The sequence below is a fragment of the Micromonospora sp. RTP1Z1 genome (assembly GCF_033804685.1).
Classification (GTDB): Bacteria; Actinomycetota; Actinomycetes; order Mycobacteriales; family Micromonosporaceae; genus Micromonospora.
Genome location: NZ_JAPFQV010000007.1, coordinates 1 through 110,762, shown reverse-complemented (window position 1 = coordinate 110,762; position 110,762 = coordinate 1). Strand labels below are relative to the sequence as shown.

111 protein-coding genes, 2 tRNA genes and 2 pseudogenes are annotated in these 110,762 nt (G+C 73.1%); 52 read left to right on the top strand and 63 right to left on the bottom strand.

Annotation, left to right across the window (positions count from 1 at the left end):
* The first annotated feature begins 281 nt into the window (after positions 1 to 281).
* Positions 282 to 1,817: a glycosyltransferase family 39 protein gene (locus SLP03_RS05980; protein WP_319459541.1), complete on the top strand. Its 1,536-nt coding sequence runs from the start codon at positions 282 to 284 to the stop codon at positions 1,815 to 1,817.
* 54 nt (positions 1,818 to 1,871) lie between these two features.
* Here the strand turns inward: SLP03_RS05980 and SLP03_RS05975 are convergent, their stop codons facing one another.
* Positions 1,872 to 3,419 carry a sensor histidine kinase gene (locus tag SLP03_RS05975; RefSeq protein ID WP_319459503.1) on the bottom strand — a complete coding sequence of 516 codons (1,548 nt, stop codon included), beginning with the start codon at positions 3,417 to 3,419 and terminating at the stop codon, positions 1,872 to 1,874.
* A gap of 25 nt (positions 3,420 to 3,444) precedes the next feature.
* Positions 3,445 to 4,476, bottom strand: coding sequence for an SIS domain-containing protein (locus SLP03_RS05970; RefSeq protein ID WP_319459540.1), 1,032 nt, complete (start codon positions 4,474 to 4,476; stop codon positions 3,445 to 3,447).
* A 184-nt stretch (positions 4,477 to 4,660) separates the two neighbouring features.
* On the opposite strand from SLP03_RS05970, the gene SLP03_RS05965 reads away from it, so the two are divergent.
* Positions 4,661 to 6,493, top strand: a complete 1,833-nt coding sequence (locus SLP03_RS05965; RefSeq protein ID WP_319459502.1) for a tetratricopeptide repeat protein — start codon at positions 4,661 to 4,663, stop codon at positions 6,491 to 6,493.
* An 84-nt stretch (positions 6,494 to 6,577) separates the two neighbouring features.
* On the opposite strand, the gene SLP03_RS05960 is transcribed toward SLP03_RS05965, so the two are convergent.
* A complete protein-coding gene (locus SLP03_RS05960; protein ID WP_319459501.1) occupies positions 6,578 to 8,164 on the bottom strand; it encodes an MDR family MFS transporter in 1,587 nt (528 codons plus the stop codon).
* Between the two features lie 111 nt (positions 8,165 to 8,275).
* Between SLP03_RS05960 and SLP03_RS05955 the strand changes: the two genes are divergently transcribed.
* Positions 8,276 to 8,848, top strand: a complete 573-nt coding sequence (locus tag SLP03_RS05955; RefSeq protein ID WP_319459500.1) for a helix-turn-helix domain-containing protein — start codon at positions 8,276 to 8,278, stop codon at positions 8,846 to 8,848.
* Positions 8,849 to 8,947: 99 nt separating this feature from the next.
* Here the strand turns inward: SLP03_RS05955 and SLP03_RS05950 are convergent, their stop codons facing one another.
* Together SLP03_RS05950 and SLP03_RS05945 are read right to left on the bottom strand one after the other, a co-directional pair.
* Positions 8,948 to 9,457 carry a GNAT family N-acetyltransferase gene (locus SLP03_RS05950; RefSeq protein ID WP_319459499.1) on the bottom strand — a complete coding sequence of 170 codons (510 nt, stop codon included), beginning with the start codon at positions 9,455 to 9,457 and terminating at the stop codon, positions 8,948 to 8,950.
* Positions 9,454 to 9,669: a biotin/lipoyl-binding carrier protein gene (locus SLP03_RS05945; RefSeq protein ID WP_319459498.1), complete on the bottom strand. Its 216-nt coding sequence runs from the start codon at positions 9,667 to 9,669 to the stop codon at positions 9,454 to 9,456. The genes SLP03_RS05950 and SLP03_RS05945 overlap by 4 nt, the downstream gene beginning before the upstream one ends.
* 214 nt (positions 9,670 to 9,883) lie before the next feature.
* On the opposite strand from SLP03_RS05945, the gene SLP03_RS31525 reads away from it, so the two are divergent.
* On the top strand, positions 9,884 to 9,982 hold the full coding sequence (locus SLP03_RS31525; protein WP_413644441.1) for a 50S ribosomal protein bL37: 99 nt from the start codon (positions 9,884 to 9,886) through the stop codon (positions 9,980 to 9,982).
* A gap of 120 nt (positions 9,983 to 10,102) precedes the next feature.
* On the opposite strand, the gene rsrA is transcribed toward SLP03_RS31525, so the two are convergent.
* From rsrA to SLP03_RS05920, 5 genes are all read right to left on the bottom strand, one after another.
* Positions 10,103 to 10,390: a mycothiol system anti-sigma-R factor gene (rsrA, locus tag SLP03_RS05940; protein ID WP_319459497.1), complete on the bottom strand. Its 288-nt coding sequence runs from the start codon at positions 10,388 to 10,390 to the stop codon at positions 10,103 to 10,105.
* 2 nt (positions 10,391 to 10,392) lie between these two features.
* Positions 10,393 to 11,208, bottom strand: a complete 816-nt coding sequence (locus SLP03_RS05935; protein ID WP_319459496.1) for a sigma-70 family RNA polymerase sigma factor — start codon at positions 11,206 to 11,208, stop codon at positions 10,393 to 10,395.
* A 322-nt stretch (positions 11,209 to 11,530) separates the two neighbouring features.
* Positions 11,531 to 12,145 carry an alpha/beta family hydrolase gene (locus SLP03_RS05930; protein WP_319459495.1) on the bottom strand — a complete coding sequence of 205 codons (615 nt, stop codon included), beginning with the start codon at positions 12,143 to 12,145 and terminating at the stop codon, positions 11,531 to 11,533.
* A 126-nt stretch (positions 12,146 to 12,271) separates the two neighbouring features.
* Positions 12,272 to 12,664: a WhiB family transcriptional regulator gene (locus tag SLP03_RS05925; RefSeq protein WP_319459494.1), complete on the bottom strand. Its 393-nt coding sequence runs from the start codon at positions 12,662 to 12,664 to the stop codon at positions 12,272 to 12,274.
* A gap of 208 nt (positions 12,665 to 12,872) precedes the next feature.
* The gene (locus SLP03_RS05920; RefSeq protein WP_319459493.1) at positions 12,873 to 13,583 is read right to left on the bottom strand and encodes an SOS response-associated peptidase; all 711 of its coding nucleotides are present in this window, start codon (positions 13,581 to 13,583) and stop codon (positions 12,873 to 12,875) included.
* 102 nt (positions 13,584 to 13,685) lie between these two features.
* Here SLP03_RS05920 and aroA point away from each other — a divergent pair, with 102 nt between their 5' ends.
* The 4 genes and pseudogenes from aroA (at position 13,686) to SLP03_RS05900 (ending at position 17,972) form a co-directional block, all read left to right on the top strand.
* On the top strand, positions 13,686 to 14,987 hold the full coding sequence (aroA, locus tag SLP03_RS05915; RefSeq protein WP_319459492.1) for a 3-phosphoshikimate 1-carboxyvinyltransferase: 1,302 nt from the start codon (positions 13,686 to 13,688) through the stop codon (positions 14,985 to 14,987).
* A 207-nt stretch (positions 14,988 to 15,194) separates the two neighbouring features.
* Positions 15,195 to 16,115: a ribosome small subunit-dependent GTPase A gene (gene rsgA, locus SLP03_RS05910; protein WP_413644461.1), complete on the top strand. Its 921-nt coding sequence runs from the start codon at positions 15,195 to 15,197 to the stop codon at positions 16,113 to 16,115.
* A 28-nt stretch (positions 16,116 to 16,143) separates the two neighbouring features.
* Complete coding sequence (gene hisN, locus SLP03_RS05905; RefSeq protein ID WP_319459491.1) at positions 16,144 to 16,953, top strand: histidinol-phosphatase; 810 nt, start codon at positions 16,144 to 16,146, stop codon at positions 16,951 to 16,953.
* 60 nt (positions 16,954 to 17,013) lie between these two features.
* A pseudogene (locus SLP03_RS05900) lies at positions 17,014 to 17,972 on the top strand (hypothetical protein).
* Here the strand turns inward: SLP03_RS05900 and SLP03_RS05895 are convergent.
* Positions 17,927 to 19,129, bottom strand: coding sequence for a glycosyltransferase (locus SLP03_RS05895; protein ID WP_319459490.1), 1,203 nt, complete (start codon positions 19,127 to 19,129; stop codon positions 17,927 to 17,929). The pseudogene SLP03_RS05900 and the gene SLP03_RS05895 overlap by 46 nt on opposite strands.
* A gap of 248 nt (positions 19,130 to 19,377) precedes the next feature.
* Here SLP03_RS05895 and SLP03_RS05890 point away from each other — a divergent pair, with 248 nt between their 5' ends.
* The 3 genes from SLP03_RS05890 (at position 19,378) to SLP03_RS05880 (ending at position 21,843) form a co-directional block, all read left to right on the top strand.
* Positions 19,378 to 20,376: an SDR family oxidoreductase gene (locus SLP03_RS05890; protein WP_319459489.1), complete on the top strand. Its 999-nt coding sequence runs from the start codon at positions 19,378 to 19,380 to the stop codon at positions 20,374 to 20,376.
* Positions 20,377 to 20,435: 59 nt separating this feature from the next.
* Entirely contained in the window at positions 20,436 to 21,167 is a 732-nt protein-coding gene (locus SLP03_RS05885; RefSeq protein WP_319459488.1) for an ATP-binding protein, read from the top strand.
* 103 nt (positions 21,168 to 21,270) lie between these two features.
* Positions 21,271 to 21,843, top strand: coding sequence for a DUF5709 domain-containing protein (locus tag SLP03_RS05880; RefSeq protein WP_319459487.1), 573 nt, complete (start codon positions 21,271 to 21,273; stop codon positions 21,841 to 21,843).
* Here the strand turns inward: SLP03_RS05880 and SLP03_RS05875 are convergent.
* Both SLP03_RS05875 and macS read right to left on the bottom strand, forming a co-directional pair.
* Positions 21,840 to 22,505 carry a response regulator transcription factor gene (locus SLP03_RS05875; RefSeq protein ID WP_319459486.1) on the bottom strand — a complete coding sequence of 222 codons (666 nt, stop codon included), beginning with the start codon at positions 22,503 to 22,505 and terminating at the stop codon, positions 21,840 to 21,842. The genes SLP03_RS05880 and SLP03_RS05875 overlap by 4 nt on opposite strands.
* The gene (macS, locus tag SLP03_RS05870; RefSeq protein ID WP_319459485.1) at positions 22,502 to 23,626 is read right to left on the bottom strand and encodes a MacS family sensor histidine kinase; all 1,125 of its coding nucleotides are present in this window, start codon (positions 23,624 to 23,626) and stop codon (positions 22,502 to 22,504) included. Before macS ends, SLP03_RS05875 begins: the two co-directional genes overlap by 4 nt.
* A gap of 121 nt (positions 23,627 to 23,747) precedes the next feature.
* On the opposite strand from macS, the gene SLP03_RS05865 reads away from it, so the two are divergent.
* The gene (locus SLP03_RS05865) at positions 23,748 to 24,215 is read left to right on the top strand and encodes an ATP-binding protein (protein ID WP_319459484.1); all 468 of its coding nucleotides are present in this window, start codon (positions 23,748 to 23,750) and stop codon (positions 24,213 to 24,215) included.
* A gap of 24 nt (positions 24,216 to 24,239) precedes the next feature.
* Here the strand turns inward: SLP03_RS05865 and SLP03_RS05860 are convergent, their stop codons facing one another.
* Complete coding sequence (locus SLP03_RS05860) at positions 24,240 to 25,178, bottom strand: ribose-phosphate pyrophosphokinase (RefSeq protein ID WP_319459483.1); 939 nt, start codon at positions 25,176 to 25,178, stop codon at positions 24,240 to 24,242.
* 64 nt (positions 25,179 to 25,242) lie between these two features.
* Between SLP03_RS05860 and glpK the strand changes: the two genes are divergently transcribed.
* The gene (gene glpK / locus SLP03_RS05855) at positions 25,243 to 26,727 is read left to right on the top strand and encodes a glycerol kinase GlpK (RefSeq protein ID WP_319459482.1); all 1,485 of its coding nucleotides are present in this window, start codon (positions 25,243 to 25,245) and stop codon (positions 26,725 to 26,727) included.
* 76 nt (positions 26,728 to 26,803) lie between these two features.
* On the opposite strand, the gene SLP03_RS05850 is transcribed toward glpK, so the two are convergent.
* The gene (locus SLP03_RS05850; protein WP_319459481.1) at positions 26,804 to 27,637 is read right to left on the bottom strand and encodes a phosphoribosylaminoimidazolesuccinocarboxamide synthase; all 834 of its coding nucleotides are present in this window, start codon (positions 27,635 to 27,637) and stop codon (positions 26,804 to 26,806) included.
* Positions 27,638 to 27,807: 170 nt separating this feature from the next.
* Here SLP03_RS05850 and SLP03_RS05845 point away from each other — a divergent pair, with 170 nt between their 5' ends.
* Positions 27,808 to 29,133 carry an ABC transporter substrate-binding protein gene (locus SLP03_RS05845; protein WP_319459480.1) on the top strand — a complete coding sequence of 442 codons (1,326 nt, stop codon included), beginning with the start codon at positions 27,808 to 27,810 and terminating at the stop codon, positions 29,131 to 29,133.
* Between the two features lie 97 nt (positions 29,134 to 29,230).
* Here the strand turns inward: SLP03_RS05845 and SLP03_RS05840 are convergent, their stop codons facing one another.
* The 7 genes from SLP03_RS05840 to SLP03_RS05810 all read right to left on the bottom strand — a co-directional run bounded on the left by SLP03_RS05840 (position 29,231) and on the right by SLP03_RS05810 (position 36,117).
* Positions 29,231 to 29,479 carry a hypothetical protein gene (locus SLP03_RS05840; RefSeq protein WP_319459479.1) on the bottom strand — a complete coding sequence of 83 codons (249 nt, stop codon included), beginning with the start codon at positions 29,477 to 29,479 and terminating at the stop codon, positions 29,231 to 29,233.
* Between the two features lie 98 nt (positions 29,480 to 29,577).
* The gene (locus tag SLP03_RS05835; protein ID WP_319459478.1) at positions 29,578 to 30,885 is read right to left on the bottom strand and encodes an MFS transporter; all 1,308 of its coding nucleotides are present in this window, start codon (positions 30,883 to 30,885) and stop codon (positions 29,578 to 29,580) included.
* Positions 30,882 to 31,481 carry an ArsR/SmtB family transcription factor gene (locus SLP03_RS05830; RefSeq protein WP_319459477.1) on the bottom strand — a complete coding sequence of 200 codons (600 nt, stop codon included), beginning with the start codon at positions 31,479 to 31,481 and terminating at the stop codon, positions 30,882 to 30,884. Before SLP03_RS05830 ends, SLP03_RS05835 begins: the two co-directional genes overlap by 4 nt.
* 127 nt (positions 31,482 to 31,608) lie before the next feature.
* Positions 31,609 to 31,682: transfer RNA gene (locus tag SLP03_RS05825), tRNA-Met, on the bottom strand.
* 132 nt (positions 31,683 to 31,814) lie between these two features.
* Positions 31,815 to 31,891 (bottom strand) — tRNA-Met (locus SLP03_RS05820).
* Between the two features lie 106 nt (positions 31,892 to 31,997).
* Complete coding sequence (locus SLP03_RS05815) at positions 31,998 to 34,979, bottom strand: UPF0182 family protein (protein WP_319459476.1); 2,982 nt, start codon at positions 34,977 to 34,979, stop codon at positions 31,998 to 32,000.
* A 124-nt stretch (positions 34,980 to 35,103) separates the two neighbouring features.
* Positions 35,104 to 36,117, bottom strand: coding sequence for a PDZ domain-containing protein (locus SLP03_RS05810; RefSeq protein WP_319459475.1), 1,014 nt, complete (start codon positions 36,115 to 36,117; stop codon positions 35,104 to 35,106).
* Between the two features lie 115 nt (positions 36,118 to 36,232).
* Between SLP03_RS05810 and SLP03_RS05805 the strand changes: the two genes are divergently transcribed.
* Positions 36,233 to 37,528, top strand: a complete 1,296-nt coding sequence (locus tag SLP03_RS05805) for a zinc-dependent metalloprotease (protein WP_319459474.1) — start codon at positions 36,233 to 36,235, stop codon at positions 37,526 to 37,528.
* Between the two features lie 128 nt (positions 37,529 to 37,656).
* Here SLP03_RS05805 and SLP03_RS05800 read toward each other — a convergent pair whose 3' ends face one another.
* Both SLP03_RS05800 and SLP03_RS05795 read right to left on the bottom strand, forming a co-directional pair.
* A complete protein-coding gene (locus SLP03_RS05800; protein WP_319459473.1) occupies positions 37,657 to 38,283 on the bottom strand; it encodes a hypothetical protein in 627 nt (208 codons plus the stop codon).
* A 135-nt stretch (positions 38,284 to 38,418) separates the two neighbouring features.
* Positions 38,419 to 38,973, bottom strand: a complete 555-nt coding sequence (locus tag SLP03_RS05795) for a M48 family metallopeptidase (protein ID WP_319459472.1) — start codon at positions 38,971 to 38,973, stop codon at positions 38,419 to 38,421.
* Positions 38,974 to 39,497: 524 nt separating this feature from the next.
* Here SLP03_RS05795 and SLP03_RS05790 point away from each other — a divergent pair.
* The 3 genes from SLP03_RS05790 to SLP03_RS05780 all read left to right on the top strand — a co-directional run bounded on the left by SLP03_RS05790 (position 39,498) and on the right by SLP03_RS05780 (position 42,344).
* Complete coding sequence (locus SLP03_RS05790) at positions 39,498 to 39,668, top strand: DUF5679 domain-containing protein (RefSeq protein ID WP_208869694.1); 171 nt, start codon at positions 39,498 to 39,500, stop codon at positions 39,666 to 39,668.
* A gap of 205 nt (positions 39,669 to 39,873) precedes the next feature.
* Positions 39,874 to 41,001: a TOMM precursor leader peptide-binding protein gene (locus tag SLP03_RS05785; RefSeq protein ID WP_319459471.1), complete on the top strand. Its 1,128-nt coding sequence runs from the start codon at positions 39,874 to 39,876 to the stop codon at positions 40,999 to 41,001.
* A complete protein-coding gene (locus tag SLP03_RS05780; protein ID WP_319459470.1) occupies positions 40,998 to 42,344 on the top strand; it encodes an AarF/ABC1/UbiB kinase family protein in 1,347 nt (448 codons plus the stop codon). Before SLP03_RS05785 ends, SLP03_RS05780 begins: the two co-directional genes overlap by 4 nt.
* A gap of 305 nt (positions 42,345 to 42,649) precedes the next feature.
* Here SLP03_RS05780 and SLP03_RS05775 read toward each other — a convergent pair whose 3' ends face one another.
* The 3 genes from SLP03_RS05775 to SLP03_RS05765 all read right to left on the bottom strand — a co-directional run bounded on the left by SLP03_RS05775 (position 42,650) and on the right by SLP03_RS05765 (position 45,696).
* Positions 42,650 to 43,015 carry a WhiB family transcriptional regulator gene (locus tag SLP03_RS05775; protein ID WP_319459469.1) on the bottom strand — a complete coding sequence of 122 codons (366 nt, stop codon included), beginning with the start codon at positions 43,013 to 43,015 and terminating at the stop codon, positions 42,650 to 42,652.
* Positions 43,016 to 43,145: 130 nt separating this feature from the next.
* Positions 43,146 to 43,406: a hypothetical protein gene (locus SLP03_RS05770; protein WP_319459468.1), complete on the bottom strand. Its 261-nt coding sequence runs from the start codon at positions 43,404 to 43,406 to the stop codon at positions 43,146 to 43,148.
* Between the two features lie 124 nt (positions 43,407 to 43,530).
* Entirely contained in the window at positions 43,531 to 45,696 is a 2,166-nt protein-coding gene (locus SLP03_RS05765) for an ATP-dependent DNA helicase UvrD2 (RefSeq protein ID WP_319459467.1), read from the bottom strand.
* Positions 45,697 to 45,788: 92 nt separating this feature from the next.
* Between SLP03_RS05765 and SLP03_RS05760 the strand changes: the two genes are divergently transcribed.
* The 4 genes from SLP03_RS05760 (at position 45,789) to SLP03_RS05745 (ending at position 48,032) form a co-directional block, all read left to right on the top strand.
* Complete coding sequence (locus SLP03_RS05760) at positions 45,789 to 46,031, top strand: mycoredoxin (protein WP_319459466.1); 243 nt, start codon at positions 45,789 to 45,791, stop codon at positions 46,029 to 46,031.
* Between the two features lie 214 nt (positions 46,032 to 46,245).
* Positions 46,246 to 47,229, top strand: coding sequence for a helix-turn-helix transcriptional regulator (locus SLP03_RS05755; protein ID WP_319459465.1), 984 nt, complete (start codon positions 46,246 to 46,248; stop codon positions 47,227 to 47,229).
* Between the two features lie 77 nt (positions 47,230 to 47,306).
* A complete protein-coding gene (locus SLP03_RS05750; RefSeq protein WP_319459464.1) occupies positions 47,307 to 47,546 on the top strand; it encodes a DUF397 domain-containing protein in 240 nt (79 codons plus the stop codon).
* Between the two features lie 216 nt (positions 47,547 to 47,762).
* A complete protein-coding gene (locus tag SLP03_RS05745) occupies positions 47,763 to 48,032 on the top strand; it encodes a hypothetical protein (RefSeq protein WP_319459463.1) in 270 nt (89 codons plus the stop codon).
* Between the two features lie 251 nt (positions 48,033 to 48,283).
* Here SLP03_RS05745 and nudC read toward each other — a convergent pair whose 3' ends face one another.
* From nudC to SLP03_RS05730, 3 genes are read right to left on the bottom strand one after another with little or no spacing between them, the layout of a single operon-like run.
* Positions 48,284 to 49,231, bottom strand: a complete 948-nt coding sequence (gene nudC / locus SLP03_RS05740) for an NAD(+) diphosphatase (RefSeq protein WP_319459462.1) — start codon at positions 49,229 to 49,231, stop codon at positions 48,284 to 48,286.
* Positions 49,228 to 50,565: a pitrilysin family protein gene (locus SLP03_RS05735; RefSeq protein ID WP_319459461.1), complete on the bottom strand. Its 1,338-nt coding sequence runs from the start codon at positions 50,563 to 50,565 to the stop codon at positions 49,228 to 49,230. Before SLP03_RS05735 ends, nudC begins: the two co-directional genes overlap by 4 nt.
* Entirely contained in the window at positions 50,562 to 51,872 is a 1,311-nt protein-coding gene (locus tag SLP03_RS05730; protein WP_319459460.1) for a pitrilysin family protein, read from the bottom strand. The genes SLP03_RS05735 and SLP03_RS05730 overlap by 4 nt, the downstream gene beginning before the upstream one ends.
* 262 nt (positions 51,873 to 52,134) lie before the next feature.
* Between SLP03_RS05730 and SLP03_RS05725 the strand changes: the two genes are divergently transcribed.
* From SLP03_RS05725 to SLP03_RS05710, 4 genes are read left to right on the top strand one after another with little or no spacing between them, the layout of a single operon-like run.
* Entirely contained in the window at positions 52,135 to 53,190 is a 1,056-nt protein-coding gene (locus SLP03_RS05725) for an ABC transporter substrate-binding protein (RefSeq protein WP_319459459.1), read from the top strand.
* Positions 53,187 to 53,966: an ABC transporter ATP-binding protein gene (locus SLP03_RS05720; protein WP_319459458.1), complete on the top strand. Its 780-nt coding sequence runs from the start codon at positions 53,187 to 53,189 to the stop codon at positions 53,964 to 53,966. Before SLP03_RS05725 ends, SLP03_RS05720 begins: the two co-directional genes overlap by 4 nt.
* Positions 53,956 to 54,840, top strand: coding sequence for an ABC transporter permease (locus tag SLP03_RS05715; protein WP_319459457.1), 885 nt, complete (start codon positions 53,956 to 53,958; stop codon positions 54,838 to 54,840). The genes SLP03_RS05720 and SLP03_RS05715 overlap by 11 nt, the downstream gene beginning before the upstream one ends.
* 4 nt (positions 54,841 to 54,844) lie before the next feature.
* Entirely contained in the window at positions 54,845 to 55,288 is a 444-nt protein-coding gene (locus SLP03_RS05710) for an Rrf2 family transcriptional regulator (protein WP_319459456.1), read from the top strand.
* A gap of 48 nt (positions 55,289 to 55,336) precedes the next feature.
* Here SLP03_RS05710 and SLP03_RS05705 read toward each other — a convergent pair whose 3' ends face one another.
* From SLP03_RS05705 to SLP03_RS05675, 7 genes are all read right to left on the bottom strand, one after another.
* Positions 55,337 to 55,528 (bottom strand): hypothetical protein, encoded by a 192-nt coding sequence (locus SLP03_RS05705; RefSeq protein ID WP_319459455.1) that lies wholly within the window; start codon positions 55,526 to 55,528, stop codon positions 55,337 to 55,339.
* A 227-nt stretch (positions 55,529 to 55,755) separates the two neighbouring features.
* Positions 55,756 to 57,165: a DEAD/DEAH box helicase gene (locus SLP03_RS05700; protein WP_319459454.1), complete on the bottom strand. Its 1,410-nt coding sequence runs from the start codon at positions 57,163 to 57,165 to the stop codon at positions 55,756 to 55,758.
* Positions 57,166 to 57,382: 217 nt separating this feature from the next.
* On the bottom strand, positions 57,383 to 57,586 hold the full coding sequence (locus SLP03_RS05695; protein ID WP_101369720.1) for a cold-shock protein: 204 nt from the start codon (positions 57,584 to 57,586) through the stop codon (positions 57,383 to 57,385).
* 201 nt (positions 57,587 to 57,787) lie between these two features.
* A complete protein-coding gene (locus tag SLP03_RS05690; RefSeq protein ID WP_319459453.1) occupies positions 57,788 to 61,258 on the bottom strand; it encodes an ATP-dependent DNA helicase in 3,471 nt (1,156 codons plus the stop codon).
* Between the two features lie 50 nt (positions 61,259 to 61,308).
* On the bottom strand, positions 61,309 to 64,938 hold the full coding sequence (locus tag SLP03_RS05685) for an ATP-dependent DNA helicase (RefSeq protein ID WP_319459452.1): 3,630 nt from the start codon (positions 64,936 to 64,938) through the stop codon (positions 61,309 to 61,311).
* Between the two features lie 74 nt (positions 64,939 to 65,012).
* Complete coding sequence (locus tag SLP03_RS05680) at positions 65,013 to 65,558, bottom strand: TIGR00730 family Rossman fold protein (RefSeq protein ID WP_319459451.1); 546 nt, start codon at positions 65,556 to 65,558, stop codon at positions 65,013 to 65,015.
* Between the two features lie 4 nt (positions 65,559 to 65,562).
* On the bottom strand, positions 65,563 to 66,417 hold the full coding sequence (locus SLP03_RS05675; protein ID WP_319459450.1) for a TIGR00730 family Rossman fold protein: 855 nt from the start codon (positions 66,415 to 66,417) through the stop codon (positions 65,563 to 65,565).
* A 155-nt stretch (positions 66,418 to 66,572) separates the two neighbouring features.
* Between SLP03_RS05675 and SLP03_RS05670 the strand changes: the two genes are divergently transcribed.
* Positions 66,573 to 66,740 carry a hypothetical protein gene (locus SLP03_RS05670; RefSeq protein WP_319459449.1) on the top strand — a complete coding sequence of 56 codons (168 nt, stop codon included), beginning with the start codon at positions 66,573 to 66,575 and terminating at the stop codon, positions 66,738 to 66,740.
* A gap of 81 nt (positions 66,741 to 66,821) precedes the next feature.
* Here SLP03_RS05670 and dapE read toward each other — a convergent pair whose 3' ends face one another.
* A complete protein-coding gene (gene dapE / locus SLP03_RS05665; protein WP_319459448.1) occupies positions 66,822 to 67,895 on the bottom strand; it encodes a succinyl-diaminopimelate desuccinylase in 1,074 nt (357 codons plus the stop codon).
* 24 nt (positions 67,896 to 67,919) lie between these two features.
* On the opposite strand from dapE, the gene dapD reads away from it, so the two are divergent.
* Positions 67,920 to 68,879, top strand: coding sequence for a 2,3,4,5-tetrahydropyridine-2,6-dicarboxylate N-succinyltransferase (dapD, locus tag SLP03_RS05660; protein ID WP_319459447.1), 960 nt, complete (start codon positions 67,920 to 67,922; stop codon positions 68,877 to 68,879).
* Positions 68,880 to 68,968: 89 nt separating this feature from the next.
* On the opposite strand, the gene SLP03_RS05655 is transcribed toward dapD, so the two are convergent.
* On the bottom strand, positions 68,969 to 72,343 hold the full coding sequence (locus SLP03_RS05655; protein WP_319459446.1) for a S8 family serine peptidase: 3,375 nt from the start codon (positions 72,341 to 72,343) through the stop codon (positions 68,969 to 68,971).
* Between the two features lie 115 nt (positions 72,344 to 72,458).
* Here SLP03_RS05655 and SLP03_RS05650 point away from each other — a divergent pair, with 115 nt between their 5' ends.
* Positions 72,459 to 73,016 (top strand): sugar O-acetyltransferase, encoded by a 558-nt coding sequence (locus SLP03_RS05650; protein ID WP_319459445.1) that lies wholly within the window; start codon positions 72,459 to 72,461, stop codon positions 73,014 to 73,016.
* Between the two features lie 43 nt (positions 73,017 to 73,059).
* Here SLP03_RS05650 and SLP03_RS05645 read toward each other — a convergent pair whose 3' ends face one another.
* The 5 genes from SLP03_RS05645 to fdxA are packed head-to-tail and all read right to left on the bottom strand — an operon-like array spanning position 73,060 to position 76,911.
* Complete coding sequence (locus tag SLP03_RS05645; protein ID WP_319459444.1) at positions 73,060 to 73,707, bottom strand: nucleoside/nucleotide kinase family protein; 648 nt, start codon at positions 73,705 to 73,707, stop codon at positions 73,060 to 73,062.
* Positions 73,707 to 74,357: an SIMPL domain-containing protein gene (locus SLP03_RS05640; RefSeq protein WP_319459443.1), complete on the bottom strand. Its 651-nt coding sequence runs from the start codon at positions 74,355 to 74,357 to the stop codon at positions 73,707 to 73,709. Before SLP03_RS05640 ends, SLP03_RS05645 begins: the two co-directional genes overlap by 1 nt.
* Before the next feature lie 43 nt (positions 74,358 to 74,400).
* Positions 74,401 to 75,462 (bottom strand): prephenate dehydrogenase, encoded by a 1,062-nt coding sequence (locus SLP03_RS05635; protein ID WP_413644427.1) that lies wholly within the window; start codon positions 75,460 to 75,462, stop codon positions 74,401 to 74,403.
* A gap of 19 nt (positions 75,463 to 75,481) precedes the next feature.
* Positions 75,482 to 76,588 carry a succinyldiaminopimelate transaminase gene (dapC, locus tag SLP03_RS05630; RefSeq protein ID WP_319459538.1) on the bottom strand — a complete coding sequence of 369 codons (1,107 nt, stop codon included), beginning with the start codon at positions 76,586 to 76,588 and terminating at the stop codon, positions 75,482 to 75,484.
* Positions 76,585 to 76,911: a ferredoxin gene (gene fdxA / locus SLP03_RS05625; protein ID WP_157745852.1), complete on the bottom strand. Its 327-nt coding sequence runs from the start codon at positions 76,909 to 76,911 to the stop codon at positions 76,585 to 76,587. The genes dapC and fdxA overlap by 4 nt, the downstream gene beginning before the upstream one ends.
* 78 nt (positions 76,912 to 76,989) lie before the next feature.
* On the opposite strand from fdxA, the gene SLP03_RS05620 reads away from it, so the two are divergent.
* Complete coding sequence (locus SLP03_RS05620; RefSeq protein WP_319459441.1) at positions 76,990 to 77,949, top strand: GNAT family N-acetyltransferase; 960 nt, start codon at positions 76,990 to 76,992, stop codon at positions 77,947 to 77,949.
* A gap of 36 nt (positions 77,950 to 77,985) precedes the next feature.
* Here SLP03_RS05620 and SLP03_RS05615 read toward each other — a convergent pair whose 3' ends face one another.
* From SLP03_RS05615 to mshB, 3 genes are all read right to left on the bottom strand, one after another.
* A complete protein-coding gene (locus SLP03_RS05615) occupies positions 77,986 to 78,450 on the bottom strand; it encodes a hypothetical protein (RefSeq protein ID WP_319459440.1) in 465 nt (154 codons plus the stop codon).
* 81 nt (positions 78,451 to 78,531) lie between these two features.
* Complete coding sequence (locus tag SLP03_RS05610; RefSeq protein ID WP_319459439.1) at positions 78,532 to 78,966, bottom strand: hypothetical protein; 435 nt, start codon at positions 78,964 to 78,966, stop codon at positions 78,532 to 78,534.
* Positions 78,967 to 78,983: 17 nt separating this feature from the next.
* Positions 78,984 to 79,907, bottom strand: a complete 924-nt coding sequence (gene mshB, locus SLP03_RS05605; protein ID WP_319459438.1) for an N-acetyl-1-D-myo-inositol-2-amino-2-deoxy-alpha-D-glucopyranoside deacetylase — start codon at positions 79,905 to 79,907, stop codon at positions 78,984 to 78,986.
* A gap of 87 nt (positions 79,908 to 79,994) precedes the next feature.
* Here mshB and SLP03_RS05600 point away from each other — a divergent pair, with 87 nt between their 5' ends.
* Positions 79,995 to 82,139 carry a prolyl oligopeptidase family serine peptidase gene (locus tag SLP03_RS05600; protein WP_319459437.1) on the top strand — a complete coding sequence of 715 codons (2,145 nt, stop codon included), beginning with the start codon at positions 79,995 to 79,997 and terminating at the stop codon, positions 82,137 to 82,139.
* A 54-nt stretch (positions 82,140 to 82,193) separates the two neighbouring features.
* On the opposite strand, the gene SLP03_RS05595 is transcribed toward SLP03_RS05600, so the two are convergent.
* The 5 genes from SLP03_RS05595 to SLP03_RS05575 form a co-directional block, all read right to left on the bottom strand.
* Positions 82,194 to 83,930 (bottom strand): ABC transporter substrate-binding protein, encoded by a 1,737-nt coding sequence (locus SLP03_RS05595; protein ID WP_319459436.1) that lies wholly within the window; start codon positions 83,928 to 83,930, stop codon positions 82,194 to 82,196.
* Between the two features lie 107 nt (positions 83,931 to 84,037).
* Positions 84,038 to 85,024, bottom strand: coding sequence for an ABC transporter permease (locus tag SLP03_RS05590; protein ID WP_319459435.1), 987 nt, complete (start codon positions 85,022 to 85,024; stop codon positions 84,038 to 84,040).
* Between the two features lie 51 nt (positions 85,025 to 85,075).
* Positions 85,076 to 86,083, bottom strand: a complete 1,008-nt coding sequence (locus tag SLP03_RS05585; RefSeq protein ID WP_319459434.1) for an ABC transporter permease — start codon at positions 86,081 to 86,083, stop codon at positions 85,076 to 85,078.
* Positions 86,080 to 87,102 (bottom strand): dipeptide ABC transporter ATP-binding protein, encoded by a 1,023-nt coding sequence (locus SLP03_RS05580; RefSeq protein ID WP_319459433.1) that lies wholly within the window; start codon positions 87,100 to 87,102, stop codon positions 86,080 to 86,082. Before SLP03_RS05580 ends, SLP03_RS05585 begins: the two co-directional genes overlap by 4 nt.
* Positions 87,099 to 88,202 carry an ABC transporter ATP-binding protein gene (locus SLP03_RS05575; RefSeq protein ID WP_413644422.1) on the bottom strand — a complete coding sequence of 368 codons (1,104 nt, stop codon included), beginning with the start codon at positions 88,200 to 88,202 and terminating at the stop codon, positions 87,099 to 87,101. Before SLP03_RS05575 ends, SLP03_RS05580 begins: the two co-directional genes overlap by 4 nt.
* Positions 88,203 to 88,439: 237 nt before the next feature.
* Between SLP03_RS05575 and SLP03_RS05570 the strand changes: the two genes are divergently transcribed.
* The 6 genes from SLP03_RS05570 (at position 88,440) to SLP03_RS05545 (ending at position 95,922) form a co-directional block, all read left to right on the top strand.
* Positions 88,440 to 88,988 carry a Uma2 family endonuclease gene (locus SLP03_RS05570; protein WP_319459432.1) on the top strand — a complete coding sequence of 183 codons (549 nt, stop codon included), beginning with the start codon at positions 88,440 to 88,442 and terminating at the stop codon, positions 88,986 to 88,988.
* A 33-nt stretch (positions 88,989 to 89,021) separates the two neighbouring features.
* On the top strand, positions 89,022 to 90,458 hold the full coding sequence (locus SLP03_RS05565) for a TldD/PmbA family protein (protein ID WP_319459431.1): 1,437 nt from the start codon (positions 89,022 to 89,024) through the stop codon (positions 90,456 to 90,458).
* The gene (locus SLP03_RS05560; protein ID WP_319459430.1) at positions 90,455 to 91,861 is read left to right on the top strand and encodes a TldD/PmbA family protein; all 1,407 of its coding nucleotides are present in this window, start codon (positions 90,455 to 90,457) and stop codon (positions 91,859 to 91,861) included. The genes SLP03_RS05565 and SLP03_RS05560 overlap by 4 nt, the downstream gene beginning before the upstream one ends.
* A 259-nt stretch (positions 91,862 to 92,120) precedes the next feature.
* Positions 92,121 to 92,927 carry a hypothetical protein gene (locus SLP03_RS05555; RefSeq protein WP_319459429.1) on the top strand — a complete coding sequence of 269 codons (807 nt, stop codon included), beginning with the start codon at positions 92,121 to 92,123 and terminating at the stop codon, positions 92,925 to 92,927.
* An 11-nt stretch (positions 92,928 to 92,938) separates the two neighbouring features.
* Positions 92,939 to 94,852 (top strand): fumarate reductase/succinate dehydrogenase flavoprotein subunit, encoded by a 1,914-nt coding sequence (locus tag SLP03_RS05550; protein ID WP_319459428.1) that lies wholly within the window; start codon positions 92,939 to 92,941, stop codon positions 94,850 to 94,852.
* A complete protein-coding gene (locus tag SLP03_RS05545; protein WP_319459427.1) occupies positions 94,852 to 95,922 on the top strand; it encodes a succinate dehydrogenase/fumarate reductase iron-sulfur subunit in 1,071 nt (356 codons plus the stop codon). Before SLP03_RS05550 ends, SLP03_RS05545 begins: the two co-directional genes overlap by 1 nt.
* Before the next feature lie 86 nt (positions 95,923 to 96,008).
* Here the strand turns inward: SLP03_RS05545 and SLP03_RS05540 are convergent, their stop codons facing one another.
* A complete protein-coding gene (locus SLP03_RS05540) occupies positions 96,009 to 96,449 on the bottom strand; it encodes a (deoxy)nucleoside triphosphate pyrophosphohydrolase (protein ID WP_319459426.1) in 441 nt (146 codons plus the stop codon).
* Positions 96,450 to 96,633: 184 nt separating this feature from the next.
* On the opposite strand from SLP03_RS05540, the gene SLP03_RS05535 reads away from it, so the two are divergent.
* The 3 genes from SLP03_RS05535 (at position 96,634) to SLP03_RS05525 (ending at position 98,134) form a co-directional block, all read left to right on the top strand.
* Positions 96,634 to 96,942, top strand: a complete 309-nt coding sequence (locus tag SLP03_RS05535; protein ID WP_319459425.1) for a 4a-hydroxytetrahydrobiopterin dehydratase — start codon at positions 96,634 to 96,636, stop codon at positions 96,940 to 96,942.
* 107 nt (positions 96,943 to 97,049) lie between these two features.
* Positions 97,050 to 97,412, top strand: a complete 363-nt coding sequence (locus SLP03_RS05530) for a PH domain-containing protein (RefSeq protein ID WP_319459424.1) — start codon at positions 97,050 to 97,052, stop codon at positions 97,410 to 97,412.
* Positions 97,409 to 98,134: a class I SAM-dependent methyltransferase gene (locus SLP03_RS05525; protein WP_319459423.1), complete on the top strand. Its 726-nt coding sequence runs from the start codon at positions 97,409 to 97,411 to the stop codon at positions 98,132 to 98,134. The genes SLP03_RS05530 and SLP03_RS05525 overlap by 4 nt, the downstream gene beginning before the upstream one ends.
* A gap of 17 nt (positions 98,135 to 98,151) precedes the next feature.
* Here SLP03_RS05525 and SLP03_RS05520 read toward each other — a convergent pair whose 3' ends face one another.
* Positions 98,152 to 98,640 carry an SRPBCC domain-containing protein gene (locus SLP03_RS05520; RefSeq protein WP_319459422.1) on the bottom strand — a complete coding sequence of 163 codons (489 nt, stop codon included), beginning with the start codon at positions 98,638 to 98,640 and terminating at the stop codon, positions 98,152 to 98,154.
* Positions 98,640 to 98,957, bottom strand: coding sequence for a metalloregulator ArsR/SmtB family transcription factor (locus SLP03_RS05515; protein ID WP_319459421.1), 318 nt, complete (start codon positions 98,955 to 98,957; stop codon positions 98,640 to 98,642). The genes SLP03_RS05520 and SLP03_RS05515 overlap by 1 nt, the downstream gene beginning before the upstream one ends.
* Before the next feature lie 105 nt (positions 98,958 to 99,062).
* Between SLP03_RS05515 and SLP03_RS05510 the strand changes: the two genes are divergently transcribed.
* Complete coding sequence (locus SLP03_RS05510; RefSeq protein WP_319459420.1) at positions 99,063 to 99,779, top strand: vancomycin high temperature exclusion protein; 717 nt, start codon at positions 99,063 to 99,065, stop codon at positions 99,777 to 99,779.
* Between the two features lie 32 nt (positions 99,780 to 99,811).
* Here SLP03_RS05510 and SLP03_RS05505 read toward each other — a convergent pair whose 3' ends face one another.
* Together SLP03_RS05505 and SLP03_RS05500 are read right to left on the bottom strand one after the other, a co-directional pair.
* On the bottom strand, positions 99,812 to 100,069 hold the full coding sequence (locus tag SLP03_RS05505; protein WP_319459419.1) for a hypothetical protein: 258 nt from the start codon (positions 100,067 to 100,069) through the stop codon (positions 99,812 to 99,814).
* A complete protein-coding gene (locus tag SLP03_RS05500) occupies positions 100,069 to 100,383 on the bottom strand; it encodes a DivIVA domain-containing protein (RefSeq protein WP_319459418.1) in 315 nt (104 codons plus the stop codon). The genes SLP03_RS05505 and SLP03_RS05500 overlap by 1 nt, the downstream gene beginning before the upstream one ends.
* On the opposite strand from SLP03_RS05500, the gene SLP03_RS05495 reads away from it, so the two are divergent.
* From SLP03_RS05495 to SLP03_RS05475, 5 genes are all read left to right on the top strand, one after another.
* Positions 100,382 to 100,531 (top strand): hypothetical protein, encoded by a 150-nt coding sequence (locus SLP03_RS05495; RefSeq protein ID WP_319459417.1) that lies wholly within the window; start codon positions 100,382 to 100,384, stop codon positions 100,529 to 100,531. The two genes, SLP03_RS05500 and SLP03_RS05495, sit on opposite strands and share 2 nt — an antisense overlap.
* Before the next feature lie 111 nt (positions 100,532 to 100,642).
* Positions 100,643 to 101,053, top strand: a complete 411-nt coding sequence (locus SLP03_RS05490) for a winged helix-turn-helix domain-containing protein (RefSeq protein ID WP_319459416.1) — start codon at positions 100,643 to 100,645, stop codon at positions 101,051 to 101,053.
* A gap of 183 nt (positions 101,054 to 101,236) precedes the next feature.
* Entirely contained in the window at positions 101,237 to 101,668 is a 432-nt protein-coding gene (locus tag SLP03_RS05485; protein ID WP_319459415.1) for a DUF6234 family protein, read from the top strand.
* A gap of 200 nt (positions 101,669 to 101,868) precedes the next feature.
* Positions 101,869 to 102,447, top strand: coding sequence for a hypothetical protein (locus tag SLP03_RS05480; protein WP_319459414.1), 579 nt, complete (start codon positions 101,869 to 101,871; stop codon positions 102,445 to 102,447).
* Positions 102,448 to 102,462: 15 nt separating this feature from the next.
* Positions 102,463 to 102,663 (top strand): hypothetical protein, encoded by a 201-nt coding sequence (locus SLP03_RS05475; RefSeq protein WP_319459413.1) that lies wholly within the window; start codon positions 102,463 to 102,465, stop codon positions 102,661 to 102,663.
* Between the two features lie 82 nt (positions 102,664 to 102,745).
* On the opposite strand, the gene SLP03_RS05470 is transcribed toward SLP03_RS05475, so the two are convergent.
* The gene (locus tag SLP03_RS05470; RefSeq protein WP_319459412.1) at positions 102,746 to 103,222 is read right to left on the bottom strand and encodes a GNAT family N-acetyltransferase; all 477 of its coding nucleotides are present in this window, start codon (positions 103,220 to 103,222) and stop codon (positions 102,746 to 102,748) included.
* A gap of 101 nt (positions 103,223 to 103,323) precedes the next feature.
* Here SLP03_RS05470 and SLP03_RS05465 point away from each other — a divergent pair, with 101 nt between their 5' ends.
* Together SLP03_RS05465 and SLP03_RS05460 are read left to right on the top strand one after the other, a co-directional pair.
* Positions 103,324 to 104,064, top strand: a complete 741-nt coding sequence (locus SLP03_RS05465) for a class I SAM-dependent methyltransferase (protein WP_319459411.1) — start codon at positions 103,324 to 103,326, stop codon at positions 104,062 to 104,064.
* Positions 104,065 to 104,173: 109 nt separating this feature from the next.
* Positions 104,174 to 104,797 carry a GNAT family N-acetyltransferase gene (locus SLP03_RS05460; protein ID WP_319459410.1) on the top strand — a complete coding sequence of 208 codons (624 nt, stop codon included), beginning with the start codon at positions 104,174 to 104,176 and terminating at the stop codon, positions 104,795 to 104,797.
* A gap of 241 nt (positions 104,798 to 105,038) precedes the next feature.
* Here SLP03_RS05460 and SLP03_RS05455 read toward each other — a convergent pair whose 3' ends face one another.
* Positions 105,039 to 105,245 carry a hypothetical protein gene (locus tag SLP03_RS05455; protein ID WP_319459409.1) on the bottom strand — a complete coding sequence of 69 codons (207 nt, stop codon included), beginning with the start codon at positions 105,243 to 105,245 and terminating at the stop codon, positions 105,039 to 105,041.
* 120 nt (positions 105,246 to 105,365) lie between these two features.
* On the opposite strand from SLP03_RS05455, the gene SLP03_RS05450 reads away from it, so the two are divergent.
* Positions 105,366 to 105,710, top strand: coding sequence for a tyrosine-type recombinase/integrase (locus tag SLP03_RS05450; protein ID WP_319459408.1), 345 nt, complete (start codon positions 105,366 to 105,368; stop codon positions 105,708 to 105,710).
* Positions 105,711 to 105,730: 20 nt separating this feature from the next.
* Here the strand turns inward: SLP03_RS05450 and ychF are convergent, their stop codons facing one another.
* From ychF to SLP03_RS05435, 3 genes are all read right to left on the bottom strand, one after another.
* Positions 105,731 to 106,816, bottom strand: a complete 1,086-nt coding sequence (gene ychF / locus SLP03_RS05445) for a redox-regulated ATPase YchF (RefSeq protein ID WP_319459407.1) — start codon at positions 106,814 to 106,816, stop codon at positions 105,731 to 105,733.
* A 133-nt stretch (positions 106,817 to 106,949) separates the two neighbouring features.
* Positions 106,950 to 107,684, bottom strand: coding sequence for a peptidase E (locus SLP03_RS05440; RefSeq protein WP_319459406.1), 735 nt, complete (start codon positions 107,682 to 107,684; stop codon positions 106,950 to 106,952).
* 62 nt (positions 107,685 to 107,746) lie between these two features.
* A complete protein-coding gene (locus SLP03_RS05435) occupies positions 107,747 to 108,247 on the bottom strand; it encodes a MarR family transcriptional regulator (protein WP_319459405.1) in 501 nt (166 codons plus the stop codon).
* 93 nt (positions 108,248 to 108,340) lie between these two features.
* Between SLP03_RS05435 and SLP03_RS05430 the strand changes: the two are divergent.
* Positions 108,341 to 109,111 (top strand): annotated as a pseudogene (locus SLP03_RS05430) (EamA family transporter); the annotation flags it as partial.
* A 77-nt stretch (positions 109,112 to 109,188) separates the two neighbouring features.
* Here the strand turns inward: SLP03_RS05430 and SLP03_RS05425 are convergent.
* Positions 109,189 to 109,653, bottom strand: a complete 465-nt coding sequence (locus SLP03_RS05425; protein ID WP_242624408.1) for a hypothetical protein — start codon at positions 109,651 to 109,653, stop codon at positions 109,189 to 109,191.
* A 174-nt stretch (positions 109,654 to 109,827) separates the two neighbouring features.
* Between SLP03_RS05425 and SLP03_RS05420 the strand changes: the two genes are divergently transcribed.
* Positions 109,828 to 110,337 carry a SigE family RNA polymerase sigma factor gene (locus tag SLP03_RS05420; protein WP_319459404.1) on the top strand — a complete coding sequence of 170 codons (510 nt, stop codon included), beginning with the start codon at positions 109,828 to 109,830 and terminating at the stop codon, positions 110,335 to 110,337.
* The coding region (locus tag SLP03_RS05415; RefSeq protein WP_319459403.1) for a hypothetical protein at positions 110,334 to 110,762 on the top strand (429 nt) is incomplete at its 3' end. The genes SLP03_RS05420 and SLP03_RS05415, both read left to right, overlap by 4 nt.

The following is a 110,762-nucleotide window of genomic DNA, read 5'->3' as shown; positions in this document are numbered from 1 at the left end:
AAGCGGCGGACGACAGCGGCGGTCATGGGGCCAATGCTCCCACACCCCCGGATGACCGGCCAATGACCGCGTGTGCGATCCCACATCACGGGCCGGCCCGGACCGGGCCGCGCCCGGGCCCGCTCTCGCGCCGTGCTCCAGCATGATCACGCTCGATCCCGGAAACAGTGGCCTCCGCCGGGCGGCGAGGGCACTACATCCAGGATCGAGCGTGATCTTCGGGCCTCCTCGGGTCGGCACTGCGGCGGGGTGGCGTGTGGCAGGCTCGACCCGTGGGCAGAATGTCCGGAAGGCGACGGTTGACGCAGGCCCGGCGTCCCGGGCCGGTCGAGGCCGACCCGGTCGAGGCCGGCTCCGCCGGGGCGGGGCCGGCGTGGACGGGGCCGGTCTGGGTCGGACCGACGGTGCTCACGCTGGCCGTCGCCGTCACCGGAGTGAGCCGGGCGCAGCTCTGGCGGGACGAGCTCGCGACCTGGAGCGCGGCGACCCGGCCGGTCGGCGACCTGGTCCGGCTGGCCGGCACCATCGACGCCGCCACCGGGCCGTACTACCTGCTCATGCACGGCTGGATCGCGCTGTTCGGGGACTCGACGACCGCGCTGCGACTGCCATCGGTGCTGGCCATGGCGGCCGCCGCCGGGCTGACCGCCCGGCTCGGCGAGCGGCTGGTCGACGCCCGCGTCGGGCTGCTGGCGGGTCTGCTCTTCGCCGTCCTCCCCGGCACCTCCCGGTACGCCCAGGAGGCGCGCCCGTACGCGCTGGCCACGGTCCTCGCCGTGCTCGCCACCCTGCTGCTCGTCGAGGCGCTACGCCGACCGTCGTGGGCCCGCTGGGCGGGTTACGCCGCCGCCGTCGCCGGGCTGGGCCTGACCCACCTGATCGCGCTCACCCTGCTCGCCGCGCACGCGGTGGCGGTGCTGCTGGTCCAGTGGCGCACCCCGGCGGCCGCCGGGCGGGGCGGCGAGCGGCGGGCGGGTCGCCATGTCCTGTGGCGGTGGCTGGTGGCGTTGCTGCCGGCCGTACTGCTGGTCAGCCCGCTGGTGCTGGCGGCCCGCGGGCAGCGGTCCCGGCAGCTCGACTGGGTGGACCCGGCCCGGCTGGCCGACCTGGCGGCGCTGCCCGGCGGGGTCGCGCAGAGCGGCGCGGTGGGCGGGCTGCTGCTCGGTCTCGCCGCGCTGGGCGCCGGACGGCTCGGCCGGCGGGCGCTGCTGCCCGCCGCCTGCGTGCTGCTGCCGGTGCTGCTGGTCTTCGCGGCGGGGCTGGTCGTACCGCTCTGGGTGCCGCGCTACCTGGTCTTCACCGTGCCGTTCGGCTGCCTGCTGGCCGGCGCGGCGCTGGCCGGCGTACGGCTGGCGCCGGCGCTCGCCGTGGTGGCGCTGGCCGGCCTGCTCGGCCTGCCCGACCAGGCGGGACTGCGCCACACCCACGAGTGGCCGCGCAGCGCCCCCGTCGACTACCGGGGCGCGGCCCGGGTGATCGCCGACCACGAACAGCCCGGCGACGTGATCGTCTTCTCCCCCCGGGACAGTTGGCTCTTCCTCGACCTCGGCACCGCGTACCACCTCGGGTCGCGGCAGCCCCGCGACGTGCTGGTGGTACGCGACCAGCGGCAGCGCGCGGACCTCTGGGCCAACGAGTGCGACCGGCCGGCGGAGTGCCTGGCCGGCGCGCGCCGGGTCTGGCTGGTGGTCGCCGGGCGACGGAGCGACCCGGTGGCCGCCGTGCCGGGGGCGAAAGGTGCGGCGCTGCGGGACGGCTTCACCGTCCGCCAGGTCTGGCCCCGCCCCGGCCTGACCGTCACCCTGCTCACCCGCTGACCCGCGCCACCCCACCCCCGGCGCGCGGCGCGGCGGCGCGGGCACGCGGCGGGGTCAGGGGGTGAGGCGGTCGGCGGAGCCGCGGGCGAGGGGAACCACCAGCACCGCCTCGGTGCCGCCGGTGGCGCCGTTGCGTAGTTCGATGGTGCCGCGGAGTTCCCCGGTCACCAGCGCCCGGACGATCTGCAGGCCGAGCCGGCCGCCGCGTTCGGCGTCGAACTGCTCGGGCAGGCCGCGCCCGTTGTCGGCGACCGAGACGTGCAGTTGTTTGCGGAACCGGTGCGCGGACACCACCACCTCGGGCTTCCCGTCCCCCTCGGTAACGGCCGCGCCTTCCTCCCCGGCGGGCGGGAAGCCGTGCTCGACGGCGTTGAGCAGCAGCTCGTTGAGGACCATCACCAGCGAGGTGGCGATCTCGGCCGGCAGCACGCCGAAGCTGCCCTTGCGGCGCATGCCGACGGTCACCTCGGTCGCGGCGACCTCGGTGGCCGCGCTGGCCACCCGGTCGACGATCCCGTCGAACTCGACCGCCTCGTCGCTGGACATGGAGAGCGTCTCGTGCACCAGGGCGATCGAGGCGACCCGGCGGACCGACTCCTCCAGGGCGACCCGGGCCTCGGGCATGGACACCCGGCGGGCCTGCAGGCGCAGCAGCGCGGCCACGGTCTGGAGGTTGTTCTTCACCCGGTGGTGGATCTCCCGGATGGTGGCGTCCTTGGTGATCAGGGCGCGGTCCCGGCGGCGTACCTCGGTGATGTCGCGGACCAGCACCAGCGCGCCGATCGGCACTCCGGCCGGCATCAGCGGCAGCGCCCGGGTGAGCATGGTGGCGCCCCGGGCGTCGATCTCCCGCCGGGGTGGGGCATCCCCGCGCAGCGCGGCCAGGATGGCGTTCGCCGCGTCGGTGCCCTCCAGCGGGTCGCCGGCCAGCCGGCGGTGCAGCTTGGCGAGGTCCTCCCCCACCAGGTGGGAGGCGTAGCCCAGCCGCCGGTAGGCGGACTGCGCGTTCGGGCTGGCGTAGGTGACCTTGCCGTTGGCGTCCAGCCGGACGAGGCCGTCGCCGACCCGGGGCGCCGAGGTGGTCTCGCCGGGATGCCGGGGCGGCGGGAACGTGCCGTCGGCGATCATCTGGGCCAGGTCGTCGGCGGTGGTGAGGTAGTTCAGTTCGAGCTGGCTGGGCGTCCGGGCGGTGGAGAGGTTGGTGTCCCGGCCGACCACGGCGACGACCTCGCCGGCCTCGCCGTCGGCGGTACGCAGCCGGACCGGGATCGCCTCGTGCCGGGCGGGCACGTCGCCGTACCAGACGGGGTCGCCCTCCCGCCAGATCCGGCCCTGCCGGTGGGCGACCTCCAGGTGCGCCACCTCCGGCCCGCCGACGATCCGTCCCACCTGGTCGTCCAGGTACGCGGTGGGGGCGGTCGTCGGGCGGACCTGGGCGACGCAGAGGAAGGTCCCGTCGCCGTCCACCGGCACCCAGAGCAGCAGGTCGGCGAAGGAGAGGTCGGACAGCAGCTGCCAGTCCCCCGCGATCCGGTGCAGGTGGTCGATGTCGGCCGGGCGGAGCCGGGTGTGCTCGTCGGCGAGGTCGCGCAGCGTGGACACGAGACACAGCGTGCCACGCCGGAGGTCACATCGTCGCGGTGACCTTCTTCAGCCCGCGCGGGGCGTCGGGGTCCTCGCCCCGGGCCAGCGCCAGGGCCAGCGCGAGCCGCTGCAACGGGAGGATGTCCAGCAGCGGGGCGTACCGCTCGTCGACCTCGGGGACGGCCATCCGGGTGGCCCCCTCGACGTCGGCGGAGCCGACCACCACCACGTCGGCGCGGCGCTCGCCGAGCCGGGGCAGCACCTCTCCCATGGACCGGCCGCCGGGGCCGGAGCCGACCACGGCGAGCACCGGGACGTCCGGGTCGGTCATGGCGAGCGGGCCGTGCAGCAGGTCGGCTCCGGAGAAGGCGAGCGCCGGCAGGTACGAGGTCTCCATGAGTTTCAGCGCCGCCTCCCGCGCGGTCGGGTACGCGTATCCCCGGCCGGTGGTGACGAGCTGGGCGGCGAACCGGTAGCGCGGGGCGAGCTGGGCGGGGGTCGGGTCGGCGAGGGTGCGCTCGGCCAGTTCGGGCAGGGCGGCGAGGGCGGCCCGTTCCTCGGCCGGCAGCGCCCCGTCGCCGGCGCGTACGCCCTCGACGAGCAGCAGCAGCGCGAGCAGTTCGGCGGTGTACGTCTTGGTGGCGGCGACGGCCCGCTCGTGCCCGGCGGCGATGTCGACGGCGAGCTCGGCGGCCTCCACCAGCGGGGAGTCGGGCGCGTTGGTGACGGCGAGGGTGAGCGCGCCGGAGGCCCGGGCGACCCGGAGCACCTCGGCCAGGTCGGGCGAGCCACCGCTCTGGCTGACCCCGATGACCAGAGCGTCGGAGAGGTCGGGCCGGGCGCCGTAGACGGTGATCGCGCTCGGGGAGGCGAGGCCGGCGGGGACGCCGAGGCGGATCTCGGTCAGGTAGGCCGCGTAGAGGGCGGCGTGGTCGGAGGTGCCGCGGGCGGTGAAGACCACGTGCCGGGGCCTGCGCTCGGCGATCACCGCCGCCACCCGGGCGATCGCCCCGGTGTGCTCGGCGGAGAGCAACCGGTCGTAGCCGGCCGGCTGTTCATCGATGTCGGCGGCCATGCCGGCGCCTGGACGGGTCACGGAGAACTCCCCTCTGCGCGATCGACGCGCGATCGGTGCTCAGTCTTGCATCTTTGCGCCCATACGGGCAACGCAACGAACAGCAATGCGCAGTGGATCACCAAATCGACGCACCATCCCCTAGGCTTGCCCGACTGGCGAACCGACTCACCGAGAGGACGACGTGCCCGAGGGAACGGACGACTCCGCGCTCTCCGCGGAGGAGGAGCTCGCGCTCGCCCGGCTGGCGCTGGACGACGGGGACCTCCAGCACGCCGCCGACCACGTCGCCGCCGCCCTCGTCCGGGCCCCCACCCTGCCCGAGGTGCACGAGACCCTGGCCCGGGTCGCCGCGGCCAGCGGCGGCGACCTGGATCTCTTCCCGCTGGGGCCCCACGCATTCGTCGGCGCGGTGGTGGCCCGCGCGCACCTGCTCGCCGCCGCCGGGCGACCGGCCGAAGGACTCGACCTGCTGGCCGCGGCCACCGACTACGCGCCCGGCGCCGACTGGGCCGGCGTGCCCTGGGTGACCGCCCCCGAGCTGCCCGAACGGCTCGACCCCGAGCGGGCCGCCCGGATCCTCCTGCAGATCTGCGCGGCGGTGCCCGACCCGGTGCCCCGCCGCCTCCGCGACCCCCTCCGGCCGTACCTCACCCTGGCCCGCAACGCGGTCGCCGTGCACCCCGGGCACGCGCTGCTACTGGGCGCGGCGTCCGCGCTGGCCCGGCGGATCGGCGAGGTCGCTCTCGCCGTCACCTGGGCTTCCCGGGGGGTACGCGCGGAGTCGACCAAACTCGGCGAGGTCTGGCTCGGGTACGCGTACCGCAGCGCCGGCCGGAGCCGGGACGCCCTCGCCGCGCTCGGCCGCGCCGTCGACCACGACCCCGACGACCTCGCGGTCTACGCCGACATCGCCGGCACGCTCGCCGACACCGGCCGGCTCGACGAGGCCCTCGACTGGATCGACCGGGCCCTCGAGCGCGACCCCACCTTCGACTGCGCCGTGCACACAGCGCACCGGCTGCGCTTCCACCGCGACGGGGACGTGGCGCACCTGGTGGCCCTCGCGGACTTCGTCCGGGACCATCCCGACGACACCCACGAGCACAGCGACCTCGCCGAGTGCTGTCGCAGTCGCCCCTGGCTGGGGCAGGTCACCCCGGCCGGCGGGCCGATGCTGGACGCACTGCGGCAGGCCCTCACCCCCGAGGGCGCCGCCCGGGTCGCCGTACGGCTGGACGCGCTGGAGCCGCCGAGCGCGATGCGTACCGTCGCGGCGGCCGTGCCCGGACTGGACGTCGAGGTCGCCGAGGTGGCCGACCCGGACCCGCGCGAGCCCCGCCGCGCCACCACCTGCCAGCTCTGGCGGTACGACGGCACCACCGCCGCGCCCACCCTGCCGGTCCCGTCGGCCGAGGCGGCGGCGCGGATCCGGCAGCTCGCCCACCCGGCGTGGCCGCACCCGCCGGCCGCGTACGACGCCGCGGTCGGGCTGGCCACCCTGGAGCTGACCGACCTGCTCGGCCTGCTCGTGCATCCGCCCGAGGCGCCGCCGACCGCGCTGGGCCGGGTGCTCGCGGGGCAGGACCCCTCGCTCTGGGTCCGCTGCGTCCAGGTCTGGGCCTGCCTCGGCCTGCTGCACCACCGCACCGACGAACCGTGGGCGGAGTCCACCCGGCGGCGGGTGCTGCTGGAGCTGGTCTGGGGTATTGAGGACTGGATCACCGAGGCGGCGTTGTTCGCCCTGGTCACCGCCGCCTGGGTCGACCCCGCGGTACGCCCCGACGTGGCCCGGGCGGTGGCCGAACGCCTCGAGGACGTCGCGGCCGTGTCCCGCGAACGCCGGGTGCCGATCGCCATCTCCGTGGCTCACCTGGCGCTGGCCGCCCCGGCTCTGGACGAGGCGACGACCGCCCTGGCCCGCGAGTTGATCTCCGACCCGGCCGGCGAGACACGCCGCCCCGGGGCTCTGCGCCGCCTCTGGCGTCGCCTCACCGCCCTCTTCCGCCGCCCCTGACCCTCCACGCCACCCACGATCCCTGGAAATGCGGCGCGGCCACGCCGTACCCCGAGGTGGGTCGGCGTGGCCGCGTAGCGTGCGTCAGGCGACCGGGGCCTTGCCGAGGGCGACCTCGGCCAGCTCGTCCGGCGTGGCGTCCGCTGGCGGGGCGTCGTTGGACGAGCGCAGCGGGACCTCCTTGATGAACCAGGCGAGCACCGGCACTGCAATCGTGAAGACGACCGCCCAGAAGAAGACGTGCGAGATGGCGTCAGAGAGGCCGCCGAGCACCAGCTCGCGCACCTGCGCCGGCAGCTCCTTGAGCTTCTCCAGGTCCATCCGGCCGCCCTCGCCGCCACCGCTGAACGCGCCGCCGGCCGCGGAGTCGGCGAGCCGGTTGGCGAAGATCGCGCCGAAGAGCGAGATGCCGAACGAACCGCCGATCGACCGGAAGAAGGTGGCCGCGCCGCTCGCCGCGCCGAGGTCCTTCTGTTCGACGCTGTTCTGCGCGATCAGCATCGAGGTCTGCATGAGGAAGCCCATGCCGACGCCGAGGACGATCATGTAGAGCGACGACTCGGCCTTGCCGGTGTGCACGTCGAGCCGGGTCAGCAGCGCCAGGCCGACGGTCATCACCACGCCGCCGAGGATCGGGAAGATCCGGTACCGGCCGGTCTTGGTGATCGCCCGGCCGACGACCAGCGAGACGACGAGCATGCCGAACATCAGCGGGAGCAGCAGCAGGCCGCTGTTGGTGGCCGAGGCGCCCTGCACGGTCTGCTGGTAGAGCGGCAGGAAGTTCATCGCGCCGAACATCGCGAAGCCGAGCAGGAAGCCGATCACCGAGATGACGGCGAAGTTGCGGTTGGCGAAGAGCCGCAGCGGCAGGATCGGCTCGGCGGCGCGGCGCTCGACGAGGCCGAAGACGACCAGGGCGACCAGGGCGAGAACGGCGAGGCCGAGGATCTGCGGCGAGGTCCAGTCGTACTGGTTGCCGCCCCAGGTGGTGACCAGCACGATCGAGGTGATGCCGACGGAGAGCAGCGCGGCGCCCAGCCAGTCGATCTTGTGCTCGGTGCGGTACTTCGGCAGGTGCATGGTGGTGGCGAGGACCAGCAGCGCGATGCCGCCCAGCGGCAGGTTCACGTAGAACGCCCAGCGCCAGGAGAGGTTGTCGGTGATGAAGCCGCCGACCAGCGGGCCGGCCACCATGGCGATGGCCATGATGCCGGCGATCATGCCCTGGTAGCGGCCCCGCTCGCGGGGCGGCACCAGGTCACCGATGATCGCCATCACGCCGACCATCAGGCCACCCGCACCGAGGCCCTGGACGGCGCGGAAGGCGATCAGCTCGATCATGCCGTTGTCGACGCCGCCGAGCAGGCCGGAGCCGGACATGCCGCAGAGGGCCGAGCCGATCAGGAAGATCACCACGGAGGTGAGGAAGACGGCCTTGCGTCCGTACAGGTCGCCGAGCTTGCCCCAGATCGGGGTGGAGACCGTGGTGCCGAGCACGTACGCGGTGACCACCCAGGTGAAGTGGTCGACGCCGCCGAACTCGCCGACGATCCTCGGCAGCGCGGTGCTGACGATCATGTTGTCGAGCATCGCCAGCATCATCGCGATCATGAGGCCGAAGAGCACGACCCGGATGTTGGGTCTCGCCGTCGCCTGTGTTTCCTGAGTCATGGGTAAGCTCCCCCGGAGATCTGTCGCACTTACTTGCCGCCCGGCTAGTCACCTTACTAGCCGCACGGTAAGTTGGACAGCAGGAACCGTCAAGTGAGTTGGGTGGTACAGGTGAGGGAGAGCACAGGCGGCACGCGGGAACGCATCCAGGCCGTCGCGCTGGAGCTCTTCACCGAGCAGGGGTACGAGAAGACCTCGCTGCGGGAGATCGCGGAACGGCTGAACGTCACCAAGGCCGCGCTCTACTACCACTTCAAGAGCAAGGACGAGATCGTCAACAGCTTCGTCGAGGACCGGCTGCGCCGGATGGACGAGCTGATCGACTGGGCCCGGTCGCAACCGGCCACCATGGCCACCCGCCGGGCGCTGATCACCCGGTACGCCGACGCCATGTTCGACAGCGAGCAGCCGTCGGTGATGCGCTTCTTCGAGCAGAACCAGACCGTGCTGAAGAGCCTCGCCGCCGGGATGCAGATGCGGGAGCGGATGCTGGGCCTCGCCGACCAGCTCTGCCGGGGCGACGACTCGCCCGCCGCGCAGCTCCGCGCCGCCCTCACCCTGTTCGCCGTGCACAGCAGCTGGTTCGCGGTACGCGCCCGGCACATCACCGACGAGGAGCGAAAGAAGATCGCTCTCGAGGTCGCCGACGAGCTGCTGTCGAAGATCGCCGAGGGCGCCGGTTGACCGAGCCCGGTCACCGGGGTCGGCCCACGCGGCCGGCCGGGCCGGCGTGACCGGCCCTGCGCGGGCTCCCGCCGGCCGGGAAGCGTCGGTCAGGCCGGGTCAGCTCCGGATCAGGTCGAGCCGGAGGCCGAGCAGCTCGACCCCGGGCAGCGGGGACCAGTCCTTCTCCGGCACCCGGACGAAGCCCAGTCGCTCGTAGAGCCGGTGCGCCGGGACGGCCATGCCGCTGCGTACGCAGATCACCACCGCCGAGCAGCCCAGCTCGGTCGCCCGGGCCACGCAGGCGCGGGCCAGCGCCGCCCCGGCGCCACGGCCCTGCGCGGCCGGGTCGACGGCCAGCATCCGGAACTCCGCCTCGCCCGGGCCGGAGAGCTCGGCGTACGGGGTGCCGGCCAGCACGAACGTCACCGCGCCGAGCACCTCGCCGGTGGACCCGTCGACGGCGACCAGCACCTCGCCGGTCGCCGCCCGGGTGGCCACGTCGGCGAGCACCACGGCGTACCCGTTCTCGCCCTTGAGCTGCCCGTCGGCCTCGTAGGCGGCGACCGTCAGCCGGGCCACCGCCGGGTGGTCGGCCGGGTCGGCCCGACGGACGGTGAGGCCGGTCAACCGATCACCGCGATCAGGTCACCGTCCTGCACGACGTCGCCCTCGTTGACGGCCATCTGGGTGACGACGCCGTCCGACTCGGCGATCACCGGGATCTCCATCTTCATCGACTCCAGGATCACCAGCGTGTCCCCCTCGGACACGGTGTCCCCGGCCGACGCGACGACCTTCCAGACGTTCGCCACCATCTCGGCGCGGATCTCCTCGGCCATGTGACGGCCCTCCCTCTCCACCGGTGTGCCTGCGAACGGTATCCAATCATGACCCGGGTCACCGCCGGGCGCGGAGCGGCCACCACGCCGCTTTTGCCCCCGCCGAACCACGGGCGACGCCACCCGCACTAGCATCAGCTCCGTCGGTCTCCGGACGCCCGGAGGACCGGAGGACCGGTACGCGACCTCCGCCGCGCTCGCCCGCGGTCGGACCGTGACCAGCACAAGGAGGCACAGTATGGCGAAGAAGTCCCGCAAGAAGAAGGCCCGGAAGAAGAACGCCGCGAACCACGGCAAGCGCCCCAACTCCTGATCGTCGGCGGGCGCGCCCGCCTCGAGGATCAGCAGCTCCCCCGGCCCCGGGCCGGGACAGACCGGTGGCCCGGGTCGAATCGACCCGGGCCACCGGTGTTGTCAGGTCAGTGCGGCGTGCTCAGTCCGCCAGCTCGCGGGACTCGGTGCCCTCGAAGACCACCAGCTCGGTGAGGCGAACCCGCAGCCGCTCGCGCAGCTGATCGGGCGCGGTCTCGTTGCCGCAGCACCGCGCGACCAGCGCCTTCACCTCCTGCTCGATGCCGTACTCGCGCAGGCAGGGCCCGCACTCGTCGAGGTGGTGGCGGATCAGCATCCGGCGCTCGTCCGCGCACTCCAGATCCAGGTAGAGGTAGACCTCCGCGAGCACCTCGCGGCAGTCCGTCTCGTGCGGCTCTCCACAGCTCACGGTCACACCTCCCGGCCGGCGGCGGCGGTCGAGCCCTTCGACGACGACGGCGCGGCGCTGAAGCCCCGCTCCGCGGCGTACTGCTCGAGCAGCTTGCGCAGATTACGTCGACCGCGGTGCAGCCGGGACATCACCGTGCCGATGGGCGTGCTCATGATGTCGGCGACCTCCTTGTAGGAGAAGCCCTCGACATCGGTGAGGTAGACCGCCATGCGGAACTCCTCCGGCAGCTGCTGGAGGGCCTCCTTGACGTCGCTGTCCGGCAGGCGGTCCAGCGCCTCGGTCTCCGCCGAGCGCAGCCCGCTGGAGGTGTGCGACTCGGCCTCGGCCAGCTGCCAGTCGGTGATCTCCTCGGTGGGCGCCTGCACGGGCTGGCGCTGCCGCTTGCGGTAGGAGTTGATGTAGGTGTTGGTCAGGATCCGGTAGAGCCAGGCCTTGAGGTTCGTGCCCTGCTCGAACTGGTGGAAGGCCGAGTACGCCTTCAGGTACGTCTCCTGGACCAGGTCCTCGGCATCCGCCGGGTTCCGCGTCATCCGCAGCCCGGCAGCGTAGAGCTGATTGACGAAAGGCATCGCGTCCCGCTCGAAGCGGGCCCTGCGCTCGTCCGTCTTCTCGGTGGTCAACCGCACATCCCCTCGCGTCGGATGCTTCCTCGCCGAGGATACGCGTACGGACCTGCCCGCAGATTCACTTCCGGCCGGTGTGCTGGTGCTCACCGCGGCCGACGCTTCAGCGGGCCACTCCGGCGCGTCCAACAGCCGCCTGAGCTGCTGCGCGTCCCGTTCGTCCCGCTCCCGGCTCCGTGTCTCGGTCGGCACCGGTCACCCCCCTCGGCTGGAAATGTCATCCAGGGGTAGTAACCGCGCCACGGGTCGACACATTCCGTCACCCCCGCCATTCCTGGTCCCGGCCCCGGCCGCGACCGACGCTGGGACCAGGAAGGGCCTGGGAGGATGGCGCCGGTCGCCCGAACCGGACGCCCGACACCACCCGATCAACGACGTGCGGGGGCTGCCGGTCACGCCGGGCGGCGGGTCCGACCGGGACGAAGCGGGCAAGACCCCCGCTCGACCACTGAGGCGATGCCCGGCCGCGCGCCCGGAGACCACGGCGTCCCGGTACGCCCGATCTTCCGGTCGGTCAGTCCACCCAGCCCCGGGTACGCAGCCAACGCAGCACCTCGCCGGCCGCGCCGGCCGGGTCGCGGCGCAGGTCGTGACGCTCGCCGGGGCGCAGCACCACGTCCACCCCGGGCGCCGGGTCGGGCGCCCCGAAGGGGTCCCGGTCGCCGTTGACCACCAGGGTCGGCAGCCCGGTCGCCAGTTCCGCGGCCCGGGAGCGTTCCGGGCGGCCCGGCGGGTGCAGCGGGAACGCCCGCGCGACGATGCCGGCGGCGCCGACCGCCCCCGCCGTCCGGCAGGCGACCCGGGCCCCGCTGGAACGCCCGCCGACCACCCAGCGGGACACCCCCGGGTGGCGCTGCCGCAGCGCGGTCAGCACCGCCGTCCACGCCTCGTCGAGCTGGCCGGCCGGGGCCGGCGCCCGACGGCCGGCTACGCGGTAGGGCTGGGTCACCCGGGCCACCGCCAGCCCGGCGTCGACCGCCGCGTCCCGGACCGCGAGCAGGTCCGGCGCGTCGACCCCGCCGCCGGCGCCGTGCCCCAGCACGAGCAGGGTCGACGCCGGTCCGGTCGGCAGGTCGGTGTCGACCCGGGCCGGTCCACGCGGTGTCTCGATCTCGTCGCTGCGCCCCACCGACCCATTCTGCGTCCCGGGCCTGACCGGACAGCGGCCACCAGCTCCGCGTGGCGGATGCCGGAAACGCCGTCGCCGCCCGTCTCCCCGTCGGGGACCCGGGCGGCGACGGTCACCGCGGACCGGTCAGCTCAGTGGCACCAGGGTCAGCAGGCGGTCGCGGACCGGCGGACCGGCCTCGTCGACCGCGTCCGGATCCGGCTGCACCTCGCTGCGCCACGCGACGAGCATCGCCCGCCGCTCGCGGGGCGTCGTGCCGCCCCAGACGCCGTGGCAGTCCCCCACCTCCAGCGCCCAGGCCAGGCAGGAGCCCTGGACATCACAACTGCGGCAGAGCGCCACGGCCGCGTCGGCCGGTTCGTTGGGTGCCGGAAAGAACGTTTCCGGATCCACCCTCTGGCAGGTCCCTCTGGTCCGCCACGCATCGTCGTGTCGCCGCTCGCGCAACGCCCGCAGCAGTCGCGGATCTCGTCGTGCGGCGGCCACCTCGTGCGGGCGGGGCATACGTGCCCGTGTCAAATCCACCCACCTCCCCCGTGGGACCGGCAAGATCACAAAGATCGATGGAGGTCATCCGCCCCGTGCGAATCGACGCCCACCACCGGCGCTGTGTTCTATCGCACTTGCGGACACGGGGACAAGACTCTGCGGCAAAGATGACTGAAGGGCCGGGCGACGTTTCAGGCGAACCACGGCAAATCCGCACACGACAATGTGCCGACAGTGATCAGAACAGCGTCATTTCCGGGTCGGCCTCCTCGCGCCCCGGCGAGACCCGGACGGTCAGGCCGGGACCGTCGTTACGGACGTCGCCCACCGCCGAAGAGACCGGGCGGATCTCCAGCCCGGCGAGCCAGGCCGCCGACGGCGGGGCGAGCAGCGCGGCCGGTTCGTCGGTCGGCGTGAGCCAGGTCGCCCAGCGATCCCGGGGCAGCAGGAGCGGCATCCGGTCGTGCACCTCGGCCAGCTCGCCGACCGCCGCCGTGGTGAGCACGCTGAAGGTCAACAGTGGGCTTTCCGCCGCCTCCCAGACCGACCAGATGCCGGCCAGGGCGAGCACCGAGCCGTCCGTCGGCGTCATGAAGTAGGGCTGCCGGCGACCGCCGGGCCCACGGACCCACTCGTACCAGCCGTCGGCGGGAACCAGGCAGCGGCGGCGGGCGAAGGACGGGGCGTACGCCCGGCTGGCGGCGATCGTCTCGGCCCGGGCGTTGATCATGCGGGCCGCGCCGGTGGCGGTGCGGGACCAGTGCGGGATCAGGCCCCAGCGGCCGACGGAGAGCGCGCGGTGCCCCTCCGGGGCCAGCCGGACCAGCGGCACCGGGTCGGTCGGGGCCACGTTGAAGTCCGGGCCGACCGCGCCGCCGGTCTCGTCGTACGACTCGAACAGCCCGCTCAGGTCGCCCGCGCTCCGGGTCGTCGCGTACCTGCCGCACATGGCGCCCACGCTAACCCGCCGACGGCCTCCCGGCTGTCCCGCCAACCGGGAGTCCGCCCGACGGCCGGCTCCGCGGGCCGCGGGACTTGGCAGAATGTAGCCGTGGGGAATCCGACCGCGACCCGGCCGCCGCAGCCGTGGACCGCACCGACCGCCAGCGACCCGGTCGCCACGACGTTGCGCCTGCCCGGTTCCAAGTCGATGACCGCGCGGGCCCTGGTGCTCAGCGCGCTGGCCAGCGGCCCGTCGACGCTGGGCGGCCCGCTGCGGGCCCGGGACACCGAGCTGATGGCGGGCGGGCTGCGCGCCCTGGGCGCGCACATGGCGATCTCCGACGACGACCGCTGGCTGGTCCGGCCGCACCGGCTGGTCGGCCCGGCCCACGTCGACGTCGGCCTGGCCGGCACGGTCATGCGCTTCCTGCCGCCGGTGGCCGGCCTGGCCGAGGGGCGGGTCACCTTCGACGGCGACCCACAGGCCCGGGTCCGCCCGCTCGGCCCGCTGATCGGGGCGTTGCGCTCCCTCGGTGTACGCATCGACACGCCCGCCACCGGCAGCCTGCCGCTGGCGGTCCTCGGCGCCGGCCGGGTCACCGGCGGCGAGGTGGTCATCGACGCCTCCGCCTCCAGCCAGCTCGTCTCCGGGCTGCTGCTGGCCGGCCCGCGCTTCGACCGGGGCGTGGTGGTCCGGCACGAGGGCCCACCGGTCCCCTCCGCGCCGCACCTGCGGATGACCGTGCAGATGCTCCGAGCCGCCGGGGCGGCGGTCGACGACAGCGTCCCCGACGTCTGGACGGTCGAGCCGGGGCCGCTGGCCGGGCGCGGCTGGGAGATCGAGCCGGACCTCTCCGGCGCGGTGCCGTTCTTCGCCGCCGCGCTGGTCACCGGCGGTGAGGTGACCCTGCAGGGCTGGCCGCGCAGCAGCATGCAGCCGGTCGAGCAGCTCCGCGCGCTGCTGCACCGGATGGGCGGCGAGGTGACGCTGACCACCAGCGGGCTCACCGTCCGCGGCACCGGCGCCGTGCACGGCCTGGAGGCCGACCTCTCCGACGTCAGCGAGCTGACCCCGGCGCTGACCGCGCTGGCCATGCTCGCCGACTCGCCGTCCCGGCTGACCGGCGTCGGGCACATCCGCGGGCACGAGACCGACCGGATCGCCGCGCTGGCCCGGGAGTTCACCGCGCTGGGTGCGGACATCACCGAGTCGGACGACGGGTTGGAGATCCGCCCCCGCCCGCTGCGCGGCGGCACCTTCCGGACGTACGCGGACCATCGGATGGCGCACGCCGCCGCGGTGGCCGGGCTGGCCGTACCGGGCATCGAGGTGGACGACGTGGCGTGCACCTCGAAGACCATGCCCGAGTTCCCAGCGCTATGGTCAGCGATGGTGACCGGCAAGAGCTGACGCGACAGGGGGCACGTCCTGGCGACCAAACGGCGCGAGTACGACGAGGACGACGTCCGGGTCCGACCCGGGAAGCCCTCGCGCCCGCGTACGCGCACCCGCCCCCAGCACGCCGAGGCGGTCGACGGTTTCGTGATCGCCGTTGACCGGGGCCGCTACACCTGCGTACGACCGGACGCCAAGCCGGACGACCCGACCGTGACCGCGATGCGGGCCCGGGAGCTGGGGCGCAAGTCGGTGGTGGTGGGCGACCGGGTCTGGCTGGTCGGGGACACCTCCGGGGCACCCGGCGCGCTGGCCCGGATCGTCCGGATCGCCGAGCGCACCTCGGTGCTGCGGCGCACCGCCGAGGACGACGCGACCACCGCCGAGGGCCGGCTGGAGCGGGTCGTGGTGGCCAACGCCGACCAGTTGGTGATCGTCAGCGCGCTGGCCGACCCGCCGCCGCGCACCGGCTTCATCGACCGCTGCCTGGTGGCCGCCTACGACGCGGACATCGAGCCGCTGCTCTGCCTGACCAAGGCCGACCTGGCGGGGCCGGAGGCGGTGGTCGGCTACTACACCGAGCTGGAGCTGCCGTACGTGCTGATCCGGCCGGACTCGGACCTGGACGCCCTGCGCTCGCTGCTCGCCGGGCGCGTCTCGGTCATGGTGGGGCACTCCGGTGTCGGCAAGTCGACGCTGGTCAACCGACTGGTGCCGGCGGCCGGCCGGGCGGTGGGGGTGGTCAGCGCGATCGGCCGCGGCCGGCACACCTCGACCAGCGCGGTGGCGCTGCGGCTGCCGCCCGCACCCGGCGCCAAGGGCGACCCCGGCTGGATCGTCGACACCCCCGGGGTACGCAGCTTCGGGCTGGCGCACGTCTCCGCGGACAGCCTGTTGCACGGCTTCCCCGACCTGGTGGAGGGGACGGTCAACTGCCCGGCGAACTGCCAGCACACCGCCGAGGAGACGGACTGCGCGCTGGACGCCTGGGTGGCCGCCGGTAAGGCCGACCCGCGCCGGCTGGCGTCGTACCGCCGGCTGCTGGCCTCCCGCAGCGGCGAGGGTGACGCGCGCGAGCCCGACCACCGCGGGCCCGGCGAGGGTGACCGGCGCGGTCCGGACGCGCCGGCCGCCGGGTCCTGACCCGGCGGTCGCCGCTACCGTTTCGGGCATGACCGGGTACGCCGACGACCTCGCCCTCGCCCACCTGCTCGCCGACCGGGCCGACGCCATCTCGACGGCCCGGTTCCGCGCCCTCGACCTGCGGGTCGAGTCGAAGCCGGACCTGACCCCGGTCTCCGACGCGGACACCGCGGTCGAGCGGGAGATCCTCGCCCTGCTGGCCGCGCACCGGCCGGGCGACGGCCTGCTCGGCGAGGAGTACGGCGAGCAGCCGGCGGCCGGACCCGACGGGCGGCGCTGGGTGGTCGACCCGATCGACGGCACCAAGAACTTCGTCCGCGGGGTGCCCGTCTGGGCCACCCTGATCGCCCTGCTGGAGGGCGACCGCCCGGTCCTCGGCCTGGTCTCCGCCCCGGCGCTGGGCCGCCGTTGGTGGGCCGCGACGGGCGCGGGCGCGTACACCGGGCCGGACGCCGCCGCCGGCGTGCCGATCCGGGTCTCCGGGGTGAAGGACCTCGCCGACGCCAGCTTCTGCTACTCGTCGCTGACCGGCTGGGAGTCCGCCGGCCGGCTGGACGCGATCCTGCAGATCATGCGGGACACCTGGCGCAGCCGCGCCTACGGCGACTTCTACGGCTACATGCTGCTGGCCGAGGGGGCGCTGGACGTGATGGTGGAGCCGGAGCTCTCGCTGTGGGACGTCGCCGCGCTGGTGCCGATCGTCACCGAGGCCGGCGGCACCGTCACGGACCGGGCCGGCCGACCGGCGCCGGCCGGCGGGGAGAACAGCGCGATCGCCACCAACGGCCTGCTGCACGCCGACATCCTGGGCCGGCTTGGAAGGCCAGCTGCGCGCTGACCCGCCGGTTGCCTCTATCCTCGCCAGGTGGTGTCCTCCGGCTGGTGCTTCCTCGCGGCGATGATTGTCGCGTACGGCTTCGCCAACCTGCTCCAGTCCGTCGCCGCGGCGCGGACCACCGTGCACCACACCTTCGACCCGGGGCTGCTGCTGCGGCTGGCCAGCCACCGGACGTACCTGGTCGGGCTGCTCTGCCAGGTCGTCGGCTTCGTTCTGGCCTTCCTGGCCCGCCGGGACCTGCCGCTCTTCCTGGTGCAGGCCAGCGTGGCGGCCGGGCTGGGGGTGACCGCCATCATCGGTGTGCTGGTGCTCAAGTGGCGGCTGCCGGCCGCCGAGGTGGCGCTGCTGGCGCTGCTCTTCGGCGGGATCACCGCGCTGGTGCTGGCCGCCCAGCCGGCGCCCTCACGGCAGCTCGGGACGGCCGGTCTGATCGGCCTGACGGCGGCGCTCGGGGTGATCGCCGTGGCCGGCTTCTTCGCGGCCCGGCTGCACGGCGCACCCGGCTCGGTGGCGCTCGGCTCGCTGGCCGGCATGGCGTTCTCCGCCGCCGCGGTGGCCGCCCGCCCGCTGGCCTCGGCGGACTCGGCCGAGGCGTTCGTCCGGGACCCGCTGCTCTACCTGCTGATCGTCCACTCGGTGGTGGGGCAGTTGCTCCTCGGCCTGGCGATGCAGCGGGGCTCGACCACGGCGGCGGTGGCGGCGATGGATGCCGCCGGGGCGGTGCCCGCGGCGATCATCGGCCTGCTGCTGCTCAACGACCGGATCTGGCCGGGCCGGGAGTGGCTCGCCGGGGTCGGTTTCCTGATCACGCTGGCCTCGGTGGTCGGGCTGACCCGGTACGCCGAACCGCAGCACCACCACGCGGTCGCCCGCGAGCGGGAGCGCCTGATGATCCGCGCCGGCACCGCCGCCCGCCCGCGCCGCTGACCGCCCGGCCGGCCGGCCCCTGGTCGACCGGCCGGTGGGACCCGCGTCAGGCGGCCTCGACCGGCTTGCGGCGGCGGACCACCCGCTCGTAGAGCCGCTCCAGCGCGCCGGCCGTCCGCTCCCAGGTGTAGCTGCACCGGACCCGGTCGACCGCCGCGTGCCCGTACGCGAACCGCCCGGCGTTGTCGGCCAGCAGCCGGCGCAGGGTGACCCCGAGCGTGCGGACGTCCCCCGGCGGCACGAGCCTGCCGGTCACCTCGTCCACCACCGCGTCGGCGATGCCGCCCATCGCGTAGCCGACGACCGGCACGCCGCAGGCCATCGCCTCCAGCGACACCCGGCCGGCCGACGAGTAGTGCGGCGTGCAGGCGACCACGTCGGCGGAGCGGTACCAGGTGGCCATCTGGTCGTGCGGCACCGCGCCGACCAGCTTCACCTGGTCGGCCACCCCGGTCCGCTCGGCAAGCTCCCGCAGCCGCCGCGCCTCGGCATGGTCGGCCAGCTGCTCGGCGGGCGGCCCGCCGGCGATCACCAGCTCGGCGTCGCCGACCAGCCGCATCGCCCGGATCAGGTCGTCCTGGCCGTGTCCGGCCGAGAGCCCGCCGACGGAGAGGATCCGGGCCCGCTGGTCCCGGGGCGCCGCCTCGCCGTCGGGGTGGAACTGCCCGGTGTCGACCCCGGTCGGCACCATCGCCACCGAGGTGCGTTGCAGTCCCATCCGAGTCAGCTCGTCGACCTCGTCGTTGCACTGCGCGACCGCGATGTCCACCGCCCGGGTCAGGGCCCGCTCCAGCGGGATCCGCTCCCCCGGCCCGTCGTACTGCCGGCCGAGGTGTCGCAGCTGCTCCACGCCGAGCGAGTGGAAGGTCTGCACGACCGGGATGTCGGTCTCCCGCACCCCGTGGGCGGCAGCCAGCCCGCCCACCCAGTAGTGCCCGTGCACCACGTCCGGGACCCAGTCGCCGGACCACCGCTCGGCCAGCCAGCGGCCGTACTCGGCCACGTGCGGCACCAGTGCGGCGGTGGGCAGCGGGATGGGCGGGCCGACCGGCACCCGTTCCAGCCGGTAGCCGTCCACCTCGACGCACTCCGGCTGCCCCGCGGAGTCGCGGCGCTCGTAGACCCGTACGTCGTGGCCCCGGTCGGCGAGCTCGGCGGCGACCCGGGCGATGTGCTGGTGCGTGCCGACGGTCGGACCGTCGACCTGCCTGGACGGGCCGGCGTGCGCGCACACTAGGCCGACGCGCATGGTGCACCTCCATGCGATCTCACGAGCGGTGGGTCCTCCCCGGTCAGAGGGTCCCATTAACCCGACTCTGGTGAGCCGAAACCTGGCAGATCGGGACCGGACCGGCGGAGCGTCGTCGTCGGGACGCACCCTCACGGGACGCGACCTTCCGTCGACCAGGTGACAACTGCCCGCAACCGCCGGGGCACAACCGTGATCCGGCCGACTCCGCCCGCATGACCCAGCCGGAGCGGGGGTACCGGCGAAGAATGCCTCTCACCCGCAATCTCGACGACGCCACGGTCGTCATCACCGGCGCCTCCAGCGGCATCGGCGCGGCGACCGCCTACGCGCTGGCCCGCCGGGGAGCCGACGTGGTGCTCGCGGCCCGCAGCGAGGCGGCCCTCCAGCGGGTCGCCGAGCGCTGCCGGGAACTGGGTGGACGGGCGCTGGTCGTACCCACCGACGTGACCGACCCGGAGGCGGTCGAGCGGCTCGCCGCCCGGGCGGCGGCGGAGTTCGGCCGGGTCGACGGCTGGGTCAACAACGCCGCGGTCAGCGCGGTCGGCCTCTTCGACGAGATCCCGGTGGCGGAGTTCCGGCGGGTGGTGGCGGTGAACCTGCTCGGCACGGCGTACGGGACGAAGGCGGCGCTGCCGTGGCTGGGCGCGGCCGGCGGCGGGGTGCTGGTCAACAACGCCTCGGTGCTGGCCGAGGTGGCGATGCCCTACCAGTCGGCGTACAACGCGACCAAGCACGGCATCCGCGGGCTGGCCGACACGGTGCGGCAGGAGCTGCGGGTTACCGGCCGGGGCAACATCTCCATCTGCACGGTGCTGCCGGCCACCATCGACACCCCGCTCTTCCGGCACGCCGCGAACCACAGCGGCCACGAGCTGACCCCGCCGCCGCCGGTGTACCCGCCCGAGGTGGTCGCCGAGACGATCGTGCGGCTGCTGCGCCGGCCGCGCCGGGAGGCGTACGCCGGTGGCGCCGCGCGGCTGCTCGGCCTGCAGTGGCGACTGGCGCCGGCGCTGGCCGAGCGGGCGCTCGGCTGGTACACCCACCGGACCCAGTTCGGGCCGGGCGTACGCCTCGACAGCACCGGCAACGTCTTCCAGGCCGACGCCGAGGCCGAGCGCTCCGGCGGCTGGCACGGCCGGCGGCGGCAGCTGGTCCGGATGACCGCCGCCTTCGGGTTGGCGGCGGCCGGCACCGCGGTCGGCACGATGGCGGCGAGGACCCGACGATCACGGACGGACCGCTGATGAACCGCACCTACCGGTCGGATGCGCGGCCCGGACCTGGCATGCACAATGGGACGATCATGCCGACGGACGTGCGCTGCCTGGTGGAGACGGACGAATCGTCCGCGGTCGTCAGGCTGACCGGCGTGCTCGACCTGGCGGGCATCGACGCCGTCCGCGCCGCGTTGCTGGCCCGGCTCTGGGCCCGGCCCGGCCCGGTGATCGCCGACCTGTCCCGGCTCCGGGTGGCCGAGCCCGCCGCCCGCGCCGTCCTCGACGACGTGCGCCGGGTGGTGGCCGACTGGCCCGCCTCCGATCTGCTGATCCTCGATCCGGCGGGCGCCCGGGAGGGTGCCGGGCCACCGGTCCGGGCCACCCTGGACGAGGCGCAGGCCGATCTGGTCGGGGCGCCCCTGGCCGCGGTGCTGAACGCCGACCTGCCGGCGGCCGTGGACGCGGCCCGGGAGGCCCGGGCGCTGGTCATCGACGGCTGCGGCCGGTGGGGCGTGCCGGATCTGGCGGAGCCGGGCAGCATCGCGGTCACCGAGATGGTCAACAACGTGGTCGCTCACGCGCGGACCCCGATGACCGTCCGGGTGGCCCCTCGGGACAGCTCCCTGCATCTGGCCGTCCGGGACCACTCCCCCCGGCAGCCCGCGTTCGCCGGGCTGGCTCCGCTGACCTCGGCCGGGGGTCGGGGCCTGCTGCTGATCGACACGGTGGCCCGGCGGTGGGGCAGCACCCCGTTGCCGGACGGCAAGGTCGTGTGGTGCGTCCTGCATGCGGAGGACGAGGCGGCGTACCGGGGCTGACCGGGGCGCGGCCCGACCCGGCTGGGGCGTTTTCTTCCCTTTGCTCCCGATCGCCGGCCCCCGATTCGGTTAATCCGGGCAGCGCAGTGGGTAGTGCTCAGCCATGCGCGACGACGAGTACCCGACCCCCGTGTCCGACCCGGAGGCGGAGGGGCTGCCCGACACCGCCGACGACGACTCCAGCGCCTACGACGACGTCCTGACCGGCCGCGAGGCGGACGGCCCGGAGCCGGCCCAGTTGCCCGGGGATCGCACCCCGGTGGCGGTGGACCGGTTCGGGACCACGGCCGAGGAGCAGCTCGAGGGCGAGTCGCTGGACTACAAGCTCCAGCGGGAGACCTACGAGCGTCCGGCCGACGACCCGCTGGCCGGTCCGGTGAACCCGGACATCGCCGCCGAGGCGGACAGCGAGGAGGCCGCCGCGCAGGCCCAGCTCGACGCCGACGTGATCGACCCGGGCCCCACCTCCGACCCGCACTCTCCGGTCTCGCTCTACGACCACGGCCAGCTCGGCACCGTCGCCGACGCCGAGGTGGGTCGGCTGGTCGAGCCGGACGAGGGCGCCCACACCGACCAGGAGACCGACAATGTCGCGTACGACGCCGGTTCGGCCGGTGGCGGCGCGACCGCCGAGGAGCTGGCCATCCACGAGACCCGCCCGCCGGCGGCGACCTAATCGTCGTCCAGCCCCCGCTCGATGACGTAGCGGGTCAGCTCGACCCGGTTGTGCAACTGGAGCTTGCCGAGCGTGTTCTGCACGTGGTTCTGCACCGTCCGGTGGGAGAGCCTGAGCCGCTCGGCGATCTGCCGGTACGACAGGCCCTTGGCCACCAGGCGCAGCACCTCGGTCTCCCGTTCGGTGAGCCGGGGTGCTGAGTCGTCGGTAGCGCCGGTCGGCGGCCCGGCCGCCAGCCGGCGGTACTCTCCCAGCACCAGCCCGGCGAGCCCCGGCGTGAAGACCGGCTCACCCGCGGCGGTGCGCCGCACCGCGTCGAGGAACTCCGCCGGCGCGGCCGACTTGACCAGGTAGCCGGTGGCACCGGCCTTCACCGCGTCCAGGACGCCCTGCGGCTCGCCGCTGGCGGACAGCATCAGCACCCGCACCTCGGGCAGCGCCGCGCGCAGCCCGCGGATCACCTCGACCCCGGAGACGTCCGGCAGTTGCAGGTCGAGCACGACGACGTCGGGCCGGGCGGCGGCGGCCACCCGCACGGCCTGCCGCCCCTCGCCGCTGGTGGCCACCACCAGGTGACCGGCCTCGGTGAGGTCGCGGGCCACCCCCTCCCGCCACATCGGGTGGTCGTCGACCACCATCACCCGGACCGGGCCCTCGCTCATCGCCCGTCCCTCCGCACGGTCAGCTCGATCTCCGTGCCCTGGCCTGGGGCGGAGACGATCCGGGCTTCGCCGCCGAGGTCGGCCACCCGGCCCCGGATGGACTGGGCCACCCCGAGCCGCCCCTGGGCCACCGCCTCGGCCAGCCGGCCCTCCGGGATCCCCGGCCCCTCGTCGCGTATCGAGACGGTCACCGTCTCCCCCTCGTCCTCGATCAGCACCCAGGCCCGCCCGCCGGCGTGCCGGGCCACGTTGTCCAGCGCCGCGCCGGTGGCGGCGGCCAGTTCCCGGGCGGCCCGCGCGGGCAGCCGGACTCCGCTGGCGGGCGCGGAGACCGCGACCGTCGCCGTGGCGTACCAATCGAGCAGGGTCCGCAGGTCCAGGGTCCCGCTCTCGTCGTCCGGCGGGCCGCCGGAGCGGCCGATCAGCGCCCGCAGCGCGGCCTCCTGCTCGCCGGCCAGCCGGGCCAGCTCGCCGCCCTCACCGTCAAGCTGGGCGCCGCGCCGCTGCACCAGCGCCAGCACCTGGAGCACCGAGTCGTGGATGTCCCGGGCCAGCCGCTCCCGTTCCCGGGTCGCCGCCTCCAACTCGACCGCCCGTTGCAGCCGTTCCTCGGCGGTCACCGCCAACCGGGCGACGTGGCCGACCACCACCCCGGCGAGCAGCATCAGGATCAGGCCGGTCAGCGACGACTGGCTGATCCGCTCGCGGGTGGCCACGTCGACGCCGCCGAGCACCAGGGCGGCGACCGCGCCCCGGCGCCGGCCGCCGGAGACCGCCCAGGCGAGCACCGGTCCGGCCAGCCAGGCGACGGTGAGGGTGGGCACGCCGGCCGCGAGCGCCGCGCGGCCCACCACCCACGGGGTGGCGAGCATGATGGCCAGCACCAGGCCGAGGTCGGCCAGGAGCAGCGGCCAGCGCCGCCCGGCCGGCCGCGCGTAGCCGGCCGCGGTCACCCCGGACCAGGCCAGCATCACCAGCAGTACGCCGCCGGCGGCCAGCGGGTGGGCGTACCGGTCGGCGTCGCGGAGGGCCAGCACCCCGACGTACGCCAGCGAGGCGAACCGGAACACCGCGATGGACCGCCAGAGCGGCACCTCGAGGCCTCCGGGGGACGACGGCATGCGCGACACCATGCCACAGTCCGACGGGACGCCGGGGACGGCGACGGGTGCGGATCGAGAAACCCTGACGTACGGTGGAAATGCCGCGAATAACTCCGAGATCCACCGCCGGGACGGGGCCATGACGAACGCAGCACCTCGCGCACCGCGTACGGTGGTGCCCATCGAACCTTCCCTCCTCATCAGCGAAGCCTTCGATCAGGCACAGGTGACCGCGCTGCGACACTCGGTCACCTCCCGCGCGCACGCCGCGGGCCTCGACGGCCAGCGGCTGGACGACTTCGTTCTGGCGGTCAACGAGCTGATCACCAACGCCGTGCGGCACGGCGGCGGCCAGGGCTCGCTGCGGCTGTGGCGGCGCCCCGGCGAGCTGGTCTGCGAGGTCACCGACTACGGAAACGGGATCAGCTCCCGGCGGCTCGACGACCGCAGCCGCCCGGCCCCGGACACGGCCGGCGGGTGGGGCCTCTGGCTCGCCCGGGAGCTGAGCGACACGATGGAGGTCGAGACCGGCGAGGCCGGCACGGCCGTCCGCATCAGCGCCGGCCTCACCTCGACCGAGCGCGTCGGCCGGCACCGCGCCGGGTAGGTAGCACGGACCAGGGCCACCCGGTCAGCCGAAGAGGGCGCTGACCGACTCGCCGTTGTGGATCCGGCGCATCGCCTCGGCCAGCGCCGGCGCCACCGAGAGCACCTCCAGCTTCGGCACCCGCTTCTCCGGCGGGATCGGCACCGTGTTGGTGCAGACGATCTCCAGCACCCCGTCCAGGGCGCTCAGCCGCTCGAGCGCGCCGCTGGAGAAGAGGCCGTGGGTGCAGGCCAGCCGGATCGAGCGGACCTTCCGCTCGCGCAGGTGCGCGATCAGCTCGATCACCGTGCTGCCCTTGGCGATCTCGTCGTCCAGCACGATCACGTCCCGGTCGGTCACGTCGCCGATCACCGTGCTGATCTTGACCAGGTCGTCGCTGAACCGCTGCTTCGCGCCGGCCGCGACCGGGGTGTCGAGCATCCGGGCGAACGCGGCCGCCTCCTTGGCGTTGCCCAGGTCCGGCGAGACCACCACGGTGTCGCTCAGGTCGTACCCCTTGAAGTGGGCGGCCAGCTCACGCAGCGCGTGCAGATGGTCGACGGGAACGCTGAAGAAGCCGTGCACCTGCGGCGAGTGCAGGGTCATCGCGAGCACACGGTCCGCGCCGGCCGAGGTGAGCAGGTCGGCCACCAGCCGGGCGCCGATGGAGATGCGCGGGGCGTCCTTCTTGTCCGACCGGGCGTACGCGTAGTGCGGCAGCACCACGGTGATCCGGCCGGCGGACGCGCCTCGGGCCGCGTCGATCATGAGCAGCAGCTCGACCAGGTGCTCCTGCACGGGCGGCACCAGCGGCTGGATCAGGAAGACGTCGCGTTCCCGACAATTCGCCTGCAACTGCACCTCGAGACAGTCGTTGGCGAACCGGGACACCCGCACCGGGTGCAGCGGGACGTCCAGGTGGGCGCAGATCTCGGCGGCGAGGTGAGGATGGGCGGTTCCGCTGAACACGGCAATGTCAGGCACGCCTGTTGATCGTACGGGCCGACGCCGGGAGACGGGACGCGGTCCCGACGGGTACGGTGCTGCCGTGACCGGAGAGTTCGTCGCCGCCATCGATCAGGGCACCACCTCGTCGCGGTGCATCGTCTTCGATCGGGCCGGGGAGATCGTCTCCGTGGCCCAGCGCGAGCACCGCCAGATCTTCCCGCAGCCCGGCTGGGTGGAGCACGACGCCGAGGAGATCTGGGAGAACGTCCAGCGGGTCGTGCAGGAGGCGCTGGACGCCGCCGGGACCGGGCCGGAGGGGCTGGCCGCGGTCGGCATCACCAACCAGCGGGAGACCACAGTGGTCTGGGACCGGGCCACCGGCCGCCCGGTGGCCCACGCGATCGTCTGGCAGGACACCCGCACCGGCCCGCTGCTGCGCGAGCTGGCCGAGGCGTACGACGAGGAACGGCTGCGCGCGCGCACCGGCCTCACCCTGGCCACCTACTTCGCCGGCCCGAAGCTGCGCTGGCTGCTCGACCACGTCGACGGGCTGCGCGAGCGGGCCGAGCGGGGCGAGGTCCTCTTCGGCACGATGGACAGCTGGCTGATCTGGAAGCTGACCGGCCGGCACGTCACCGACGTGACCAACGCCAGCCGGACGATGCTGATGGACCTGGAGACCCTGGACTGGGATCCGGAGCTGCTGGCGGCGCTGCGGGTACCGGCAGCGATGCTGCCGGAGATCCGCTGCTCGGCCGAGGTCTACGGCACCGCCGACGGGGTGCTCGCCGGGGTGCCGGTCGCCAGCGCCCTCGGCGACCAGCAGGCGGCGCTCTTCGGGCAGACCTGCTTCCATCCCGGCGAGGCGAAGTGCACCTACGGCACCGGCAGCTTCCTGCTGCTCAACACCGGTGCCAGCCCGGTCGTCTCGGGGCACGGCCTGCTCACCACGGTGGCGTACCAGATCGACGGCCACCCGCCCGTGTACGCCCTGGAGGGCGCGATCGCGGTCACCGGCTCGCTGGTGCAGTGGCTGCGGGACAACCTCGGGCTGATCTCCACCGCCCCGCAGGTGGAGGAGCTGGCCCGCACGGTCGACGACAACGGCGGCTGCTACGTCGTACCGGCCTTCTCGGGGCTGTTCGCGCCGCACTGGCGCAGCGACGCCCGCGGCGTGATCGCCGGGCTGACCGGCTACATCACCAAGGGACACCTGGCTCGGGCGGCGCTGGAGGCGTCCGCCTGGCAGACCCGCGAGGTGGTGGACGCGATGAACGCCGACTCCGACGTGGCGCTGCGCCGGCTCCGGGTGGACGGCGGGATGACCGGCAACGGGCTGCTCATGCAGTTCCTCGCCGATGTGCTGGACGTGCCGGTGGTCCGCTCCCGGATCACCGAGACGACCTGCCTCGGCGCCGCGTACGCGGCCGGCCTGGCGGTCGGCTTCTGGCCGGACCTGGACACCCTGCGCAAGCAGTGGAGCTCGGACGCCCAGTGGACCCCGAAGATGGACCCGGAGTTGCGGGAGCGGGAGCTGCGCAACTGGCGCAAGGCCGTGCAGCGCACCCTCGACTGGGTGGACTGACGCCGAGGCGGTCGCGGATCAGCGCGTCGGCGCGCCCTTCGCGAAGTCCACGAAGGACCGCCAGCAGGACGGCCGTTCAGTCCCAGGTGTTGCCGGTCAGCTTCTCGTAGACCTCGACGTACCGGGCCCGGGTCGCCTCGACCACCTCGGCCGGCACCTCCGGCGCCGGGGCCTGCCTGTCCCAGCCGCTGCCGGTGGCCCAGTCCCGGACGTACTGCTTGTCGTAGGAGAACTGGGCGCGGCCCGGCTGGTACGACGCGGCCGGCCAGAACCGGGACGAGTCGGAGGTCAGCACCTCGTCGGCGAGGACCAGGGTGCCGTCCGGCGCCCAACCCAGCTCGATCTTGGTGTCGGCGACCAGGATGCCCCGGTCGGCGGCGATCTCGGCGCCGCGCCGGTAGACGTCGAGGGTGATCTGTCGCAGCCGCTCGGCGGTCTCCGGCCCGAGCTTGTCGACGACCTGGGCGTAGGAGATCGGCTCGTCGTGCTCGCCCCGGGGCGCCTTGGTCGACGGGGTGAAGATCGGCTCGGGCAGGATCGACGCCTCGACCAGGCCCCGCGGCAGCTCGACCCCGGAGACGGCGCCGGTGCGCTGGTACTCGGCGAAGCCGCCGCCGGTCAGGTAGCCACGCGCCACGCACTCCACCGGGACCATGTCCAGGCGCCGGCAGCGGATCGCCCGGCCGGCGAATTCGGCCGGCACGTCGGTGGCGGAGATGACGTGGTTCGGCACCAGGTCGGCGAGCTGCTCGAACCACCATAGCGAGAGCGCGGTGAGCAGTCGACCCTTGTCCGGGATCGACGTGGGCAGCGCCACGTCGTAGATGGAGATGCGGTCGGAGGCGACCAGGATGAGGTCCTCGCCGTCGGCGTAGACGTCCCGGACCTTGCCTGAGTGCAGAAGTTCCACGGCGCCTAGTACACCATGGGCCGGCGGGCCGCCCGGTGCGGCCACCGGCCGTCCCACCGGACCCGACCGGGCCGGCGTACCGGTGGAATCCGTCCCGGCGTTGACACCCTCGCCCACGGCCTGTGTAAATGGTCCGTCCGCAGCAGCTCGCGAGCGCCCCAGGAGTCCCCGTGCGCGCCCTGAACCCCACTCCGCCCCGCCCCGGCATCGACCGGCGGCGGCTCCTCGGCGCCCTCGGCGGCCTGCCGCTGCTCGCCGGCGGCGGCCTGGCCGGCTGCGGCCGGGAGGAGGAGACGCGGGTCGACGACGGACCGATCGAGCTCTCGGTCTTCTGGTGGGGCGGGCCCCCACGGGCCGAGGCCACTGAGAAGGCGCTCCGCCTCTACTCCCAGCAGAACCCCCGGGTCCGGTTCCGGGTCACCTGGCAGGGACTCACCGGCTACTACGACCGGCTGGCCACCCAGGCCACCGGCGGGAACGTGCCGGACCTGTTCCAGATCGACGACACCGTCCTCACCGAGTACGCGCAGCGCGAGATCGTGCTCGACCTCAGCGGGTACGTCGCGGACAAGCGGCTCGACCTGGGTGACCTGCCGGCGGGCCTGGCCCGCTACGGCCAGGTCGACGACCGTACGGTGGCCGTCGCCGCCGCCCAGACCAACGCCGCGCTCGTCTACAACCGGGACCTGCTGCGCCGCCTCCGGGTGCCGGAGCCGCGCACCGGCATGCCCTGGCGCGAGTACGTGGAGTGGGCCGGCCGGGTCACCCGCGCCTCCGGCAGCCGGGTGGCGGGGACGGTGGATCCCTCGGGCGACTACCGGGCGCTGTGGCTCTGGCTCCGGGGCCAGGGCGGCGAGCTGTACCAGGGGCGGCAGCTCGGTTTCGGCGGCGCCGAACTGCTCGACTGGTTCGAACTGTGGGAGGTGGCCCGGTCCCGGCGCGCCACCCCGAGCGCGGCCCTGGTGGAGCAGGCGGACAGCGGCGACCTGGCCCACCAGCTCGTGGTCACCGGGCACACCGCGGCGTCCTTCGCCTGGTCGCACCAGCTCGCGGAACTCCAGCTCCACACCGACGACGAGCTGGGGATCGTCAGCCTGCCCGGCACCCCGGCCGCGCAGTGGGCCCGGGCGTCCATGTACTGGGCGGCGTTCCGGGGCACGCGGCACCCCGGGGTGGTCATCGACGTGATCAACTTCCTCACCACCAACGTGGCGGCCGGTCGGATCCTCGGCGTCGATCGCGGTCTGAACGCCAGCGTGGCGGTGCGCCGGTTCGTCGCGGACGGCATCACGGACCGGACCCAGAAGCGGGTGGTCGCATTCGGCAGCACCCTGGACGACCTGCTCGGACCCGCCCCCGCGCCACCACCGAAGGGACACGCGAGAGTGCGTACCCTGCTCATCGCCGCCGCCGAGACGATCCGCTCCGGACGCTCCGGCGCCCGCGCCGCCACCTCCCGGTTCATCGCCCAGGCGAACGCGGCCCTGGCCGAGTGACCGGCCCCCTGGCCGAGTGACCGGCCGCGCCGGCCCGGCTGACGGGCGTCCCGCGGGCCCGGCTGGCGTCGGCCGCCGGGCCCGCGCTCCGGTCGGATCAGCGCGGCGGGCCGCCCCGCCGGTTGCGCATCAGCCGCAGCACCAGCAACACGATCGCGACGACCACCACCAGGCAGCAGAGCAGGCCGAGGAAGCCTCCGCCGCCCCGGGACCGCCGCCGGGCGGCCTCCACCACCAGCTCACCGGTACCCGTGGACGCCCAGGCCGCGACCGGCACGAACACCGACAGCACAACCGCACCGAGGACCGCACCGAGTCGGCCCCACCACTTGCTCACAGCAGACATGCCCTCATCCTCGCCCAGAGGCGCAACCGGGGCAGGATGGACGTCGACCCGTCACCGGCCCAGGCGAGAGGCTCCGGGGCGTCGGCGGCCCGCCCTGCTCACCGGCCGGCCCCCGTCAGATCCGGCCGGAGCCGATCCGGGCCGTCGACCTGGTCGAGCGAACGCAGCTTCGGAATCGGCGAGGGCAGCAGCCACAGCACGCACATGGTCCCCCCGATCGCCGCGATCCAGAGTGTGGGGCGGAGGCCGAGCCAGCTGCCGAGCGCCCCGCCGGTCAGCGCGCCCAGCGGCCGGACGCCGTAGTTCACCGTGGAGTACGCGCCGGCCACCCGGCTTCGCAGCTCGTCCGGTATGACGGTGGCGTTGAGTGCGTTGAGGTTGACGTCGAACAGCATCACGCCGAGCCCGGAGAAGAACTCGGCCGCGCCCACCAGCGCCGCCCGTGCCCACAGCGGCCCGCCGGCAACCGCCACCAGGGATATCGAGGCCGGAAAGACCACCGCACCGAGCACGATGCTGCGGCCCACCCCGATGCGGGCGGAGAGTCGGGGGGCGACGACCGCCCCCAGCAGCCCACCGACCGCGCCGGCCCCGAGGGCGAGCCCGAGCAGTCCCGCGGGGAGGTCGAGCGTGCGGCTGGCGAAGAGTACGAGCAGGGCGCTGAACAGGAAGCTGAAGTAGTTGACGGTCGTCGCGCATCCGAGGCTCGCGCGGAGCACGGGGTGCCCGAGGGTGAACCTCAGCCCGTCCCGGGCCTGGTGCCACAGCGTCGGCGGCCGGGCATCGTCCGAGTCCGCGGACCGCGCGGCGGGGGCCAGCCGGATCCGACCGATGCTCAGTGCGGAGCCGACGAACGAGACCGCGTCGACCAGGATCGCGATCGGCGCCGTCAACGCCTGAACCAGCGCACCACCGAGGGCCGGGCCGGCGATGAAGGAGACCGACCTGCTGGCGCTGAGTGCGCTGTTGGCGTCGAGATACCGGGACCGGTCCACCAGCAGCACGAAGAAGGCGGGGTACGTCGTGTTGAACAGCACCGACGCGGCTCCGGTCAGGAGCGCCACGGCGTAGAGCTGGGCCAGCGTGCCGGCGTCGAACGCGAACGCGACCGGCACCGTCACCAGCAACGCCGCCCGGATCAGGTCCGCCGCCACCAGCAGCCGCTTCTTGTCGGGCCGTCGGTCCACCCACGCGCCGAGGAAGACCCCGGCGAGGTTCGGCAGCCACACCAGCGCGGTCAGCACCGACACCTGGGCGGCGGTGGCGTCGAGCACCAGCACCGCGAGGAGCGGGAACGCCAGCTCGGAGATCCGGTCGCCGAACTGCGAGACCGTGTGCGCGACGAAGAACGACCGGAAGCGGGACTCGCGGAGCAGCGGGCGGCGCCGCTCCACCGCGCCGCTCACTGCTCGTCCGCCTCGGGCATCACGTACCGCATGATCCGGACGTGCCGGGCATCCGGTGGCTGATCGGCGGCGTCCCGGGTGACGTACGGCGCGAGCACCCGCTCGATCGCGGTGTTGACGGCGGCCAGTTCCGTCGCGGTCAGTCGTACGCCGGTGTGCGACAGGCCCGCCTCGCGGCGCCACTCCGGCGCCAGCCGCGGCTCGGCCTCGGCCATCCAGCGCCGCGGGACGTTCTCGTACTGCGCGAACATCGTCCGGCTCAGCACCTGGCTGGCGGCCCGGCCCTGCTCGTCGTCGGGAAAGCGGAACCGGAAGCCCCGGGCGCTGGCCTCCCAGTACCGCTTGCGCGCGTCGCCACCGAGGTCGCTGTCCCGGACCAGGCCGAAGCCGGCCAGATGCCGTAGGTGCCAACTGGTGACCGAGGGGGACGCGCCCACGTGCGCGGAGAGTTCCGTCGCGGTCGCGGCGCCGTGCCGCTGGAGCCTTGCCAGGATGGCGAGCCGGACCGGGTGCGACAACGCCCGCATCGCCTTCGGATCGGTCAGCTCCAGGTCACCGTAGGGATTGCCCGCCGGCTCCGAAGTTCTGAGAGACATGTTTCGAGAGTAGGCTCTCAGAATTGGACGCGCAACGACTGAGTGGTGGTCAGTGGCACGCTCGGCAGCAACCGGCCGGGAATGACGAAGGGCCCTCGGAGTTTCCTCCGAGGGCCCTTCGTACGAGTAGCGGGGACAGGATTTGAACCTGCGACCTCTGGGTTATGAGCCCAGCGAGCTACCGAGCTGCTCCACCCCGCGTCGACTCACACAGCCTATCGCATCCCCGGCACGGAGCTCAGCCGGGTCCCCGATTCCGCCCGGCGGCCGAAAACGACCGGACCGGACAAGCGGAACGGCCCCGAGAATCAGATCCTCGGGGCCGTTCCGGTGTGGTAGCGGGGACAGGATTTGAACCTGCGACCTCTGGGTTATGAGCCCAGCGAGCTACCGAGCTGCTCCACCCCGCGTCGCTGAGATAACCGTAGCCTATCGACCCCCCGGCCCGCAAAACGGCCCCTGGGCGGGGGTTCGTCCGCCGACATCAGCCTCCGCCGGACGAACCCCCGCCGGGCGTCAACCGTTCGGTGAGGGCGTCGGCGACGCGGATGCGGGCCCGGGCGGGGACGGGCTGCCGCTCGGCGTCGGAGCGGCCGACGGGTTGGCCGCCGCCTGCGCCTGCTGGAAGGCCGTCATCGCCTCGTCCAGCGACTTCAACGCCCGCCCGTACCGCTCGAAGTCGCCGGACGCCTGGGCCGCCTTGACCTCGGCGATGGCGGTCTGCACCTTGGCGGCGGCGCCAGCCAGCGCGCCGGTGAGCGCGGGCGGGGTGCCGCCGGTGCTCGGCGGGGTCCCGCCGGTCGGCGGCGGGGCGCCCTGGCCCGTCCGTTTGCCCTGCTCGACGAGCTGCTTGATGCCGTCGCTGAGATTGTTCGCGAGCGCCACGTACGACGCGCCGTCGCCGTACGACAGCAGCACCTTCTGCAGCGACGGGAACGCGTCCTGGCTGTTGCTCTTCACGTACACCGGCTCGACGTAGAGCATCCCGTCGCCGAACGGCAGCGACAGCAGGTTGCCGTACTGAACCTGCGCCTGACCGGAGGAGAGCAGGTTCAGCTGCGGCCGGATCTCGCCGTTGTTGGTCATCTGCTGATGCACCTGCACCGGGCCGGCGGTCCGGGTCTGGTCCGGCAGCTCCAGCACCTCCAGCCTCGGCTGCCCGTCCACGTACGAGCCGGAGATCAGCGCGGCGAGGTTCTGCCGCCCGTTCGGGGTGACCGCCGAGGTGAGCTGGAAGCGCGGCCCCTCCTGCCCCGGGAACTGGGTGAACAGGTAGTACGGCGGCTGCTTCTGGCCGCTGTCCGGGGCGTCCGGCACGTTCGGCACCTGCCAGAAGTCCTGGCCGGAGTAGAAGTCGCCGGGGTTGGTGACGTGGAACCTGGCGAGCAGGTTGCGCTGCACCTTGAACAGGTCGGCCGGGTACCGGAAGTGCTCGGCCAGCTCCGCCGGGATGGCCGACTTCGGCAGCACCAGGTCACCGCCGAACGCCTTGTTCCACGCCTTGAGCACCGGGTCGGTGTCGTCGAACTCGTAGAGCCGGACCGTGCCGTCGTACGCGTCGACGGTGGCCTTCACCGAGTTGCGCATGTAGTTGACGTTCTCCCGGGCGAGCTGGAAGGTGCCCCGGTTGGTCAGCTCGTCGGTGGTCTCCGTCTGCAGGTTGAGCCGCTCGGCGTACGGGTAGGTCGCCGCCGTGGTGTAGCCGTCGACGATCCACTGGACCCGGCCGTCCACCACCGCCGGGTACGGGTCACCGTCCAGGGTGAGGAACGGGGCGACCTTCTCCACCCGGTCGCGCGGGTTGCGCACGTAGAGCAGCCGGGAGTTGTCGTTGACCGCCTCGGAGAGCAGGAAGTTCGACTCCTGCTCCTTGATCGCGTAGAGCAGCCGGCGGGCGAACGACCCGATCTTCACGCCGCCGTCACCGTTGTAGGTGTAGTACTGCTCGCCGCCGGTCGACGTCGGGCGGTCGAACTCGATGTTCCGCTTCTCGTCGGCCTGCCCGACGATCGCGTAGTCGTCGGCCTCCATCCGCTCGCCGTAGTAGATCCGCGGCTGCTGGGCCGGGATCTGCTCGCTCGGCGAGGAGCAACCCGCCGTCTCCTTGCCGGCATCGCCGAGGAAGCCGGAGACGAAGTACGGCTGACCGTTGCAGATCTGGTTGGCCGGGGCGCCGACCAGCCCGTAGCCGTGCGTGTAGACGGTGTGCCGGTTGATCCAGTTGTTCTGCTGCGGGGTCAGCTCGCCATAGTTGATCTCACGAACGCCGACCACGTAGTCGGAGGTCTTGCCCCCCACCGAGTACCGGTCGATGTCCAGCTTCGGGCCGAAGTCGTAGAAGCCCCGCACCTGCTGAAGCTGGGTGTACGTCTCGGAGACCAGTTGCGGGTCGAGCAGCCGGATGTTCGACACCACCGAGGTGTCGGTGGCCAGGCTGGCCGGCGGGGTGAAGTTGCTCGCCGCGTACCCGGCGGTCTTCGTCCCGCTCAGCCCGTACGCCGCCCGGGTCGCCTCGATGCTCCGCGAGATGTACGGCGCCTCCTTGTCCCGGGCGCTCGGCTTCACCTCGAACGTCTGCACGGCCCACGGGTAGATGCCGCCGATCGCCACGGCGGAGACGCCGAGCAGGGCCAGCGCGATGCCCGGCCAGACCAGGTTCCGCATCCACGCGTTGGAGAACACGATGATCGCGATGGCCACCACGATCGAGATGTAGGCGAGGATCTCCTTCGCCGGCAGCAGTGCGTTCACGTCGGCGTAGCCGGCGCCGTAGAGCTTGGCGCCCTCGTTGTACTCCAGTAGCATCGCCCGCCGGTCCAGCACGTAGGCGATGGCCTTGAGCAGGACGAAGACGGCGACCAGCGTGCTCAGGTGGGCCCGGGCGGCGTTGGTCATCCGGTCCCCGATGCCCTGCAGCCGGACCCCGCCGAAGACGTAGTGCACGGCCAGCGCGCCGAGCAGGCCCAGCACCACCGCGGTGAAGCCGACGCCCAGCAGGTAACGCCAGAAGGGCAGCTGGAAAACGTAGAAGCCGACGTCCACGCCGAACTCCGGGTCCTTCACGCCGAAGTTCCCGCCGTTGCGGAAGAGCAGCCACTGGCTCCACCGGCTCTGCGCCGACAGCCCGGCGAAGAGGCCGATGACCGCGGCGGCCAGGGCGATCCAGGTCCCGAGCCGGGGGCTCAGCAGCATCCGGTACCGCTCGAGGGTGGCCTGCTCGGCGGAGTGCGGACGCATCCTCGGCCGCACCCGGTATGCCAGCCAGAGGTTGACCGCGATGACGGCCGCCATACCGAGCCCGACCAGCAGGAAGAGCAGCAGTCGGGTGGCGAGCACCCCGGTGAAGACCTGGGTGTAGCGGACCTCGTCGAACCAGAGCCAGTCGGTCCAGGCGTTGACCCCCCACCCGAGCAGGGTGAAGAACACGAACACCCCGATCAGGACCCCGATGGTGACGCGGCCACGCCGGCTCATTCTCGGCAGGGGGCTGCTACGCATTACCACTGTTGGCTCCGCACGCTCGATGTGATCGGCTCCGACCAGGCACCCAGAGTACGGGGTGTTCCTGGACACCTCGGGTCAAGGTCACGTCACGATCGTCGGGTGTCCGGTGAGCCGCGGCTCAGCAGCGGGTCGGCTGTCCCCCGGCGCGCAGCTTGTCCAACGCCGTCAACGCGTCGTCGAGCGAGGCCACCTTGAGCAGCGGCAGGTCGGGCTGCGGATTGCGGACCGCCTCGGCGCAGTTCTCCGCCGGCACCAGGAAGACCTTGGCGCCGGCGTCCTTGGCGCCGACCAGCTTCTGGGCGATGCCGCCGATCGGGCCGACCCGGCCCTCGTCGTCGATGGTGCCGGTGCCGGCGATGACCTTCCCGCCGGTCAGGTCGTCCGGCTCCAGCTTGTCGACGATGCCCAGGGCGAACATCAGCCCGGCGCTCGGACCGCCGATGTCGCCCAGGTCGATCTTCAGGGTGAACGGGTGCGGCTGCTGTTGGTCGATCTCGATCCCGATCCGCGGCCGGCCGTCCTGCTCCCGGCTGGTCACGGTCGCCGTGGCGGCGGCGCCCGCCCGGAGGTAGCCGATCTTCAGCGCGGTACCGGCCGGCTTGGCCCGGATCAGCGCGGTCAGCTTGCTCGCGCTGGTCACCGGCTGACCGTCGACCGAGGTGAGCACGTCGGCGGGCTTGAGCACCCCGGCGGCGGGACCACCCGCCGTGACGCCCTTCACCAGCACCTGGATCGGGTAGCCCAGCTCCCGCAGCGCCGCGGTCTCCGCGCTGGTCTGCGAGTTCTGGAAATCCTCCGCGTTGCGCTTCTCGACCTCCTCGGTCGACTCGCCCGGCGGGTAGACCAGCTCGCGGGGCACCACCGCCTCGTCCTTGGAGAACCAGCCGGCCAGTGCCGAGCGGAGCTTGACCGTGGGCTGCACGCCGACCGTGGTGAGCCGCAGCTGCCCGGCGGAGGTGGACGTCGCCCGCCCGGCGACCTGGATGACCTCCTTGCCGCCCTCGGTGCCGAGCGTGTTGACCGTCGGGCCGGGGCCGAGCACCACGTACGGGATGGGCACGCTCAGCACGCCGACGCTGAGCAGGGCGGTAAGCAGTGCACCGAGGAGTACGGTCACGCCGCGACGTCTCATGCGGCAGAGCGTACCGATCCGTCGGGCGGCGTCCGGGGCGGTGACCGCGGGACTTCGCCCTCAGCGCAACGCCAGCGGCGGCGACCTGGGGCGGGTCACGCGTACCGTAGATGTCGTGCCTGATATTCCGTTCGGATTCGCGCTCCCGGGTGGGCAACCACCAGACCCCAACGATCCCGCGCAGATGCAGCAGTTCATGTCGCAGTTGCAGCACCTGCTCTCCGCGCCGGGCAGCGGGCCGGTCAACTGGGACCTCGCCCGGCAGGTGGCCGCCAGCCAGCTCGCCGCCGCGGGTGACCCGGCGGTCTCGCCGTTCGAGCGCAAAGCGGTGGAGGAGGCGCTGCGCATCGCCGACCTCTGGCTGGAGCCGGCGACGTCGTGGCCCACCGGCATCCGGACCTCGGTCGCCTGGAACCGCAACGAGTGGATCTACAAGACCCTCGACGTCTGGCGCAAGCTCTGCGACCCGGTGGCCAGCCGCATGGTCGGCGCGATGGGCGACCTGGTGCCGCCGGAGGCCCGGGCCCAGCTCGGCCCGATGCAGTCGATGGTGGCGACGCTGGGCGGCGCCCTGTTCGGCGGTCAGCTCGGCCAGGCCCTCGGCTCGCTCGCCGCGGAGGTGGTCTCGGCCGGCGACATCGGCCTGCCGCTCGGCCCGGCCGGCACGGCCGCGCTCATCCCGGCCAACATCCGGGCGTACGGCGAGGGCCTGGAGCTGCCCGAGGACGAGGTACGCCTCTACGTCGCCCTGCGCGAGGCGGCCCACCAGCGGCTCTTCCAGCACGTGCCGTGGCTGCGCGGGCACGTGCTCACCGCCGTGGATAACTACGCCACGGGCATCCGGGTCAACCGGGAGGCGATCGAGGAGGCGATGGGCCGGGTCGACCCGACCGACCCGGAGTCGATGCAGGCGATCGCACTGGAAGGCATCTTCACCCCGGAGGACACCCCGGCGCAGAAGGCCTCCCTGGCCCGCCTGGAGACGGTGCTCGCGCTGGTCGAGGGCTGGGTCTGCCACGTGGTCGACACCGCCGCCGGCGAGCGGCTGCCCAACGTCGTACGCCTCGGCGAGGCGTTCCGCCGCCGCCGGGCCGCCGGCGGGCCGGCCGAGCAGACCTTCGCCGCCCTGGTCGGCCTGGAGCTGCGTCCGCGTCGGCTGCGCGAGGCGTCGGTGCTCTGGGCGGCGCTGACCGAGCACCGGGGCATCGCCGGCCGGGACGCGATCTGGGGCCACCCGGACCTGCTGCCCTCGGACGACGACTTCGCCGACCCGGCGGCCTTCGCGGCCGGCGGGCTCGACCTCGACGACGAGCTGGCCGCCTTCGACTTCAGCGCGCCGGGTGGTCCCGAGGAGAAGGCGCCGGGCGAGGACACCCCGCCCCGCTCCGACGAGGGCGACGACAAGTCCTGACGGGCACGTCCCGCAGAGATCCACGCAGCTTGGCGGGAAAGAGCGGCCTCCGCACGCAGGGAGGCCGCTCTTTCCCGCACAGCGTGTGGATCTTTGCGGTGCGGCGGCCTTCGGTGTCGGACAGGCCGTCAGCCGGCGTGGCCCGAGAGCAGGGCGCGGGTCGCCTCCCAGCCCTCGAAGGCCGGGTCGAGCGTGCCCAGGTCGGCCGGGCCGCGCAGCCGTCGCCAGCCGGCGGTCACCGCGACGTCGCCCGGGCTCGGGGCGCCGGCCCGCAAGTCCGCGGGCACGGCAGTGTCCAGGTCCACCGACGGCAGCCACTCCGGGACGGGCAACCGGGCCGCGACGCCGAGCAGCCCCGGCCCGGCGCCCTCGACGGGGGCGACCGCGACCGGCCGGCTGGTGAGCGGGCGGAGCAGCTTGCCGAGGGTCAGCCCGGGCACGTCGGGCGCGTCGGCGGCCACCACGGCCGCCTGGTCGTACCCGGTCCGCCCGTCGCCGTGATGGGCGGCCAGCGCGGCGAACACCGCGTCGACGGTGGGCGCGGCCACCTCGTGGACGGCCATGTCGGGCCAGACCACCGCGTCGGCCAGCCACCGGTCCTCGGCCGTCACCGCGACCGCGGTCTCCACCTCGTTGAGCGTGGCGAGCAGGTCCACCACGTCCTCGGCGAGCGCGGTACGCCACCGCGTCGGGTCGATCCCCGGCGGTGTCCAGGAAACCGGACCGAGCAACGCCACCACCACACGTCGAGCCACGCCCCGACCCTAGCCCCGCGCCGCGCTCCCCGCCCGGCCCCCGATCGCCGACCCGCGCCAGATCCCCGACCCCGGCGGGGTCCGAGTCGCGCGGACACCGCCACCTGCGCGACCACCTGCGCGACGCGGAGTCGATCACCCAAGCGGGGCGGGGTGGGTCTGGTCGGAGAGCGGGACGCCGGAGGCGGCCGCGACGCCTTCCAGGTAGCCGCGGGCCCGTTCGGTCTTCGGATAGCGGCAGACCAGGGCCCAGAACCGGGCGTTGTGGCTGGGCACGACGAGGTGCGCCAGCTCGTGCAGGAGCACGTAGTCGATCACCCAGTCCGGCATGTCCTGGATCCGGTGGGAGATCCGGATGGTCCGGTCGGCCGGGGTGCAGGAACCCCAACGGCCGTTCTGGTTGGTGACCCAGCGGACGCTGGCCGGCGCGGTCACGGCGCGGTGGTCGGGCAGGTAGAGGTCGACCAGCCGGGCGGCCCGGGCGAGCAGCTCCGCGTCGGAGCGGGCCAGCCGGCCCTCCCGGGCGGCGAGCCGGGCCAGCATCCGGTCGACCCACTCGCTCTCCTCGGCGCGGGAGAACTGGTCGGGGATGAGCACCACGACCCGCTCGCCGTCGCGGTACGCGGACACCGTGCGTCGCCGGCGCTGACTGCGCCGTACCTCGACGACGGGCTTCCGCGTCCCGGCCATCACTGGTCCGCGCAGCCTCGGATGACTGTCACGAGGGAAAGCTAATGCGTACTGACCAGGGGTCCGCAAGAGTCAACACGACGACACGCGCCCGGAAAATGATGGTTGGTCGCCAGGAGTCCTGAAAAATTTCTTTGCGGAGGCCGGGCGGCAGCCTCCGGTCACCCTTCGTGGCGGCCGGCCCGGGTCGTGGCACGTCACCTCCGGGCCCCACCCACGTTAGGTGATCAACCGGTGGAGTGCCGCGCCGGGGCCGCCGGAAGGGGGATCTGAGCGCCTTCACCCGGCGTGTCCCCGCCAAACTGACTTATCCGACGTATTTCGGCATGCACACTCTCGACGTCGACTTCCTCACAGTGTCGATGCACAGCTGACATGGAACCGCCCGTACCTGGGTAGGGTCCGCCAACCGGCGGTCATGAGCGTGACCGCGGAGAACGACCCAGCGCCGGCGCCCGCCGTGGCCCGCCGCCGGGAAACCCGCTGGGACGGCGTGTCCGGCGGACGAGACGAGGAGGGCTATCGTGGCCGACCAGGCCCAGACGACCTACAACGGTTACTGCGTCAAGTGCAAGGAGAAGCGGGACTTCGAGGGGCACATCGAGGTCTCGAAGACCGGCATGAACATGGCCAAGGGCAAATGCCCGGTCTGCGGGACAACAGTGAACCGCATTCTCGGCAAGGCCAAGGTCTGACCCGTACGGGTCCCGGGGGAGGGGTGGCCGGTGGCCACCCCTCCCCCGTGTCGCATCCGGGGCGGGAGCGGACTGTCGGCTCGCCGACAGGATCACCGGCTGGTTGTGGAAAACCGGCCCTTTCCTGTGGACGGCGCTGGACAGGGACCGGCGCACCTGTGGACAGCGATCGACGGAGGGCACGGACACGATCACCATCCGTGTCATGGACCGACCGATCCCACTGACCCGTCCCACCCTGCTGCCGGGGTTGACCCGCCTCTGGCGGGACCGGCACACCCTGCAACTCGGGGTGGAGCCCGGCCGGGCCGTCCTGCTGGAGGTGGCCAACCCCCGGGCCGCCCGCCTGCTCGACCTGCTGGACGGCACCCGCAGCGAACGCGGCGTCCTCGCCTGCGCGGCGACGGCGGACGTGCCGCCCGACGAGGCCCGCGTCCTGCTCGACACGCTGCACGCCGCCGGACTCGTCGTACCGGCGCACACCCTGCTCCCCCGCGACCTCGCCGGACCGGTGCGGGCCCGGCTCGCCGCCGAGGCCGGGGCGCTGGCGCTGGCGGCGCCCGCGCTGCCCGGCACGCCCGCCCAGGTGCTGCGCCGCCGTCGGGCCGCCCGGGTGCTGGTCACCGGCGTCGGCCGGCTCGGGGGCCCACTGGCCATCGCGCTCGCCCAGGCCGGCGTCGGCCACCTGGACCCCGACCTGGCCGGCCCGGTCCGCCCGGCCGACCTGGTCGGCACCGGCCTGGCCGCCGCGGAGGTGGGCCGGCCGCTGGCCGCCGCGCTCCGCGACCTGCTCGGGCGCTCCGCGCCGGGCACGGAGACCCGGCCGCTCCGGCGCGGCCGGGTCGACCTGGTCGTCCAGCTCGGCCTGGACCGGCCGGCCGCCCTGCTCGCCGCCCGGTACGCCCAGCGCCGCCAACCCCACCTCCTGGTCGCCCTGCGCGGCGGCGTGCCGGTGGTGGGCCCGCTCGTCCGACCACCGGCCGGCCCCTGCCTGAACTGCCTCGACCTGCACCGGGTCGACCGGGACCCGGACTGGCCCGCGCTCGCCGCCCAGCTCGCGGCCGACGACGCGGCCCAGGCCTGCGCCGCCACCACCCTGCTTGCCGCCGTGGCGTACGCGGCGGCGGAGGCGCTGGCCCACCTCGACGGCGGCACCCCGGAGACGCTCGGCTGCGCGGTCGACCTGGGCGGCGCCGGCCGCTTCCGGCGCCGGGTCTGGTCCCCGCATCCGTCCTGCGAATGCTCGGAAGGTCGCCGGATCCGGTTCACAACCACCCGCTCCCGGCTTCGTAGCAGCAGCGGGCCCCCCGAGTCGGTAACAATGACCGGGTGACCGACATCCCGCGCCGGGCCGTGTCCCGGACCGCCAAGCTCGCCGCTCTGCCCCTCGGCTTCGCCGGTCGGACCGTCCTCGGGATGGGCAAGCGCGTCACCGGGCTGGCGTCCGACGTCATCTCCGCGGAGATCCAGCAGCGCACGGCGGAACAGCTGTTCAGCGTCCTGGGCCAGCTCAAGGGCGGGGCGATGAAGTTCGGCCAGGCGCTGTCGGTCTTCGAGGCGGCCCTGCCGGAGGAGATCGCCGCCCCCTACCGGCAGGCGCTCACCAAGCTCCAGGAGGCCGCTCCGCCGCTGCCCGCGGCGACCGTGCACAAGGTGCTCGCCGAGCAGCTCGGCCCGGACTGGCGGGAGCGCTTCGTGGAGTTCGACGACACTCCGGCCGCCGCGGCCAGCATCGGCCAGGTGCACCGCGCGGTCTGGCGCGATCCCGGGTACGGACCGTCCGGTGCCCCGCGCCACCGGGACGTGGCCGTGAAGATCCAGTACCCGGGCGCCGGCGACGCTCTGCTCACCGACCTCAAGCAGCTCTCCCGGCTGGGCGGGATGTTCCGGGCGATCCAGCCCGGGCTGGACGTCAAGCCGCTCCTGGTCGAGCTGCGCGAGCGGATCACCGAGGAGCTGGACTACGAGCTGGAGGCCGAGTCGCAGCGCGCCTTCGCGACGGCGTACGCGGACGACCCGGAGATCTTCATCCCGGAGGTGCTCGACTCCTCGCCCCGGGTCCTGATCACCGAGTGGATCGAGGGGACGCCGCTCTCCGCGATCATCCGGGAGGGCACCGAGGAGCAGCGCGACGAGGCCGGGCGGCTGATGGCGGTGCTGCACCTCTCCGCCCCGCTCCGGGCCGGGCTGCTGCACGCCGACCCGCACCCGGGCAACTTCCGGCTGCTGCCGGACGGCCGGCTTGGCGTGATCGACTTCGGCGCGGTCGCCCGGATGCCCGAGGGCACCCCCGAGCCGATCGGCCGGATCGCCGCGCTGGCACTGCGCGGTGACGGGGAAGGGGTGGTGGCTGGCCTGCGGAAGGAGGGCTTCGTCAGCCCCACCGAGCCGATCGACGCCGAGGCGGTGCTCGACTTCCTCCGGCCGATGCTGGAGCCGATCGCCGCCGAGGAGTTCCGGTTCACCCGGGCCTGGCTGCGGACCGAGGCGGCCCGGCTGGCCAGCCCCCGCTCGCCGACGTTCCAGCTCAGCCGGCAGCTCAACCTGCCCCCGTCGTACCTGATGATCCACCGGGTGACGCTGGGCTCGATCGGGGTGCTCTGCCAGTTGGAGGCGAAGGCGCCGTACCGGGCGATCCTGGAGCGCTGGCTGCCCGGCTTCGCACCGGTGGCCTGACCGGCGGGACACGTCGCGGGGGCGGTGGGCGGCGTTTGCGGCCCCCGCCCCCGCGGATCGGAACGGACTAGAGAACGCCCAGGTCGCGAGCCGACTGGTTGCGGCTGCTCATCGCGACGGTACGGGCGGAACGGGTTGCCTCAGTGCTCGTGGTGGTGCGACCGGCCTGAGGCCGGGGCATTCGGGCCCGGGACAACGCTTCGTGGAGTAGTTGCATTTCGACGGCTCCATTGGGTACGTGCAGCATCTGATTCATCTCTCTGACAACCGGCTTGAGACCGGCCTGGGTACGGATCGGGTGCATGTCAGGCTGCCAGCCGGACCGTGTTCCGCGACTCGGACAGCCCACTGGCCGCCAGTCGCGCCTCGGCCTCGACCCGCAGTGCGGCGTCACGGGCGAGGTCCTCCTTGCGCGGCCGGCCACGGGGCCGCTTGCGCGGGACGACCGCACCACGCTCGAAGATCTCGCCGCCCCAGACGCCCCAGGGCTCCGCCCGCTCCACCGCACCGGCGAGGCACTCGACGCGCAGCGGGCAGTCCCCGCAGAGCGACTTGGCCAGCTCGAGCTCGGCGGGCGAGTCGGAGAACCACAGGTCGGGGTCGAACTTCCGGCAGGGCAGGTTCGCCTCCACTTCGACGCTCACGTCGAGCGGAGCCAACGCCAGACTCATGCCCGGTCACCTCTCTCTCACATCGATCTCGTGGATCGCAATTCCGACGTACTTCGGCGGGGCAAAAAACTGAGGCCGCGGATCCCGGTAACGGGTTCCGCGGCCTCGAGGTGAGCCGGTGGTCTGGTGATCAGACCGGTCTACCTCGAGGTGGAACGCCGCGGACATCCATGCGCTTCTTGGCGACATTGATGCCCTTGCCCGTGAAGCCACTGGTCCCCGGGATCTGGATTCCGGTGGGCGCAACGGTCAGGGTCAGCTCGGCCTGAGCCCGGACCTGGTGCACCTGCGGAACCGACGGTCGCGCAGCGGCAAGAGCCGCCCGGACGGCCGACAGCGGAGCGCAGGCAGCTGGCATCGCCGCCGGACGCTCATAGGTGAAGATCTCCACGGGTGCCACCTCCCTCACGTTCCTCGTGCCGACTATGGACTCGACCCTGTGAGCAGCCGGAATAGCGCCGCTCCCAAGGTGTGTCCTGAGGCTATTCCTCGCCGTGGGGCGAGGGCAAACGAATTTACGACTCGATTTCGAAAGTTTTCTCCGGGCAGACGTCGTCGACCGCCGCGCCCCCCACCAGGGCGAGCACCGTCTCGCCGTAAAGACCCAGTTTGCGGGGGCCGATCCCGGCGATCGCGATCAGCTCCTCGGTGCGCCCCGGCTGCCGCTCGGCCAGTGCGGTCAGCGTGGCGTCGGTGAAGACCACGTACGCCGGGACCTTCTGCGCGCCGGCCACCCTCTGCCGCCAGTCCCGCAGCCGCTCGTAGAGTCCCTCGTCGATGTCGGACGGGCAGGTCGGGCAGCGGCCCAGCTTGCGGTCCGCCCCGGCGAGCAGGGTGGCGCCGCAGATCCGGCACGAGACGATCTGGTTCCGCCGCCGCTCGGTCCGGCGGACCGCGCCGGCGCCGGCGCCCGCCCGCTCGGTACCGCCCGAGCGGTCGAGCTGGGGTAGGAAGCGGGACGGCCGCCGGGCCCGTCCGCCCGGCGAGCGGGCCGCGGCGTACGACAGCCAGAGCCATTCCCGGGCCCGGGTGATCCCGACGTAGAGCAGCCGCCGCTCCTCCTCGACCTGCTCCGGGGTCTTCGCGTACCCGGTGGGGAGGGTGCCCTCGGCGAGCCCGACCAGGAAGACCGCGTCCCACTCCAGGCCCTTGGCGGAGTGCAGCGAGGCCAGGGTCACCCCGTCCACCGTGGGCACGTGCTGCTGGGCGGCCCGGCGGGCCAGCTCGTCGTTGAAGTCGGCGAGCGTCACCGGCCGCTCCACCGCGGCGGCCTCGCCGATCGGCAGCACCTCGGGGGTCGAGGCGTACTCCTCGGCGAGCTGGACCAGGGCGGCGAGCGCCTCCCAGCGTTCCCGGGCGGCGCCGCCGGCCGGGGCGGCGTCGGGGGCCCAGCCGACGGCGGAGAGCCCGTCGAGGACGGCGGCGGGCAGCGGGGTCTCCCCCGGAATGGAACGGGTGGCGGCGCGCAGCGCGACCATCGCCTGGCGTACCTCGGGCCGTTCGAAGAAGCGCTCCGCCCCCTGCACCACGTACGGCACCTCGGCCTCGGTGAGCGCCTTCTCGTACGCCTCGGACTGCGCGTTGATGCGGAACAGCACCGCGATCTGCCGGGCCGGGGTGCCGCCGTCGATCAACGCCCGGCAGCGGGCGGCGACCGCCGACGCCTCGGCCGGCTCGTCGGTGAAGATCCGCAGCTCCGGTTCGGGACCGGGTGGGCGCTGGCCGACCAGTTCCAGCCGGAGCCGGGCCTCGGCGCCCCGGGCCTGCGAGATCACCGCGTTGGCCAGCCCGACCACCTGCGGGGTGGAGCGGTAGTCGCGGACCAGTCGGACCACCGTCGCGCCGCGGTGCCGGCGGGGGAAGTCCACCAGGTACGACGAGGTGGCCCCGGTGAACGAGTAGATGGTCTGGCTGGCGTCGCCGACCACGGTGAGGTCGTCCCGCCCGCCGAGCCAGGCCTCCAGCAGCCGCTGCTGGAGCGGGTTGACGTCCTGGTACTCGTCGACGACGAAGTGCCGGTACTGGCCGCGTACCTGCTCGGCGACGTCGGGGTGCTCCTCGATCCCCCAGACCGCGGCGCGCAGCATGTCCTCGAAGTCGATCACGCCGTTGCCGCGCTTGAGCTTCTCGTACGCGGCGAAGACCTCGGCCACCTTCGCCGGCTCGTGCGGGGTGTCGCGCAGCGCCTTGGCCGCGGCCACCACGTACTCGGCGGGCTCGACCAGGGACGACTTGGCCCACTCGATCTCGCCGGCGAGGTCCCGGGCGGCGGCCCGGTCGGCCCGCAGGCCGACCTTGGCGGCGGCCAGGGTGACCACCCGGACCTTGCTGTCCAGCAGCTCCGGCATGGCCCGCCCCGCCAGCAGCCGGGGGGCGAAGTACCGCACCTGGCGCAGCGCCGCCGCGTGGAAGGTCCGCGCCTGCACGCCGGTCACGCCGAGCGCGGTGAGCCGGGCCCGCATCTCGGCGGCGGCCCGCGCGGTGAAGGTGACCGCGAGCACGTGCCGGGGGGAGATGCCACCGGTGAGCGCGCGGTGGGCGATCCGGGAGGTCACCGCGCGGGTCTTGCCGGTGCCCGCGCCGGCCAGGATGCAGACCGGCCCGGCCGGGGCGGTCACCGCGGACCGCTGCTCCGGATCCAGTCCGGCCAGCACCCGTTCCGCCGCTGAGTGAACCACCACAGCGAGGAATCATTCCAGCCCTCGGCGATGTTGCAGCGGTTAGCCTGGCCTGATCTGACCGGGCCCGAGCTATCTCCTTGGAGGACCTGACCATGCTGACGATGTATTCCACCTCGTGGTGCGGCTACTGCCACCGGCTGAAGTCGCAGCTCGACCGGGAGGGCATCGGGTACGAGGTGGTCGACATCGAGCAGGACGCGAAGGCCGCGGAGTTCGTGATGACCGTCAACGGTGGCAACCAGACCGTCCCGACCGTGCGCTTCGCCGACGGCAGCGCCCTCACCAACCCCTCGATCACCCAGGTCAAGCAGCACCTCGCCAGCTTGAACGCCTGACCCACCAGCACCCTGCGAAGAGCGGCCGCCCCCACGAGGGCCGGCCGCTCTTCCCATCTCCCCCGCCCCTTGGGCACCTCTCCACGTTTTTTGTCTCGAGACACGCCCTCGCCGGAACCTCCGACACCGATCGCGCCGTCCATACTGACCGTAAGGGGCGAATTTCATACAGTTACCGTCGCGTCCTGCGGCGGTCGACGGAGAAGAGGACACCGTGCCTCCTGCCGCACCGAGCCCGATCCTGCGCCGGCGCAGGCTCGGCACCGAGCTGCGCCGGCTGCGCGAGGCAGCTGGTCTCACCGGGGACCAGGTCATCGAGCGGATCGGCTGGGCCTCCGCGTCCAAGTTGTCCCGACTGGAGAACGGCCGCAGCCGCCCGGACCCGGACGACGTCCGGGACCTGCTGGCTCTCTACGGGGCCGCCGACGAGCTGCACGAGGAGCTGCTGGGGATCGCCCAGGAGGCCGGCGACATGCGCGGTTGGCTGCGCAACTTCCCGGTGATGACCCAGCAGCAGCGCGGCTTCGCCGAGCTGGAGGCGGGCTGCGCGGAGATCTCGGAGTACAACCCGGTGATCGTGCCCGGGCTGCTGCAGACCCCGGGTTACGCCCGGCACCGGATCATCTCCGCGGCCCAGGTCGCCGAGCAGGCCGGCGACCCGGAAACCGGCGACGACCCGGAGACCGAGGTACGCGCCCGGCAGGCCCGGCAGTCGTTGCTGACCCGCTCCCCCGACGCGCCCCGCTACACGGCGGTCCTGGAGGACGCGGCCCTCGGCCGGCGCGCCGGCCCGCCCGAGGTGCTGCACGAGCAGATCGTGCACCTCTGCGAGCTGGCCGTGCTGCCGAACGTGACGCTGCACCTGCTGCTGCGGGACACCCGGATCGCCGACTGGTACCTCCCGCCGACCGCCTTCTCGGTCTACCGGTTCGCCGATCCGCTCGATCCGGAGACGCTCGCGATCGAAGGTGGCTTCACCGACGTCATGTCAACCGAGGCAAACGCCCTAAATCGCTATAAAGTGGCGTTCGAGTGGCTATGCTCGGCGGCGCTCTCCGCATCGGACACCCTTTCCTGGCTCATCGAGGCGGCGGGACGGCTGACCGACACGGCACCCGAGCCCACGGTGGCGTACGGACCGGCAACGGCGCCGGTCCAGCGCCGCCGCGACTCGGGGCGCCTGACGACGGACCGGTGACCCGGCGCGGGAACGGGTCCGTCGGGCCTGCGGCGTCACTCGCCCCCATCGGAGCACTCCAGAGCAGGAGCAGAACCATGAACGAGATCCGCAACAGCCCGGCCGGCCTCGCCCAGGAGCTCGCCGACGCGACGTGGCGCACCAGCACCCGCAGCCAGACCTCCAACTGCGTCGAGGTCGCTCCACTGAGGACCGGGCCGGCCGCGGTCGCGCTGCGGGACAGCAAGGACCGGGGCGGCCCGGTGCTGCTGTTCAACCGGGCCGACTGGCTGGGCTTCATCGCCGGGGCGAAGAGCGGTCGGTTCGATCTGACCTGATCCGGTGAGGACCCTGGGGCCGTCGGCATGATGCCGGCGGCCCTCTCGCTGTCCACCCCCGACAACCGTGCTGACCAGGGGTCCCCCGATCGCTCGACGCCCGGAAAGATAATCGGGTTTCACTTGCTGGGACGACCACCGGGCGTAACATGTCGACAGAGTGACCTGGAAATTCCAGCGCGTACTCGCTCGTCGCGATCCGTCCGGGGGACACCCATGCGGTTCCTGATCGTTCGCACCGACATCCGCACCGCCGCAGACATCGACATCGCGGCCGCATGGGCCGGCGGCGGCCTGCTGCGGGACGAGACCACCACACCGGAGCCGCGCCGCCAGGTCGTGCACGCCGACGACCGCGAGGCCGCGCTGCTGCTGGCCCGGGCCCTCGCCACGGTGGGCGCGGTCCGCTCCGGCCGGCAGCGGGTCAAGGTGCTCCCCATCTCCGACCCCGACCCCGGGCGCCCGTACCGCCGGGACCGCGCCTGACCCCGCCAGACGTCCGTCGTGGCCGGACCGGCTCCCCCGCCGTGTTCCTTGCCCCAGCCGACCACGACGGACCGCGTTCCCGGCCCGTGACCCTCGCGGCAACGACGGTCACGGGCCGGGACCGCGTCCAGCCCCGGGTCAAGGACCGCTCACGGCCCCGCCGGTCGCCGCTGATCAACTCCGGGTCGGCCAGGTAACGGCTCGGGACCCCGCCACATCGGCGGACCGGCGCCGCCGTCCGGGTGCGGTGGTCAGCAGTGGCCGTCGAGCCAGCGGTGGATCAGAAAGAGCGCGATCGAGGAGGGCGGCGGAAGGACCAGCCGGTTGCCCTCGCCCACGTCGACCGGACGCCCGGCCAGGGCCGCGCCGATCTCGCGCCGGGTGAACCAGCGGGCGTGGGCGATCTCGGCCGGGTCGACCCGGACCGGCGCGTCGACGTCGGCGCGGGCCAGGAAGCCGAGCATCAGCGAGCCCGGGAACGGCCAGGACTGGCTGCCCGCGTACACGATCTCCTCGACTCCGACGCTCACCTCCTCGCGGACCTCGCGCAGCACGGCGGCCTCCGCCGACTCGCCGGGCTCGACGTAGCCGGCCAGGCAGGAAAAGCGCCGCTGGCCCGGCGTGCTCGGCCAGGTGGCGTTGTTGCCGAGCAGGCAGCACCCGTCCGGCCCGGCCACCCCGTCGTGCACCAGCACGATCATCGCGGGATCGGTACGCGGCCAGGCGCGGCCGCCGGCCGGGTCGATCCGCGACCAGCCGGCCTCGTCCACCTGGGTCGGATGGCCGGTGGACGACGAGTAGCCGTGCCGGAGGTGCCAGTTCAGCAGCGCGAGGGCGGTGGTGAAGATGCCGGCGTCCCGGTCGGCGAGGAGGTGGCCCACCTCGCGCAGGCTGACCGCCCGGGCCCCGGGCAGCGCCGGCAGCGGCGCGTCCACCGCGAAGACCGGCACCCCGTCCGGCTCGACGCCGAGGAACATCGGCACCGACCGGGGTACCTCGGGCAGCTCGCCGGCGCCGACCAGCACCAGCTCCGGCGGGGCGCCCTCACCACGGACCAGCGCCCGGCCGTCGTCGGCCGAGTCCAGCACCAGCACCAAGGCCCGCTCCCACGCCTCGGCGAGCCAGTCCGGTTCGGTACGCCGGTGCGCCGCCCGGTCCAGCGTGGACCGGGCCAGCGGCGGGGCGACCTCACCGGTCACGCCGACTCCGTCCGCACCGCGGTCAGGGCCGACAGCGGCCCGGCGACCCGCTCGGCGTCGCCGAGCACGACGGTGACCGCCTTCGCCGGGGCCAGGTAGCGCGCCGCCACCTCGGCGACGTCGTCCACGGTCGCCTTCGCCAGCCGGGCGGCGTGCTCGGCGAGGAAGTCCAGGCGCAGCCCGTTACCGGCGTACGCGCTGGTCAGCGAGGCGAGCCCGGCCTGGGTCGACATGCCGAGCTGGAGCGTGCCGAGGGCGTACTGGCGGGCCTGCTCCAGCTCCTCCGGCTGCACCGGCAGGGACGCCAGCCGGCCCAGCTCGTACGTGGTCTCCAGCAGCGCCGGGCCGGTCACCTCGGTGGCCACCTCGGCGGCGGCGACCAGCACCGACCCGGCCACCGAGTGCTCGACCAGCGAGTGCGGGCCGTAGGTGTAGCCCTTGTCCTCGCGGATGTTCTCCACCCAACGGGAGGAGAAGTAGCCGCCGAAGACCAGGTTGGCCAGTTGCAGCGCGGCGTGGTCGGGGTGGGTACGCGGAACCGCCGGCAGCGCGATCCGCAGCGACGACTGCACCGAGCCGGGCCGGTCGACCAGCAGCAGCGGGCCGGGCTCCAGCGGCGGGGCGGGCGGCAGCTCGGCGGTGTGCCCGCCGCCGTCCCAGCCGGCGAGCGCCTGCTCGGCGGCGTCCAGCGCGCGCTCCGGCTGCACGTCGCCGACCAGCACCAGCACCGCGCCGGTCGGGTGCACCCGCTCGGCGTGCAGCGTGCGCAGGGCCGGCGGCCGGACCGCGCGGACCTGGTCCGGTTCGGGGGTCTGCACCGCGTACGGGTGCTTGCCGTAGATCCGCTTCAGCAGCGCGGTCCGGGCCAGGTGCGCGGGCTGGCTCTGCGCCACCTGGATCCGGTCGACCAGCCGGTCCCGCTCGGTGCCGACCTCCTCGTCCGGGTACGTCGCGCCGGTCAGCACGTCGGCGAGGATCTCCAGCATCCGATCCAACCCGGTGACCAGGCCGGCCCCGGCGAGCATGAGCCGGTCCGGGTCGACCCCGGCGGAGAGCCCGCCGCCGACCTTCTGCAGCTCGGCGGCGATCTGAATGGCGGTCATCGCCTCCGTACCGGAGAGCACGGTCTCCGCGAGCATCGCGCCGCCGGCCAGGTCGGTACGCCCGAAGGGCATCCAGAGCCGCAGCTCCACCAGCGGGACGGCCGGCCGGCGTACGGCGATCACGGTGAGCCCGTTGGCGAGGGTGCGCTCGGCCTGCGTCGGCAGCTTGAGCTCGCGGTTGGGGCCGAGCGGCGGCAGCGGCCGCGTCCCGGTCTCCACGGTTGCCGTCATCTGGCACCTCCGGCGATGACCTCGATGGACGCGCGGCGCTCCGGCCGCAGGGTGGCGGCGGCCGCCCGGACCTGCTCGTCGGTGACCTCCCCGACCAGCCGGGGCAGCTCGTTGAGCAGCCCGGGCTCGCCGCGTTGCTGTTCCAGCACGGCCATCCGCAACGCCCGGCCGAGCACCGCGTCGGTGTCCCGCAGCAGGTGGGTGGCCATCCGGGCCTGGGTGCGGTCCAGCTCCCCTTCGGTGAGCCCGTCGGTGGCGAGCCGGTCCAGCTCCTCGTCGACGGTCCGCAGCACCTTGTCCACGTCGCCGCCGGGCGGCAGGTGCGCCTGGAGCAGCAGCGCGGTGGGGTCGCGCACGTCGAACGGGTCACCCATGAAGCCGAGGTAGCCGCCGAGGCTGGTCACCGTCCGGTCCCGCTGGACCAGCCGCTCGACCAGCCGGGACGCGTCCCCGTCGGTGAGCACCTCGGCCAGCACCACGTACGGCAGGTAGCCGGCGAAATCGCCGACCGGGTCGGGCACCCGCCAGGCCCCGGCCACCGCCGGCAGCGGCGCCAGCTTGTCGGTGTACGACGTCCGCCGCTCGACGGTCAGGTCGGGCTCGGTGAAGTCGGGACGCTGCGGGGCGGGTCGGGTCGGCACGTCCCCGAAGTGCCGCTCGATCAGCTCGGTCGCCTCGGCCACGTCGACGTCACCGCTGACCGCCAGGACGACGTTGCCGCTGGCGTAGTAGCGGCGGAAGAAGTCGGCCGCGTCGGCGACGGTGGCCGACTCCAGGTCGTCGAAGGAGCCGTACCCGTCGTGCGCGTTGGGGAAGGTGTCGAACATGACCGGCGGCAGGGTCAGCCAGGGGAACCCGCCGTACGGCCGGTTGAGCACGTTGACCCGGATCTCCTCCTTGACCACGTCGACCTGGTTGCGCAGGTTCTCCTCGGTCAGCCGGGGGCCGCGCATCCGGTCGGCCTCAAGGAAGAGGACCCGTTCCAGCGCGTTGCTCGGCAGGGTCTCGAAGTAGTCGGTGTAGTCCAGGTGGGTGGAGCCGTTGAAGGTGCCGCCGGCGCCCTGGACGTGCCGGAAGTGGGCCAGCTTCTCCAGGTTCTCCGAGCCCTGGAACATCAGGTGCTCGAAGAGGTGGGCGAATCCGGTGCGCCCCTCGGGTTCGGAGCGGATGCCGACGTCGTAGACCACCGCCACTCCGATCACCGGGGCGCTGCGGTCGGGGGTGAGCACCACCCGCAGGCCGTTGTCGAGGCTGAAACGCTCGACCGGGTACTTCGTCGCTGGAATCTTCGCTCTCCGCGTCGGCACGAGATCGACCCTAGCGCGTCGGCACCCCGCGTACCCGGCTCCTCCGCGCCTCGGTGGACGGCGGGCCCGGCGGATTCCGGCGGCGGCCCGGACGGCGGTCCCGCGGTTGGCCCGACCGGCTCCGCGAAGTCCACCGAACAGGTGGGAATTACCGAGAATTCGGGAACGGGACGTCCCGGATCGTGAATCGGTCTTGACGCGGGCCGCGCCCTGCCCCACTCTTCCTACCAACTAAGTAGGAATACTGCGGATTGGATAGACGATGAGACGGCTCCCCTTCCGTCGGCTGGTCTCCCTCGCCACCCTCGCCGTCGTCGGCGCGGCCACGCTGGGCACCACGGCGGCGTGCGGCGACGACACCGCGGCCAAGTCCGGCCCGGTGACGCTGCGCCTCGGCTACTTCCCCAACATCACCCATGCCCCTGCGGTCGTCGGCGTGGAGAAGGGCATCTTCGCCGAGAAGCTGGGCAAGGACGTCACGTTGGAGACCAAGACCTTCAACGCCGGCCCGGCCGCGGTCGAGGCGATCTTCTCGGGCGCGCTCGACGCCACGTACATCGGTCCGAACCCGACCGTGAACGCCTTCTCCAAGTCCAAGGGCGAAGCCGTCCGGGTCGTCTCCGGCGCCGCCTCCGGCGGCGTGGCCCTGGTGGTCAAGCCGGACATCACCACGGTGGAGCAGCTGCGCGGCAAGAAGATCGCCACCCCGCAGCTCGGCAACACCCAGGACGTGGCGCTGCGCTACTGGCTCAAGGAGAAGGGCCTCAAGACCACCAAGGAGGGCGGCGGCGACGTCAAGGTCGTCCCCCAGGAGAACGCGCAGACGGTGGAGACCTTCACCAGCGGCGCGATCGACGGCGCCTGGGTGCCGGAGCCGTTCGTGTCCCGGCTGGTCAACGCCGGCGGCAAGGTCCTCGTCGACGAGCGCGACCTCTGGCCGGACAAGAAGTTCGTCATCACCAACCTGATCGTCAGCACCAAGTTCCTCAAGGCCCACCCGGACGTGGTGAAGAAGCTGGTCGAGGGGCAGGTCGCGGCGAACGAGTTCGTCAACACCAAGCCGGACGAGTCCCAGCAGGCCATCTCCGAACACATCGGCAAGATCACCGGCAAGCCGCTGGACGTCAAGCTGATCAAGCAGGCCTGGCCCACCCTGGAGTTCACCAACGACCCGATCGCGGCCTCGCTGAAGACCGGCCTGGACCACGCGGTCGCCGTCGAGCTGACCCAGCCGGTGGACCTGAACGGCCTCTACGACCTGAAGTTCCTCAACGAGGTGCTCCAGGCGGAGGGCAAGCCCGAGGTCAGCCAGCCGTGACGTCGACCACGACGACGCCCCGCAGCGCGACCGGATCGGTCGCACTGCAGGGCGTGACCAAGGTGTACGGCCAGGGCGACAACGCCGTCCTGGCCCTGGACAGGGTGTCGCTGGACGTCGCGCCCGGCGAGTTCGTCTGCCTGGTCGGCGCCTCCGGCTGCGGCAAGAGCACGCTGCTCAACCTGGTCGCCGGGCTGGACCGGGCCAGCGGCGGCCGGATCGACCTCGGCGACGGGGTCAACCCTGGCCTGATGTTCCAGGAGCCGGCCCTCTTCCCCTGGCTCACCGTCGAGGCCAACGTCGAGGCGCCGCTCAAGCTGCGCGGGCTGCGCCGGGCCGAACGCCGGGAGAAGGTCGCCGAGCTGCTGCGTACGGTCCACCTGGCCGAGTTCGGCCGCAGGCGCCCGCACCAGCTCTCCGGCGGCATGCGGCAGCGGGTCGCGCTGGCCCGCACCCTCGCCCTGGACACCCCGGTGCTGCTGATGGACGAACCGTTCGGCGCGCTCGACGCGATGACCCGGGACATCCTCCACGACGAGCTGGAGCGGATCTGGTCCGAGCGGAAGCTCACCGTGCTCTTCGTGACCCACAACGTCCGCGAGGCCGCCCGACTCGCCGACCGGATCATCCTGCTCTCCAGCCGGCCCGGCCGGATCATCTACTCCACCCGGGTCGACGTGCCCCGGCCCCGACGGATCGACTCCCCGGAGATCGCGTCCATCGCCGCCGAGGTCACCGACCGGCTGCGTACGGAGGTGGGCCGTCATGGCCAGTGACACGCTCGCCGGGACGCCGCGCACCGACGCGGAGATCTCCGGCCTGGACGCGCTGGAGATCGCCGGCCGGGAGAAGGGACCGTCCCGGCTGCGCCGGTTCTGGTCCGCGACCTGGCCCAAGCTGGCCGCCCTCGCGCTGACCATCGGCCTCTGGCAGGCCGTGGTCTGGACCGGCTGGAAGGACCCGTGGGCGCTGCCCGGGCCGGGCGTGGTCTTCGCCGACCTCGGCCACTACCTGGTCAGCGCCGCGCTCTGGGACGGCCTCGCCACCACCGCCCGGCGGGCCGCCGTCGGGTTCGCCGCCGCGGTCGCCGTCGGGTTGCTGCTCGGCCTGGGCGTGGCCCGGGTGAAGGTGCTCCGGGCCGCGCTCGGCTCGATGATCACCGCGCTGCAGACCATGCCGTCGATCGCCTGGTTCCCGCTGGCGATCCTGCTCTTCCAGCTCACCGAGCAGGCGATCTTCTTCGTGGTGGTGCTCGGCGCGGCCCCGTCGGTCGCCAACGGCGTCATCCACGGCGTCGACTATGTGCCGCCGCTGCTGATCCGGGCCGGCCGCAACATCGGCGCCCGGGGACTGAACCTCTACCGGTACGTCATCGCGCCCGCCGCGCTGCCCGCCATCGTGGCCGGACTCAAGCAGGGCTGGGCGTTCGCCTGGCGCAGCCTGATGGCCGGCGAGCTGCTGGTGGTCATCGCCGAGAAGACCTCCGTCGGCGCCCAGCTCACCTACGCCCGGGACTTCGCCGACGCACCCCGGCTGATGGCCATCATGATCGTCATCCTGGTGGTGGGTCTGCTGGTGGACGCCGCGTTCAGCGCCGCCGACAAGGCGATCCGGCGCCGCTGGGGCGTGCTGGACCAGGCCGGTAACTGAGCCCGTGTACGTGTCCGCGAGAGCCGACTACGCGCTCCGGGCCATGCTCGCCGTCGCCGACACCGCCGGGTCCGCCGACGGCGAGGCCACCGGTGGCGGCGAGCTGGTCAAGGCGGCGAGCCTGGCCGAGAGCCAGGACATCCCGCTCAGCTTCCTCCAGGGCATCCTGCTCGACCTGCGGCGGGCCGGGCTGCTCCACAGCCACCGCGGCACCGAGGGCGGCTACGCCCTGACCCGCCCCGCCGACCGGATCAGCGTGGGTGACGTGCTGCGCGCGGTGGGCGGATCGCTGACCAGCGTGCGGGGTCTGCCGGCGGACCGCGCCGGCTACCACGGGGTGGCGACCGGGCTGCGGGACGTCTGGCTGGCGGTGGACGGCGCGATCGCCCTGGTGGTCGACCGGACCACCCTGGCCGACCTGCTCACGGACCGCGCCGCGACGCCCTGACCGCCGAGCCGCGGTGGCGACGCGGCTCGGCACCAGGGTCGGCCCGGCTCAGCTCGCGGTCGGCCCGGTGACCCGCCCGGTCGGGCTGTGCATCTCGACCAGCCCGGCCCGGGCGGCGCCGTCGGAGGTCGGATGCCAGGGACCGAACGCCGCGACCACGGCGAGCAGCAGCCCCGCGACCGCGACCGCGGCGACCAGCAGCAGCTCGCGCAGCGCCCCCGAGTCGGTCTCGCCCGCCATGATCACCCCTCCCACGCCCGGCCGCCCGGCCCCGACCTCTTCCCCCGGGTACCAGCCTCGGCGACGAGAGCGCCCACGACAGTCACCCATCGGACGCAACCCCCGCTGATTGCCGACTCAACCGAGAACGCGTGGGAGATCTACAAGCGAAACGGCCCCCGGAGGGGCCGTTTCGTTGCGATCCGAGGACGCCCCGCCATGAGCGGGACGGGTGTCACACGACGGGGCTACGCGCCGAGGCTCAGGCCATGCGGGGGGCGCTGAGGGCGACGGCGGCGGCCGGAGGTGCGGTGCGCCGGACGCGGGCCGGACGCCTCGGCGGAATCGCCGGCCGAACGACCGCCGTTGGCACGGCTGATCTCGCCGGCCATGCGGGAACCGTCGCCACCGGCCCCTCGACGACCCCGGGTCGACCCGCCACGCGGGGCGGCAGCCGGCTGGGGCACGGTGATCGTCACCGGCACCCCGGAGGGCTCGCGGGCGCCGGTGACCCGGGCCAGCGCCTCGTCGCCGAGGCGTACCTGGGTCGACTGCGGCTTGATGCCGGCCACGCTCATCAGCCGGGACACGTCCCGGCGCTGCTCCGGCAGGACCAGCGTGACCACGGTGCCGGACTCCCCCGCCCGGGCGGTACGACCGCCCCGGTGCAGGTAGTCCTTCGCCTCGGTCGGCGGGTCCACGTTGACCACCATGTCCAGGCCGTCCACGTGGATGCCCCGGGCCGCGACGTCGGTGGCGACCAGGGCGGTCACCTGACCGGTGCGGAACTGCTCGAGGATCCGGGTGCGCTGCGGCTGCGACTTGCCGCCGTGCAGCGCGGCCGCGCGTACCCCCTTGGAGAGCAACTGGCGGGCCAGCCGGTCGGCGCGGTGCTTGGTCCCCATGAACAGGATGGTGCGGCCCTCGCGGGCGGCGATCTGGGTCAGCGCGTCGGGCTTGTCCGCCGCGTCGACGTGCAGCACGTGGTGGGTCATCTCGCTCACCGTGGCGGTGCCGGGGTCGACCGAGTGCGTGACGGGGCTGCTCAGGAAGCGGCGGACCAACCGGTCCACGCCGCCGTCCAGGGTGGCGGAGAAGAGCATCCGCTGGCCGTTCGGGGCGACCTGCTCCAGCAGCTTGGTGACCTGCGGCAGGAAGCCCATGTCGGCCATCTGGTCGGCCTCGTCGAGCACGGTGATGGCGACCTCACCGAGCCGGGCGTCACCGCGGTTGACCAGGTCGTTCAGCCGGCCGGGGGTGGCCACGACCACCTCGACACCGGTCCGCAGCGCGTCCGCCTGCCGCTGCAGCGACAGGCCGCCGACCACGGTGGCGCAGCGCAGCCCGAGGGCCCGGGCGTACGGGTCGAGCGCGGTGGTGACCTGCTGGGCAAGCTCACGGGTCGGCACCAGCACCAGCGCCAGCGGACGGCCAGGACGGGCCCGACGACCGGCGGTGCGGGAGAGCAGCGGGAGCCCGAAGGCGAGCGTCTTGCCGGAGCCGGTACGGCCCCGGCCCAGCACGTCCCGGCCGGCGAGCGAGTCCGGCAGGGTCGCCGACTGGATCGGGAACGGCTCGGTGATGCCCTGCGCGACCAGCGCGGTGAGCAGCTCCGGCGCCAGGCCAGTTGCGGCGAAGGTGGGAATGGTCATGGTCATGCGGAATGCCTTCCTCGACGCGGCACGTGTCGAGGGAGGGCGCCGAGACGGCGCTGTCACCGGGGACTTGTCCACCGGGACTCACAAGCACGAACCGAAGGGTTACGGGCCGGTCCGCCGCAGCGCGCCGCTCCCGCCGGAGCGGGGGGCGGCGCGGCGGACCGGTCCCGTCACCACACCCTGAGGGCGCGGTGGATGGTGCTGGGTGATCCGAAGATCAGATCGGGCGGATGTTCTCCGCCTGCGGGCCCTTCTGGCCCTGGGTCACCTCGAACTCGACCCGCTGGTTCTCGTCCAGGCTCCGGTAGCCGGAGGACTGGATCGCCGAGAAGTGGGCGAAGACGTCAGCGCCGCCGCCGTCCGGGGTGATGAAGCCGAAGCCCTTGTCAGCGTTGAACCACTTCACGGTGCCAATAGCCATGTGTTTCGTCTCCTTGACGGAACGTCGAACCCGCACTTGTTGCGGACTCGAAGAGGAGCGCTCCGCGCGGGAATGCGCGAATCGCCTGTCGCTTCTGGTCGCCCCGCCCGGAGAGCTCCGGACACAACAAAGAGCGCCTGGGGCCACAATCCGCCAGGCGCACACGAAGTCTCTGGTAACCAAAACTGCAACGCGCCTAACCTACCACAGATTGTGCAACGTGGGGGCGTTCGCCGAAATTTCCGGTACCCGGGCGATCAGCGCGGTCAACCCGTCGGCGTCCAGGAGGTCGGCCGGCCGGACGGTGGCGCCGTCCCGCACGTAGTGGAACGCGGCGCCGACCCGCTCGACCGGCACGCCGGCCAGCTCGGCCCAGGCCAACCGGTAGACGGCGAGCTGCACGGCGGCGACCTCCGCCTCGCGCCCGGTCGGCTGCCGGCCCGTCTTCCAGTCGACCACGTCGAACCGGCCGCCGGGCCGGACGAAGACGGCGTCCATCCGCCCACGCACCACCACCCCGGCGATCACCGTGGCGAACGGCACCTCCACCTCCACCGGGACCCGGTCGGCCCACTCGCTGGCCAGGAACCGCTCCTGCAGCTCGGTGAGCGCCTCGTCCGGGGCCGCGTCGTCGTCCGCGGCGCCGGGCAGCTCGTCCACGTCCAGCAGCCGGTCGGCGCCGAAGCGCTGCTCCAGCCAGGTGTGGAAGGCGGTGCCCCGGCGGGCGTACGGGTTGGGTTCGGTGGGCATCGGGCGGCGCAGGGCGCGCGCGAGGCCCTGCGGATCGCGGCGCAGCGCCACGAGCTGGGTCACCGAAAGGTGCTCGGGCAGCTCCACCTCGACGGCCTCGGCCCGCCGCAGCAGCTCGGCCCGCTCCGCGAGGAGCAGGTCCGCCTCCCGCCGCCACCGCGCCACCTCCGGGTCGTCCGCGCCGTCACCGGCCGGGCCGGCGACACCGTCCCGGCCCGCACCGGCCCCCGCCGGGTCCGTCGCCTCACGGCACACCGCCTCCGGGTCCGCCGGCTCACGGCGGGCCGCCTCGGGGTCGGCGAGGAATCTGCGGACCAGGGCTGCGGCCTCGGCGAGCGCCGGCCGGCGGGCGCCGAGCGGGTCGGCGGGCCACTCGGCGCGGAGCACCACCTCGGTGGTCGGGTTGACCGCGTCGCCGGGCGGTTCCGGCGCCCACTCGTCGACGAGGTGCCCGGCCCCGCCGTCCAGGCAGGCGTCGTGCACCTCGCGCAGGAGGAGCGCGGGCCCGCGGAACCGCTTCGTCCCCTCCCCCCACCAGTACCCGGAGCAGAGCAGCAGCCGCCGGGGCCGGGTCACCGCCACGTACGCCAGCCGGCGCTCCTCCCGCTCGTCGTGCGCCCGCCAGGCGTCGGTGAAGTCCTCCACCGCCCGGGCCACCCCGCGCTGGTCCTCGACGCCGGCCAGACCCAGCTCGGGCAGGCCGTCGGCGTCGCCCCGGAGCGGGAAGGGCAACACGCCCAGGCCGCCCAGCCAGTGGTCGGAGTTGCGGACCGGCCCCGGCCACACGCCCCGGGTCAGCCCGGCGACCGCGACCACGTCCCACACGAGGCCCTTGGCGGCGTGCGCGGTGAGCATCAGCACCGCGCCCTCCACCACCTCGACCTCGCCGGGGGCGAGCCCGCGCTCCTCGTCCTCCGCGGCGGCGAGGAAGGACAGGAAGCCGGCGAGGGTCGCGCCGGGCGTCTCCCCGCTGAACCGGGCGGCGACGTCGCCCAGAGCGTCGAGGTGGCCGCGGGCCAGGCCGGCGTCGCCGGCGCCGTCCCGACCGGCCCGGACCGCCACCTCCACGTCCAGGCCGATGGTCCGCTCGATGTCCGCGATCAGCTCCGGCAGCGTCTGGTCGAGCCGGTAACGCAGCAGGGCCAGTTCCATCCCGTACGCGCGCAGCCGCGCGTACCCCTCCGCCGAGTACGCCTGCGCGGGCCCCAGGTCGGCCAGCGCCTCCACCAGCGTGGCCTCGTCGAGCACGTCCACGGCGATCTCCGGCCCGTCGTCGCCGGTCCGTTCGCGCCGGGACCGGGCGATCGACCGGGCCCGCCGGTGCAGCGCCACCAGATCGCGCGGCCCGATCCGCCAGCGCGCCCCGGTGAGCAGCCGCAGCAGGGCCGCCCCGTCGGTCGGATCGGCGAGCACCCGCAGCGTGCAGACCACGTCGCGGACCTCGGGGGTGTCCAGCAGGCCGCCCAGGCCGACCACCTCGACCGGCAGCCCCCGGGCACGCAGCGCGGACTCGATGGCGGGGATCTGGCTGCGCAGCCGGACCAGCACCGCGGTGGTGGGGCGCTGCGGCACCGGGATGTGCTCGGGCAGCGCCCCCGGCGTCCGGGCCGCCCCGCGCCAGGCGGCGAGGACGCTGTCGGCGATCCACTCGGCCTCGTCGGCGTACGTGTGGAGCAGCGCGCAGTGCACGGTGCCGGCGGCGTGGCCGCGGGGGCTGCGGTGCGGGATCGGCTCCTTGACGCTGAGCGCGGCGCGCAGCTCCGGCACCTGCGCGCCGGCGGCGCGCAACGGAGTGGCCAGGGCGTTCGCCACGCCGAGGATCTCCGGACGGTTGCGCCAGCTCGTGGTGAGGCCCAGCACGTCGGCCGGGGTGCCGTCGGTGCGGGCGAACTCGCCGGGGAAGCGGTCCAGGGTGCCGGCGCTCGCGCCGCGCCAGCCGTAGATGGACTGGCAGGGGTCGCCGACGGCCGTGACCGGGTGGCCGCCGCCGAAGAGCGCGTTGAGCAGCACCACCTGGGCGTGGCTGGTGTCCTGGTATTCGTCCAGCAGCACCACCCGGAAGCGATCCCGCTCGATCACCCCGACGCCGGGGTGGTCCCGGGCCACCCGGGCGGCCCGGGCGAGCTGGTCGGCGAAGTCCATGGCCTCGAAGTCGTCCTTGCGCCGGGCGTACGCCCGCACCAGCGGCAGCAGCCGCAGCCGGGTCTGCTGGACGGCGAGGGCCTTCCGCACGTCGGCGTAGACCCGGCCGGGGTGGGACTGCACGTCGGCGAAGAACCGGCCGGTCCAGGCGGCCAGCTCGTCCGGGTCGACCAGGTGCTCGTCCAGCTCGCCGGCGAGCGCGAGCACCGCGTCGGTGATGGTGCTGGGCATCCGGTCCACGTCGGACATGTCGCCGTCGTAGTTGCGGACCAGCAGGTCCACGAGCTGCCAGCGGGACGCCTCGGTGAGCAGTCGGGTGGTGGGCTCGTAGCCGGCGCGCAGCCCGTGCTCGGTGACGATCCGGCCGGCGTAAGAGTGGTAGGTGGAGACGGTCGGCTCACCGGCCAAAGGGTCGTCGTGCGGGTCGCGAGCCTGCCGGCCCAGCCGGCGGACGAGCTGGTCGAGCCGGGTACGCACCCGGTGTGCCAGCTCGCCGGCGGCCTTGCGGGTGAAGGTCAGGCCGAGGATCTGCTCCGGCCGGACGTACGAGTTGGCGACCAGCCAGACCACCCGGGCGGCCATCGTCTCGGTCTTGCCGGAGCCGGCGCCCGCGACCACCAGCAGCGGCTCCACCGGGGCGGCGATGATCGCCGCCTGCTCCCGGGTGGGCGCCGGCAGCCGGAGCAGCTTCGCCAGCTCGACCGGGGTGTAGCGGGGGCCGGAGTCGGCGGTGCGGGGCGCCGGGGTCGCGGCGGTGCTGAAGAGCGCGGGCTGGGTCACGTTTCCGCCTTGGTTCGCGACTGCGGGCCTCGGAAGCTCACTCCTCGCGCTCACGGATTCTCCGGCGGACGGACGGTCGGCGGTTCGACGACCTGGCGACCCTGCCCGGACACCGGGCAGCTCGTGCGCACCGGGCAGACCCGGCACTTCGAGTTGGCGACCGCGGCGAAGGTGGCGGCGGCCATCGTATCGGCGGTACGCCGGACCAGCGCGGTCGCCCAGCCGGCCTCCGGGCCCTCCCCGGCGGCGGCCTGGGTCTGCTCCCTGGCGTCCTTCGTCCCGGTGCCGAGCTGCACCAGCGCGGCACCGCCGGACTCCTCGCCGAACTCGGCGAACGCTCCCGCCTCCACCGCCGCCTGGTACGCCCCGAGCTGCGGGTGCTCGGCGACCTCCCGCTCGGTGACCGCGGTGGACTTGCCGGTCTTGAGGTCGATCACCACGAGCCGGCCGTCGGCGTCGACCTCCAGCCGGTCCACCCGGCCGGTCAGCTCGACCGGCCGCTGCGGGTCGTCGAGGCGGACCGCGAACTCGTGCTCGATGGCGAGCAGCCGGCGGGGGTTGCCGGCGAGCCAGCGGAGCAGCTTGTCCACCATCGCCTCGGCGCGGTCCCGTTCCGGGCCGACCATCCAGCGGGCGGCCAGCTCGATCGCGTCGAAGCGGGCGGCCACGTACTCCAGCAGGGTGGTCCGGTCGACGCTGGCGTCCTCGGCAAGCATCGCGGCGGCGTGCACCAGGTTGCCGACCCCCTGCGCGGCGCTGGCCGGGCCGCTGCCGCCGTGCCGTTCCAGCAGCCAGCGCAGGCTGCACCGCAGCGCGCTCTCCATCGCCGACGGGGTGACCCGGACCGGCTCACCGTCCTCCACCAGCGGCCGGTCGTCGGAGAGGCCGCGCAGCCCCCACCAGTCGTCCGGGTGGGCGCCGGGGACCCCGGTGGCGGCCAGCCGGGCCAGCTCGGCCGCCGCCGCGCGCCGCCGGGCGGGCGGCGCCGCCGGATCGGTGACCGCGGTACGCAGCTCCGCCACCAGCGCCGACAGGGTGAGCCCGCGCGGCGGGAGCGTGAGGGGCAGCGCACCGGGTGACTCGGCGGCCGGGTCACCGTCGACGGTCAGCGCGGCACCGTCGCCCGGCTGTTCCGGCGTCCTCAGCCGCTCGACGGGTGCGCCGGCCGGACCGCGGTCGGCGGCCAGCGCCGCGCCGTCGCCCGGCAGGCCGGCAGGACGATCCGGTGCCGAACCGCCGCCGTCGGCCGCGGTGACGTCGCTCGGTCCGCCGGCCCCGGACCCGCCCGCCGTCGGACCGGACGTCGGTCCGCCGCCGATCGCGCGGGCCTCGGTGGTGCCCAGCTCGTACAGGAACCGGCTGGGCTGTTCCTCGTGGTCGTCGCCGCCGACCGCGGCCGAGGCGACCGCGGTGACCAGCAGCCGGTGCCGGGCTCGGCTGACCGCGACGTGGAAGAGGCGGCGCTCCTCGTCCAGCAGCGCCGAGGTCTGCCCGACCAGGCTGGCCCGGGCCCCGGCGCCGTCCGCCCGGCCGGCCAGCACGTCCACCAGCCGCTCGGAGCCGAGCAGGCTGCCGCGCAGCCGCAGGTCCGGCCAGACGCCCTCCTGCACGCCGGCGACCGCGACCAGATCCCATTCCAGGCCCTTGGCGGCGTGCGCGGTCAGCAGCCGGACCGCCTCGCCGCGGTCGGCGCTGGCGGCCAGGGTGTCGGCCGGCAGCTCCTGCCCGAGCACGTGGTCGAGGAAGACCTCGGCGCGCGCGCCGGGCAGCCGGTCGGTGAACCGGGCCGCCGCGTCGAAGAGCACCAGCACGGCGTCCAGGTCCCGGTCGGCCGCCTCGGCCCGCCAGCGCTGGGCGGTCTCGTGCTCCCCGGTCGCCTCACGGCCCCGGGTGATCGCCCCGGCCCAGCGTTCGGCCAGGCCGCTGTCCCGCCAGGCCGCCCAGAGCACGTCCTCCGCGGTGGCGCCGGGGGCCGCCGCGGTCTGCCGGACGGTCGCCAGCAGGGCCGCGACCGCCTGTGCGGGCACCGCCCAGCGCCGGTCGATCGCGGCCAGCTCGGCCGGGTCGCGCAGCGCCTCCACGATCAGCTCGCCGGAGGGGCGTCGGTCGCCGCCGGCCAGCGCGAGCGCGCGCAGCCCCTGGCGGAGCCGCCGCTCGGCGAGCGGGTCGGCGCCGCCGAGCGGCGAGTGCAGCAGGGCGACCGAGGCCTCCTCGTCCAGCCGGTCGGGTTCCAGCGCGCACCGGAGCAGGAGCAGCAGTGGCGCCACCCCGGGCTGCAGGTGCAGCGGCAGATCCTCGCCGTGCACGACGGTCGGCACGCCGGCGGTGTGCAGGGCGCGGCGCAGCGACGGCAACTGCCGGCCGGTCGACCGGACCAGCACCGCCATCCGGGACCAGGGCACCCCGTCGAGGAGGTGGGCCTCGCGGAGGGCGTGGGCCAGCCAGGCCGACTCGCTGGTGGCCGAGCGGAACGTGCGGACCTCGATCGAGCCGGGCGCGGCGTCGGGCAGCGGCCGGAGCTTCCGGTGCGCCGCCGGGCCGCGCAGCCGGCGGGCCAGCCGGGTGGTCGCCGCGAGGAGCCCCGGGCCGGCCCGGTAGGAGGTGGTCAGCACGACCTGGGCGGCCGGGGCACCTGAGGCGGTGCGGAACCGGTGCGGGAAGGTGGTCACGCCGGCCGGGTCGGCGCCGCGGAAGGCGTACGTGGACGAATCCGGGTCGGCGAACGCGACCAGGGACGTGCCGCCGCCGGCGATCACCGCGAGCAGGTCGAGCTGGGCGGGATCGCTGTCGGCCAGCTCGTCGACGTAGACGTGGGCGAGCCGGCGGCGCTCGACCGCCAGCAGCTCCGGGTCGTCGAGCAGCATCCCGGTGGCGGCCCGGACCAGCTCGGCCGGGTCGTACGCGACCGAGCCGCGGTTGCTGACGTCGCGCAGGGCGAGGACGGCGACGTACTCCCGGAGGAAGCGCGCGGCCGCCGGCCAGTCGGCGCGGCCCAGCTTCTCCCCCAGCCGGGCCAGCTCGACCGGGCCGACGCCACGCTCGACGGCGCGCATCAGCAGGTCGCGGAGCTGGGCGGCGAACGCCCGGGTCCGCAGGGCGGGGCGCAGGTCCTCCGGCCAGCCGACCGGGTCGTCCTCCGGCTCCTCGCCGACCACGTCCAGCAGCTCGCGGATGATCAGATCCTGCTCGGGACCGGTGAGTAGTCGGGGCGACGGCTCGCCCCGCTCGGCGGCGGCCCGGCGGAGCAGGCCGAAGGCGTACGCCGGGAAGGTCCGCACCAGCGGCTCGCGGACCACCCGGTGCCCGTTCCTGGCGATTCGCGCCTCGATCCGGTGGCGCAGGTCGGTGGCGCCCCGCCGGCCGAAGGTGAGCACGAGGACGCGCTCCGGGTCGGCGCCCTCGGCCACCCGGGCGGCGACCGCCTCGACCAGGGTGCTGGTCTTGCCGGTGCCCGGACCGCCGACGACGAGCATCGGCCCGTCGGTGTGCGCCACCACCTCGGCCTGCACGGGATCGGCCAGCCGGAGCGCGGGGTACGCGCCATCGCCCGCCGACCCCTCGGGCCGGCGAGCCGCCGCGGTCGTCCCTTCGGACCGACCGTCCCCCCGCGTCGCCTCGCCGGAGCGGCCGTCCCCCCGGACCGCCTCGGCAGGCCGACGCACCAGCCGGTACGCCTGCATCAGCTCATCCCACCACGCCGGTACGACACCTGCCGCGCCACCGCCTCACCCGCGCGCCCCAGCTCACGTTGCCGTCAGGTGAGGTGGTGGTCAAGGGCGTCCAGGGCTTCGGGGACGGTGGGGACCACGGTGAGCAGGTTCAAGCCGGCGGGCTTGAGGAAGTTCCGGTCGGCCAGGGTGTGCAGCCAGTCGATCAGGGGGCGGTAGAAGCCGTCGGCGTCGACCAGCACCATCGGCTTGGCGTGCATGGCGAGCGTGGCGGTGGTCCAGACCTCGAACAGCTCGTCCAGGGTGCCGAGACCGCCCGGCAGGGTGATGAAGGCGTCCGACTTGTCGATCATCAGCGTCTTGCGGCTGGCCATGCCGTCGGTCACCAGCAGCTCGTCGGAGGCCAGGTCGGCGACCTCCAGGTCGACCAGGGCCTGCGGGATGACGCCGAGCGTGGGACCGCCGGCGGCCCGCGCCCCGTCCGCCAGCGCACCCATCATCCCGACGCAGCCACCGCCGCTGACCACGGTGTGTCCCCGTCGGGCCAGCTCCGCGCCGGTCTCGGCCGCCAGGTCCAGCCAGCGCCGGTCGAGGGTACGGGAGGACGCGCAGAACACGCAGATCGCGGCCACCCGGTCAGCCCTTCCCGCCCTGGTCGGCGGCGGCCCGCTGGTCGGCCTCCTTACGGGCGACCGCCTCCTCGCGGACCGCCTCCTGCTCGGCGGAGAGCACCGCCTCGGCCTCCACGATGTGCCGGACCGCCGCGTCGACGTCGTCGGTGAGGCAGATCAGCTCCAGGTCGGACGGGCCGATCTTGCCCTCGGCGGCCATGCTGTCGCGCAGCCAGTCGAGCAGCCCGCGCCAGTAGTCCACGCCCATCAGCACCACCGGGAAGCGGGTGACCTTGCCGGTCTGCACCAGCGTGAGCGACTCGAACAGCTCGTCCATGGTGCCGAAGCCGCCGGGCAGCACGACGAACGCCTGGGCGTACTTGACGAACATGGTCTTGCGGGCGAAGAAGTAGCGGAAGTCGATGGCGAGGTCGACCCAGTCGTTGAGCCCCTGCTCGAACGGGAGCTCGATGCCGAGCCCGACGGAGAGGCCGCCCGCCTCGCTGGCCCCCCGGTTGGCCGCCTCCATCACGCCCGGGCCGCCGCCGGTGATCACCGCGTACCCGGCCCGGGCCAGGGCGCCGCCCAGCTCCTCGGCCAGCCGGCACTCCGGGCTCTCCGGCATGCTGCGGGCCGAGCCGAAGACGCTGACCGCGGGCGGCAGGTCGGCGAGGGTGTCGAAGCCCTCGACGAACTCCGACAGGATGCGCAGCGCCCGCCAGGCGTCCTTGGTCTTCCAGTCGCCGCGCCCCCGGGAGTCGAGCAGCCGCTGGTCGGCGGTGCTGGTCGGGATGGCGCCGCGGCGGAGCGTGACGGCGCCCCGGTGCCGTTCCCGTCCCCGGTCCGGGCCGGGCTGCTGCCGCCCGTTGCTCTGGCTCATGGGAGCCACCGTAGTGGAGCCGGGGCGGCCGGGTGTGCGGGCCGGCGAGCCGGGGAAATAGTTCGCGATCTTGGGCAACTAATTCGGTCGCTCATACGTCTTACTATTCACATACCGGGTATGCCCCGGCGCGCGCCTTCGGGGGAGGAGCAAGCGTGATCAGCAACAACGAGATGATCCGGATTCGGCGACAGATGCAGCGGCGGATCCGGGACGTGGTGGCCGAGCGTCGCCGCGCCCGCCAGTTGGAAGCCCACGACCGCACCGGTGACCGGACCGAGTCCCGCCCCATTACGGATCAGTCCCTCACCCCGACCGCCTGACCGGTCGGCCACACGTCGACCAAGAGGTTTGCGTCACCCGGGATCCGGTGACGCAAACCTCTTGGTCGTTCTCAGCGGCGGTCAGGCCGGGGCCAGCCAGCGGTGCAGGGTGGCCGCGCCGTCCCGGATCTTCGCCAGTTCGACGTGCTCGTCCTTGTGGTGAGCCAGGTTGGGGTCGCCGGGGCCGAAGTTCAGCGCCGGGATGCCCATCGCCGCGAACCGGGCGACGTCCGTCCAGCCGAGCTTGCCGATCGGGGCCGCGCCCACCGCGGCCAGGAACTCCTGCGCCGGCGGCGCGTCCAGGCCGGGGGCCGCGCCCGCCGCCGCGTCCGTCACCTCGAGGTCGAAGCCGGCGAAGACCTCCCGCAGGTGCGCCTCGGCGGCGGCCGGGTCACGGTCCGGGGCGTACCGGTAGTTGATCTCGATCTCGCACCGGTCCGGGATGACGTTGCCGGCCACCCCGCCGGTGATCCGGACCGCGTTCAGGCCCTCGCGGTAGTCGCAGCCGTCGATGGTGACCCGCCGCGCCTCGTACGCCCGCAGCCGGTTCAGCACCTCCCCCGTGCCGTGGATGGCGTTCACCCCGTGCCAGGACCGGGCCGCGTGGGCCCGCTCGCCGTGCGTGGTGACGATCGCCCGCATGGTGCCCTGGCAGCCGGCCTCGACGATCCCGTACGTCGGCTCGAGCAGCACCGCGAAGTCGGCCTGGAGCCACTCCGGGTGCGCCTCGGCGACCAGGGTGAGCCCGTTGTACTTGGACTCGATCTCCTCGGCCTCGTAGAAGAAGTACGTCACGTCGTAGCGCGGGTCCGGCAGGGTCACCGCGAGGTGCAGCGCGAACGCGACCCCGGACTTCATGTCGGAGGTGCCGCAGCCGTACATCAGGTCGCCGCGCATGGTGGACGGGAAGTTGTCGTTCAGCGGGACGGTGTCCAGGTGGCCGGCGAGCACCACCCGCTGCGTCCGGCCCAGGTCGGTGCGCGCCATCACCGTGTTGCCGTGCCGGAAGGTGGTCAGGTGCGGCACTCTCCGCAGCACCTCCTCGACGCAGTCGGCGATCGCCTTCTCGTGGAGGGAGACGGACTCTATGTCGACCAGGGCGCGGGTGAGCGCCACCGGATCAGCCAAGACCTCGGGGGTCAACGGGTTCTCCATGCTGGGCACGGTACCGTCAAAATCGTGACCAACGCACAGTCTGCCTGGGGCATCGGCCTCGCCACCGTGACCGCTGACGACCAGATGCTCGACACCTGGTATCCGACCGGCAAGCTGGGCCTCGGCGAGCTGCCGCTGGTCCCCGGGGAGGACCAGGCCGACGTGCTGGACCTGCCACCGGGCGCGGTCGGCGAGCGGGCGCTGCCCGGCCTGCGTACCGTCCAGGTGGTCACCGTGATCGGTTCGCTGGACGACCCGATCAAGGACGCCGCCGACGCGTACCTCCGCCTGCACCTGCTCTCCCACCGCCTGGTGCGACCCAACGAGCTGAACCTCGACGGCATCTTCGGCAAGCTGGCCAACGTGGCCTGGACCTCGGCCGGGCCGTGCCCGCCGGAGCGGGTGGACGAGCTGCGCGTGATCGAGCGGGCCGCCGGCCGCCACCTGGCCGTGTACGGGGTGGACAAGTTCCCGCGGATGACCGACTACGTGGTGCCCGCCGGCGTGCGGATCGCCGACGCGGACAGGGTGCGGCTCGGCGCCCACCTGGCCGCCGGCACCACGGTGATGCACGAGGGCTTCGTCAACTTCAACGCCGGCACGCTGGGCACCTCGATGGTGGAGGGGCGGATCGTGCAGGGCGTGCTGGTCGGCGACGGTTCGGACATCGGCGGCGGCGCCTCGATCATGGGCACCCTCTCCGGCGGCGGCACCGAGAAGGTACGCATCGGCGAGCGGAGCCTGATCGGTGCGAACGCCGGCGTCGGGATCTCCCTCGGCGACGACTGCGTGGTGGAGGCGGGCTGCTACATCACGGCCGCGTCGAAGATCACCCTGCCGGACGGCCGGTTGGTCAAGGCTCGCGATCTCTCCGGCGTGGACGGCCTGCTCTTCTGGCGCAACTCGGTCACCGGGGCGCTGGAGGCGAAGCAGCGCAGCGGCCGGGGCATCGAGCTGAACGCCGCCCTGCACGCCAACGACTGACCGGACCGGGGCCGGGGCGACCACCCCGGCCCCGGTCACGGCCACCGCCCGGGCCCGCGGCGGGGAGACCGCGGACCCGGGCGCCGGAGTCACCGCAGGCGGTACGCCTGGATGATCCGTTCGGACACCGTGTTGCCGGCGGTGTCCCGGGCGGTGGTCCTCAGCGAGACGTACCCGGGGCCGGCCGGGTGCCGGACGGTGGCCGTCCAGCCCGTCCCCGTGCGGTGCAGGGCCGCCTTGCGCCAGGTCTTCCCGCCGTCGTACGAAACCTCGACGGTCAGCGCGGCGACCTTCGCGGCCGGCGCGCCGGGCTGGCGCTCGACGGTCACCGGGATGGTGAACGCCCGGCCGGCCGGGGCGGTGTTGTCGTCCCGCACCGGCGGCGTGAAGCGCACCGCCATCGCCGGCAGCCGCGCCCAGTCCGCACCGGAGACATGCTTCGACTTGAACGTCCACGCGGCCGTGACCACGGTGCTGAGGTCGGTGAAGCCGCGGGTGGCGGAGGTCTCCACCCGGTAGGTCGCCAGGCCGGGCGGCACTTCGAACTCGCCGTACCCGGCGTACGGGCTCTCTCCGACCAGCTTGCCGTTGCGGTAGAGCGCGGTCCGCTCGGTGTCGTTGAGTGACCCGCCGGGATGCCCGGCGGCGTCACTGTGCACCGGCAGGCTGACCACGACGGTGTTGCCGTTGCGGGTGATGCCCTGCTCCGGCCAGCGCGGCTGCGGGAAGGACGGGCCGTACGGCGCCGAATTCCAGTCCTCCCGGACCGTGCGGCCGGCCTGGTACCGGGTCGGCACGGACTCCAGCCCGACCTTCGGGTTCAGCCACCCCTCCTCGGTTCGTTCCCCGAACAAGAGTTCGCTGCTCCAGCGCATCCCGGCGGGCGCGTTGTAGTGCTCGACCCGCGGACCGGGGACGGTGGTGGGCAGGATGAGCGCCGAGCCGCCGATGTTGTAGTCCGACTCCGGGAAAACCGCCCGCTCGGCCGCCAGGCCCGGGTAGCCGCCGCGGAACCGGTGCACCACGGTGGCCAGGTCACGCCGCTGGTAGTGCTTGACATAGCCGGTCGGGAAGCGGCCGGGGAAGACCTCGCTCAGCGCGTACAGGTAGGGGCTGCTGGGCGCTTCCAGGTCGGCCCACTGGCTGCTCAGCGAGCCGACGAACTTCTTCGCCGACACCGCCCGGCCGAGCTGCCCGCTGGTGAGCCCGGCGAAGTCGAACGTCCACAGGCCGAAGCCGTAGATGACGTCGGTGCCGAACCAGGTGCCGGAGAGGTCGATCAGCGCGGGCGCGGCGCCCCGCTGCGGGACGGTGGTACGGATCGGCTTCGCCGTCCGGGCGTCGAGGGTGAGCCGCAGGTCCCGGTCCACCACCAGCTCCGGCTGGCTCAGCGAGGAGAGACCCGCCGGCTCGCCCTGCGCGTCAGACTCGAAGATCAGGCTGCTCAGGCCGTACCGGCCCTTGGGGACGCGGACCTTCGCCACCCCGTCCGGGTCGTAGACGTCCTGGACGACGAAGCCGTCCAGCCCGAGCAGGCTGGTGAAGTAGTCGGCGGCTGCCCTGCCGGCCCGGTCCTTGTGGGTGACCGTCACGGTGTAGCTCTCCACCTCCCGGTTCACCGCCAGCGGGGTGACCGCGACCGCGGCGCCGGAGCGGGCGACCACCCGGCCGGTCCAGTAGCCGTCCAGGCCGCCGAGCCGGGTGTCCGCGGTGACGGTGACCTGGGCCTGGCCACCGGCCGGCACGGTCAGCCGGGACGCGCCGAGCCGGAACATGCCGGCCGGCGCGGAACGCCCGTCCGGTCCGGTGACCTCGGTGCTCAGCTCCAGGGTGAGCGGAGCGGTGCCGGCGTTGCGGTAGCTCAGCGTCCGGGTGATCGGCTGGTCGTCGCCGTGCGGCCAGGCCGTCCGGCCGAACGAGACGCTGACCGGGTCGCTGGTGATCTGCTCGGTGATCGCGTGCGCCACGTCGACCCGCCCCGCGCCCTGCTGGTAGGCGGTCTGGTCGGGGTGCGGCTTCGCCGAGGCCATCAGCGTCGCCTTGAGCTGCCCGCCGGTCCAGCCGGGGTGCTGCTGGGCGAGCAGCGCCGCCGAGCCGACCACGTGCGGGGTGGCCATCGAGGTGCCGGAGAGGGTCACGTACTTCTCCCCCACCGGGTCGCCGATGAAGCCGTGCGCGGCCCGGGCGGCGACGATCTCCACGCCGGGGGCGGTGATGTCGGGCTTCAGGCCGTCGTCGCCGACCCGCGGGCCACGGCTGGAGAAGAATGCCAGCTCGTCGTCGCGGTCCACGGCGCCGACGGCCAGCGCGGCGTCGGCGGTGGCCGGGGAGCCGACCGAGCCGTCCGAGCCGTCGTTGCCGGCCGCGGTGACGAACAGCGTGCCGGTCTGTGCGGTCAGCGTCTGCACGGCCTGCTCCAGCGGGTCGACGTCCGGGGTGTCCCACCCGCTGAGGCTCATGTTGACCACGGTGGCGTGCTTCTCGGCGGCGGCCCACTCCATGCCGGCCAGGATCGCCGAGTCGGTGCAGCCCTCGGTCTCGCAGACCTTGCCGGAGAGCAGGGTGGCGTCGGGGGCGACGCCCCGGTACTTCCCACCGGAGGCCGCGCCGCTGCCGCCGATGATCGAGGCGACGTGGGTGCCGTGGCCGACCGTGTCGTCGGCGTCCGGCGCCTCGCTGAAGTTGCGCGACTCGGCGACCCGGCCGGCCAGGTCCGGGTGGGTGACGTCGACGCCGGTGTCCAGCACCGCGACGGTGACGCCCTTGCCGGTGAAGCCGGCCGCGTACGCGGCGGGCGCGCCGATCTGCGGGACGCTGTGGTCGAGGGTGACCCGCCGCCTGCCGTCGAGCCAGATCCGGTCGACACCCCCCGCCGTGTCGACCCGGGCACCGGCCCGGCCGATGGTCAGCGCACCCCAGACCGCGCCGGCGTCGGCCTTCGTCGCCACCAGCGCCGCGCCGCCGATCGCCGGCAGGTCGCGGGTCACCCGCGCGCCGGCGAGCGGGGCCGTCGTCCGCCGGGCCACCCCCGGCCGGTACGACACCAGCAGCGGCAGGGTGTCCCGGTGGGCGTCGTCGTAGCCGGCGGAGACGAGTTCGGTGACGTCGAAGAGCCGCCGGTCGATCCGGCCGGCCCGGATCAGCGGCAGCGCGTCCTGCGGCACCACGCTCAGGTGGCCGCGGTCGCGGCGGACCAGGAAGTTGAGGTGGGAGCGGCCGGCGCCGGGGCGTACGGCGGCCTGACCGGCGGCGGTGACGGTGATCCGATCACCGGTGAGCAGGGTGACGGTGGCCGGTCGCCCGGTGGCCGCGGACCCGTGGCCGGGGGCCGGAGCCGACGGTGCGGGCAGCGGGACGGCGGTGGCCGGTACCGGCGCGGCCAGCACAAGTCCGAGCGTGAGGCCGAGTCCGGCCAGTTTTCTTCTTCGGTGCTGCAACGGTTCCTCCTCGGGAAGCGTCTTCATCGATGAGAGCCACATCGACGAGAACCGTCAGAATTGCATACCAGGTATGCAAAGTGAAGTCACCAAGATGACCGTCAGGGCACAAAACAGCGAGGCGTCCAGGGATGATCACCCGGTGAGCTCCATGAGGGAACGCATGCTCGCCGGCGAGGCGTACATCGCCGACGACCCCGAGATCATCGCCGACCTGGACCGCGCCGCGCGGCTGACCGAATGCTTCAACGCCAGCTCCGCCGAGGACCCGGAGGGCGGTCTCGCGGCGCTGCGGGAACTGCTCGGCTCGCTCGGCGAGGGCACCTGGGTGCGGCCACCCTTCCACTGCGACTACGGCTGGCAGACCCACATCGGCCCGCGCAGCTTCGTCAACTTCAACGCGGTCTTCCTCGACGTCGCCCGGATCACCATCGGCGCCGACGTCCAGATCGGACCGAACGTCCAGCTCCTCACCGCCACCCACCCGGTCGAGGCGGAGCCGCGCCAAGCCAAGTGGGAGGCGGCCAAGCCGATCACCATCGGGGACAACGCGTGGCTCGGCGGCGGGGTCATCGTGCTCGCCGGGGTCACCATCGGCGACAACACGGTGGTCGGTGCGGGCGCCGTCGTGACGAGGGACCTGCCCGCCAACGTCGTCGCGCTCGGTAACCCCGCCCGGGTGGTACGCACCCTGGAATAGTGAACGGACCCGGGTGGCCTGGCTGCTCCGCCGCGCGGTGCCGTCACCCCGGCGGGGGCTCGACCAGGCGTACCACCAGGTCGGCCCGGCCTGCGGTGCCGGACACCACGGACGCGTTGGCCTCGTCGCTGCCGAGCGCCCAGGCCCGCGCCTGCGCCGCCGACTTCCCGTACGCCTCGTGCCGGGCGGTGAGCCGGCGCAGCCGCAGCTCGGCGTCGAGATCGAGGAACCAGATCTGGTGCAGCAGGGTCCGGACCTCCTCCCACGGCTCGTCCCGCAGCAGGAGGTAGTTCCCCTCGGTCACCACCAGCCGGACCTCGGGCGGTACCTCGATCGCCCCGGCGACCGGCTCCTCCAGATCCCGGCGGAACGCCGGCGCCCAGACCGAGGTCGGTTCCAGCCGCCGCAGGCGGCGCAGCACCGAGACGAAACCGTTGACGTCGAAGGTGTCCGGGGCGCCCTTGCGCTCCTGCCGACCGAGCCGGACCAGCTCGGACTGGGCGAGGTGGAAGCCATCCATCGGCACCAGCCGGGCGGCCGGCCCGACCGCCGCGACGAGCCGCTCGGCGAGCGTGGACTTGCCCGCCCCGGGCGCGCCGGCGATGCCGAGCAGCTGCCGCGGGCCGTCGCCGGCGAGAGCCCGCGCCCGGGCGGCCAGGTCGTCGAAGGGGAGGACCCGCGCCGGAGGCATCAGCCGAGCACCGGCTCGCTGATGGTGAACCGCGCCTCGACCGCGGCCTGCACGGTCTGCGGGCGCGGGTCGAGCTGCAGTTCGGGCGCGGCACCGGCCGGCCCGCCGGCGCCCTTGCCGAACGCGGCGCCGGCCATCATCGGCTGGGCGCCCGTGCCGGTGTCGGCCAGCTCCAGCAGGGCGGTCACCCGGGCGCCGAGCGCCTCCGCGTACTCCCGGGCCCGGGCCAGCGCGTCGGCGATCGCGGCGTGCCGGGCCTCCCGGTACGCGGGGCTGTCCGGCCGCAGCGACCACCACGGGCCGGCCACCTCGACCTGGTCCTGGTCGGCCAGGCGCAGCATCAGCTCGCCCAGTGCGGTGAAGTCGGTGACGGTGACGGTGGTGCCGACACTGCCGTGGTACGCCACCACCCGCTCACCCGAGCGCTTCGTCTCCGGCCAGACCCGCAGCTGACCCGTCTCCCGCCGCTCGATGGCCGGGCCGGACGAGTCGAGCAGCACCCGGACCGCGGCGGCCCGCTCGGCCAGCCGGGTCAGCGTCGTCTCCCGGTCCCGGTCCCGGGCGGTCGCGGTCACCGTGAACTCGGCCAGCTCGGGAGCGACCTCCCGGTACGCCTCGCCGCGTACCGCCACGACCGGTGCGTCCGCCATGCCCTCACCCTAACCGCGCGCCAACCTGCCCGCGCGGGCGTCCTCAGGCGGGACGCCGCCCCGCGTACGACACCCGCCCGCCCTCGACCCGGCAGTCGGTGAGGTGCCCTCCGGCCGCCCCGAGCTCCAGCAGGTACGCCAGTTCCTCGCCGTGGTCACCGCCGACCGGGAACTCCCGCCGGTGGGCATGGAACGGCCGGCCGAGCAGTGCACGCCGGGCCGCCCGCGCCTCCTCGTGCGCCGCGACGAGTGCCGCCGCGTCACCGGCCCGGAGCGCGCCGGCCAACTCGTCGAGGAAGCCGGTGACCCGCCCCAGCTCGGCCAGCACCCGCTCGCGGTTACCGAGGAGCATGTTCGCGGTCCGATCGGACGGCGTCGCGGCCACCCTCGTACCGTCGCGGAAGCTGCCGGCGGCCAGCCCGAGCACCGCGTCGCGCAGCTCGGCGCGCTGCACCGCACCGGCGAGCGCCCGGGCGAGCAGGTGCGGCACATGGGAGGAGAGCGCCGCCACCGTGTCGTGCTCCACCGGCGACATCGGGACCACCCTGGCCCGGAACACCGCGATGACCAGCTCGGTGAGCCAGCGGAACGCGGCCAGGCCGGTGCCACCGGCCGGGCAGAGGACCCAGGCGGCTTCGTCGAAGAGGCCGGGGTCGGCCGCGGTGAGACCGGCCTGATCGCCGCCGGCCATCGGGTGGCCCGGGACGAACCGTCCGCCGAGGCCGTGCGCCACGGCGAAGGCGGCCAGCTCGGCCTTCGTACTGCCCACGTCGGTGAGGACGCAGCGATCACCGGTCACGCCGGCAACCCGCAGCAACGTCTCCGGCAGGGTCGGCAGCGGTCCGCAGAGAAAGACGACGTCCCGGTCGGCGACCGCCTCGTCGAGGGATTCCGGGGAGCTGATTCCCGCTGCCCGGGCCTGCTGCCGGGTCGCCGGATCCGGGTCCCAGCCGGCGACGTCGAGTCCGGCGTCACGCAGCCGCAACAGCACCGACCCGCCGATCAGCCCGGTGCCGATGACGGCGGCCCGCACGCCCCGCGTTCCGAGACCCGTGGTGCCGCCCACCGCCGGCTCGCCAGGCCGGTCCGTCGCCCCGTCCGTCATCGCCGCAGCAGTCCCGAGGTCAGTCGCGCAACCGGCCGGCGACCGCCGCGACGTGCTCGTCGGACTCGGTCAGCGCCGCCCGTACGTGTCGGGAGCCGGCCGGACCGTAGAAGATCCCGGCGGCGACCAGGATGCCCCGGCGGGCCAGCCAGTCGACGGTCTCCCAGCAGTCCTCGTCCCGGGTCATCCAGAGATAGAGCCCGGCCTCGGAGTGCTCGACCGTGAAGCCGGCGTCGGTGAACGCGGCGTACAACTGCTCCCGGCGGGCCCGGTAGCGCTCCCGCTGCGCGTCGGCGTGCGCCTCGTCGCCGAGCGCGGCCACCATCGCGGCCTGCACCGGGGCGGGCACGATCATGCCGGCGTGCTTACGGATCTTGAGCAGCTCGGCCACCAGCGTCGGGTCGCCGGCGACGAAGCCGGCCCGGTACCCGGCCAGGTTGGAACGCTTGGAGAGCGAGTGCACCGCCAGCACGCCGTCGTATGACCCGCCGCAGACCTCGGGCGAGAGCACGGAGACCGGCTCGGCGTCCCAGCCCAGCGGCAGGTAGCACTCGTCGCTGGCGACCACCGCGCCGCGCTCGCGGGCCCAGTCGACCACCTTGCGCAGGTGGCGGGCGGGCAGCACCCGCCCGGTCGGGTTGCCGGGCGAGTTGACCCAGACCAGGCGGACCCGGGAGGTGGGACCGACCGCGGTCAGCGAGTCGGTACGGACGGTGGTGGCACCGACCAGCCGCGCCCCGTCCTCGTACGTCGGGTAGGCGACGGACGGCACCACGACCACGTCACCGGGGCCGACGCCGAGCAGCGTGGGCAGCCAGGCGACCAGCTCCTTGGAGCCGATCGTCGGCAGCACGCCGAGCCCGTCGACGCCGGCGCCACAGGCCCGGGCGACCCACGCCGCGATGGCGTCCCGCAGCGCGGGGGTGCCCGCGGTCAGCGGGTAGCCCGGGGCGTCCGACGCGTCGGCGAGCGCCTGCCGGATCACCGTGGGCACCGGGTCGACCGGGGTGCCCATAGAGAGGTTGATCAGGCCGTCGGGGTGCGCCGCGGCCACTGCGGCCGCGGCGTTCAGGACGTCCCAGGTGAAGTCGGGCAGCCGGGACGAGACCGGCGCGGGCCGGTTCAGTGGCCCTCTTCGCGCGGCGGCTGGGCCGCGACGAAGGTCGCGTCCTTCTCCACCTTGCCGATCTTCGAGGCGCCACCGGGCGAGCCCAGGTCCTCGAAGAACTCGTAGTTGGCCCCGGTGTAGTCCTTCCACTGCTCCGGGACGTCGTCCTCGTAGAAGATCGCCTCCACCGGGCAGACCGGCTCACAGGCACCACAGTCGACGCACTCGTCGGGGTGGATGTAGAGCATCCGATTGCCCTCGTAGATGCAGTCGACCGGGCACTCCTCGATGCAGGCCTTGTCGAGCACATCGACGCACGGCTCGGCGATGATGTAGGTCACCGGTCTTCTCCTCCGCAGACTCGCCGCGATCACCCGCGACGATAAGAGCCTAGTATCTCGCCGGGGAGGGGGTGAATTGTGCTCAGACAGCAGGACGTGGGACACCGGATCGTGGTGCGCCGTATTGTGGGGATTCGCGAAGGCCGGCCGCTCTTCTCCGACGCTCTGGGCGAGTTGGTCGAGCTGAACGAGACCCACATCACGCTGGCGACCAACCAGGGCCGACTGCGGGTCCCGGTCGCCGAGGTGCATCGGGCGAAACGGGTGCCCCCGGCCCGCCGGCCGACCGCCGCCGCGGTGGTCGCCCTGGAGCTGGCCGCCGACGAGGCGTGGCCCGCCCCGGTACGCGGCCGGCTCGGCGACTGGCTGCTGCGCGGCGCCTCAGGCTGGACCGGCCGGGCGAACTCGGCGCTCCCGGTCGGCGACCCGGACCGCCCGCTCCCGGCCGCTCTGGACGCCGTGGAGCGCTGGTACGCCGACCACGGCCAGCCGGCGATGGTCAACACCCCGCTGCCGCTCGCCGCGCCGGTCGGCGCGGCGCTGGACGCGCGCGGCTGGGACGCCCGGCCGCCGGTGCTGGTGCAGACCGTCGCGGTCGCCGCGCTGCCGGCGGCCCCGACCGCCCGCACCGGTCCACCCCCGGTCGAGCTGACCGGCGCGCCGTCGGACGACTGGCTGGCCGTCGCCGCCGGCCGCAAGGGCGGCCTGCCGGCCGCCGCCCGGCACGTCCTCACCGCCGTGGACCGGGTCCGCTTCGCCCAGGTGTACGCCGACGGCAGGCTGGTCGCCGTCGGCCGGGGCACGGTCACCGGGCAGGGGCGCTGGCTCGGCCTCGCCCTGATCGAGGTGCTGCCCGAGGCGCGTCGGCAGGGGCTGGCCGGCCGGGTGATCCGGTCTCTGGCCGACTGGGGCGCGGCCGAGGGGGCCAGCCACGCCTTCCTCCAGGTTGAGCAGCGCAACACCCCGGCCGTGGCCCTCTACCGGGGGCTGGGCTTCACCACCCACCACACCTACCTGACCCGGGTCGCCCCGCACTGACCGGGGCCCCGACCGGCTGGCCGGGGGCGAGCGCGGTCAGCGGCGGACGACCTTGCGCGGCTTGGCGGCCTTGAGCTGGGCGTACCGCTTGAGCTGCTGCGAGCGGTGGTCCAGGCCGAGCGCCGTGAGGATCAGGTAGCCGACCAGTACGCCGGCCCCCGCCGCGGCCAGGTAGAGCCAGATCTGGGCGAAGAAGAGACCCGCCCCACCGCCGAACGGGTTCTCGCCGACCAACAACGGGGCGACGAACACGGTCAGCGCCAACGCCACGGCCACGGCGGCGGCGAGGTCACCGGCCCAGCGGGCGACCGGATGGTCGCGGCCCCAGCGGAACGCCATCGCGGCGAGGATCAGCCCGATCACCACGAACATCACCAGGGATACCCGGTCGGCGGCGGTGTCGTCGCTGTCGAAGCCGAACCTGATGACCAGCCGGGCCAGCACGTTGACCGCGAACAACGTCACCGCGAGCACGCCGACCGCACGCCACTGCTGCCTCATCGCACACCTCCCGCCGAACCGCCCGCCAGGGCGGCGGGACTTCTGGCACGAATATGTACCACCGCAACCTGTGTGGCGTCATCATCCTTGTTGGCGGGACGGTGGCGCGAGGATCTGCCGGAAACCCATCACCGCGAACGTCATCGCCCCCGCGACGATCATCACCAGCCCGACCCAGTTGTCGCCGGAGACGAGGAGATCCCCCTCGGTGGTCCGGACCGAGGCCACCGCCATCAGCGCGAACCACGGCAGGGCCGGCAGCACCACCGCCCACCGGGTGCCGACCGTCTCGTGGGCGAACCAGCTCAGCGCGATACCGGCGCCGATCGCCACCAGCACCGACACGCCGACCAGCTGACCGCCCACCCGGACGGTGGCCAGCAGCAGTTCCAGCACCGCCGAGAGCAGCCCGGCCAGCACGGCGATCAGGCCACCGGCGACCCGCAACGCGAGGTCGAGCGCCGGCTGGGGGCGCGCGGGCGGCGCGGCGGGCTCCTGCTCGGGTACGACCGACATCGGCGCGGCCGGCAAGGTCACCGGAGGCCGGCCGCCGCGACCGGGGACCGGTCCGGCCTGTCCAGCGCCAGACCGGCGAAGAGGTCGTCCTCCCAGCCGTACGGGCCGCTGCCCGGCCCCTTCTCGCCGACCGCGAGGGTGAAGTACTCCACCCCCATGAACTCGGCCCCGAAGTTGCTGGCGATGGAGTAGAGCCAGGAGGTGGCCGGGATCTGGGTGGCGTGCGCCCGCATCGCCGCCTCCTTGGCGGCGTGCTGGTCGGTGGCGTCGATCCGCGCGGCGATCTCCGCGTCCGGGGTGCCGAAGGGCAGCTCGTCGGCGCTGTCGATGCCGGCGAAGGGGTTGTCGGAGGACTCCACGAAGTGGCTCAGGCCGGCCTCCAGCACGGCGCGCGGCATGGCCGTCCAGTAGACCTTGGCCGGGGCGATCCCCTCGGCGGCGGCCAGCTCGACGGCCCGCATCGCGACCCGGTGTGCCTGGATGTGGTCCGGATGTCCGTAGAAGCCGTTGGGGTCGTACGTGAGCATGACCTGCGGGCGTACCTCCCGCATGATCTCCACCAGGTGCCCGGCGGCCTCGTCGAGGTCGGCCTGCCAGAAGGCGCGGGGGTGCTCGTTGGTGGCGAGCCCCATCATCCCGGAGTCGCGGTAGCGGCCGGCGCCGCCGAGGAAGCGGTGGTCGGTGACGCCGAGCGCCGCACACGCGGCGGCCAGCTCGCCGATCCGGTACCCGCCGAGCTGGTCGGCCTCGGCCGCGGCGAGCTGGGCCAGCTCGGGCACGTGGATCTCGCCCTCCTCGCCCAGCGTGCAGGTCACCAGGGTGACGTGGGCGCCGGCCGCGGCGTAGTGCGCCATGGTCGAGCCGGTGCCGATGGACTCGTCGTCGGGGTGCGCGTGGACCAGCATTAGGCGGCGGTCGGGCAGCGTCGTCACGACCGTCACTCTAACCGGCGGCCCTCCGCCCACCGAGCCTGACGCGTCCACGCAGGTCGGCCACATCACGCCCGACACGGCTCTACGATCCGAACTGTGGACTTTCCCGAGCTGGCCGCCCGTACCCGCCGGTTCAGCCACGGGGCGCCGCGCGCCGTCTCCGCCACCGACGACGGCTCCCGGGTGGTCTTCCTGCGCTCGTCCGGCCCGGAGGATCCCGCCGACGCGCTCTGGCTGCTGGACGTCGCCTCCGCCGAGGAACGGCTGGTCGCCGACCCGGCGGCCCTGCTGGAGGCGGACGCCGACCCGGCCGCCCTGGCCCCGGGCGAGCGGGCGCTGCGCGAACGGTTGCGGCTCAGCGCCGCCGGCATCGGCTCGTACGCCCTGGACGCGGCCGGCCGGGTGGCGGTGTTCGCGCTGGCGAGCCGTCTGTTCCGGGCCGACCTGGTGCACGGCGACGTGATCGAGGTGGCCACCGTCGGCCCGGTGATCGACCCCCGGCCGGACCCGACCGGGGAACGGCTGGCCTACGTCACCGACGCCGCCGAGGGGGTCCGCCGGGGCCAGCTCCGGGTGGTCGAGTCGGACGGTACGGACACCCTGCTGGCCGGCGAGGACAGCGGCGTCACCTGGGGCCTGGCCGAGCACATCGCGGCGGAGGAGTTCGACCGCTTCCGCGGCTACTGGTGGGCCCCGGACGGGCGCTCGGTGCTGGCCGCGCGGGTGGACGAGTCCCGGCTGCCCCGCTGGTACCTGCACGACCCGGCCGATCCGGCGAGCCCGCCGACGACCATCGCGTACCCCCGGGCGGGCGGCCAGAACGCCCAGGTCAGCCTGCACCTGCTCGACTTGGACGACGGTTGGGTCGACGTGCACTGGGACCGCGAGACCTACCCGTACCTGACCTCGGTGGACTGGGCGGACGGCGGCCCGCTGATCACCGTGCTGCGCCGCTCCCAGCAGCACGGCCTGGTGCTCGCGGTGGACCCGCGTACCGGAGAGACCCAGGTGCACGCCGAGCTGGCCGACCCGCGCTGGGTGGAGCCGATCCCCGGCACCCCGGCCCACCTGCCGGACGGGCGGGTGCTGGTCGGCGGGGAGCTGGCCCACGACGGGTACGACGCCCGCTGCCTGTTCGCCGACGGCACCCTGCTCACCCCGCCGTCGCTCTACGTACGTCGGGTGGTGGGCCGGCTGCCCCCGGGCCCGAACGGCCCGGCCGACCTGCTCGTCGAGGCGAGCGAGGGCGAGCCGAGCCAGCGGCACCTCTTCCGGGTCCGGACGGCCATCGGCGGCGGCGTGGACGCCCGCCGGATGAGCAGCGACCCGGGTTGGCACACCGCCGCGATCGGCGGCTCGACGCTGGTGGTCGGCACCGCCTCGCTGGAGCATCCGGGGACCAGGTGGTCGGTCTGGCACGGCGACCGGGAGGTGGCGGAGCTCCGCTCGCTGGCCGCCACCCCGCCGTACGCGCCGAGGCCGACGCTGGTCCGGGTGACCGACCGGCGGCTGCCGAGCGCGGTGCTCTACCCGACGGACCACGTCAAGGGCACCCGGCTGCCGGTGCTGTTGGACGTCTACGGCGGCCCGGGGCACCAGGAGGTGATCGCCGCCCGGTCGGCCTGGCTGGAACGGCAGTGGTGGGCCGACTCCGGCTTCGCGGTGGTGACGATCGACAACCGGGGTACTCCGGGGATCGCCCCGTCGTTCGAGAAGGCGATCCACCGGCGGCTGGCCGACGTGATCCTCTCCGACCAGGTGGACGCGCTCACCGCCCTGGCGGGCAAGCATCCGGACCTGGACCTGGACCGGGTGGCCGTCCGGGGCTGGTCGTTCGGCGGCTGGCTGGCCGGTCTGGCGGTGCTGCGCCACCCGGAGCTGTTCCGCTGCGCTATCGTCGGCGCGCCGGTCACCGACTGGACGCTGTACGACACCGCCTACACCGAGCGCTACCTGGGCCTGCCGGACGACGGGATGGACGTCTACGCCCACCACTCGCTGGTGGAGCTGGCCGCCGAGCCGGTCGGTGGCCCGGAGCAGGCCCGGCCGATGCTGCTGGTACACGGCCTGGTGGACGACAACGTGCTGGCCGCGCACACGCTGCGGCTGTCGGCGGCGCTGCTGGCCACCGGCCGGCCGCACGCGGTGCTGCCGTTGACCGGGGCGACCCACCTGGCCGCCGGCGGCACCGCCGAGCGCCTGCTCCGGCTGGAGCTGGACTTCCTCCGGCGGCATCTGTAGGGACGCGAGGAGCCCCGGTCGACGTGGTCGACCGGGGCCCCTGGTGCGCGTCGGTTACTGCTTGACGTAGGCGTTCGTCAGCGCCGGGTAGCCGAAGATGCTGGACAGGTAGATCCCGCCCACCTTCGAGCCGTGCAGGTAGTAGCCTTCCTCCACGAAGAGCGGCACGGCCGGGGCCAGCTCGGTCATGACCCGCTTGTCGAGCTTGGCCCACTCCTTGCCCTGCTCGCCGGCGGGCATGGCGAGCACTCGGTCGAACTCCTTGTTGATCTCGTCGCTGTTGACGTACGAGGTGTTGCTGTTGCTCTCGGCCTTGATGGTGCGGCCGTCGAAGAGCACCGGCAGGATCGCCGCGCCGCTGGGCCAGTCGGCGGCCCACTGGTCGGTGTAGAGGTCGTACGGGTTGCTCTTCTTGCCGACCTCGTCGAGCTTGGCGTCGGTCGGGATGGTCTTCACAGTGATCTTGAAGCCGGCCTTCTCCAGGTTGCCCTTGAGCTGGGTGGCCAACTCCGGCGAGTCGTCGCTGATGCCGAGCACCAGCTCCGGGGTCTTGCCGGCGAGCAGCTCCTTGGCCTTCTCGATGTTGCCGTTCGGGCCGGCCGGGTAGGCGTCGTACTTCTCGAAGCCGATGGTCGACGGCGGCATCAGGGTGGTGACCGCCTTCGCCGACGCCTCGCCGCCGTACGCCTTGATGAAGCCGTCGCGGTCGATCGCGTAGTTCAGCGCCTGGCGCACGGACAGGTCGGTGACCCGGCCAGTGTTGATGGAGAGCCGCCACAGGCTCGGGGTCTGGCCCCGCACCGAGCGGTCCTTGAGCGCGGCGTCACCGGTGACCCGGGCGACCAGCGCGGAGGGCACGCCGTTCCAGGCCAGCGCCGCCTGGTCGTCACCGTTGTCGGCGATCACCCGGTTGGCGCCCGCCTCGGCGTCAGGGCCGTAGGTCCAGACGATCTTGTCGGGGTACGCGTGCCGCACCGGGTCGGTCTTCGGGTCCCAGTTCTCGTTCCGCTCCAGCACCAGCTCGACACCGGCGGTGTTCTTGGTGATCTTGTACGGGCCGGAGGAGAAGGGCTGGTTGTCCAGGTTGACCCCGGTGTCCTTCTCCGGCTTCAGCGGCGCGGTGTACGGCAGCGACGCGGCGAACGGCAGGTCGCAGTGCGGCTTGGCGAACTCGAACTTCAGCGTCTTGGCGTCCGGGGTGGTCAGACCCGGCGGCAGCGACGTCTTGTTCGCCTTGAAGTTCCACTTGGTGTCGTACTGCGGGCTGTCGGCGAGCCACTCCTGCAGGTAGGTCGGGCCGCCGGTCAGGTCGGGATCGAAGGAGCGGGCGATGCCGTAGGCGATCTCCTTGGCGGTGATCGGGCTGCCGTCCTCGAACTTCACCCCGTCCTTGATCTTGAATTCCCAGACCTTGCAGTCCTTGTTCACGTCCGTGCCCGGCGTCTCGGCGAGGTCGCCGACCAGGGTCACCTTGCCCGAGCCATCGTCCTTGAACGTGGTCAGGAAACGGGCGTACAGCGGCGCGTTCATCAGGCCGGCGAACGAGTAGATCCGCTGCGGGTCGATGTGCGAGATCTTGGTCTCCCGGATCACCCGGAAGGTGCCGCCTTTAGCGGCGCCGGGGACCTCGGCGGCCGGGCCCATCGACTCCTTCGGGTCGGTGGCGATCGAACCACTCTGCACCCGGTCGGTGTCGTTGCCACCGCTGGTGCCCTTGTTCTCGCTGCACGCCCCCATCACCACGAGCAGTGCGAGCGCTCCGCCGGTGGCGGCTGCCCTCTTCAGGCGCATGTGCGCCCTCCTCCCCTATCTGGAGCCTCGTCAGACGACGTAGGAAACCTACGGTTTGTGTAACAGAGAGCGGCGGATTTCTCCATGCCCCGGCGAGCGCCGTTGCGCTATCGCAACCGGACCCGGGGATCGATGGCGGCGTAGAGGAGGTCCACCACGATGTTGGCGACCACGATGAAGACCGCGGAGATCAGCACGGTGGCCATGATGGTCGGCAGGTCGCCCGCCTTGACCGCGTCGACGGCGGTCCGGCCGAGCCCCTGGATGCCGAAGGTGGTCTCGGTGATCACCGTGCCGCCGAGCGCGCTACCCACGTCGAGGCCGGCGATGGTGACGATCGGGGTGATCGCCGCGCGCAGCGCGTGCCGCCCGTACACCTTGGATTTGGCCAGGCCCTTGGCCCGCGCGGTCCGGACGAAGTCCTCGGAGAGCGTCTCCAGCATCTGCGCCCGGGACAGCCGGGCGTAGATCGCGGAGAAGAGGAAGGCCAGCGACACCCAGGCGAGCACCAGCCCGCTGGCCCACTTCACCGGGTTGTCGAAGATGGACGTGTAGCCCGGGGTCGGGGTGATCCGCAGGTTGTAGGTGAAGATCAACAGCAGCACCGCGCCGACGAAGTAGAGCTGCATGGAGGCGCCGGCCAGCGAGAAGCCGATCGCCATCCGGTCCACCACCGTGCCCCGTCTCAGCGCCGAGATCATCCCCAGCCCGACGCCGAGCACCAGCCAGAGAATCGCCGCCGGGATCACGATGCTTAGCGTCACCGGCAGCACCCGGGTCAGGGTGTCGGTGACCGCCTCGCTGTTGACGTACGAGTAGCCCAGGCAGGGGGCGTCGCACCGGCCACCCTGGGAACTGCCCAGGTCCCGGCCGGTGACGATGCCCTTCATGTAGTTGGCGTACTGCTCGGGCAGCGGGTCACGCAGGCCCAACTCCGCACGGACCCGCTCCAGCCGCTCGGCGTTGCAGTTCTTCGGACACATGCCGCTGACCGGGTCCCGGGGCAGGCCGAAGAACATCAGGAAGCTGAGCACGCTCACCGCGAAGAGGGTGAGCACGGCGATCAGCAGCCGCCGCAGCAGGAAACGCGTCATCAGAGTCTTCCTTCATTCGCGACTGCACTCCTCGCGCTCATCCCGACACCCCTACCGGGACGACTTCGGGTCGAGCGCGTCACGCAGCGCGTCGCCGAGCAGGTTGAAGGCGAGCACGAGGATGAAGATCGTGACGCCGGGGAAGAAGACGTACGCCGGGTCGGTCTGCAGGTACGGGATGCTCTGGAAGATCATCCGACCGAAGTCGGCGGTGGGCTCGAGGATGCCGATCCCGAGGAAGGACAGCGCCGCCTCGCCGGTGATGTACTGCGGCACCGCCAGCGAGAAGGCCACCAGGATCGGCGCCCAGAGGTTCGGCAGCAGCTGGCGGAAGAGCATGTGCCCCAGCCCGGCGCCGCTGGCCCGGGCGGCCTCCACGAACTCCCGTTCGCGCAGCGAGATCACCTGACCGCGGACCAGCCGGGCGGTACTCGTCCAACCGAACGCGGCGAAGATGCCGATCAGGACGGCCACCTGGAACGCCGGCGGCACCTCCTCCCGGGGGCCGTAGAAGCGCAGCCCCACGGTCGGCACCACGGCCAGGGCGAAGATGAGGAACGGCAGGGCCAGCGCCACGTCGGTGATCCAACTGATCACCGCGTCGACCACCCCGCCGAGGAAGCCGGCGAGGATGCCGGCCACCACGCCGATCGTCGTGGTGACCAGGGCGGCGGCGAACGCGATGAAGAGCGACGTCCGCATGCCGTAGATCATCCGGATGAAGATGTCCCGACCCAGCCGCGGTTCCAGACCGAACCAGTGGTCGCCGGTGATGCCGCCGACGTAACCGAGCGGCATGCCGTTGCCGTCCAACAGGGTGGAGAACTGCTCGTTCGGGCCGACGCCGTAGAACTTGGAGACCAGCGGCGCGGCTACGGCGAGCAGGGTGAGGAAGATCAGCACGCCGCCGCTGACCATCGCGGTCCGGTCCCGGCGCAGCCTGGCCCAGGCGAGCTGACCGGGCGATCGGCCCACGATCGCCTTCTCGGCCGGCGTGACGGGGTCGGCGGCCGGCTCGATCTCGGCCCGTGCCGCGCCCTCGACCGGGGACAGGCTCATTGCGACACCTCCACGGTTTCGCTGGTTGCGGCGACGACCGGCCCCTGCTCCGGGTAGTGGCAGGCGGTAAGTTGGCGGCCGCCGTCGCGGCTGACCAGGGCGGGTTCCTCGGTGGCGCAGCGGTCCTGCGCCTTCCAGCAGCGGGTACGGAACCGGCAGCCCGAGGGCGGGTTGAGCGGCGTCGGCACGTCGCCGGTCAGCCGGATGCGTCCGGCCGGGCCGAGGGCGGTGACGTCGGGGATCGCCGACAGCAGGGCCCGGGTGTACGGGTGCTGGGGGCGTTGGTAGATGTCGTCGCGGTCGCCGATCTCCACGATCTTGCCCAGGTACATGACCGCGACCCGGTGGCAGAAGTGCCGGACCACCGCCAGGTCGTGGGCGATGAACACGAACGCCAGATCCAAATCACGTTGCAGATCCCGCAGCAGGTTGATCACCTGCGCCTGGATGGACACGTCCAGCGCGGAGACCGGCTCGTCGGCGACGATCAGCTTCGGCCGCAACGCCAGGGCCCGGGCGATGCCGATGCGCTGGCGTTGCCCGCCGGAGAACTCGTGCGGGTACCGGTTGTAGTGCTCCGGGTTCAACCCCACCAGCTCCAGCAGCTCCTGGACCCGCTTCTTGACGCCGCCCGGGGGGTTGATCCCGTTGACCTGCAACGGCATCGCCACGATCCGACCGACCGTGTGCCGCGGGTTCAACGACGCGTACGGGTCCTGGAAGATGATCTGCAGGTCCTGCCGCAACGGCCGCAGCACACCCCGCCGGGCGTGGGTGATGTCCCGACCGGCGAACTCGATACTGCCGGCCGTCGGCTCCAGCAGCCGCACCAGCATCCGACCCGTCGTCGTCTTCCCACATCCCGACTCGCCGACCAGGCCCAGGGTCTCCCCGGGCCGGACGTCGAAGTCCAGGCCGTCGACCGCCCGCACCACCCCGGTGGTGCGGAAGCCGCCGCGGACCGGGAAGTGCTTCGCCAGACCTCGCACCCGCAGCAGCGGCTCGGCGTCCTCGCTCATCGAGCCACCCCTACCTGTGCGACGTCCTCCTGGTAGAGCCGGGTGCGCTCCTCGGCCGGCAGGTGGCAGGCGACCAGGTGGCCGTCCTCCCCGGCCGGGCGCAGCTCGGGCACCTCGGTGGTCGACCGGTTGCCGTTGCGGCCGGCGTACCGGCAGCGCGGGTGGAACGCGCACCCCGAGGGCAGATTGATCAACGACGGCGGATTACCCGGAATCGGCAACAGGTCCGCGTCCGCGTCACCGCGCAACGACGGCACGCTGGAGAGCAGACCCCACGTGTACGGATGCTGCGGCCGCCGCAACACCTGCTCCACACTCCCGTGCTCCACCGCCCGACCGCCGTACATCACCAGCACGTCGTCGGCCACCTGCGACACCACACCCAGGTCGTGGGTGATCAGGATGATCGCCGAATGGAACTCCGCCTGCAGATCAGCCAGCAGATCCAGGATCTGTGCCTGCACCGTCACGTCGAGGGCGGTCGTCGGCTCATCCGCGATCACCAGATCCGGATCGTTCACCAACGCCATCGCGATCATCGCCCGCTGCCGCATCCCACCGGAGAACTCGTGCGGGTACTGGTCGAACCGCCGTGCCGGCTGCGGAATGCCGACCCGCCCGAGCATGTCCACCGCCCGCTGCCGAGCCTCTCGCTTCCCCGCCCTCGGGTGGTGCACCCGGTACGCCTCGGCGATCTGCTTGCCCACCGTGTAGTACGGATGCAGGGCCGACAACGGATCCTGGAAGATCATCGCCATGTCCCGGCCGCGCAACCGGCGTACCTGCTCCTCCGGCAGGCCGACCAGCTGGCGGCCGCCGACGGAGATCTCGCCGGTGATGGTGGCGCGCTTGGCGTTGTGCAGGCCGAGGATGGCCAGCGAGGTGACGCTCTTGCCCGAGCCGGACTCGCCGACGATGCCGAGTGTGCGACCGCGCTCGACCGCGAACGACACCCCGTCGACCGCGCGGACCACGCCGTCCTCGGTGTCGAAGCGGACCCGCAGGTCGTTCACCCGCAGATAGGGCCCCTCGCCGGAGCGCTGCTCCGGCACTTCGGGGCGGTCCGGTTCCCCGGACGGCGCCGACTCCGACCTGCCCACGACCGCCTCCCTCAGCAATGAAGAGAAACTACAGCAAACGTCTGAGGGCGAAAATAAGCTACAAGTCGGGAGCTGTCAGCGGGCCACAGCGTAACGACTCGGCATCGGGTGTGAACAGCCCTCACCTGGACATCCACCGCCGCACCTCGATGTCGCCCCGCCTCGATCGCACGCCGGGTGCGACCATGGTCGGGGTAACCACGTGAAGATTCCCGCCGGCACGAGGTGGAGGTGACCATGACCGCGGCGGTGTTCGACCACGACGGACCGTGGACGGAAGAGGAGTACCTCGCCCTCGGCGAGACGCAGCAACGCGTCGAACTCTTCGACGGGAGCCTCCACGTGACCCCAGCCCCCACCCCACGGCACCAGCGGATATCCCGCAAGCTGGGCAACATCCTCGAAGCGGCCACCGAGATCGTCGGGCTGGAGCTCCTGGAGGCGGTGAACGTCCGCCTCAGGCCCGGCAGGATCCCGATTCCCGATCTCGTCGTCACCAGGCCGATCGACCTTGACGAACTCACCATCGAAGCGGACGACGTCCGGCTGGTCTGCGAGATCATCTCGCCGAGCAACGCGTCCACCGACAAGGTGCTGAAGATGCACTACTACGCCGCGGCCGGTATCGAGTGGTACCTGCTGGTGGAGCAGGAGAACGGGACGCTGCACCTGTACCGCAGACAGGGAGGCCACTACGTGGAGCACTCCGTGACGAAGGCGGGAGACGTTCTCGTGCTCACCGAGCCGGTCCGTGCAACGATCCGGCCGGAGGATCTCGTCCCCTGACGGATGTCGGTCGGCTCGCCTAGGGTCGGTCGCATGACCGAGTTCGACGCGGCGACAGCCGCCGTCCAGGCCGCCCTCGACGCCGGCGCCCGGTACGCGGACGCCCGGGTGATGCACCGCCGCTACGAGTCGATGTCGGCCCGCAACGGCGACATCGAGGAGCTGACCCAGGACGAGAGCATCGGGCTGGGCGTCCGGGCGCTGGTCGGGTCGAGCTGGGGCTTCCACGCCGTACCGGATCTGTCGGACCGTCAGGTGCGCGCGGCCGGCCGGCACGCCGCGGCGGTCGCGGCCGCGAGCGCGCGCGTTCCCGGCCCGCCGATCGACCTGGTCCCCGTCGAGGCGACCGTCGCGAGCTGGGCCTCGGGATGCGAGGTCGACCCGCTCGGCGTTTCGCTCTCCGACAAGGGCGACCTGCTGGTCCGGGCGACCGGAACGATGCGGGAGCACGGCGCCGACCTGGCCGAGGGGCTCTACCAGATCTGGGACACCACCAAGTGGTTCGTCTCCAGCGAGGGGCACCGCATCGACCAGCGGATCCGGGAGTGCGGCGGCGGCATCTCGGCCACCTCCATCGGCGACGGCGAGACCCAGCGCCGCTCCTACCCGAGCTACCGCGGCCAGTACGGCACCACCGGCTGGGAGCTGGTCACCTCGCTCGACCTGGCCACGCACGCCGCCCGGATCGCCGAGGAGTCCCGGGAGCTGCTCACCGCCCCCGAGTGCCCGGCCGGCGAGACCGACCTGATCCTCGGCGGCGAGCAGCTCGCCCTGCAGATCCACGAGTCGGTCGGGCACGCCATCGAGCTGGACCGGATCCTCGGCTGGGAGGCCGCCTTCGCCGGCACGTCCTGGCTGGACCTGACCCAGCTCGGCACGCTGCGCTACGGCTCCGAGCTGATGAACGTCACCATCGACCCGACCATCCCCGGCGCGCTGGGCAGCTTCGGCTTCGACGACGAGGGCTCCCCGGCGGTCAAGCGGGACGCGGTCCGCGCGGGGCGGTGGGTGGGCGTGCTCGCCGGCCGGGACTCGGCCGCCGTCGCCGGCCTCGACCACGGCGGCAGCGTACGCGCCGACGGCTGGGCCCGGCTGCCGATGGTGCGGATGACCAACGTCGGCCTGGAGCCCGGGCCGCACACCCTCAACGAGATCATCGCCGCCACCGACGACGGGGTCCTGATGGACCTCAACCGCTCCTGGTCCATCGACGACAAGCGGCTCAACTTCCAGTTCGGCTGCGAGATCGGCTGGGAGGTCAAGAACGGCCGGCGGGGCCGGATGCTGCGCAACCCCACCTACACCGGGATCGGCCCGCTCTTCTGGCGCTCGATGGACATGCTCTCCTCCGAGATCGTGCCCTGGGGCACGCCCAACTGCGGCAAGGGCCAGCCCGGCCAGGTCGGGCACACCGGCCACCCGGCCGCGCCGGCCCGCTTCCGCAACGTCCGCCTGGGGGTACGCGCATGATCGAGACCGAGTCGGACCTCGCCGGCCGGGTGGTGGAGCTGGTCCGCCACCTCGCCGGCCCAGGGGCGCAGTCCGAGGTCACCGTCACCGCCCACCACCTGGCGCTGACCCGCTTCGCCAACTCCTTCATCCACCAGAACGTCGCCGAATCGGGCCGGGCGGTGCGGCTACGCCTGCACGTCGAGGGTCGGACGGCCGCCGGCAGCGGCAGCCTGGTCGACGCCGACGGCCTGACCGCCCTGGTCGAGCGGACCCTCGCGGCGGCCCGACTCTGCCCGCCCGACCCGGCCTGGCCGGGACTCACCCCGCCCACGCCGCTCCCGCCCTGCCCCGCCACCGACGGCGCCACCGAGTACGCCCAGCCCGGCGACCGGGCCGAGCGGGTCCGCGCCTTCGTGGACGCGGTCGGCGGGCTGGAGGCGGCCGGCTACTGCCGCACCTCGTCGCGGATCGGGGCGTTCGCCAACTCCGCCGGCCACTCGGCGGTCGGCCGCACCGCCGAGGCGGCGATGGACGGCATCGCCCGGACCGGCGGCGCGGACGGGGTGGCCCGGCTCTGCGCCGACCGCCTCGCCGACCTCGACGGCGCCGCCCTGGGCGCCCGGGCCGCCGCGAAGGCGCGCGCCGCCGCCGACCCGGTCGAGCTGCCCCCGGGGCGGTACGAGGTGGTGCTCGAACCGGCTGCCGTGGCCGACCTGCTGCAGAACCTCTCCTGGTTCGGCTTCAACGGCAAGCGGTACGCCGAGCGGCAGTCCTTCGCCGAGCCGGGCACCGCCCAGTTCGACCCGGCGGTGTCCCTGGTCGACGATCCGCTGCACGCCTCCGCCCTGCCGTACGACCTGGAGGGCACGGCCCGCCGGGCGCTGACCCTGGTCGACGCGGGCACCACCCGTGTGGTGGCGCACGACCGGCGCAGCGGCGCCGAGGCCGGCACCGAATCCACCGGGCACGGAATGGTGGGCGCGTCCACGTTCGGCCCGATCCCGCGCAACCTGCGACTCCTGCCCGCCGGCACGATCGGGACCGGTACGCCCGGCGGAAGCGCGGCCGGGATCGGTGTCACCGGCGCGGTCGCCGACCCGGACACCGCCGAGCTGGTCGCCGGGGTGGAGCGCGGGCTGCTGGTCAGCGACTTCTGGTACACCCGGGTGCTCGACCCGAAGCGCCTGGTGATCACCGGCCTGACCCGCAACGGGGTCTGGCTGGTCGAGGACGGGGTGCCGACCCGGGCGGTCCGCGACTTCCGCTTCACCGAGTCGTACCCGCGGGCTCTGGGCCCCGGCGCGGTACTCGGCCTCGGCCGGCGACCGGTCCGGCAACCGGACCGGCTGGACGGTGTCTGGTGGGAGGCGCCGCCGCTGCGGCTGGCCGCCTGGAACTTCACCGGCGGCGCCTCCGGCTGACCCCGCAGCGGTGATCTTTCCTAACGGCCGGACATCGATCGTGCTCCGGGCCTTTCCAACCTGCGGGACACACGGGACACTGCGTTGCGCGGCCGGGCCGCGAAGATCGGCGTAACGTGTGTCACTTAGCTGCGCCGGTACGCCGGTGTGGCCGTTGGTGTGCGCAAGACGTGGCAGTGGATGCGGTCTCGCCGGTCCGCTGACCGGTACGGAATGTGATCCGCCGCCCGCGAGGGCCCCGTCAGGGAGACGAACTCGAATGACATCAACGGCAACGAAGCCGCGGGGGGCGCGGGCACGCGCCGCGATCGCGGCGAGAACGTTGCGGACCGACCGCTGGTGGTTCGCGCCACTGATCACCGTCATCGGGCTCAGCGCCTGGATCGCGTACGCGACGGTCCGGGTCTTCATGCACAAGTGGTACTGGGTGGACTCGTACCACTACCTGACGCCGTTCTACTCCCCGTGCGTAACGGACCGGTGTGTCGAGGGCTCCTCGCACTTCGGCAGCTTCCTGCCCGGCTGGTGGATCATCCCGGACGCGGCGCTGACCCTGCCGTTCCTGCTGCTGTTCCGGCTGACCTGCTACTACTACCGCAAGGCGTACTACCGGTCGTTCTGGCTGTCGCCGCCGGCCTGCGGGGTACCGGACGGGCACCAGGCGTACGGCGGGGAGACCCGCTTCCCGCTGCTCGGCCAGAACCTGCACCGCTACTTCTTCTACGCCGCCGCGATCATCTCGCTGATCAACACCTGGGACGCGATCTACGCGTTCCACTCCCCGAAGGGCTTCGGCTTCGGGCTGGGCAACCTGGTCCTGCTGGCCAACGTGGTGATGCTCTGGGCATACACCATCTCCTGCCACTCCTGCCGGCACATCATCGGCGGCCGGCTCAAGCACTTCTCCCAGAACCCGGTGCGATACAAGGCCTGGACGTTCGTCTCCTGGCTCAACGTCCGGCACATGCAGCTCGCCTGGATCACTCTCGGCACCCTGGCGTTCACCGACTTCTACATCATGGCTGTCGCTGCCGGCTGGTTCAACGACCTGCGGTTCATCAACTAGAGGCCCTGGACATGACTGAGACGCGAATCGAACGACACCACTACGACGTCGTCGTGATCGGGGCCGGCGGCGCCGGCCTGCGGGCGGCGATCGAGGCCCGACTGGCCGGCAAAAAGACCGCGATCATCTCCAAGTCGCTCTTCGGCAAGGCACACACGGTGATGGCCGAGGGCGGCGCGGCGGCCGCGATGGGGAACGTGAACAGCCGGGACAACTGGCAGGTGCACTTCCGCGACACCATGCGCGGCGGCAAGTTCCTCAACAACTTCCGGATGGCCGAGCTGCACGCGAAGGAGTCGCCGCACCGGATCTGGGAGCTGGAGACGTACGGTGCGCTCTTCGACCGCACCAAGGACGGGAAGATCTCGCAGCGCAACTTCGGCGGCCACGAGTACCCACGCCTGGCGCACGTCGGCGACCGGACCGGCCTGGAGCTGATCCGTACCCTCCAGCAGAAGATCGTCTCCCTTCAGCAGGAGGACAAGCGCGACCTCGGCGACTACGAGGCCCGGATCAAGGTCTTCTCCGAGACGACCATCACCGAGCTGCTGCTCGACGGGGACCGGGTGGCCGGCGCGTTCGGCTACTACCGGGAGTCCGGCGAGTTCGTCCTCTTCGAGGCGCCGGCCGTGGTCCTCGCGACCGGCGGGGTCGGCCGGTCGTACAAGGTCACCTCGAACTCCTGGGAGTACACCGGGGACGGTCACGCGCTGGCGCTGCGCGCCGGGGCCACGCTGATCAACATGGAGTTCCTCCAGTTCCACCCCACCGGCATGGTCTGGCCCGTGTCGGTGAAGGGCATCCTGGTCACCGAGTCGGTCCGCGGTGACGGCGGCGTGCTGAAGAACTCCGACGGCAAGCGGTTCATGTTCGACTACGTCCCCGACGTCTTCCGTAAGCAGTACGCGGAGACCGAGGAGGAGGCGGACCGCTGGTACACCGACCCGGACAACAACCGACGCCCGCCGGAACTGCTGCCCCGCGACGAGGTCGCCCGGGCGATCAACAGCGAGGTCAAGGCCGGTCGCGGTACGCCGGCCGGCGGCGTCTACCTGGACATCGCCTCCCGCAAGTCGGCCGAGGAGATCCGCCGCCGGCTGCCGTCGATGTACCACCAGTTCAAGGAGCTGGCCGACGTCGACATCACCAAGGAGCCGATGGAGGTCGGGCCGACCTGCCACTACGTGATGGGTGGCGTGGAGGTGGACCCGGACTCGGGCGCCGCGTACGGCACGGTGCGGGGGCTCTTCGCCGCGGGTGAGGTGTCCGGCGGCATGCACGGTTCGAACCGGCTCGGCGGCAACTCCCTGTCGGACCTGCTGGTCTTCGGCAAGCGGGCGGGCGGCCACGCCGCCTCGTACGCCGACCAGCTGACCGCGCGCCCGAAGGTGCCGGTGGCGGCGGTGGAGACCGCGGTGGAGACGGCGCTGGCGCCGCTGCAGCGGGACACCGGGGAGAGCCCGTACACCCTCCAGCAGGACCTCCAGGCGGTGATGGGGGATCTGGTCGGAATCATCCGGCGGGAGGGTGAGCTGGTCGACGCGCTGGCCCGGCTGGCCGAGCTGCGGGAGCGGGTGGCCAAGGTGAGCGCGGCCGGTGGGCGGCGCTACAACCCGGGCTGGCACCTGGCGCTGGACCTGCGCAACATGCTGGTGGTTTCGGAGTGCACCGCGAAGGCGGCGCTGGAGCGGCAGGAGTCACGCGGCGGGCACACCCGGGAGGACTACCCGGCGATGGACCCGACGTGGCGGCAGGTCAACCTGGTCTGCTCCCTGGACGGCGACGCCGTCCGCCTGGAGCACAAGCCGCTGCCGAAGATGCGCGGCGAGCTGATCGGCCTCTTTGACCGTACGGAGCTGTCCAAGTACCTGACCGACGAGGAGCTCGCCGAGTTCGACGCCCTCGCTGAGGAGGCGGGCAAGTAATGGGAAACAAGCGAGAGTTCCGCATCTGGCGTGGCGACGAGACCGGTGGCGACCTGCAGGACTACACGGTGGAGGTCAACGAGGGCGAGGTGGTCCTCGACGTCATCCACCGCCTCCAGGCCACCGAGGCGCCCGACCTGGCCTGCCGGTGGAACTGCAAGGCGGGCAAGTGCGGCTCGTGCTCGATGGAGATCAACGGCAAGCCGCGGTTGAGCTGCATGACCCGGATGTCGACCTTCGAGGAGGCCGAGACGGTCACGGTCACGCCGCTGCGGACGTTCCCGGTCATCCGGGACCTGGTCACGGACGTCTCGTTCAACTACGAGAAGGCCCGGGAGACCCCGGCCTTCGCGCCGCCGGCCGACGTCGCCCCCGGCGACTACCGGATGCAGCAGGTGGACGTCGAGCGCTCGCAGGAGTTCCGCAAGTGCATCGAGTGCTTCCTGTGCCAGAACGTCTGCCACGTGATCCGCGACCACGAGGAGAACAAGCAGGCCTTCTCCGGCCCGCGGTTCTTCATCCGGGCCGCCGAGCTGGACATGCACCCGCTCGACGCGAACACCGACCGCAAGGAGTACGCGCAGCAGGAGCAGGGGCTCGGCCTCTGCAACATCACCAAGTGCTGCACCGAGGTCTGCCCTGAGCACATCAAGATCACGGACAACGGGATCATCCCCATGAAGGAGCGGGTCGTCGACCGCAGGTACGATCCCCTGGTGTGGCTTGGTAGCAAGATCTTCCGGAGGGGTCAGGTGCCTCAGACCAACGTGACCAGCGGGCATTCCAGCGGACCGGCACATGCCGGCGCCGCCCAAAGCGGGTTGCACTCGCACGCCGGCGGCTCGCACAACGCGGCGGCCGAGATGCAGGCCCAGCAGGGCGTCAACTGGCACCGCGAGGTGCCCCACCCGACCGCCCCGGCGGTGGACGCCAACGGCAAGCTGCCGCTGACGGAGCTGACCTTCGACCGGGCGGCGGCGCCGTCGCCGTTCGGCGATGACGTCAACTTCCCGCTGCCGCCCGAGCACCTCAACTTCGCTCACCCGAGCCAGGACGAGCCGAAGCACTGAGCAGGACGACAACAACGAGGACGGGGGCCGCGGCGACAGCCGCCGGCCCCCGTCCCGTTTCCCACCCCGTGTCCGCTTCCCCGGGGTCAGGGGGTGGCGAGCAGCGGGCGGAGGGCGGCGACGATGGGGGCGTCGGCGGGGAGCCAGGTGACGGTGTCCAGTTCGGCGGCGGTGAGCCAGCGCAGCTCCGAGTGCTCCAGGGCCTCGGGCTGGTCGCCGTGGAGCAGGCGGGCCGCGTACACCTTGAGGACCGAGCGGCCGTGCGCCATCAGGACGTCGCGGCCGACCCGGTCGCCGATCTCCACGCGTACGGCGAGTTCCTCGGCGCACTCCCGGATCAACGCGGCGGTCTCGCTCTCCCCCGGCTCGACCTTGCCGCCGGGGAACTCCCACTTGCCGGCCACCTCGGGTGGCGCGGAGCGCGCGCAGGCCAGGACCCGCCCGTCGGCGATGATCGCCGCTCCGACGACCACCTTCGGCTCGCGCCGGTCGGCCTGCCCGTTCCCGCTAACCCGTTCGGTCCGCACGGGCGTCCAGGGTGCCAGATCAATCGGCGGTTTGGGTGCCGGTGCCGGCCGTCAGTCCAATAGAACACGGAAGTGTGGGCGTGGACACACCATCTGTGCGACGACAGACTAGAGGCTGTCGACGAGGACACGGGATGGCGACGATTTGGCCACAAGCCGGCAACGACGCCTGGGAGGTGCGGTGATGCGCGTGCTGTTCAGCGGCCGGGCGAAGCACGACTACCTCAGCGACGCGCTCAACCTGCTGTCCGGGTGGACCCGCGAGGGCGAGCAGATCCGCCGGACCATGGTCCTCGATGACACCCAGCACGCGGCCCTGACCGAAAGGGTCAAGGTGGTCGCGGACGCGCTGCGCCTGCGCCCCGAGATCAGCCGCCGGGCCAACCGCACCCACATCCGGGTCGGGCACGGCGACGGCGAGCCGTTGACCGAGGGCGAGGTCCTGCTGGCCGCCCGCATCGAGGACGCCTTCCGGACGGTCACCGACTCCTGACCGTCCCGGCCCGGCCGGTGTCAGCATTTATGACTCTCGGGTATATCGCTCACCAGGCACATGCTGCCCGCGGCCGACACTGGCGCGCCCGACCTACGGTGAGGTCCATGACCGCCCCGACGTACGACCGCAAGGAACAGTTCCAGCAGATCCAGACCGGGCTCCTGGACGGCGAGCGGATCATCGCCGTCTACGACGCGGTGGGCACGGGCACCGGGTTCATCGGCCTGACCGACCGCCGGGTGATCATCCAGGACCGCTCGTTCGTCGGTAAGCGGTACGCCATCACCAGCATCCCGTACTCGAAGATCACCAGCGTCAGCGTGGTGAGCAACAAGTCGTGGGGTGGCTCGTTCTTCTCCACCGGCGCGATCGCCATCCACGTCGGCACGCACACCTACGAGGTGGAGTTCCGCGGCGTGCAGAAGAGTCACCACGTGCACAACGTCATCCTGCACCACATCTCATGACCCCTATCCTCGCGACCATCTACGAGGCGGAGAACCGGTGGGGCCGCGACGACGACTTCTTCCTCGCGGCAGTCGACGAAACCCCGGCGGCCCGGGTGCTCGATGTCGGCTGCGGCACCGGCCGGCTCACCCTCGCGCTGGCCGCCCGCGGCCACACCGTCACCGGCGTCGACCCGGACCGGGCCTCCCTGGCGGTGGCGAGGACCAAGCCGGATGCCGGCCGGGTCACCTGGATCGAGGGGACGTCGGATGTCCTGCCGGACGCGGCGTACGACGTGGCGGTGCTGAGCAGCCACGTGGCGCAGGAGATCCGCGCCGAGGACGACTGGGCGGGCACCCTCGCCGACCTGCGCCGGGCGCTGGTGCCCGGCGGCCTGCTGGTGTTCGACTCCCGCGACCCGGCGGCCCGCCGGTGGGAACACTGGAACCCCACGGACTCCCGGCGCCGGCTGGCGCTGCCGGACGGCACGGTGGTCGACGCCTGGACCGAGGTGACCGAGGTGAGCCAAGGCAGCGTCAGCTTCGTCCACCACTACGTCTTCCCCGACGGCGACGAGCTGCGCAGCCCGGGGACGTTGCGCTTCCGGACCGAGGCGGAGCTGCGCACGGCCCTGGCCGCCGCCGGCTTCACGGTCGTGCGGATCCACGGCGGCTGGGACCGGGAGCCGGTGGGCGCGAGCGGCGACGGAGAACTGATCGTCATCGCCCGCGCCGCCGGCTGACCAGGCCTGCACCGAGGTCAGCAGGCCAGCGGCTTGCCGCTCTCCAGCAGCGTCTTGAGGTCGCTGAGCACCTCGCTCCAGCCACCGCCGGCGTTGGGCACCTCCCCAGCGACCAACGCTGCCACGCTCGGCGCGTCGGTGACGTCGTGGACCACCGTCAGCCGGGTGACGCCGGGGGCGGTCTCCTCGATCTCGTACGTCAGGCGGGTGGCCGGCTCGGCGGCGGCCTCCGGGCCCCAGACCGGGTGCCAGGTCTGCACCAGGCGGCGCGGCGGGTCGACCTCGACGACCTCGCCCTCGACGGCCACCTCCGGCACGCCGGTCGCCTTCATCTCGGCGCTGGCCAGGCCCTGGTAGCGGCCGCCGGGGCGCAGCTCGTAGTGGGCGGGCGAACGGTAGCCGTACCGCTCGCTCCACTCGGGATTCGTGATCGCCGTCCAGACCGCCTCGGGCGTGGCCTGGATGTAGATCCGGTGCACCTGGACGGTGCGCGTGGTGCTGGTCATCACCGGTCCTCCAACTCGGTCTTCAGGTCGACGAGTGCCGACGCGTGGTGCGCGGTGTACTTGTCGATCCACCGGTCGTGGATCTGGTGGATCGGCACGGGGTTGAGGAAATGCAACTTCTCCCGGCCAGACCGGCGGGTCACGACGAGTCCCGCCTCCTCGAGCACCCGCAGGTGCTTCATGACGCCGAAGCGGGTCATCGCCAATTCGGACTCCAACTCGGTCAGGGTGCGGCCGTCCCGGGCGAAGAGCAGGTCGAGCAGGAAACGGCGGGTCGGGTCGGCGAGCGCCTTGAACACCAGGTCGTCATCGGGCACGACTTCAACATAGGTGACCGTCTGGTCACATGTCAACGTCGTAGCCACGCCGCGGCATGCCGGGCCGGCCCGGGTTGCGTGACCATGACGGGGATAATCGTCCGAATGCGGGGGCGATTCGCGATCATCAACCGGTGGTGCGCCACTCACCACCGCGCCGTACGCCGGCTACGCCGCGCGTTCCTCGCGGTCATCGTCGCAGCGGTCCTCCTGACCGGCGGCACCGTCGCGAGCGTGGCGTGGATCCGCGGCGGCGCCGAGGGCCACATCTTCACCGAGGCCGACGTGCCGGACGAACCGGTCGCCCTGGTCCTGGGCACGAAGGTGGAGGCGAACGGCACGCCGTCGCCGTTCCTCACCGCCCGGCTGGAGATCGCGCAGCGCCTGTTCACCGCCGGCAAGGTCCGCGCGATCCTGGTGTCCGGCGACAACATGCACGCCGGCTACAACGAGCCGGAGGCGATGCGGCGCTGGCTGCTCGACCACGGCCTGCCGGCGGAGAAGGTCGTGATGGACTACGCGGGCTTCGACACGTACGACTCGTGCGCGCGGGCCAAGCGGATCTTCGGGGTGGACCGCGCGACGGTGGTGACCCAGTCCTTCCACCTGCCCCGCGCGGTGGCATTGTGCCGGCACCTCGGCATCGAGGCCAACGGGGTCGGCGACGACACCGCGCGACGGTACGCCCAGCGGTGGCGGGCCAGCTCCACCCGGGAGTACGGCGCCTGCGTGAAGGCGGCGGCCGACGCCCTCTCCGGGCGCGACCCCGTCCACCTCGGCCGCCGCGAGACCGGCGTCGACGACGCCCTCCGCGACGGCTGACGACCCCACATCCGGGCCCGCGCGGAATGCTCTCACCGGGTCAGCCGGCGGGCGCACGGTCCGTCGTGGTCGGCCCGGAGGAGGCAGCGCCGGCCGCCCGCCAGCCGCAGGTCGCAGAAGACCCGATGGCGTACGCCCTGGTCGTCCTCGGCGGAGACGGTGGTCTCCCCCGGATCGGCCGAGGGCAGCAGGCTCGCCCAGCGGGCCACCACCCGGGCCAGCCGTACCGCGCCGACCAGGTCACCGGCGGCCACCGGCAGGTGGATGACGAAGCGCTCCCGCTCGACCATCAGCGGTACCGCCCGGCGTTGACCCGCTCTTGGGCCTGCTCGGACTGCCAGCGCCGCAGCGCGTCCTTGATCCGGGCCGTCTCCTGCCGGCTGTCACCCAGCGCCCGGTAGGCGGCGGTGAGGTCGGCGGCGACCCGGTCGAGGAACTCCGCCACCTCGGCCGGATCGAGACCGCGCCGGCCGAACCGGGCCGACCGGAACCGTCGCTCGCGCACCTGCCAGGGCGCCAGCGGGACGTACGTCGAGGAGCGGTAGCAGCTCCCCGGCCCACGCTGCGCCGGCTCGTTTCGGCCCCGCCGGAAGAAGCCACGCATGACCGTCCACCTTTCCGCGTACTCGTGGATGGAAGGGGTGGCCGCACCCGCCCGCCGCGGGCGGGCCGGCCACCCCGCCCCACCACCGCAGCTCCACTCAGCGGTACGGCAGCAGGGCAACTCAACGACGAGCGACCCGCACGAGTGACCTCTCAGGGTTACTCAGCAAGCACGCTTCGCTGTGAAGGACCCTAGCAAGATGGCAATGTGGCTACAACCCCAACATGGCTGGTAGCCACAGGGGCACAAGGCTTGAGACATGACCATCGATCCGTACTCGCACACCCCGGTCTACGTTCAGCTCGCCGACCTGATCCGGGAACGGATCGAGTCCGGCCAACTTGCCCCCGGTGCGAGTGTCGGCAGCGAGGTGCAGCTCAGCCAGGAGCACGGGATCGGCCGCGACGCGGTTCGCATGGCAATCGCGCTGCTGAGGTCGGAAGGACTCGTCACCACCAGCCGGCCCTTGGGCACGCGAGTGCGCGAGACGCCGCAACGCAGGAAGCTCGAAGTCCCGCCGGGCGCAACGGTGGTGGCTCGGATGCCCAGCGGAAAGGAACGCCGGTCGATGCAGCTTGACGAGGGTGTGCCGGTCCTGGAGATCCGCGACCCCAAGGGCACCATCGAGGTCCTGCCGGGCGACGAGGTCGAGCTGACCCGCCACGCGTGAACCGGCCGATATGGTCGGAGCGTGGCGAAGCTGGGCGAGGAGACACTGGCGGCGATCGGCCGGATGACCGTCGCGGCGACCGAACTCCGCTGCCGGGACGCCCTGCAGCTGCTGGTCGCGTCCACCGTGGGCTGAGTACGCCGGCTCATGCGGAGCCGTCCCGGTTCGACCAGGCTGGGCCGCATGACATCTCCGACGACGACCGCGACCGGACGCCGGGGCGGCCCGGTGGTCGGGTTCCTGGTCCTGCTCTGGGTCTGCGCCCTGCTCGCGCTGGCCTGCTGGGTGTTCAGCGTCGGCATGCGGCAGTGGGCCGCCAACTACTCGGACGGGCCCGCCGACCTCGACGGACTCCAGCGACAGGCGAACCTCGCCCTGCTGATCGCGGCCCTGGTGGCGGCGGGCGGGCCCGCCGTGATCGCGCTCGTGGCGTACCGGCTGCGGCTGGTCCGCACCGCGATCGTCTTCCTGGTGCTGGCCGTCGCGCTCGCGATCCCCGGCCTGCTGGTCGCCGCGCACGCCTACCGGGACCTCACCCCGGCCCCTGCGCCGGCCGGGCCACCCGGCCACTGCGTGGAACTGAGCGGCGGCGACACCCGCTGCCCGGGCGGATAGTGACGCGGAAGGGCTGTCCGCACCGCCCCCACGCAGGGCCGGAGCCCTGGTACATTCCCGCTTCGCCTTGATCGAAAGAGGAATGCCGCATGTCCAGCACGGGGGCCGAGCCCGAGGCAGCGTCAACGCCGGACGGGGTACCGGATCCGGATGTGGCATCGGCACCAGCCTGCGAGCCGCCGCTGCCGTACGCGTGGCCCGTGGGAGAGCAGCCGCCCGCGACGGTGACGCCGGTCGGACCGCAACCGCCGATGGGCTGGGCGCCGCAACCCGCCCCCCGCAACCGTGGCCTGGTCATCGCCGTCGTGACGCTGAGCGTGCTGCTGCTGGTGGCCTGCGCCGGCCTGGCCGGCGGAGCGTTCCTGCTGCGTTCCGCCGAGAACCTGCCGTCGGGCCGGGCGTCCGAGGCGCCGCTGTCGCGCGCGGACGACCGCCACTCCTCCGCCGGTGCCGCGCCCACCGAGAGCGCGGAACCCGTGCAGCAGGGGCCGTACGCCAGCGAGTACCCGGCGAGCAAGAGCTCCGATCTGGACCGGGTGTGTGACGACAACGTCTACTACCCGCAGTCGCCGAAGCGGGCCGGCGGGGCCCCGCACCCAGTGGTGCTGCTCATGGAGGGCAGCTCGGGCAACCGCATCCAGAACGGCACCTACTACTACGACGAGGGCCTGTCGAAGCGGGCGGAGCAGACCTGGGCGGCCGAGGACGCCAGCAAGGTGCAGATGGTCGCCTGCCTCGACCGGGTCAGCACCGGCGCGACCATCCGCCGCTGCCGGTGAGACGAGCCGAAGCCGTTGACGTTGACGCTGCTGCGGGCTGGTTGGCGGCTTCGGGTGTACGAGGTGGCGACCGGCCGGAAGCTGCTGGACAAGGCCATGACCGGGGACGACCAGAAGTGCCCGTACGTGGTGCTGGCCGGCCCGGACAAGAAGATCTACGCCGAGGTCAGCAACCAGGCGGTGCTCGCCGCGCTCCGCAAGCTCGTCACCAGGTGACGGCACGCCACCTCACCTGCGCAAGCATCTCAATCAACTGATCAACGCGAACCTGCGGTACACGTTCGGCCAGTAGGCGGCCTCAGGGTTGCAGGCGTTTGCGCATCGTGATCGTGGTGACCTCGTACCCCATCTGCTCGTACAACGCGCGGGCGCCGAGGTTGAACCCGAAGACGCTCAGCCCGACCGAGACCACGCCGAGTTCCTGGCACACCCGCTCGGCGGTCTGCACGATCGCCCGGCCGTAGCCCTTCCGGCGCAACTCCTCCCGCACCTCGAAGTCGTAGCCGAAGGCGTGCAGGCCGTCCGACTTTCGCTCCAGGTGCAGCCAGAGCATGCCGACCTCGCCGTCGCCGTCGTACGCCGTCCACAGTCGGTGGCCCTCGGTCGCCAGACCGTCCGGCAGGAGCCGCTCGTAGTCCTCCCGCGCCTTCTCCCGTGCCTCCGGCAGCGGCAGCGCGCCCGAATCTGCGACGTTCTGCGCGTACTCCCCCTCGGCCCTCTGGCGGTACCGCAGGTACTGCTCGTCGGTCATCGGTTCGAGTCTCAGCGTCACCACGTCGATACGGTATTGCACGCCGCGCGCGCCGGTCCGCCCCGGCGGACGTACCGCAAGGAATCCGGATGCACCGGCGCGCAGGTGCACGATACGGTCCGGCCGTGCCTGACGCAGATGGATATTTCGGCCGAGAGGTGGCGGCCATCTACGACGACCCGGCGTCGGAGATGTTCGATCCCGACGTGGTCGCCGCGACGGTCGACGTGCTGGCGGAGCTTGCCGGCGCGGGCCCCGCCCTGGAGCTGGGCATCGGGACCGGCCGCGTCGCGCTGCCGCTGGCCGGCCGGGGCGTGCCGGTGCACGGCATCGACCTTTCCCGGGCGATGGTCGACCGCTTGCGGGCGAAGCCCGGGGGCGACGCGATCGGCGTGTCGGTCGGCGACTTCGCCACCACCAGGGTGGACGGGACCTTCTCGCTGGCGTATCTGGTCTTCAACACCATCATGAACCTGACCACTCAGGAGGCCCAGGTCGCCTGCTTCCGAAACGTGGCCGCGCACCTGGCACCCGGTGGTCGCTTCGTCATCGAGGTCCTGGTTCCCGAGCTCCGCCGGCTCCCACCCGGCCAGAACGTCGTACCCTTCCGCGTCGGCCCGACCGGATGGGCGTACGACATCTACGACGTGGCCACCCAGGCGACGAGCTCCAACTACGTCCGGGTGGTCGACGGCCGCGCGGAACACCGCTCGATTCCCTTCCGGTACGTGTGGCCGGCGGAGCTCGACCTGATGGCGCAGCTCGCCGGCCTCCGCCTGTGCGACCGCTGGGACGGATGGACCAGGAAGCCGTTCACCAGCGAGAGCCGGCAGCACGTCTCGGTCTGGGAGAAGCCCGCCGAGTGACCCCCACCCACCGCAGCCCATTGTTGACGTCCGCCCACCCGGTGGGCAACCTCATCGTCGTGGCCGGTCGCGGAGGGTCGGCCGGATCCGGAGGGACGGTGTGGCGACGATGGCGGACACGACCGGGACGACGAAGGATGCCGCAATCTCCGTCGTGCCCGCCAACAAGGCGAGCTGGGAGGACCTGCAGACCGTCCTCGGCACGCGCGGCAACGCGGCCGAGTGCCAGTGCCAGTGGTTCCAGAGCACGCCCGCCGAGTGGCGGTCGCAGTCGGTCGAGGAACGCACCCGGCGACTGCGCGAGGAGACGCGGTGCGACCAGCCCCGGGCCCGCACCACGAGCGGGCTGGTCGCCTACCTCGACGGCGAGCCCGCCGGCTGGTGCGCCGTCCAGCCGCGCTCCGTCTACGCGCACCTGCTGGGCAGCCGCGTCGTGTGGTCCGGCCGGGACGAGGACCCGGCCGACGACGGCGTCTGGGCCCTGACCTGCTTCGTCACCCGGGTGGGCTTCCGGCGACGGGGCGTCAGCGGCGCGCTCGCCGCCGCGGCCGTCGACTTCGCCCGGGAGCGCGGCGCCCGCGCCATCGAGGGCTACCCGATGATCACGGCGCCCGGCAAGGTGATCACCTGGGGCGAGCTCTACGTGGGGAGCCGCAGCATCTTCGACGACGCCGGGTTCACCGAGGTCAGCAAGCCCACCCGCCGGCGCGTCGTGATGCGGATTGACTTCTGACCGTGCTGCGCATCGGCGGCGGAACGGTCAGACGTTGAAGCGGAACATAGAGCGGCTGCCCCGCCACCAGCGGGAACGGCGCGCGACGCCTGCTTACACGGCGTCTCGGGCTCCCATCGTTCAGGGCTACTTGACGACGTTTCACGGTGTCTTGTGCCCCCTGTGTGTTCGACACGCTGCGTCGGGCACGAATCGGGCCCGGTGGCGGGTCGGTCGGTCGCGCAGCCGGCTAGCGACTCATTCAGCCGCTGATAACCGCTTTCACCAGCGCACTCGTGGACAGCGCGACGCCGAAGCCTAGGACGAAGTACCGCCACGGCGCGTGCGACGCAACTTGCCCGGGGGTTTGGCGGTAGGGGATCCCAGTGAGGAGCACAGCGATGGCTACTGGAACCAGGGCCATCCACGAGTCTTCGATGGTGACCACCCGGAAGTATGCGATCGCCAAGACAGCACCCAGCGCGAGTCCGCTGAGCAAGGCTGCCCAACCGAGCCGATTCGGCCTCACGATCCGCAACATAGGGGAGCCGTACCCGTCCACATACGACGTCAATCACCCGACCGGCTCATGCCACCGCTTCTATGTGAAGGCACCGTCTTCACAACCCGCTTCGCCGGTCCGTACCGGCACGACTACTACGGCTCGCTCATCTTCGGCGCGGCCGTCCGGCAGGCCGGACTACCGGAGAGCGTCACGACCCACGACCTGCGCCACCACTACGCCTCGGTGCTGCTGATGCAGGGCGAGTCGGTCATCGTGGTCGCCGAGCGGTTGGGGCACGAGAACGCGACCCTGGTCCTGCCGACGTACGGTCACCTGATGCCGGACTCGGAGGGGCGCACCCGCCGGGCAGTCGACGACGCGTGGGGTTGTGCCCCCGGCGTGCCCCCGAGCGAGAGCACAACCGACTGACCTGCGAGAACGGGCGGCTTTCAGACGTTGAAGCGGAACTCCACCACGTCGCCGTCCTGCATGACGTACTCCTTGCCCTCGATCCGGACCTTGCCGGCGGCCTTCGCCGCCGCCATCGATCCGGCCGCGACCAGGTCGCCGTAGGAGACCACCTCGGCCTTGATGAAGCCGCGCTGGAAGTCGGAGTGGATGACCCCCGCGGCCTCCGGCGCGGTCGCGCCGACCGAGACGGTCCAGGCCCGAGCCTCCTTGGGGCCCGCCGTGAGGTACGTCTGGAGCCCGAGCGTGCGGAAGCCGACCCGGACCAGCTGGTTCAGCCCCGGCTCGGACTGCCCGATCGACTCCAGCAGCTCGCGGGCCTCCTCCTCGGGCAGGTCCACCAGCTCCGACTCGATCTTGGCGTCCATGAAGACCGCCTCGGCCGGGGCGACCAGCGCGCGCAGCTCGTCGAGGAACTCGGCATTGCCCAGCTCGGCCTCGTCGACGTTGAAGACGTACAGGAAGGGCTTGGTGGTGAGCAGGTGCAGCTCGCGCAGGTGCTCCAGCTCGATGCCGGCCGCGGCGGCGCCCGAATACAGCGTGATGCCGCCGTCGAGCAGGTCGACGGCCTTCTTGGCGGCTTCCACGGCGGCGGCCCGGTCCTTGCGGAGCTTGGCCTCCTTCTCCAGCCGCGGCAGCGCCTTGTCCAGCGTCTGGAGGTCGGCCAGGATCAGCTCGGTGTTGATCGTCTCGATGTCGTCGGCCGGGGACACCTTGCCGTCGACGTGCACCACGTTCGGGTCGGAGAAGGCGCGCACCACCTGGCAGATCGCCGAGGCGTCGCGGATGTTCGCCAGGAAGGCGTTGCCCCGGCCCTGCCCCTTGGAGGCACCCCGGACCAGGCCGGCGATGTCGACGAACGACACCGGCGCCGGCAGCACCTTCTGCGAGACGAAGATCTCCGCGAGCGCGCCCAGCCGCTCGTCCGGCAGCCCGACCACGCCGACGTTCGGCTCGATGGTGGCGAACGGGTAGTTCGCCGCGAGCACGTCGTTCTTGGTCAGCGCATTGAACAGGGTGCTCTTGCCGACGTTGGGCAGGCCGACGATCCCGATGGTGAGGCTCACGGGCGGCCAGTCTACGCGCCCCCCGACCTGGCCCTTCCGGCCGGCGTCCGGATTGGTACGCCGACCGCCGGTTCCCGGCCCACCACGCGCTGTCAACAACGGTCACCGGCACCTGCGCGGCATTGTCACCCGCCTAGCCGAGCAGCCGGGGCTCGATCCGGGTCTCCCGGACGCTGCCGTCCTCGGCCCGGCTCACCTCGTACGCCGCCACGCCCTCCCGGTCCGCGACCGCCTCGACCAGGCGGGTGTCCCGGTAGACCAGCCCCACCCCGTCGTCGGTGCAGTGGCTCACCGGCAGCGTGCTGTCGCCGACCAGCTTGTGCATCAGCGGACGGCGCTGCTCCTCGCCGTCGTAGTGCACCCCGTTGCCGTACGGCAGCCAGCCCAGGCCGTCGGTGAACGGCCGCAGGGTCGGGCCGAAGCTGTCGGTGGGGCCGCCGACGTGCCAGCAGATCGAGCCGGCGGAGACCCCGCCCAGCACCACACCGGCCTGCCAGCACTCGTGCAGGATCTCGTCGAGGCCGTGCGCCCGCCAGACCGCGCAGAGGTTGGCCACGCTGCCGCCGCCCACCCAGATGATGTCCTGGGCGAGCAGGTGGGCCCGCACGTCCTCGACGTTGGGCATCGGGAAGAGGGCCAGGTGGGACGGGCGGAACCGGGTGCCGGCGAACGCGCCGTAGAAGACGGTGAACGAGGTCGGCTGGTCACCGACCGCCTGGTTGAGGTAGCAGATCCGGGGCGCGTCACCGGCCGACGCCAGCTCGGCCATCAGGTCGAAGACCGGGCCGGGCTGCGCGTCGTACGGGCCGCGCCGCCGGCTGGAGAAGCCCGTGCTGGTGGCGACGATGGTCGGTTCACTGGCGGGCATGGTCGGCCTTCCGGTCGGTCCTGGTCACGATCATCCTGCGCCACGCCGTCGGGCCCGGTCGCTCAGCCCCCCGCCTCGGCGGCGGCGAGCAGCGTACGCAGCAGGTCGGCCAGGCGGGCCTGGTCCTCGGGCGGCAGCGCGTCGAGGATCCGCCGCTGCACGGCGAGCCCGGCGTCGACCGACTCCTCGACCACCCGGCGACCGGACTCGGTGAGGATGACCCGCAGCCCGCGCCGGTCCGCCGGGTCGGGCGTACGCCGGACCAGGCCGGCCCGTTCCAGCCGGTCCAGCCGGCCGGTCATCCCGCCGGAGGTGAGCATCAGCCCGGCGGCGAGCGCCTTCGGCGCGAGCGTGTACGGCTCGCCGGAGCGGCGCAGCGCGGCGAGCACGTCGAACTCGCCGCGGCCGATGCCCCAGCCGGCGTAGACCTTCTCCTGGCGGTCGCCGACCAGCCGGGCCAGCCGGTAGATCCGACCGAAGACGGCCATCGGCTCGGGCCGCATCCCGGACCGTTCCCGTCGCCACTGCTCGACGATCACGTCGACGTCGTCCGCTGCTGCCACTCCGGGATTGTGCCGCACCTCGCACTTCCCCATTCACTCGACACTGATTAGCTTAGCACTAAGCTACTTAGCGACGAGGTAAGGACGGAACCCATGGACCGACGCTGGACCGACGTCGCGCTGACCGCCGCCGCCCCGACCGCCTGGGGCACCACCTACCTGGTCACCACCGAGCTGCTCCCCGCCGACCGGCCGCTCTGGTCCGGCGCGCTCCGGGCGCTGCCGGCCGGGCTGCTGCTGCTCGCGCTGACCCGCCGCCGACCGCACGGCGTCTGGTGGTGGCGCTCGGCCCTGCTCGGCGCGCTCAACATCGGCACCTTCTTCCCGCTGCTCTTCCTCGCCGCCTACCGGCTGCCCGGCGGGACCGCCGCCGTGCTCGGCGCGGCCCAACCGCTGCTGGTCGCCGCGCTCGGCGTGGTCGCCCTCGGCACCTGGCCCGGCCGGCCGGCGCTGCTCGCCGCGCTGACCGCGCCGCTCGGCGTGACCCTGGTGGTGCTGCGACCCGGGGCGGCGCTGGACCCGCTCGGCGTCGCGGCCGGCCTCGCCGGCACCGCCGCCATGGCCGCCGGGCTGGTGCTCACCCGGCGCTGGGGACGGCCCGCCGGCGTCGGCACCCTCGCCGCGACGAGCTGGCAGCTCGTCGCGGGCGGCCTGATGATCGTGCCGCTGGCCGCCGCCGTCGAGGGCGCGCCCGCCGCACCGGACCGGCCCGCCCTGCTCGGGTACGCCTGGCTCGGACTGGTCGGCACCGCCGGGGCGTACGCGCTCTGGTTCCGGGGTGTCGCGCTGCTGCCGGTGACCCGGGTGTCGGTGCTGGGCGCACTCAGCCCGCTGACCGCCGCCGCGCTCGGCTGGCTGGTGCTCGACCAGGCGCTCGGCCCGGTGCAGCTCGCCGGCTTCGCCGTGGCGGTCACCGCGATGGTCGTCGGCCAGCTGCCCGGTCAGCCGGCCAGCAACCGACGCCAGTCGGGGGCCGGGCCGTCGCGCTCCACCCACTCGGGCAGCGGGCCGGGCGACAACTCCGCCGCCGCGGCGCGCGGCAGGACGAAGCGGTGCGCGGCGGCGGGACCGGCCGCGTACGACTCGTCAAGCATCCAGCGCACCTCGTCGACGGTCCAGCCCAGCCCGGCCCGGCCGGCGATCTCCCGGACCAGCCGCAGGCCCACCCGGGTGTCGTCGTCATAGAAGCGCACGCACCAGTGGTGCGCCCACATGCCGAGCGCGCGCAGCCCGGCCGCGTCCAGCGAACCGGCGAGCCGGCCGCAGGCGGTCTCCGGAAAGGCCCGCCCCGGGTCGTCGGCGCGGTCCCGCTCGATCGCGCCGTAGGCTGCCGGCGCCACCACCCGCATCCGGTCATAGAAGCCCTGCACCACCGCGCGGTCCAGCCGGACCCGTCCGGACCGCATCAGCGGGCACCTCGCCCGGCCACGCTCGCCATCCCCCGCACCTTTTCTTGAGTTGGTGGCGGGACGGTACCGGCCACTACCGACACTTTCGGGCCGGAAATCGTTGCGGCGCCAGGGATAGCTGGCCTGAGCTGGGGCGTCTGTAACTGTGACAGTGAAAAACGGGGAGGGTGGGTGGACGAGGACGAACGGGCCCGGCTGGCCGACTTCGTGGCGAGCCGGACCCCGGCGCTGATGCGGGTCGCGTACCTGCTCACCGGGGACCGGCACGCCGCTGAGGACCTGGTCCAGTCGGCGCTGGCCAGGACCATCCCGAAGTGGCGGACGCTGCGGCACGCCGACCCGGAGAGTTACCTGCGCGCGGTCATGTACCGCGAGCAGGTGAGCTGGTGGCGGCGGCTGCGGCGGCGCCGGGAGACGACGCTCACCGGGGGCGACGAGGCGGTCCAGGCGGACCCTAGCGGGAACACCGACGTACGGCTGGCGATGCGCGCCGCCCTGCGCCAGTTGCCGCCCGCGCAGCGCACGGTGCTCGTCCTGCGCTACTACGAGGACCTCACCGAGACACAGGTGGCCGAGCTGCTGGGCTGCTCGATCGGGACGGTCCGCAGTCGTACCCACCGGGCGGTGGCCCGGCTGCGCCAGCTCCTGCCGGACGTCGAACTCCTGGAGGTACGGCCGTGACCACGCCTTTCGAGGACCTCATCCGCACCACCCTCTCCGCCCTGGCCGAGGAGGCACCGACAGTGCAGGACCAGTTGATCCCGGCGGAACGCCGGGCCCGGAACCGCCGGCGCACGACCGTGGCGCTGGGCGCGGCGGGGACGTTCGCGGCCGTGCTGATCGCCGCCCCGCTGGCGATCGCGGCGACCGGCTCGGACGCCCCGCGCCCGGCCGCCCCGAGCGCCCCGCCCAGCCCGGCGGCACCGAGCCCGACCGGCATCCTTCCGTCGGCGCCGCCGACACCGAGCCCCACGTCCCCGACCGAACCGCCGTTCCCCAGCCCGTCGGCGTCCGACCGGCCCTGGCCGACGGCCACCCCCAGCCCCGCCCGCCCCGAGGCGCCCGGAGCGCCGGCCGCGGTCCCCGCCGCCCCCCGGCTCCCCACC

What these genes read in the sequence shown, in the direction of transcription:
- SLP03_RS05885 (WP_319459488.1), top strand. Translation starts at nt 20,436, where the DNA reads ATGCCGACGGACGTGCGCTGCCTGGTGGAGACGGACGAATCGTCCGCG.
- SLP03_RS05590 (WP_319459435.1), bottom strand. Translation starts at nt 85,024, where the DNA reads ATGACGCGTTTCCTGCTGCGGCGGCTGCTGATCGCCGTGCTCACCCTC.
- SLP03_RS05745 (WP_319459463.1), top strand. Translation starts at nt 47,763, where the DNA reads ATGCGGTTCCTGATCGTTCGCACCGACATCCGCACCGCCGCAGACATC.
- SLP03_RS05695 (WP_101369720.1), bottom strand. Translation starts at nt 57,586, where the DNA reads ATGGCTATTGGCACCGTGAAGTGGTTCAACGCTGACAAGGGCTTCGGC.
- SLP03_RS05510 (WP_319459420.1), top strand. Translation starts at nt 99,063, where the DNA reads ATGCGGGGGCGATTCGCGATCATCAACCGGTGGTGCGCCACTCACCAC.
- SLP03_RS05425 (WP_242624408.1), bottom strand. Translation starts at nt 109,653, where the DNA reads ATGCGGTCCGGACGGGTCCGGCTGGACCGCGCGGTGGTGCAGGGCTTC.
- SLP03_RS05645 (WP_319459444.1), bottom strand. Translation starts at nt 73,707, where the DNA reads ATGCCTCCGGCGCGGGTCCTCCCCTTCGACGACCTGGCCGCCCGGGCG.
- SLP03_RS05725 (WP_319459459.1), top strand. Translation starts at nt 52,135, where the DNA reads ATGAGACGGCTCCCCTTCCGTCGGCTGGTCTCCCTCGCCACCCTCGCC.
- SLP03_RS05980 (WP_319459541.1), top strand. Translation starts at nt 282, where the DNA reads ATGTCCGGAAGGCGACGGTTGACGCAGGCCCGGCGTCCCGGGCCGGTC.
- SLP03_RS05505 (WP_319459419.1), bottom strand. Translation starts at nt 100,069, where the DNA reads ATGGTCGAGCGGGAGCGCTTCGTCATCCACCTGCCGGTGGCCGCCGGT.
- SLP03_RS05640 (WP_319459443.1), bottom strand. Translation starts at nt 74,357, where the DNA reads ATGGCGGACGCACCGGTCGTGGCGGTACGCGGCGAGGCGTACCGGGAG.
- SLP03_RS05655 (WP_319459446.1), bottom strand. Translation starts at nt 72,343, where the DNA reads ATGAAGACGCTTCCCGAGGAGGAACCGTTGCAGCACCGAAGAAGAAAA.
- SLP03_RS05960 (WP_319459501.1), bottom strand. Translation starts at nt 8,164, where the DNA reads ATGACTCAGGAAACACAGGCGACGGCGAGACCCAACATCCGGGTCGTG.
- SLP03_RS05750 (WP_319459464.1), top strand. Translation starts at nt 47,307, where the DNA reads ATGAACGAGATCCGCAACAGCCCGGCCGGCCTCGCCCAGGAGCTCGCC.
- SLP03_RS05565 (WP_319459431.1), top strand. Translation starts at nt 89,022, where the DNA reads ATGACCGAGTTCGACGCGGCGACAGCCGCCGTCCAGGCCGCCCTCGAC.
- SLP03_RS05890 (WP_319459489.1), top strand. Translation starts at nt 19,378, where the DNA reads ATGCCTCTCACCCGCAATCTCGACGACGCCACGGTCGTCATCACCGGC.
- SLP03_RS05760 (WP_319459466.1), top strand. Translation starts at nt 45,789, where the DNA reads ATGCTGACGATGTATTCCACCTCGTGGTGCGGCTACTGCCACCGGCTG.
- SLP03_RS05830 (WP_319459477.1), bottom strand. Translation starts at nt 31,481, where the DNA reads ATGTCTCTCAGAACTTCGGAGCCGGCGGGCAATCCCTACGGTGACCTG.
- SLP03_RS05595 (WP_319459436.1), bottom strand. Translation starts at nt 83,930, where the DNA reads ATGCGCCTGAAGAGGGCAGCCGCCACCGGCGGAGCGCTCGCACTGCTC.
- SLP03_RS05615 (WP_319459440.1), bottom strand. Translation starts at nt 78,450, where the DNA reads ATGAGGCAGCAGTGGCGTGCGGTCGGCGTGCTCGCGGTGACGTTGTTC.
- SLP03_RS05580 (WP_319459433.1), bottom strand. Translation starts at nt 87,102, where the DNA reads ATGAGCGAGGACGCCGAGCCGCTGCTGCGGGTGCGAGGTCTGGCGAAG.
- SLP03_RS05440 (WP_319459406.1), bottom strand. Translation starts at nt 107,684, where the DNA reads ATGCCCGCCAGTGAACCGACCATCGTCGCCACCAGCACGGGCTTCTCC.
- SLP03_RS05895 (WP_319459490.1), bottom strand. Translation starts at nt 19,129, where the DNA reads ATGCGCGTCGGCCTAGTGTGCGCGCACGCCGGCCCGTCCAGGCAGGTC.
- SLP03_RS05685 (WP_319459452.1), bottom strand. Translation starts at nt 64,938, where the DNA reads ATGCAGGCGTACCGGCTGGTGCGTCGGCCTGCCGAGGCGGTCCGGGGG.
- SLP03_RS05450 (WP_319459408.1), top strand. Translation starts at nt 105,366, where the DNA reads ATGCCACCGCTTCTATGTGAAGGCACCGTCTTCACAACCCGCTTCGCC.
- SLP03_RS05570 (WP_319459432.1), top strand. Translation starts at nt 88,440, where the DNA reads ATGACCGCGGCGGTGTTCGACCACGACGGACCGTGGACGGAAGAGGAG.
- SLP03_RS05520 (WP_319459422.1), bottom strand. Translation starts at nt 98,640, where the DNA reads ATGACCAGCACCACGCGCACCGTCCAGGTGCACCGGATCTACATCCAG.
- hisN (WP_319459491.1), top strand. Translation starts at nt 16,144, where the DNA reads ATGACCGGGTACGCCGACGACCTCGCCCTCGCCCACCTGCTCGCCGAC.
- SLP03_RS05735 (WP_319459461.1), bottom strand. Translation starts at nt 50,565, where the DNA reads ATGACGGCAACCGTGGAGACCGGGACGCGGCCGCTGCCGCCGCTCGGC.
- SLP03_RS05545 (WP_319459427.1), top strand. Translation starts at nt 94,852, where the DNA reads ATGGGAAACAAGCGAGAGTTCCGCATCTGGCGTGGCGACGAGACCGGT.
- SLP03_RS05560 (WP_319459430.1), top strand. Translation starts at nt 90,455, where the DNA reads ATGATCGAGACCGAGTCGGACCTCGCCGGCCGGGTGGTGGAGCTGGTC.
- SLP03_RS05705 (WP_319459455.1), bottom strand. Translation starts at nt 55,528, where the DNA reads ATGGCGGGCGAGACCGACTCGGGGGCGCTGCGCGAGCTGCTGCTGGTC.
- SLP03_RS05555 (WP_319459429.1), top strand. Translation starts at nt 92,121, where the DNA reads ATGACATCAACGGCAACGAAGCCGCGGGGGGCGCGGGCACGCGCCGCG.
- SLP03_RS05635 (WP_413644427.1), bottom strand. Translation starts at nt 75,462, where the DNA reads ATGACGGACGGGGCGACGGACCGGCCTGGCGAGCCGGCGGTGGGCGGC.
- SLP03_RS05550 (WP_319459428.1), top strand. Translation starts at nt 92,939, where the DNA reads ATGACTGAGACGCGAATCGAACGACACCACTACGACGTCGTCGTGATC.
- SLP03_RS05485 (WP_319459415.1), top strand. Translation starts at nt 101,237, where the DNA reads ATGACATCTCCGACGACGACCGCGACCGGACGCCGGGGCGGCCCGGTG.
- SLP03_RS05715 (WP_319459457.1), top strand. Translation starts at nt 53,956, where the DNA reads ATGGCCAGTGACACGCTCGCCGGGACGCCGCGCACCGACGCGGAGATC.
- SLP03_RS05460 (WP_319459410.1), top strand. Translation starts at nt 104,174, where the DNA reads ATGGCGGACACGACCGGGACGACGAAGGATGCCGCAATCTCCGTCGTG.
- SLP03_RS05610 (WP_319459439.1), bottom strand. Translation starts at nt 78,966, where the DNA reads ATGTCGGTCGTACCCGAGCAGGAGCCCGCCGCGCCGCCCGCGCGCCCC.
- rsgA (WP_413644461.1), top strand. Translation starts at nt 15,195, where the DNA reads ATGCGGGCCCGGGAGCTGGGGCGCAAGTCGGTGGTGGTGGGCGACCGG.
- dapE (WP_319459448.1), bottom strand. Translation starts at nt 67,895, where the DNA reads ATGGAGAACCCGTTGACCCCCGAGGTCTTGGCTGATCCGGTGGCGCTC.
- SLP03_RS05585 (WP_319459434.1), bottom strand. Translation starts at nt 86,083, where the DNA reads ATGAGCCTGTCCCCGGTCGAGGGCGCGGCACGGGCCGAGATCGAGCCG.
- SLP03_RS05535 (WP_319459425.1), top strand. Translation starts at nt 96,634, where the DNA reads ATGCGCGTGCTGTTCAGCGGCCGGGCGAAGCACGACTACCTCAGCGAC.
- SLP03_RS05500 (WP_319459418.1), bottom strand. Translation starts at nt 100,383, where the DNA reads ATGCGTGGCTTCTTCCGGCGGGGCCGAAACGAGCCGGCGCAGCGTGGG.
- SLP03_RS05700 (WP_319459454.1), bottom strand. Translation starts at nt 57,165, where the DNA reads ATGACCATGACCATTCCCACCTTCGCCGCAACTGGCCTGGCGCCGGAG.
- SLP03_RS05945 (WP_319459498.1), bottom strand. Translation starts at nt 9,669, where the DNA reads ATGGCCGAGGAGATCCGCGCCGAGATGGTGGCGAACGTCTGGAAGGTC.
- SLP03_RS05920 (WP_319459493.1), bottom strand. Translation starts at nt 13,583, where the DNA reads ATGTGCGGCAGGTACGCGACGACCCGGAGCGCGGGCGACCTGAGCGGG.
- SLP03_RS05495 (WP_319459417.1), top strand. Translation starts at nt 100,382, where the DNA reads ATGACCGTCCACCTTTCCGCGTACTCGTGGATGGAAGGGGTGGCCGCA.
- SLP03_RS05525 (WP_319459423.1), top strand. Translation starts at nt 97,409, where the DNA reads ATGACCCCTATCCTCGCGACCATCTACGAGGCGGAGAACCGGTGGGGC.
- SLP03_RS05875 (WP_319459486.1), bottom strand. Translation starts at nt 22,505, where the DNA reads ATGAGCGAGGGCCCGGTCCGGGTGATGGTGGTCGACGACCACCCGATG.
- SLP03_RS05530 (WP_319459424.1), top strand. Translation starts at nt 97,050, where the DNA reads ATGACCGCCCCGACGTACGACCGCAAGGAACAGTTCCAGCAGATCCAG.
- SLP03_RS05970 (WP_319459540.1), bottom strand. Translation starts at nt 4,476, where the DNA reads ATGGCCGCCGACATCGATGAACAGCCGGCCGGCTACGACCGGTTGCTC.
- SLP03_RS05880 (WP_319459487.1), top strand. Translation starts at nt 21,271, where the DNA reads ATGCGCGACGACGAGTACCCGACCCCCGTGTCCGACCCGGAGGCGGAG.
- SLP03_RS05840 (WP_319459479.1), bottom strand. Translation starts at nt 29,479, where the DNA reads ATGTCTGCTGTGAGCAAGTGGTGGGGCCGACTCGGTGCGGTCCTCGGT.
- macS (WP_319459485.1), bottom strand. Translation starts at nt 23,626, where the DNA reads ATGCCGTCGTCCCCCGGAGGCCTCGAGGTGCCGCTCTGGCGGTCCATC.
- SLP03_RS05795 (WP_319459472.1), bottom strand. Translation starts at nt 38,973, where the DNA reads ATGGCCGGGACGCGGAAGCCCGTCGTCGAGGTACGGCGCAGTCAGCGC.
- SLP03_RS05775 (WP_319459469.1), bottom strand. Translation starts at nt 43,015, where the DNA reads ATGAGTCTGGCGTTGGCTCCGCTCGACGTGAGCGTCGAAGTGGAGGCG.
- SLP03_RS05815 (WP_319459476.1), bottom strand. Translation starts at nt 34,979, where the DNA reads ATGCGTAGCAGCCCCCTGCCGAGAATGAGCCGGCGTGGCCGCGTCACC.
- SLP03_RS05810 (WP_319459475.1), bottom strand. Translation starts at nt 36,117, where the DNA reads ATGAGACGTCGCGGCGTGACCGTACTCCTCGGTGCACTGCTTACCGCC.
- SLP03_RS05675 (WP_319459450.1), bottom strand. Translation starts at nt 66,417, where the DNA reads ATGAGCCAGAGCAACGGGCGGCAGCAGCCCGGCCCGGACCGGGGACGG.
- SLP03_RS05785 (WP_319459471.1), top strand. Translation starts at nt 39,874, where the DNA reads ATGGACCGACCGATCCCACTGACCCGTCCCACCCTGCTGCCGGGGTTG.
- SLP03_RS05865 (WP_319459484.1), top strand. Translation starts at nt 23,748, where the DNA reads ATGACGAACGCAGCACCTCGCGCACCGCGTACGGTGGTGCCCATCGAA.
- SLP03_RS05490 (WP_319459416.1), top strand. Translation starts at nt 100,643, where the DNA reads ATGACCATCGATCCGTACTCGCACACCCCGGTCTACGTTCAGCTCGCC.